The organism is Acinetobacter sp. AM, assembly GCF_003105055.1.
Taxonomy (GTDB): Bacteria; Pseudomonadota; Gammaproteobacteria; order Pseudomonadales; family Moraxellaceae; genus Acinetobacter; species Acinetobacter tibetensis.
The window spans coordinates 57,672-167,038 of record NZ_QETG01000003.1; the positions used below are offsets into that span (position 1 = coordinate 57,672).

The following is a 109,367-nucleotide window of genomic DNA, read 5'->3' on the forward strand; positions in this document are numbered from 1 at the left end:
AACATAATACCCCAATTGCTATAGTCGCTTTTATGATAGTCAGTCCTACTTCATGCCACTGGGTAAAATTATTTAAAAATCTTGTTGTTAAGTCATTCATTCGTGATTTATCCAATTTCTGAGAATGGAATATTAAAATGAATAATTCAAAATTTAAGCAATTTATTCAGATCAAAAGCTATAAAAAATCCCCCAATACTTTGGAGGATTTTCTGTACGGATTGAAAGCAAACTTACACTTGCACACTCGCCTGACGCTGTTGTCGTGAAGGTGGTAAAAGCTCTTCAAACATCTGCATCAGTTTAGGGTTTTCAGTTTGCCATTTCGGCTGTTTATCCTTATCAATCAGCAAAGCCCGTACACCTTCAATCATGTCACCCTGCTCAAACCAGATATCTTGTAAATCTCGTTCTAACTGCATGCATTGCTCTAAAGATAGCCCCCGCCCAACATGCTGTAGCTTTAGACTGATTTGCTTGGCCAACAAAGAACGTTGCTGCAAATTTGCCAAGATTTTTTCAGCCCAATCCATATAGTCACTCTCTAATGTATGGGCTAGGCTGTCTTCAATGTGAGCCAATTCAGTATGTGAGAAATGCTGTCGAATCGCCTCTTCATACTGTTTTAATTCACTGGGTGCAGGTTCTTTTAAATAACGCACGATCATCTGCTCAATTAACTGTTGATTCAACTGGGGTGCCTGTGCCAACTCCGTTTGCAACTGTGCCAAGTGGTCACTTGGCACCAAATAGTCAATTAAATCTAGATGCAAGGCATCGCTACTGCTGATTTGTTCCCCAGTCACCGCCATATACACGCCGATATCATCTAAACGAGACAGGAAATGGGTTGCACCCACATCGGGGAAAAAGCCAATCGCGGTTTCTGGCATGGCAAAACGAGATTTCTCACTGCTGACAATAATCTGACAAGCTTGCGCCAAACCAAAACCACCACCCAAGACATAGCCATCTAAAAACACTATGACAGGTTTCGCATATTGGCGCAGGCTCTTCAGCATATGATATTCATCTGCAAAATAGCGCTGATAATTGGTGGTTCCATTTTGATAACTGTCATAGAGGAAACGAATATCGCCACCTGCACAAAAAGCTTTCGGGCTATTGGAGTTAATCAAAACAGCTTGAACTTGATCATCCTCACGCCACTGTTCTAACTGCTGACTAATGCCATGAATCATGCTTAAGGACAGTGCATTCAGATGACTCGCGCGATCTAGCGTAATCACGCCTAAATGCCCTTGGACACTAATCTGTAAATTATTTTCCATGCGCAGACTCCTTCTTTATTGATTTTTAAATTGGGCTGGTCGCTTTTCCACAAAGGCTTTCATGCCTTCTTTCTGGTCTACAGTTGCAAAAATGGAATGGAAAGTACGACGTTCAAAGCGTAATCCTTCACTCAAACTCACCTCAAAGGCGCGATTAATGCTTTCTTTAATCATCATGGTGGCAGTGAGGGATCGCTGTGCAATTTTTTCCGCAGCCTCTAAGGTATAGGCCAATAATTCCTCTTTCGGTAGGACGCGCGCCACTAAACCACTTTGTTCTGCCTCAACCGCGCCCATTTGCCGTGCGGTTAAACACATTTCCATGGCTTTGGCTTTACCCAAGGCCAAGGTTAAACGCTGCGTTCCGCCAATACCCGGAATCACACCCAAAGTTACTTCAGGCAAACCAAACTTGGCATTATCCGCACAATAGATAAAATCGCACATCAAGGCCAACTCACAGCCACCACCCAGTGCATAACCACTTACCGCAGCGATCAAGGGTTTACGACGCTGCGCAATCCGATCTGCCAAATGGAAAAAGTCATCAAAATAGATATTCGGGAAATTCAGCTCGGCCATTTCTTTAATATCAGCCCCTGCAGCAAAAGCTTTTTCAGAACCTGCCAATACCATACAGCCAATTTCAGCATCGCGTTCAAACTGGTCTAAGGCTTGGTTAATTTCGGCAATTAGTTGACTGTTTAATGCATTTAGTGCTTGAGGACGGTTCAGGGTAATGACCCCGACACCCTTGCGCTTTTCAACTAAAATCGTGTCCCACTGTAAGTCTTCAATGAATGTTTTTTCCCACTGCATGTTGCGATCCTTCTTCTATAGACCCATGCACATATCTCTTTCACATCTCGTGATCACTCACATGTGCAAGGGTCAGTTTTTTCAATATTGGGTTTATAAACTACGGGCAATCACCAAGCGTTGAATATCACTGGTACCCTCGTAAATCTGACAAATCCGAGCATCACGATAAATGCGCTCAATCGGAAAATCTTTCAGATAGCCATAACCGCCAAAGATTTGTAAGGCATTTGAACAGACCCGCTCGGTCATTTCAGAGGCAAACAGCTTCGCCATCGAAGCTTCGGTTAAACACGGCTGACCCGCTTCTTTTAAACGCGCCGCCTGATGTACCAACTGACGTGCTGCGGCAATTTCTGTCGCCATACTGGCCAGTCGGAATGAAACTGCTTGCTGCTCAAAAATTGGCTTCCCAAAAGCTACACGCTCTTTGGCATAACGGGTGGCTTCCTCCAAAGCGGCTCGCGCCAATCCGACGGCTTGAGCAGCAATGCCAATGCGTCCGCCCTCCAAATTAGACAAGGCAATTTTTAAGCCTTCGCCTTCTTTGCCCAACAACATACTTTTGTGTACACGCACATCGGTCAAAGCAATTTGGCAAGTGTCAGAGGCATGTAAACCCAATTTTTCTTCGACCCGAATCACTTCATAACCCGGCGTATTACGCGGGACTAAAAAGGCACTCATGCCTTTCTTTCCTGCGCTCGGATCGGTCACGGCAAACACGATAATCACGCCTGCATTGTGTCCTGAAGTAATAAATTGCTTGGCACCATTGATAATGTAATGGTCACCATCTTTCACGGCGCGGGTTTTAATGGCTGCAGCATCAGAACCGGTATGTGGTTCAGTCAGTGCAAAAGCCCCGATCATTTCCCCTTTGGCTAAAGGCACCAGAAATTGCTGCTTTTGTTCTTCGGTACCAAATTTCAAAATCGGCACGCAACCCACCGAATTATGCACACTCATGATGGCCGATGTTGCGCCATCCGCAGCGGCAATTTCTTCCAGCGCCAGTACATAAGCCAAGTTGCCTGTTGCCGAACCACCCCATTCTTCAGGCACCAACATCCCCATAAAACCCAATTGCCCCATTTGCTGTAAGGCTTGCGCAGGGAAAGTCCCCTGTCGATCCCACTCACTGGCATGCGGTTTAATTTGTTCTTGGGCAAAACTTTTTGCCATGTCCTGAATCAAGAGTTGTTCTTCAAAAAACATGCCTTGTCGATCCCACTCACTGGCCGTCGGTTTTATCTGGTCGTGATCAAAACTTTTTACCATATCCTGCATGTGAGCTTGTCCTTCAGTGAATTGCATAATTTCTTTCCTTACAATATCTTAGCTTGCAGCAGTTGCCGTTGTTTGTTGCTTGGCAATTTCCTGATTGCGCAGTAAAAAGCGCTGAATTTTTCCACTTGGTGTTTTTGGAAGTTCAGTCACAAACTCAATCAAACGCGGATAAGCATGAGCAGATAAGCGCTTCTTCACAAATTGGCTCAGTTCATTTTCAAGCTCAGCGCTGGCTGCACTTTCACCTGATAAAATCACAAAAGCTTTAATCACTTCTGTGCGCTCAGGGTCAGGCACACCGATCACGGCTGCTTCAATCACTGCATCATGTTCCAACAAGGCACTTTCCACATCAAAGGGCCCCACACGATAGCCCGACGTGGTAATCACATCATCACTGCGTCCGACAAAACTCATGCTGCCATCGGCATGTATTTCAGCGGTATCACCCGTTAAATAATAATGTCCAATAAATGGCGATTTACGACTTTCTTGATAACCGCCAAACCACATCATCGGAGACTGGCTTATGTCTACAGCTAAAATTCCTGGGGTATCTGCACCCAGTTCATTACCCTGTTCATCTAGTGCCACAACACGATAGCCGGGACTGGCAAAACCTGCCGAGCCTGCTCGAACCTCATGTTCCAATGCATGATGATTACACACCACCATCCCGACTTCGGTTTGGCCATAATGGTCAAAGATTGGTGCATCTAACACTTGCTTGAACCAGCGAAACACTTCAGGATTTAATGGCTCACCTGCACTGCTGACCACACGGAATTTGCCGTGCAATTTCGTCATTTGTTTTGGATCGGCCGCCATCATCATGCGGTAAGCTGTGGGTGCACCTGCCAAGTTATTCACGCCATAATCATTTACAATCTGGCATAAACTGTCAGCAGTAAATGCGCCTTCATAAAAAATGGTCGGATGACCCAATAAGAGCGGACCAGTGATGCCGTAATACAATCCATAGGCCCAACCCGGATCAGCAATATTCCAAAACGAATCTTCAGCTCTTAAACCAATCGCATCTTGCATATAGCCACCAAATGCAATTAAAGCTTTCAGTGGCACTTGCAAGGGTTTAGCAGGACCTGTCGTGCCTGAAGTGAACATCAATAAGAATGGATCTTGAATATTCATCATCACCAATTCGCACTGATCAGACTGACGATTGACTTCTGCCCAAAAGCTATAATCCCCTTGATACAGTCCTGTGCCTTTGGCTCCCGTGACCGTCACAATTGCAGGGCAACCCTCTACGTCGTGCAATTTTTCACGATTGCCCACATCGGTCACCACCAGTTTGCTTTGTGCCAACTGTAAGCGGTGCTCAATGGCTTTCGGACCAAATGCTGTAAATAAAGGTTGATAGACTGCGCCAATCCGCCATGTCGCTAAAATGGTAATAATCAGCTCAGGCGTACGTGGCAATAAACCAGAAACGCGGTCACCTTTAGACACGCCTTGTGACTTTAAAAAGTTGGCAAATTGGCTGGCACGTTGCTGTAACTCTCGAAAGGTATATTGCTCTTTACGACCATCTTTACCCTGCCAAAACAAAGCAATCCGCCCCGGCAAAGCATGCCGATCGCAACATTCATAACACGCATTCAGTGCATCGATTGAACCTGATAGGAACCGTTGCGCAGCCTGTTGCAAATCAAAGTTTTGCTGCGCTTGTAGATAATTTGAAGCCATCCTTTCACCTCAGTCACATTTTTGTTATTCACGACAAGGGTTTTCTTATAGGGTGCATTCATTGCACCCTTTCATTTCTTTTAAATCAATTTTCTCGGGGTAAATACTGCTGGATAATGCTAGAAAAATCTAAATGCGCATTGCCTTGCAAACACAGTTGTTGATACAACTGCTGTGCCAAACCCCCGAGTAATACAGGTTGCTTGACTTGGCCTGCCGCTTCAATGGCCAAACCTAAATCTTTTAACATGAGTTGCGAGGCAAAACCGTCGGTATAACCACGTCCTGCGGGCGCATTTGGACTAATGTCTGGCCAAGGATTACAGATTTCCGAACTCCAGCAACGACCACTTGAGCTATTGATCACGCCTGCCAATGCATGGGTATCAATGCCCAATCGGCTGCCCAAAGCCATGCCTTCTGCCACGGCCGCCATAGAAATTCCGAGAATCATGTTATTGCAAATTTTAGCAATTTGCCCTGCACCCACCGCACCACAGTGCACCGTGTTTTTGCCCATAAAGCTTAAAATCGGCTGCACACGCTCATAAGTTGTATCATCAGCGCCGACCATAAAGGTCAAGGTACCTGCTTTGGCGCCAATGGTGCCACCAGACACAGGCGCATCGCAGACTTGAACCTGATGCTTCAAGCCTTCAGCAGCAACATCTTTAATGGTTTGCGGGTCAATGGTACTCGAGTCAATACAGAGACTACCTGCACGCATCACCGCCAGAATCCCCGTTTCACCCAAATACACGTCACGTACATGCTTGGCCGCGGGCAACATACTAATCACCACATCTGCCTGCTCAGCCGCCGCTTGCGGACTGTCACAAACAATCCCACCACTTTCAGCAAACTGTTGTAAGGCTTTTTCACTCAGATCATAGCCCAACACTGTTTGCCCTGCTTTGAGCAGGTTCTGTGCCATCGAACCGCCCATATTCCCTAAACCAATGAAAGCTATCTTCATCTCGCTACTCCTTAGCGTAAACTGATGGTGGTATTGACTTCCCCTGCCTCTTGACTGTCTTCAAACCAACGACTGGTAATGGTTTTGGTTTGGGTATAGAACTGAACTGCTTGTTTGCCATAAGGGCCTAAGTCACCGAGCTTTGAGCCACGTGAACCTGTAAAGCTAAAGAATGGCACAGGGACTGGAATTGGAATATTGATGCCCACTTGACCAATATCAATACGGTTTTGGAAAGTCCGTGCCACTGCACCACTTTGAGTAAATAAGCCCACGCCATTCCCAAATGGATTGGCATTGACCAGTTCAATCGCCTCATCCAAAGTCTCCACACAAAGAATGGTCAGTACAGGGCCAAAGATTTCTTCTTTATAAATACGCATATCCGTGGTGACATTGCTAAACACTGTTGCCCCGACAAAGTTGCCATTTTCATAGCCTTTGACTTGAATATCACGACCATCCAGCAGCAGTTCAGCGCCTTGTTCTACACCACTGTTAATTAAATCAATCACACGGGCTTTGGCACGCGGTGAAATCACTGGACCAATGTCCGTATTCGGCTCATGACCTGCATTCACACTCAAAGTTTTGGCTTTTGCAACCAATTCATTGATCCAGTGTTTACTGTCAGCGACCATGACTGCAACTGAAAGCGCCATACAACGTTGCCCTGCTGCACCAAATGCTGCACCGACCATGGCATTTAAGGTTTGTTCTTTATTCGCATCAGGCATCACGACCACATGGTTTTTCGCACCCATCATCGATTGCACGCGCTTGCCATGTTGACCTGCCAAGTTATACACATGCGTGCCGACAGCAGTCGAACCAACAAAAGAAATGGCTTTAATGTCTTGATGGGTACACAGTGCATCGACCACTTCTTTGCCACCATGCACTACATTCAGTACGCCTGCGGGAATACCGGCTTCGATTGCCAACTCGACCAACATCATGGTGGAGAGCGGATCTTGTTCAGATGGCTTCAAAACAAAGGTATTACCGCAGACGATTGCCATGGGGAACATCCACAAAGGAATCATCGCAGGGAAGTTAAATGGCGTAATGCCCGCACAGACACCTAAAGGTTGTTGCAAGGTATAAGTATCTACCCCACGTGCCACTCCTTCGGTATATTCGCCCATTTGCAACGTGCCAATTGAACAGACATGTTCCACCACTTCTAAACCACGCTGAATATCACCTTCAGCATCGGCCAAAGTTTTGCCCTGTTCCGCAGTGAGCACCTGTGCAATTTTCTTGGCATTGTCACGAATCAGTTCCTGCAATTTCAGCATAATACGCATTCGGGCTTGAATCGGGGTTTCTCGCCAACTGGCAAATGCCGCTTTTGCCGAAGCAATCGCGGCCTGTACTTCTTCAGGCGTTGCAAAAGGGACTAAACCAATCACTTCTTGAGTTGCTGGATTAACAATGTCTTGCCATTGCTGGGTTTTAGACTCAATAAACTCACCGTTAATCAATAATTTAGCTGTCGATAATTGGATCTTAGAAACCGTATTCATAACCTCTCCATAGGCATTCATTTTTATTGTGTTGCGGCTGAACCCTACGACTTAAACCGTATGTTCAATTTGTGATTTTCAACTCAGACTAGCAAAGAAAACTTTGACCACCAATGCAGATTGGTGCACGATGGTTGTGCAATTTTGCACAGGATGTGGAAAATAAAAAATGAAAGTAGATTGGGATCATCTGCAATTTTTTTTGGTCTTGGCACGTGCCAAAACTCTGACCAATGCAGCACGGATTATTGGGGTTGAACACAGTACTGTGGCACGACGGATACAATCCTTAGAAGTCGCTTTAGGTACACCCTTATTTAAACGTGAAGCCACAGGATATGAACTCACTGTCGATGGCATGGCACTGGTGCCGCGCGTAGAGCAAATGGAACAGGCTTTTTTGCAAATTCAAAAACCACAACAACCACTTGAAGGTCGCGTGCGAATTGGTGCACCCGAAGGTTTTGGCACAGCGTTTTTGACCCAGTTATTGGCAGAACTGTCGCAGCAATTTCCGCTGCTCACGATTGACCTGATTCCTGTTCCCAAGATGATTAAGCTGTCACATCGCGAAGCCGATATTGTCATTTCAATTGACCGACCTAAATCGGGTCCTTACATCATTACCCGACTGACCGATTATTGTTTAAAAATTTACGGCAGCAAGCGCTATCTGGCACAGCATCCGCCTGTTCAGCGGATGGAAGATTTAGCGACCCATCGCTTTGTCAATTATATTGATGATCTGATTTATAGTTCGGAACTGTATTGCTTGGAACGGCTACCCATTCCTCTGACCGCCAATTTTCGCAGTAGCAGTATTTTAGCGCAGCAAATTGCGGTCAATGCAGGCGCAGGCTTGGCCATCTTGCCGCAATTTCTGGCCCATGATCAGCCCAATTTAGAACAAGTTTTGCCCGAGCAGGTACGCTTTACCCATACCTTTTGGATGCTGACGTTTGTCGATTTACAACACGAGCCACGGATTAAATTGGTCTGGGATTATCTGCGCAAACAGGCCGACCTCAAACAACGCATTCTTATGGATTAAGACAAACTAGGCAGATAGCTTGGTTAGTATTCCCCCATCGCAATACGTCGAGTAAGCTGCTCCAAACGGTCTACTTTTTGGCGCTGTGGTAAAACATTGCAGACCATTTCTGCGGTGTAATCCAGTGCTGTATTCGGAATAATTGCTCGGGTCTGACTGGTGGTGTAATTTTGGCTACTGATCAAGGAACCATTCTTTTTAAAGTTCGCTGATGAGCGAATACTATATTGTGCGCTGTCACAGCCAACACGGTACAAGGCCAATGAATAATCACCCAACTCCAAGCCATCTTTTTCTTTATCAGTTTTAATCAGATATTTTACCCAATACTCAACTTCGTTACTTTTTACATCCGTCACTTTCACTCGATTAAAATCAATATACATATATTGTGAACGGTCATAATTGGCATTGACGTAAGTCCACTCGGCAAATGCAGATACGCCCCAAAACAAGCTTAGAAAACTGATCAACACACGATTTAACACAACACTATCCCCCAGATAGACGCAGGGATTATAGCAACTTCAACCGATAAATCACATAAGAAAAAATAACTAACACACTGAAATAATTAGATTTATACCAATTAAAATTCAATATTTTTAGCACAAATTAAGCGACATTTGCATGACTGGTTGGCACTCTAGATCGACTCTGAGGAATATTCAGCATCCTGATGGCAGACCATTTGCAAGATGCTGGCAAAATTAATGGCCAGTTGAGTGGCTAAATGCTGTTTATAAATGACCGCCAACCCGACCGTAGGTGCTGGTTCTGCAAAAGCTCGATAGACCACGCCCTGAATTTGTAATTGCTGCGAAGATTCGGGCACCATCGACACCCCCAAATTCGCCGCCACCAAAGATAAAATTGAGACAATCTGTGGTGCACTCTGACCCAGTTTGGGTTCAAAGCCTGCTTGTTGACAAGCATCAGTCACCGCATCATATAAGCCTGCACTCACACTGCGGGGGGACAAAATCATTTCATGCTCACGTAAGCATGTCACCTGTAAAGGTTGCTCACCCTGCGCTAAATCACGGCGTACAGAAACCGCCGCAATTAATGCTTCGTTCAACAGTTGTTGCATGGCTAAACTGCTATGAATTTGTCGAGGTGGGCGAATAATGGTAATATCTAGGCGGTCTTCCAGCACATAGTCAATTAATTTGAGGGAATTGGCTTCTTCTAGTTTTAGCCCAACTTTGGGGTACTGCTGCTGATAACGGCGAATACTTTCTGGAATTAAAGGGTTCAGCATGGAAGTGCCTGTAAAACCCAAACGTAACTGCCCCACCTCACCATTGGAAACATGACGTGCCAACTGAATGGCATCGTCCAATTGATGTTGCAGAGGTTCAACCGCAGTGAGAAAAGCTTGTCCAACTTCGGTCAGCACTACTCCCTGCGAAGTTCGTAAAAACAGCTCTGCGCCAATACTCTCTTCCAGATCACGGATTTGCATACTCAAGGGTGGCTGACTCATACACAGGCGTTGTGCCGCGCGGGTAAAGTTTTTTTCTTCTGCCACAGTTAAGAAATAGCGAATATGACGCAGCTCAATATTCATATATAAAACATATATTGCTATAGACTTAAATATATTAGAAAGATAACGATCGCACTGCTAGGCTTATTCTGTAAATGATCATACAAGCCAAACACGTTGGCTGTTGGAAATTCAGATGCTTAGCCCCGCTTCTTCAAATCCAGAACTTGCCCCCATCTCCCCATTATCCAAATCATGGATTGAATCGGGTACGAGCACATATTACCGTGTAGGGCTGGCCCTGTTCTTGGTGGGATTTGCCAGTTTCTCGCTAATTTATTGTGTACAACCTTTACTGCCTGCATTTACCCAAACCTTTGCGGTCAGTCCTGCCAATAGTGCATTGGCATTGTCCCTGACCACGGCTTTCTTGGCCATTTCGATTGTACTCTCCAGTGCTTTTTCACAGGCTTTAGGTCGACGCAATGTCATTTTCATGTCCATGGCTTGTGCGGCTGGACTGAATATCTTGGCGATGTTTATTCCTCAGTGGCACACCTTTCTTGCCACACGGGCTTTGGAAGGTTTTGTGCTCGGTGGGGTTCCTGCCGTGACCATGGCATGGATTGCAGAAGAAATGGACCCCAAAGCCTTGGCACAAACCATGGGGCTGTATATTGCGGGAACGGCTTTTGGTGGCATGATGGGGCGAGTTGGCATGGGCATGCTGATTGAATGGGTCAACTGGCAAACGGCATTGGGTTTACTGGGTCTATTGTGCTTGTTCTGCGCCTTCGGTTTCTTATATTTACTGCCTCCCTCACGACACTTCGTTGCCAAAAAAGGGTTAAATTTAAATTTCCATGTTCAGGCATGGTGCTCTCATCTTCGCAATCGTTCTTTATTACGTCTCTATGCACTGGGCTTTGTGTTGACCAGTATTTTTGTGACCCTGTTTAACTATATTACCTTCCGACTCGATGCAGCGCCGTACTTTCTGAGTCAAACTCAAATCAGCTTAATTTTTCTCTCTTATAGTTTGGGTATGCTGTCTTCGTCACTGGCAGGTCGTTTAGCGCAGCGTTATGGTCGACAAAGTATGGTGATTCTGGGCTTTGTGATTATGGGATTAGGCATGGCCTGCACCTTAGCGCAAAACCTCTGGGTCATTATTTTAGGCGTGGCATTGATTACCACGGGCTTTTTTATTGCACATGCCCTCTGTAGTGGCTTGGTCGGTGCGACAGCCGATGAAAACAAAGGACATGCGACTTCGTTATATTTACTGTTTTACTACCTCGGTTCGAGCATTATCGGTTCGGCAGGAGGATGGTTTTGGTTACATGCAGGATGGTTAGGCGTTGTTCTCTTGGCGATGCTCTTCGTACTGGCTGGTATTGGTCTCTGTTTAGTTAAAGTTCATCCTCAACACTCTGCTTAAGCATTCTGAATTCATTGTAAAAGCAATAACTCGTTATCATGTTGAGTTTATTTGTTGATGGCACCTTAGGACCGAATCGTCCAAATGCACATATTTTAGAAAATATTGGCGGTACATGGGCAACAGCCTTTGTACATGGTGAATTACATGCCAAAGGTTGGGGCGCAGACTTAGGTTTTCCAGGTATTGTGCTCAGTGAAGATGCTCCAACCGTACAAGGCTTTATATTTTTCTCGGACAATTTAGCCCAACATTGGACGGTTTTAGATGCGTTTGAAGGTGAAGGCTATGTGCGCAGCCCCGTACAAGCCACTTTGGTCGAAACAGGTGAGCGCATCAACAGTTGGGTATACAGCCTAAAATAGCCTGTGTTTTAGACAAAACAATGGGGGAAGTAGAGACTTAGATTTAATTCATCGTACCAAGCATTCAATCGTTCATTTTTTGGCTTGCATTCAAAACAACTTAATGTAAAATGCACAGCACAAGATGCCGGCATAGCTCAGTTGGTAGAGCAACTGACTTGTAATCAGTAGGTCCACAGTTCGAATCCGTGTGCCGGCACCATTCACTTAAGCTCACTATTTATTAGTGGGCTTTTGTTGTTTTTAAGCCTACATTTTTATTTCTTTTGTGCGGTCACTTGCACATACTGCACCACACCCTGCTCAAATAAACGCTGACACAATTTTGCTGTCAACTGAATCTTCATCAGATCAAAAGTTGTATATGGCGCGACTGCAAGTGGTGTTTCTGTCTGCTGCCGAATATATCGGGCAAAGCCACCGAATACAGCTTCAGAGCAATCTTCAATTTGAATCTGTTCAAACCCCGCTTGGGCCAACTGTTGCTGTACAGCAACGTCATCAGGCAAGTCTTTTAAATTCACATCGGCAGCTTTGAGCAACAAGGCCAACTGCATTTTTTCCACTGCATTTAAATTCAAAAACTTCGGGCCGAACATTAAGTAATGAAATGCCAAACGCCCTTTTGAATTTAAAACGGGCGCAACTGAATTTAAAAATGAATTCAAACTACTGTGATAGGCCGCATCGATACACAGCACCACATCAAAAGCTTGCTGAAAGGAAATTTGTTTTAAATTTAAAAAAGAGTGGCAATGAATAGCTTTTAACTGGGGAATTGCTGTTTGAATTTTTTGTACACATTTGGGTTGTAATTCAACCGCTTCAATATGTTTGACCTGATAATGCTGCTGCCAATGCAGTACGCTTGCCCCCTGCCCACAGCCCAAATCTAGAAGATGATCTGACGCAGTTAACTGCACACTGTGTGCCAGATGATCGGCAAGGTCACGGCAAGCTTCGGGATAGGTCTGATGTGTTTCAGACCAATATCCCAAATTGCTCCAAGCCAATTCGCTGCTGTCCCCTAATAATTTTGCATTGATGGCATATTTATGTTGGGAAACCTCTGTGCGAAGCTGTTGGAGCCATTTCATGAACTTAGTAGCCGAGTTGCGGAGCAACCTCTACTTTAGGCTTTAAGCCTACGAACGGCAATGGTGCACCAAAAATCTCAGCAATATTCATGGCAGAAGTTACCGCCGATTCCAAGATTGGTAAGCCATCACATGACCAAGAACCACAGTAGAACACTTTACGGTTTAATTGCTTATGACGCTCTTGCAATTGTTTATTCAATGCCACGGTTTCTGAGTTCACCACCGCACGGGTTAACGTTACGCTCGAAATGATCTTTTTCGGATCAATTTCAGTCACTGGACGCCAAGTTTGGAACACAGGATTTTTGCCCACGAGGCTTGGCTCAACTGCGTTTAACCAGACCGTGAATTGCTGACGGGTAAACTTACGATCCATCATATAACTCAACACTGCCCAGTCTTTACGCTTCGGTGGCATAACAGACGTGTCGGTATGAATGACCAATTGACCTTGTTCAAATTTAAATTGCTTTAATAAATCAATGTCGTCTTTAAATTGTGCTTGATCAAGGAAGGTATCAATTTTATTGGTCGGGGTTGCAATCACCACACGGTCAAATTGATAACTTTCACCAGCGGAATTTTCCACCAGCACTTTATCACCTTGCTCTTTCACATGGCTAATGGCAGAACCACTGCGGATTTCAATGCCTTGAATTAGCTTATCTACCAAGGCTGGCGTGCCGCCCTGCATACGCAATAAAGCATCACCATCGGTGAGTTGACGTAAGAAGGTCAACAACGGTTTTGCCGGCCAGTCACCAATGGTTTTAGGGTTACAGGTACAAATGGTGTACAACACTGGCATCACCGCACCATGCCAGAAGACTTCTTCAATATCATTCTGATTAATGAATTCTGCCAAGGTAATCTCTTGATTCTCAGATTTAAAAAATTGAGAAATCGCGGTTTTTAACTGCAACATACCTTTGACCAAGCGCCAACCATATTGTTTGATGCCTTTACGGTTATTGATAATCGGGAAATTACCAATACGGGTACGTGTGGTGGTGAGCCATGTTTCGGTTTTATCTTCAAATAACCAGCTACATGCCATATAGGTTCGTACTGGGTAAGTTTGAATACCTAAATACGTTGCTAAACTTAAGGTGTTTTTCCACAAGTGTGGATTCATGACACGCAAAGGTGCATCAATCAGACCGCCTTCAAATTCAGTACTGTGACTATCCATTCCACGGCCTGGTAAGGCTTCAAAAATTGTAATGTTATGTCCAGCATCTTTAAGAATTCTCGCGGTAGCCAGCCCAGCCATGCCACTACCAATAACTGCAATATCCAAAGTTATTATCCGTCAGTTACACATTAAGGAAATTATGTACCACAGGGCTACAAAACAGACTATTAAAAAATGCCAGAATCCATGCTTTTAAAATTCGTTAACAATTTAATTTTAGCCCGCCAAATCGGTGACATGTTTATGCTCTCTTTTTAAACAAAGTCGTTTTTTAAATCGTATTTTTTGTTTAAAATTAGCAAATTAGATACATTTATCTTTCACTTCCAATTTTACAAGCAAGCCAAAAGTGAGGATCATACACCGCATAAAAATGCTAACTTCATCACACTAATTAAAATGCAACACTATGCAAATCTAATTGATAACATCTGTGTCATCCACAACAAAGCTTAAAGCGCAAAAAGCCCCGAATGACATCGGGGCTTCTTCTTTTCTCTACGATTTACAAGATTCAGACTGACTAAATAGCTTAGCGATGATGTTCCTGAACTGGAATCTCACCAAATTTGCCTTGATTGAAATCTTCAAAGGCCTGAATGATTTCCTGTTTGGTATTCATCACAAATGGTCCATAACCCTGAATTGGCTCATTCAAAGGTTTGCCAGTCAAAATTAAGAATTTCGCATCAGCACTAAGCGCCTCCAACTGAATGTGCGGATCAGCATCATGTGCAAATAACACAATCGAGTTATCCAACACTTTTTGATGACCGTTCAGCAGCATTTCACCTTGTAACACCACCACAAAGGTGTTGTGATCGACTGGCACAAATACATCTTGGCGGTGACCCGCTTTCAGCACACCATCCCAGACATTGACTGGACTAAAAGTCGATGCTGCACCTTGCTGCTCTGCATACGTACCCGCAATCACGCGTAAATGCCCAGCTTCATCATCAAAGTGAATTACAGGAATCTCTTGAGCTTGAATGGCCTGATATTGCGGGGCTGTCATTTTATCGGCTGCGGGTAAATTCACCCACAACTGAACCATTTCAAACAAACAGCCTTGCTCCGCAAATTCAGTCGAGTGAAATTCCTCATGCACCAAGCCTGAACCCGCAGTCATCCACTGCACATCGCCCGTTTGGATCGTACCACCACCGCCACTAGAATCTTTATGCGTCACCGCACCTTGGTAAGCAATGGTCACAGTTTCAAAACCGCGATGCGGATGTGAACCCACACCATGCTGTTCTTTGGTAGGTGTAAATGGATACGGCGCAGCATAATCTAACAACAAAAATGGGCTAATCGCTTGTCCTAAACGGTCATAAGAAAACAGGTTTCTCACTGGAAAACCATCACCGACCCAATGCATATTTTGGTTACGGTACACACCTGTAATTTTTTTCATTTCAAAACTCCTATCTCTAGGATCTAACATGCCGCCATGTTAAGCATTTTAAAGTGCAGGACATAGTGAGCTTATGCGATACACCATCCTATTTTTACAACAATCACGCCAAGATATTGAATTGATCTATTTTTATTTCCGTGTTGAGTGCCACAACAAAACTATCTCAAAAATAAGACAATCTTTCCCAAAATCATCCTTTAAGCTCAATCGGGTCTCTGCTTAATATAACAACAACGCAACCATGCACTAAACATAATTATGCGCATGGCTGACGTCTCTATTCATCCACTGAAGGAATAAGAAAATGGGTAAACCTTACACTCGCTTAGATAAAAATAATGCTGCCGTGTTACTCGTCGATCATCAAACTGGGCTGTTGTCTTTGGTACGTGACATCGATCCCGATAAATTCAAAAACAATGTGTTGGCTTTGGCCGATGCCGCCAAATATTTTAATTTGCCCACTATTCTGACCACCAGTTTTGAAAATGGTCCAAACGGTCCTCTGGTTCCAGAGTTAAAAGAAATGTTCCCCGATGCACCGTATATTGCCCGTCCGGGACAAATTAATGCATGGGACAATGAGGACTTTGTCAAAGCCATTAAAGCTACAGGTAAAAAGCAACTGATTATTGCAGGTGTCGTGACCGAGGTCTGTGTGGCATTTCCAGCCCTTTCCGCACTGGAAGAAGATTTTGAAGTGTTTGTGATTACCGATGCTTCTGGCACGTTTAATGCCTTGACCCGTGATGCCGCATGGGAGCGTATGTCACAAGCAGGTGCACAACTCATGACATGGTTTGGCATGGCGTGTGAACTACATCGTGACTGGCGAAATGATATTGAAGGCTTGGGCACCCTCTTCTCTAATCATATTCCAGATTATCGCAACCTCATTAATAGCTACAATCAAAATACGGGTCAAAAATAAACCAGAATAAAGTACGTTACAGCATCGCATTCATGCTGTAACGTACTTGAAAACATCACATAACATGACCAACAGAGGTGGCAAATGCGTTCATTTGATGACTACTATTATTTTTATTTAGTGGTCAAGCATGGTGGATTCAGTGCAGCCAGCGAAGCCAGTCAAATGACCAAATCGAAACTCAGTCGACGGATTCTTGAGTTAGAGCACCAATTTAACATCACCCTGATTCAGCGTTCGACCCGACATTTTAAAGTGACCGCGTTGGGGCAAGCGTTTTATGAAGAATGCTGCAAAGTAATTGCACAAGTCGAATGTGCTGAAAATGTCCTGCTTCAACAGAAAAATGAACCTCAAGGTTTGGTCAAAATCAGTTGTCCCTCCGTGATGTTACAATACCAAGTCCGTCATCTACTCACCCAATTTCTGAAAGATTACCCACGGGTGGAGGTGGAACTCGAATTAACCAGCCGTCGGGTCGATGTCTTACATGATGATATTGATCTTGCGCTACGGACCAACTTTTCGGTCAATGAAGATGCCAACATTGTCGTACGTGATGTGATGCAAACCACACATTGCTTGGTTGCCAGCCCTTCACTCTTACAAGGTCGTCACATTCAACTGATTACCGAGCTGGGTGATTATCCAAGCGTTGTACTGGGGACACAAAAAAGTCAGTATGCTTGGCATTTACATCATCAGGGTCGTAATGAAAGCATTGAAATACCCTTACAGCCACGCCTGAAATGTAATGACTTGGCGGGGGTTTATTTTGCTGCACTGGATGGTTTAGGCATTGCAGATCTACCTTATTTAACGGTTGAACACGATATCGCTTCAGGAAAACTGATTCATATTTTACCTGAGTGGTGTTCCAACCTTGGTACGGTGCAATTGGTTTATGCTTCTCGTAAAGGACAACGTCTGGTTGTAGAGAAATTAATTCAGGTACTCATGACAGGTTTGCGTGCATTGGTACAGGAGCAACCGGGCTATCTGTCCCCAATGAATCATCCTGTGCCATTTAATAGACCTTAAGCGGCAAGCTCAATTTGAATTGAATCATCTTTGAATTTAAAAAAAATCCAGAACCAAAATTCTGGATTTTTTAAATTCAAAGTATTTTGGCTTAGATTTTACCAATCAGATCAATCGATGGTGCCAAAGTCGCATCACCTTCTTTCCATTTTGCTGGGCAAACTTCACCTGGGTGAGCATGCACATACTGGGCTGCTTTAACTTTACGCAACAACTCCTGCGCATCACGCCCCACACCGCCCGCATTAATTTCAATAATCTGAATTTTCCCCTCAGGGTCAATCACAAATGTGCCTCGATCTGCCAAACCTTCTGCTTCAATCAGCACTTCAAAGTTTTTCGCCAAGACCCAAGTCGGATCGCCAATCATACTATACTGAATTTTCTTAATTTCTTCTGAACTGTCATGCCATGCTTTATGCGTGAAATGAGTATCGGTAGAAACTGAATAGATCTCTACACCCATGTTTTGAAATTCAGCATAATGATCGGCTAAATCACCTAATTCGGTTGGACAGACAAAAGTAAAATCCGCAGGATAGAAAAACACAACCGACCATTTGCCATAAAAATTCTGTTCAGATACTTGAACAAATTCGCCATTTTTATAAGCCGTTGCGTTGAAGGGTTTGACTTCAGTATTGATTAAACTCATGTGCTTTTCCTCAGTATTGGTTACAGTATTTGCTTAACTTGAAACCAAGGATAAGGAATTTTCTCATATAGGTAAAACCGTAGTTTTTTATCATTTTAATCGGTTTTATAGATTTAAAATTTAGATGCTATTTCCCTTTTTAATGATTTTGTCCGATACAAATAAAAATGCTGGTGAGCGCCGAAGCCATCACCAGCATTTTCAATCAACAGCAAAAATTATGCTGAAAGGTCGGTCACATCGATACACATGTACTTCATTTCTAAGTACTCTTCGATGCCCCACTCTGAACCTTCACGGCCTAAGCCTGACTGTTTCACACCACCAAACGGAGCCACTTCATTCGAAATCGCACCTGTGTTTACACCCACCATGCCATATTCTAACGCTTCGCCGACACGCCATTGACGTGCAGCATTTTGGGTAAAGATATAGCTGGCTAAGCCAAACTCAGTGTCATTTGCCAGTGCAATCGCCTCTGCTTCAGTTTCAAAGCGGAATAACGGTGCCAATGGGCCAAAGGTTTCTTCTTTCGCAACACGCATGTCTTGCGTTACATCACGCAGAACCGTTGGTTCAAAGAAGGTTTTACCTAAGGCATGTAATTGACCACCGATTAGCACTTTCGCCCCTTTCGCTTGAGCATCATCAATATGTGATTGCACTTTAGCCACGGCTTTCGCATCAATTAATGGACCTTGGGTCGAGCCTTCGACACGACCATCACCCACTTTTAATTTTGCAACTTCAGCCACTAGGCGCTCGCAAAGCGCATCATAAATACCTGCTTGCACATAGATACGGTTGGCACAAACACAAGTTTGACCGCTGTTACGGAATTTGCTCATCATCACGCCTTGAACGGCTTGATCAAGATTCGCATCATCAAAGACGATCACAGGCGCATTACCACCCAACTCTAAAGAGAGTTTTTTGATGGTTGGTGCACATTGCTGCATCAAAATACGACCCACTGGGGTTGAACCTGTGAAGCTCAGTTTGCGGACCACATCGCTGTTACACAATGTTTGACCCACTTCAACTGCATCACCGGTAATGTTCAACAGAAGATCTTGTGGCAAGCCTGCTTGCAAGGCCAACACTTCTAATGCATAGGCAGATAACGGGGTTTGTTCTGCTGGTTTCACCAACATTGAACAACCCGCTGCAAGTGCCGGTGCTGCTTTACGGGTAATCATGGCTGCTGGGAAGTTCCACGGCGTAATAGCCGCAGTCACACCAATCGCTTGCTTGATCACCACCAAACGCTGATGCGCTTGCGTTGGAGGAAGAATCGCACCATCAATACGACGGGCTTGTTCTGCAAACCAACGAATAAACGAGGCTGCATAGGCAATTTCACCACGTGCTTCAAGCAAAGGTTTACCTTGTTCAGCCGTCAACAACTGCGCCAAGTTTTCCTTATGCTCGAGCATCAACTCATACCATGCCCACAAGATGTCAGCACGATGTAAAGCGGTTTGCTTTTTCCAAAGTGCTTGTGCGTGTTCAGAACGAGTAATGGCTGCTTCAACGCCCGCTTGGTCATAGGTTTTCACCCATGCCAGACTTTCACCCGTTGCTGCATCTTGAACTTCAATAAAGCCGCTTGAAGCAGGTGCTTCAAGGGCAATATCAGGATGTGCCAATAAATATTGCAATCCTTGTTGAATCATGCTGATTGCTCCGCAGTTTGCGCCCCAACAGTTGCTGGCAATGCTAAAGAATCAAAACCTTGTTTTAAAATGTCTAAAGCTTGACGGAATTGTTCTGTTGGAATAGTCAGTGGATATAAGAAACGAATCACGTTGCCATTTTTACCACAAGTTAACAACAACAAACCTTTCTGCATTGCAAAAGTTTGTACAGCTTTTGCGATATCCGCATTTTCGACTTCAACAGCAACCATAGAACCTAATGCACGAATATCGTTCACGATGGTCGTTTCCGCTTGAATTTGCTTCAACGCAGTGACTAATTCTGCACCTAAAACATTGGCACGTTCACACAGCTTTTCTTCTTCAATCGCATCAATCACTGCGTGTGCTGCTGCAACTGCAATTGGGTTACCTGCGTAAGTACCACCTAAACCGCCTGGGTTTGGTGCATCCATCACATCGATACGACCCACAACACCTGAAATTGGGAAACCACCGCCCAGGCTTTTCGCCATAGTGATCAGGTCAGCTTTAGTTTCGTAATGATCCATTGCGAACAATTTACCTGTACGCGCAAAACCAGTTTGAACTTCGTCTGCAATCAACAAAATACCGTGTTGATCGCAAATAGCACGTAAACGTTTTAAGAATTCAGCAGGAACAACGTTAAAACCGCCTTCCCCTTGTACTGGCTCAAGCACAATGGCAGCTACGTCATGTGCAGATACATCTTCACTGAAAATATTTTCAACGCTTTCAATGGCAGCATCAACAGAAATACCTTTAGATGCCACTGGGTAACGCGCATGGAATACGCCACCAGGCATTACACCAAAATCACGTTTGTACGGTGCAGTTTTACCTGTCATTGCCATAGTCATGAATGAACGACCGTGGAAACCGTTACCAAAAGTGATAATCCCGTGACGACCTGTGTAAGAACGTGCGATTTTTACCGCATTTTCAACCGCTTCAGCACCTGTCGTGAAAAATGCAGTTTTTGCTTGACCTGCAATTGGTGCGCGTTCATTGATACGTTCAGCCAAAGATACATAGCTTTCGTATGGTGTTACTTGGTAAGCCGTATGGGTGAACTTGGTTAACTGTTCAGTCACAGCCGCGATCACTTTTGGATGACGGTGACCTGTATTCAATACCGCAATACCACCCGCAAAGTCGATGTATTCGTTGCCATCTTTATCCCAAATTGTGGCATTTTCTGCTTTTTCCGCATACCACTGACACATCACGCCTACGCCGCGTGGGGTTGCTTGCTGTTTACGCGCATTGAGTGCAGAATGATTAGCATCCATTATTTTTTCCTCATTTTTTCATCGTCAATTACAGCTTTGGTCTTGCATCCGTTCGCCTAATTTCAGGATGCTTTACAATGACTGCCTATGACTGTAATTTCGCGCTTCTTGGGTCAACTGACCAGAGCCACTTTTTAACTGTAGGAGAGAGCCAATTGCGCAGTTTGTTAGGTGATCATTTATTACAACGTCTCCAGCAAGATACGGAGGGTAAGCTGCATCAACGCCTATTCCGTTGCTTGAGAGGTGCGATTACCGAAGGTGTGATTCAGCCCAAAACGCGCTTACCTGCATCTCGTGATTTGGCCAATGAAGTCAAGGTATCGCGCAATACCGTGCTGTCTGCTTATGAGCAACTGCAAGCTGAAGGCTATTTGGAAGCACGTACGGGTCACGGTACTTGGGTTGCGGAACACTTACCTGAAGTATTTTTAAATACCATTCATGGCAAGAAAGTTGAAGGGATTGCCAAAGCCAAAAAAAATGCATCTTTATCACAACGTGGCGCACAAGTGATGGGACATGCCGCGGCATCTCCCCATCAATGGGGGGCTTTTGTACCCGGTGCACCTGATGTGACTGAATTTCCGCATCATGTTTTTAGTCGGATTCAAGCACGTTTAAACCGTGAACCCGATATTGAACAATTAATTTACAGCAATGCTGGCGGCTGCTTAGAGCTACGTAGCGCACTGGCCGATTACTTACGTGTCGCCCGCTCAGTGCAATGTGATACCGACCAAATTATTATTACCGAAGGCATCCATCAAGCCATTGATCTGGTTTCACGTGCCCTGTGTGATATTGGCGATCAGGTCTGGATTGAAGATCCTGCCTATTGGGGAATGCGTAATACTTTACGTATTAATGGCCTAGACATTCATCCTATGCCCGTAGATGCGGATGGAATTATTCCAGAACAAAATCCGAAAAAGCCACCCAAACTGATTTTTGTGACACCGTCACATCAATACCCATTAGGCTCCCATCTCAGCCTAGAACGACGCAAACAGCTCTTGAGTATTGCCAAGCAAAATAATAGCTGGATTGTGGAAGATGACTATGACAGTGAATTTCGCTTCTCGGGCCAACCCTATCCATCGCTGCAAGGTTTGGAGTCCGATGCTCCTGTGATTTACATGGGGACATTCAGTAAAACCATTTATCCTGCACTACGTATTGGCTACTTGGTGGTACCACGTTCGCTCTTTTCACCATTACGGATTTTGGCAGCAGAATTGTATCGTGGTGGGCATTTGCTTGAACAAAAAGCCTTAGCGGTGTTTATTCGTGAAGGGCATTATGAAGCACATATTCGACGTATGCGCCTGCTGTATGGTAAGCGTCGTGCTTATCTGGTCGATCTGATTCATCGCTATTTAGGCCCTGAATTTGTCCACGAATACAGTCATGATTCAGGGCTACATTTGGTCATGAGACTGCCTGAACAGTGCGATGATGTTGCGATTGCGTCTAAAGCGTTAGAACGCGGCATTAAAGTTCGTCCATTGTCGCAATACTATATGCACTCGCACGCACGTGCACAGCGTGGACTGCTGATGGGCTTTGCTTGTGTGAATGAGCGCGATATGGTGATGTCCTTTGGTGTGCTATTACAATGTTTACGTGAAGCCGGCGTACCCACCGTGAATTAATTATCTAAGTTATAAAAAAAGAGCCTCCTATTGGGGACTCTTTTTTTCAATTCAGATTAACGTAAATTAAACCAGTTTTTCTGTATTGCTATGCGATAAATGAGACGCTCTACGCTCTTTGCCCCAACCTAGTTTTTCCGACAATACGCCAAAGAACACAATCGTACCAAACAACACTGTGGTGTAGATCACTTCTTTAAAATAGGTGCCTTCAATTAACATGGTCAGAATTGCCCCAATAATGGCGATGATCACGCCATAAGTCACATAAGGGAACATCCACATTTTAAAGTCGATTTGAACCCCTTCTGCTTCAAGCTTTTTACGCATACGCAATTGCGAATAGGCAATCGCCAAGTACACATATAATGTCGCTGCACCTGTAGTGAGCATGAATACATCATAAACATCCATACTCTTGCTTGCTGTTAAAATCACCGCAATGACAGAGAAGAAACAAGAGACAATCACGCCTACCGCTGGACTACCATGGCGGTTCACTGTACCAAAACTCTTCGGTGCATCCCCACGTTTGCCTAAAGAGAACAACATACGTGAACAGGTATACAGTGCCGAGTTAAAGCAGCTACAAACTGAAGTGAGTACAACAAAGTTGACAATATGACGTGCGCCAGGAATCCCTAATGCGGTCAAGGTTACACTATACGTACCCCAAGTCGAATCTTTCAGAAGTTCATTGTTGTGCGGAATCAAACACACTGCCACAAACATTGAACCCACATAGAATAAAATAATACGCCAAACGACTGAGTTAGAAGCCTTACGAATTTCTTGAGAAGGATTTGCCGATTCTGCTGCGGCAACGGTCACAATCTCAGCCCCAATATAGGCAAACATTACCCCCAGTAAGGCGGTAATGACCGAGGATGCCCCATTTGGCATAAAGCCTTGTGAAGTCAAATTACTGATACCCGATGCAGCAGGATTACCCCACGGCCATAGGTGCATAATCGCTAAACTACCCAGCACAAGGAAAATGACAATCGCAATCACTTTGATGAGCGCAAACCAGAATTCAAATTCACCGTAGTTTTTCACGTTTTGTAAATTGACCGCGACCAAAGCAACAATGACGACCATCATATAGGCCCAGATCGGGATAAATGGAAACCAATTATTTAAAATTTTACCCGCAACATAAGCTTCCCAGCCCATGAGCATGGCGAGCGTACACCAATATAACCAACCAATCGAAAAACCCGCCCAGCGACCAATCGCTCGGTCAGCATAAGTAGAAAAAGAACCGCTATCAGGGTTTAAAACGGCCATTTCACCGAGCATTCGCATGATGAACCAAACCAATAAACCGCCTAAAGCATAAGTGAGAAAAACGACAGGCCCAGTGTTATAAATAATACTGCCTGAACCGACAAATAAAGAACCACCAATGACACCCGCAATTGAGATCATGGTCAAATGGCGAGATTTAAGCCCGTTATGTAAGCCTTGAGAGCCGTTGGCTCCTGACGTTTGATGTCCAGCCATACAATTTTCCTTAACATGATAGAAATATAGCTGTCCCAAAGTCGGTTTACCCTAGGTCATCAATATTCCTAATTTTTTGGTGAATCTGCCCAATCTCCTAAAAACAAAGGATTGAATGGGCAAATCTGACGTTTCCGTATGCATACTTCTATATAGGCTTAATTTGTCGTTTTGGCACTCAAGAAACGAGAGCCATTTTTCTTATGAAGGAAAGAGCCAATTGCTTTTACAATGCACCATTACTGTGCATTTTTGTAATTTATATTCATATTTATAGATTTAATTTAATTAAATTTAAAATAATAAGTATATAAAAATAAATAACTTAACATAAATAAACCAATTTAAATTAATCTACTTTTACAGGAGCCAATTTATAACTGTGCTATCTGCTTGTACTCTAGAACTTTAGTATAGCGCGCAATTATTTAGCTCATCTAAATAAAAAAACCTTCCTAGTTAGACTAAGAAGGTTTTGCTTGTTTGAACCAGTGGGATGAAAGTACTTCCGCCCATTTAAAGAAGACCTTTAGAGTACCTCTATATATGATCTAGAACGGTAAATCATCATCCAAATCTGCTGGTGTTGGTGCAGAAGGTGCTGCTTTAGGTGTATTGCTATAGCCACCTTGGGTATTGCCACCTGCTGGATTATTATTAAAGCCGCCAGTGTTGCCATAACCTTGGTTGTTATTGTTGTTATAACCTGTGTTATTGCCATAACCACTGTTTTGGTTATTGTTAAAACGTGGTTGGTTGAACCCTGCGTTATCACTCGGTACACCTTCACCTTGCTGACGGTTTGAATCGAGCATTTGCATTTGTTCACCACGAATCTCTGTGGTGTAACGTTCTTGGCCATTTTGGTCTGTCCATTGGCGCGTACGCAAAGAACCTTCAATATAAACCTTCGAACCTTTACGTAAATATTGCTGAGCAATTTCACCTAAACGATTGTGCAATACAATTCGGTGCCATTCAGTTTGTTCTTTACGTTCACCTGTGCTTTTGTCAGTCCAAGAATCGCTGGTTGCGATTGAAAACTGAGTCAACGAACCCCCATTTGGAAAAGTTTTCGTCTCTGGATCTCGGCCTAATGTGCCCACTAAAATAACTTTATTTACACCGCGCATCTGATGTTTACTTCCTATCTATTTCTATTATTTACTTTATAAGAGTTATGCTTAAATGGCTACCTCTTTCCCCAACAAGTGCGTTAAATGTTGTCGCGCAGCTTCATCAATTCGCTGCTTGTCCACTTTCACATACGCCACTTGCTGGTCTGACATCACCACAACTTCTTCAATACCACGAATCGCTAAAAGTTGAGAAGTCCACTCATCTGTTTGTTTATTCTCAGGTAAGCGCAACACCAACGATGAAAGATAACGTGGTTGAGCCAAACCAAAACTGATGAATAGCCAAATTATAGCAATTGCGGTGAGGATACTCCAACCCAATGCGGTGTTATTCAGCATCAATAATTGACCGCCCAACGTACCGCCAAAAAATGCCCCTAAAAACTGACTGCTGGCATTTACACCCATCGCTGTGGCTTTAGACTGAATCGGTGCAACTTTAGATAGCCACGATGGCAATAAAGCTTCCATGACATTAAAGGCAATAAAAAATAAACCCAACCCGATCAATAAGATATATTTGGACTCATAGCCAAAAATTAAGGTTATTAAGCCTAAAATGATGCCTGCAATTGCTGTGAGGAAAATACTACGCATTTTGCGATATTTTTCCGCCACAATAATACTAGGAAAGGCAAAAAACAGGCTAATCACCAACAAAGGTAAATAAATTAAACCGTGTTTCGCCAAGGGAATTTGCGCAAATTCAATCAACTGCGAAGGCACATAAATAAACATCGCAGTCAGCAATAAATGTAAAGTAAATACGGACACATGTAGCCGATTTAGATCTGGCATTTTCAAGACTTGTTTAAGCTGTGCCAGATAACCTTGCTGGAAGTTTTTATGATGTCGGGTTACTTTGGGTACCAAGAGCAACATAGCAATTGCCGCCAAACCCATAATGGTTGTCACCCAAAACAGCCCTGAGATTCCCACCAGACTGGTGAGCCATGGTCCCAGACTAAATGCCACCACAAAAGACAATCCAATACTCATGCCCATGGCAGCCATGGCTTTGGTGCGCTGTTCTTCGCGTGTTACATCGGCCAGTAAGGCCATGACCACCGCAGAAACCGCACCCGCGCCTGCAATGGCACGACCAATAATCACGCCATAAATGCTGTCGGACATCGCCGCGACTGCACCACCAATGGCGAACAACAATAAACCCAGTACCACCAAAGGTTTACGGCTAAAACGGTCTGCAATTAAGCTAAACGGAATTTGTAAAATGGCTTGGCTGAGTCCATACACGCCTACCGCCAAACCAATCAACGCAGGTGTCGCATGTTGATACGACTGACCAGCCACGGAAAAGACTGGGATAATCATGAACAGCCCCAACATGCGCAATGCAAAAATACTGCTTAAAGCAAAGGTCGAGCGGCGTTCTAAGGAATTCATCATATCAATAGACTTAAATGCGTTGAATTTGGAGGTTATGCTACAACATTCAGATACGAATGCGTGGCGATTCTGGAATTATCTCAAGAAAAAAGGGCGCAATACAATGCACCCTTGATTCTACTCTGTGGACATTTCGTTCAGATTCACGGTTTAACCATGTTGTCCTTGGCGTTTGCGGTATTGAATCGAGGCGATGATAGCCCAAACAATAAATGCTACACCAATTAAACCCGTTACCACTTCTGGAACATGTACACCTGTACCACTCGCCAACATAATGAAGGCCAAGGCACCAATCGCATAATGTGCACCATGCTCAAGGAAAATGTAGGCGTCTAAGGTACCCTTTTCAACCAAATAAATGGTCATTGAACGGACAAACATTGCACCAATCGCCAGCCCCAGCATAATGATGACCACATCCGAAGTAATGGCAAATGCACCAATCACACCATCAAAACTGAATGAGGCATCTAATACTTCTAGATAAATAAAGCCCCCTAAACCGGCTTTAATCACGCCTGTAGATGCACCACTGGCATCATGTGCCACGGCATTGCCTTCTTCATCAATTTCAGGTTCGCCACCCAACAAATGACTGAGCACTTGCACACCGATATACACCACGATGCCCCAAATACCCGCCATCGTCACCAACAAACGTTCAGCATCTGCAACATTGGCTGCCATAATCAATAACGCAATCAGTGAAATAAAGACGGACATTGCAGGGACGTTGGCTAAATTGGCTAAACGGTGCTCTAACCATCTGAACCAATGGGTGTCTTTACCTTCATCAAAGAAGAAATTCAAGAACACCAATAACAAGAATGCACCACCAAAGGCAGCAATTTCAGCATGATGGGCCATCAATTTTTCTGAATATTGCTGTGGCTCATTCAATGCCATTTTCACCACTTCCAGCATACCCATATCGGCAGTTACTGCCACAATCACAATAGGGAACACCAGACGCATACCAAATACAGCAATAATGATACCCACGGTTAAAAAAATCATTTTCCAAAAATGATCCCATCCGCGGAGTACTGAAGCATTTACGACTGCATTATCAAACGACAAAGAAACTTCCATCACAGCCAAAATGGCGGTAATGGTCAACGCAGTAAACATGGTCTTCAAGCCTGCTTCTGGACCATGCGTAAAGCCCCAATAAGCAGAAATTGCAAGACACACAATCGTAAATAAAATAGAGAAACCAAAATGTTTCATCATAACGAAGTGACCTTTGGATAATAAGAGTGCTATAGCTTGACTACAGCAGAAAAATTCATGCGCGATATTATGACGCTTTTATACACCAAACCAAAATTGTTCTGCGATTTTTTCTGTGAAGAACTCCGCTCTGTAAAAAATGGGTCGTCTATTGGGCATGCTTGCGTTAGTCTAGTGGCCATAATTTGTAAAGATAGACCAGGAAACCCGCATGCTTTTTTCTGAACAATTGTGGCAGCGTAATCTCGACCTCTACCAAGAAACTTTAGCGCTGCCCTTCAATCAAGAGCTTGCGCGAGGCACACTCAGCCGTGAAGCCTTTTCTCATTATGTCATTCAAGATGCACATTATTTATTGGCTTATGGCCGCGCATTAGCGGTATGTGCAGCAAAAGCGTATGAAGCCGATGATGTCATGCAGTTTTCGGAAGCCGCCAAAATTGCGATTGTGGTTGAACGTAGTCTGCATGACAGCTTTATGCAAGAATTCGATGTCTCTAAACAACAGTTTGAAACCACACCACTGACCTTGGCTTGTCATCATTACACGTCATTTTTAACTGCGACCGCATGGGCGGAAAGTTATCCTGTGGTACTGGCGGCCTTGCTCCCTTGCTTTTGGATTTATGCCGAAGTCGGTCAAGACATTGTGCAGCAATCTGTACCGAATAATCCTTACCAAGCTTGGATCGATACCTACGCAGGTGAAGAATTCCATACTGCTGTGCGCAATGTCATTGCCACCGTAAATAAAGTCGCTGCACGTTGCGATGCTGACACTTTAGAAAAAATGCATGCGGCCTATCGTATGGGGGCAACACTGGAATGGTTATTCTGGGATAGTGCTTATCATCAAAGACAATGGTTGGGGTTAGACAACCGATAATTTGACCATATACTAAACTGATCATGGGTCATTTGGCTCATGATCATCTTTAAAACGATTGAGAAAAATATGTATATTGGAGAATTGGCTGCTTTAACAGGCACCACCCCGAAAGCCATTCGGCATTATGAAAAACTCGGTTTATTGCCCGTTGCGAAGAGAAAAGGAAATTATCGTATTTATGCAGCGATTGATGTCCAATCAGTCAAAATGATCCGTCTTGCCCAAGCGGTTGGATTTAGTCTTGCTGAGCTGTATGACCTTGCTGTTTTAAAATATCAACAGAACCGATTTCCTGTAGAAGTGGCGAAGGCTTTAATCGCCAACAAGCATCAGCAAATTTTAGAACACCAACACGCCTTAAACCGTTTACAAGAAAACTTAAAGCAATTGGAGGATGAAATTACCCAAACCTACATGACCGACAACAGCGCTGTATAACACCGTTAATCAACAAATCTGAAAATTAAAGCTTGACTCTGCCCTTAGGGGAAAGGTTTATGGTCATAACTCCTTTTATTATGGATTTATAAAATGAGTTCTCATCTTTCGACATTTAAAAATTCAACAGCATTAATTACCGGCGCATCTTCAGGAATCGGCAAAGCTTATGCGCAAAAGCTTGCCTCCCTAGGCATCCACTTAATTTTGACCGCACGCTCTGAGCAAAAACTGAATGAGTTAGCCAATGAACTTCAAAAAAAATATAACATTCAGGTTGAAGTCATTGGTTTAGATTTGGCTCAACCCCATGCAGCGCAAAAGCTGTTTGATGAGGTGCAAGCACGAAAATTATCGGTCGAAATTTTAATTAACAACGCAGGATTTGGAAAATGGAGCAAATTTCTAGATCAATCTGCCGCAACCTACAACGAAATGATCATGCTTAACATGAATAGTGTAACGTCTTTATGTTACTTATTTTTGCCACAAATGCTGGCGAGCAAAAAAGGCATCATGATCAATATCGCATCGACAGCGGCGTTTCAACCCTTGCCGTATATTGCGGTCTATGGCGCAAGCAAATCTTACGTGCTTAATTTTACTGAAGCACTTGCAGGAGAATATGCATCCTCAGGGGTTAAATTCTTGGCGGTTTGTCCTGGCAATACCGAAACCAACTTTACACAAGTAGCAAATGCCGATACTCGCGGCATGAAAAGCTCTTCAGTCGATGACGTCATTTCAGCCACATTAGTAGCCCTAGATCAAAACAAAACATCAATTATTGTCGGGTGTAGCAACTATCTCACCGCTCAATTACCCCGTATTTTGTCTCGCAAGAAAATGCTTCATATGGTTGAACGTATTCTCAGAGACCGCGTTCTGAAAGCATCATAAGTACATCCTGCTTGAAAAGATTAAGAACCGTTGCTTAATCTTTTCAATGTTGAAATATTTGCCACGCATAAATTAAACCTGCCGCAGCCACGACCCAACTGAGTGTCGCTACGCCCAAACATGACCACATCGACATGCGCGTCGCCAACACATAAACGGCAGCTAAATAAATGGCATAAGGAATCAGAGACCATAAGCCAAATAACGCGGTTTTTTGTAAGGCTTCCGCCCCTTTTTGTTGGTACACAATCACATGTGCAATCAGGGCAAAAGTGGGAAACAGCGGAACCAAACCTGCAATATAAAAAGCCTTACTTTTGGATAAAATTGAAATCAGCAGCACGACTGCTGCACCCAACATACATTTTAAAAATAATGCCCACATACTTCGGTTCTACCAATACTTTCACTATCTAGCCCACCCTTGTATTCTGCGCGTTAAAAGGCAGCTTTGCATGTGAATTTAGTGGAAATATCTAGGATAAAATATCGAATCTGAAACCGTTTTGCTCATCAACCTACGTTCAGATAAACATGACGATGTTCTGTTGGTGTAAAAGTTTGAACAACACTACAATGACTTTCTACAAATTCTAGAAAAAGACATCAATGTTTATGCGCGCCAATATGATGCTATTTCAAGGCAACATGCTTTCGAATCCGTTGAGTCTATTTTTGAATGTCCACTTGCCTTGGCTTGCTAAATCATCCCAAGCAAAGGTGTTATGCACAGGCTGCTAACACCTCGATGGGGTTTCAGGTCTAAAGTAAATTGACTGCCAATAACGCCAATAGCGCAGGCACCGCCTGAATATAAATAATCTTTTTACTGGCGGTCATCCCCCCATAAATCCCTGCCACCAATACACAGCCTAAAAAGAAATTGGCCAGAGCCAAGGCATAGCTTTCAGGTGCGCACAAAGACCAGAATAAACCTGCTGCCAAAAAGCCATTATACAGCCCCTGATTTTGTGCCATGACCTTGGTCAATTGGGCTTTTTCAGGAGTGTTGCCAAAGGCTTTCAAGCCGTAGGGCTTATCCCATAAAAACATTTCTAGCACTAAAATATAGACATGCAAAACTGCAATGAGTCCCACTAAAATTTGTCCAAACATTTTTATTTTCCTTCTTTGTTGTTTTATCTACGATGGCGAAAGTGAGCCTTTCGGCCCACTTCAACCTTCAAAATTAAGCTTTAAATAACACTTTACCTTGGCGTGCTGCTTGGGTAGCTTTTTCTGCTGCTTGCGACACCTGATCAAACGCATAAATTCCTTCGACAGGTAGGGTCAGTTTCTGCTGTGCCGCGAGCGTTAATAATTCCATCACCAAAGCTTTTTTACGTTCCGCAGGCATGTGCTGATTCACTACACTCGCCCAAAATCCTTTGATTGTGGCTTGTTTAAAGATTAAATCGCCCGACTCAATCTGCATGGTTTCACCCGTCATGCTACCGAAGGAGACCAATAAAGAGTTTTCACCCAATAAGCTCAACAATTCACCGCTGGCTTTACCTCCAATCGAGTCGACCCCAACCATCAATGGCTGATCACCCTGAATGGCTTTGACTTGGGCTTTCCAATCGGCTTGATCAGTTGCCACCACATTTTGAATGCCTAAAGCAGTCATTTCGGCAATAGCTTCTTGACGACGTACCAAGTTAATCACATGAATGCCACGTGCTTGGGCCACCATCGCCACGGTTTTACCCACTGCACCATTGGCAGTGTTTTGAATCATCCACTGACCTGACTCTAAGTTAGCAAAATCCAATAACATTAAAGAACTGAGAGGCATGGCAATCAACTGTGCTGCCAATTCATCGGGAATCGCATCGGGTAAAGGAATGAGGGCTGCTGCTGGCGCGAGACAATATTCTGCCCAACTACCATGAATGCCCGCCACAGAAACACGCTGCCCTAATTCAAAACCACCCACATCTGCACCGAGCGCATCAATTATCCCAACCGCTTCACTGCCACCAATGGCAGGTAATTCAGGCTTATAGCCATAACTACCACGGACTGTCCATACATCATGGTTATGAATCGGGGATAAAATCACTTTTAAACGGACTTGCCCTGCTTTTGGCTCAGGTTGTGGCATATCTGCTTGTTCTAATACATCAACTGGTTCGCCAAAACGACGATGAATAATACTGCGCATGGGTTAATCCTTGATGGGTTGTAATAGGTTGTGTGTGGTGTCAAGCGCCAAATGCAAAGGGGCTTTGTCTTGTGCCAGTTTGGCCAGCAAGGCTGCACCCAACCACAGTTGATACATCACTTGTGCCATTTTGAAAGGTTGGATATGTGCAGGAATGGAACCTTCCTGCTGTCCTTCCTCAAGCAAAGCCGCAACGCGTTCGGTTAATTTATTGACCCCGAAATTCAGGATTTGACGCATATCTTCAGACAAGTCAGACACTTCGGCTGCCAATTTTACAATCAGACAGTTTCCCGCCCAACCACCCCGAATCGGGTCTTCAATCCATGCCTGCCATAACGCCATCAATCGCGCATAAGCACTGCCGTCCGTCAGTTGCCACAACTGCTCCACCTGATCTTTATAATCGGTGATGTACTGCTCTAACAGCGCACAGCCAAAAGCCTCTTTCGACGCAAAATAATGGTAAAACGAGCCTTTCGGCACGTCACAGGCTTTTAAGATTTCTTGTAGCCCTACCCCGACAAAGCCTTTCTGTAATACCAGTGGAAAACTGGTGTCCAGAATATGCTGGCGGGTGGCTTCACTTTTACTTGATCGTTTCATGAGCTGACTATATTTTAATATTAGACCAGTCGTCTAGTAAATTTATGTAACTTGGACGGTTAAATTTCTACAGTAGTAGCCACTACGGCAAATGAATGTTAATAATAGCGACTTAAAATACGCGAGATTGTTCAGGGATAATTCATCCGTCATGATTTGTCGTTCAAAAACCCAGATCACTGACTTGAACAATTTTAAAGCGCTATCATATAAGTTTCTATTTGCACAATAATTGAGATGTTTTCATGAGCCAAAGTCATATCCGTATTCGAGGTGCACGTACCCACAATTTAAAAAATGTGAGCCTCGATATTCCCCGCGACAAGTTTGTGGTGATTACGGGACTCTCAGGTTCAGGTAAATCCTCTCTCGCTTTCGATACCTTGTATGCCGAAGGTCAGCGCCGCTATGTAGAATCGCTGTCTGCCTATGCGCGTCAGTTTTTATCGCAAATGGAAAAACCTGAGGTTGACTCGATTGAAGGCTTAAGTCCCGCCATTGCTATCGAACAAAAATCTACTAGCCACAACCCACGCTCGACAGTAGGCACCATTACTGAAATTTACGACTATCTACGCCTACTCTATGCGCGGGTTGGCACGCCTTTTTGCCCTGAACATGACCTACCGATGGTGGCACAAACCATTTCAGAAATGGTTGATGCAGTCAAAGCCCTTGAAGAAGGCACCGCCTTAATGTTACTTGCGCCTGTGGTACGCGAGCGAAAAGGCGAATACAGCAATCTGTTTGAACAACTGCAAAGTCAAGGTTTTGTTCGTGCCCGTGTCGATGGGGAAATTATTGATATTGATTCACCGCCTGAACTGGACAAAAAGAAAAAGCACACCATTGAAGTGGTGGTCGACCGTTTTAAAGTCCGTGATGACTTGGGCAACCGTATTGCAGAAAGTTTTGAAACTGCTCTACGTTTAGGTGGTGATATTGCGGTACTGTCATGGATGAAAGGTGAACATCCTGACCGTGTTTTTTCAGCCAAACACTCTTGTCCTAAATGTGACCGTGCTGTAGCAGAACTAGAACCCCGCCTGTTTTCCTTTAACAATCCCTTTGGTGCCTGCCCTGTCTGTGATGGTTTAGGCACACGCAGCCATTTCAGTGCCGACAAACTCATTCCAAATTCAGAACTCTCGATTAGTCAGGGTGCCATTCGTGGTTGGGACAGACAACGCCCGTATTACTACAGCATGATTCAAAAAGTTGCGGATCATTTTGAATTTTCTTTGGATACCCCGTGGAACGAGCTGGATAAAGACACCCAGAAGAAGTTTTTATACGGCACAGGCAAAGAAAAGGTCGATCTCAGTTATATCGATGAGCGTGGACGCAAGCACAATCGCGTACAACCTTTTGAAGGGATTTTGCCGCATCTTGAGCGTCGTTACCGTGAAACCGAGAGTAACTATGTACGCGATGATTTGGCACAGTATTTATCCAATGCGGCTTGTGATGCCTGCGGTGGTTCACGTTTAAACGAAATTTCCCGCAATGTACGTGTCAAAGACAAAACCATTGCCGAGATTACCCAAATGGCGATTGGCGATGCTGAGACCTATTACCAAAGCCTAAATTTAACCGGTGCCAAAGGTGAAATTGCCGACAAGATTTTTAAAGAAATTCGTGAACGCTTACACTTTCTCGTGTCTGTCGGGTTGAACTATCTGAGCCTGTCGCGTTCGGCAGAAACCCTGTCGGGCGGTGAAGCGCAGCGTATTCGTCTGGCTTCACAAATTGGTGCAGGCTTGATGGGTGTAATGTACGTGTTGGATGAACCCTCGATTGGTCTGCATCAACGTGACAATGACCGTCTACTGGAAACCTTAGTGCGCTTGCGTGACCTCGGCAATACCGTGTTGGTGGTCGAACATGATGAAGATGCAATTCGCGCTGCCGATCATATTATTGATATTGGCCCAGGTGCGGGCGTGCATGGTGGTGAGATTATTGCCGAAGGTACGGCAGATGAATTGGCACGTCATGAAGATTCACTCACAGGGCAATATCTGTCTGGAAAACTCAAAATTGCTGTGCCTAAACAGCGTACGCAACCGCCACGTCCTGACGAACAAATTAAGCTCATGGGGGCTGCGGGACACAACCTGAAAGATGTTGACCTCACCATTCCACTGGGTGTGATGACCTGTGTCACAGGCGTGTCGGGTTCAGGTAAATCGACTCTGATTAACCGTACCTTATTGCCATTGGCTGCGACCCAACTCAATGGTGCAACGACTTTAACTGCTGAAAAGTTCGACTCGATTGATGGCTTGCAATTCCTCGATAAAGTCGTGGATATTGACCAAAGCCCAATTGGACGTACTCCGCGTTCCAACCCTGCCACCTATACAGGTTTATTTACCCCAATTCGTGAGTTGTTTGCGCAAACGCCAGAAGCCAAAGCCCGCGGTTATGCGGCAGGTCGTTTCTCCTTTAACGTGAAAGGCGGACGCTGCGAAGCGTGTGAAGGCGACGGCATGATTAAAGTTGCCATGCACTTCTTACCCGATATGTATGTGCCCTGCGATAACTGTCATGGTAAACGCTATAACCGTGAAACTTTGGAAGTCGGCTACAAAGGCAAAAACATTTCTGATGTGTTGGACATGACGGTTGAAGATGCGATGCATTTCTTCGATGCCATTCCAGTCATTCACCGTCGTTTAGAAACGTTGAACCAAGTTGGCTTAGGTTATATCCGTTTGGGACAGTCAGCAACTACACTGTCTGGTGGTGAAGCACAGCGTGTGAAACTGGCACGTGAATTGGCAAAACGTGATACGGGTAAAACCTTGTATGTACTGGATGAACCGACCACAGGTCTGCATTTCCATGACATTGCCAAGTTGCTCGACATCCTGCATGAGCTACGTAACAAAGGGAACACCATTGTGGTGATTGAGCATAATTTGGATGTGGTGAAAACCGCAGACTGGATTATTGACTTAGGTCCTGAAGGTGGCGCAGGTGGCGGGATGATTATTGCTGAAGGTACACCTGAAGAAGTTGTGAAAAATAAAATTTCACATACAGCGAGATTTCTGAAACCGTTGTTGAAGTGATTGTAAAAGGGCTCATAAGAGCCCTTCTTCTTTTAACATACTCATAACAAACTCAATATTATTTTGTTGTGATACATCTGTTGAGGCATCAATTTTATTCTGAAGCATGGCTTCTATGCCTTGTTGAATTTGAGGCAAAATTTTTTCTTTTTGTGCTATTAACAGAATACCTCTGAGTAAATTTATTTTGGACGTATTTTTCAATTCCGAGTCATTTAACATATCCCCAAAAATTAAATTTTCCCAGTCTTGATGAACTGCATTTAAGAAGCTATTTTTTGCATTTCTAACCAATCTACGTTGTCGTAGAAATTGTAATAAAATTTCTGATAGCGGAGATAAATCAGTTTTAGGATTCCAATAACACCACAACCGCACATAACGATAAAATAAATTGGTTTTAATATCGCTAGCATCCATTAACTCATCTTTTATACTTTTTATATTATGCTGCAATGATTCTACTAAATGTTCTTTAACTGCTTTCTTTAACTGCTTAGATAAATCATTACGACCAAATTTTTTAAGAAGAAAACAATGAAAATTTATATTTTCTAAATCATTAAAAGCTATTGAATCACGAGATTTCTGGAAAAGATTCTCACAATAGTCTTGATCTACTTCTAAATTCCTCCACTGATTCATTAATCGACCTAACTCATCTTTCACAGCATTATTTCTTTCTGAAATGAACTCTGAGTTAGCTAAGTTATGCAATTCATTAGTATCAACACTATCTCTTTGCTCGAACCATTTTTTGTATTCTGTTGCCCACCTATCTACCATTACAAAATATTCTGATACCGATTGCAGAGATGCATAAGTTTTCTTCTTTAACTCACTCCATTCTGATTGGTCAAAATTAATCATGCCAAACTCATTATTAGTATTAAAATCTTGCCATGAAATACTAAACTTCTCTCCAAAATTTTCAATCAAATAGCCATGCAAAATGCGCACTAGAATTGTATGCTTTGTTAAATATGCTACTTCGTCAGGTAATTGTTCTATAAATTGTAGATAAAGCTTAATTACCTTTTGAAAAAACCGAAAATTATGAATTTCTAACTTATCTGCAAATTCCACCATCAATTCAACTAATGGTGCATCCATATCTTGCGCATTTGCACGAATCAAAGGTTCAACCGAATTGATTATGATTGTTTCATCAATCAACTTTTCCTTATATTCAGCGTACTTCTTCTTATTGTCACCCTCAGCTTTATCTTCATCTAAGATCAAAATAATCTGACAATTCTTTTCTAATTTAAGATAATTCGCTAAACCCATAACGTCTTTAATATCGAGTTTTTTTGACATCCGCTCAAAGTCATCAAAACAAATGATGGCATCTTTGACCTGATTAAACATCAAACTATCAAAAACTTTGGCTGAAGCACTGACACCAAACTGTGAAACTCTTGTATCCTTTAAAATGGATGGTAATCCTCGAATCCATCGAGGAATCTCCAAAGCTGAATGATTATTTTCAATATTGCTATAAATATGTGTTTTCAAGTCACTAAGTGACTCTAAACCAAATAAAGAAACATACACATATTTTTTTTTAAAATTAACTTCATCTCTAAAACTATTCCAAAAGAAAGTTTTACCAATGCCCCACGAGCCAGTAATCGCAATTGCAGTGCCGACATTACCTGCTCTAATGTTCTCTTCAAGCAAACTTTTCAGGCGTTTTCTTTTTTCTTCTAAATTCATACTCAAATCACGTAAAATCCAACTCGGCTTTTATCAAAACAGAAGCCCTATGACTTTTCAATAACTCAATTACATTATCAAAATCATGAAAGCATTCCTTCTCAGCATGTCTTTGGGACTTGTTTCCCTATACACCTTCGCCGATGGCTATATCAATGAAAATATGATTGTTTTCACTTCAGAATCCGATGGCAGCGATGACCAGTGGCAAGCACATCCCAAATGCACACCCAGTATTCAAGCAGGCGGCTCTTCAAAATCATGGCTAGTGCAATATTTTTATGCCGACCAAAGCCCCTTAACCTCAGGATTTATCACCACACAAAAACCGTCCAGCAAAGCCAGCGAATGCGAACATCTGGTGCATTTTCCAGATCAAGTGCAAGGTTCGGGAACATTTGAAAGTTATTATCCCAATGGCAAAATGCGCAGCCAAATTGAATACGAAGATGGAAGTTATCATGGCAAACTCACCTTCTGGCATGCCAATGGCTTAAAAGAGCAAGAGTCGACGATGAACCACGGCATTCTTGATGGGGAATATCGCATTTGGCACTCGAATGGACAATTGGCACTGTCCATGAAATATAAAGATGAGCTACAAAATGGCATGAAACAACGTTGGTATGCCGACGGCAAGCCATGGACCTATGTACGCTTTGAACATGGTGAGATGCGTGGCGAACTCAAACAATGGTTTCACAACGGAAAATTGGAACGCCGCGGAGAATATCGCAACGGCCTCAGACAAAACCGCTATGAAATTTGGTACGAAGATGGCACACCCGAAGCTGTCTTAACTTACGATGCAGGAAGTATTGTCCAAGCCCAGTGCTGGAATGAAGCCGGCAAACCTCGCGCTCGCAATAGTTGTCTTAGCAGTTATCAAGATGAAGAATAATTCTGAATAAACACTGATTGATGCGGTGATAGGTCTAACCTTGCACCGCATTTTTCCCTTTCGCCTTCGCTTTAAATAAAGACTGATCGGCTTTATGAAATAATTCCAACCAACTTGCACCACCGATGGCATAGCCCGCACTGACAGACACATATAAATCAGGGACAAGCCCCACCTGCATATTTGCCCTACCCACATCTCGCCGAATCTGATCGGCAATGTTCAGCGCTTCTATCTCACTCATTTGCTCAAGCAAGAGCAGAAATTCATCACCTCCGTAACGTACAATTAAATCTGTAGTACGTACATTGGCTTTTAAAATGTTTGCCACCATCTGAATAACTTTGTCTCCGATCATATGCCCATATTGATCATTTACTTGTTTAAAATCATCAATATCAATCACAATCAAACACAATTTTTCGAGTTTCTTAGGCTGCTTTTCTAAATGCCGAATATAACTCTCTAAAGCCAAACGATTTGCCACCCCAGTTAAAGCATCAGAATTGGCAATATTTTTTAATTGAAACTCCAAAGCATCTCGCTGCTGCAACATGCTTTCTAATTTACGTATCGCCGTAAACAATGAATCCACCCCTGAACCATGCTGTAATGCTTCTGTTGTCTCAAGTTTTGAGCCTTGGGATAAATTCAAAATTGTCTCGCGCGCCTGAATTAATGGTTCAAAAACCTTACGACGTGCATAGATCATGGTAAATAAAGCAGCAAACAAAGAAATGGTGGTCACAAAAAGAGTGAGATAAAATTGGCGTTTGGCCTGTAATTTCTCTCGTTCTGCCACTTGCAAACTATAATCTAAAATATAGGTTTGCAAATTCACGACGGAACTGAATTTATCGACGATTTTTTGGGTTAACTCAGTACCCGATAATTCATAAGGTCGCCCTGAAATGCTGTCTTGTATCAAATGTTGTACCGTGTTTATACCCTGCTCAAGAAAATCCGTCTTTACTTTTTCATGTAATTGCATAAATTCAACAGTTTTATCTTGTTCAGGCAAAATGGTATTCACCAAATCCCATAAATAATGTGCCTGATGCTGAGTTTGTAAGGAACGTGCCAAATTGCTATCAGGCATTTTCTGTTTAAAGGTCACAGGGGCAATCACATTCGAAGCAACACGCCCTGCTTGATCACGCAAATCGGCTAAAATTAAAATCAAGGTATAATAATTTGAGGTATGTTCATCTAGGCTTTGCGAATGAATCACCATATTTTTCAATACATTATGACTTACATCCCATGCTGCAAACATCTGTAATATGGCAGCATCCAATTGTTCCATATTGCGTTGTGTGCGGGGCAAAGCTGCATAGCTATCGACGGCATCACGCCCTTGTTGTAGCTGCGGTTGTAATTGCGTCACAATTTCAGCCGCTTCAGTATTAAATCCTGCCTCATTCAAACGTAAAATTGTGCTTTGAATATGCTGATCGACCCCTTGTCGATATTCAGCTAATTCTTGTTGATTTTGTGCATATTCTTCAACTGTACTCGACATGACTTTATTGCTGGGTGCGCGTTCACGTGAAATTTTATTGGATAATTCGGCAACTGCACGCAGACTCTGAATTTCTGTTAAAGATAGCTGCGCCTGTTGGTAATTTTGGTGGCTTTTTAAAATAAGAGGTACGGAAATAAACAGTAACGACAGTACAATGACCAACATTGCACCCAATAATCGTTTACTTATATTTTCTGCCCGTAATGTTGCCATGAATATGATTAAATTTCGCTAAGTTGCTTCTTTATAGTTAAACCATAACATTGATAAAAGATGCAACGCTGAAAACGATATTTTAATTTGTTATTTTTGCTTTGCTTTGAGACATTTAAATTTAGCATAACGGATTGAATACCCAAAGGCAGCCTTAGACTACTTTCATCTCATCTGCCCTGAAGCCTATATTTTATCCCCTTATAAATAGGGAAAAACACCAAGTTTATCTAAAGCATCTAGTGTGAGTTGTTTACGCATTGCCAATTGCTGCTCATTCTGCATCTGCATATTTAAGGCAAATGCCAAAATTTTACCGTTGGGCTGTTCCACCCATCCCACATACCAACCCACCTGAGGTTGTACATCGGCTCCCCATCCTGACTTGGCATATAACTTAGCAACACCGCGACGCTCCACATATAACATTTCTTTCACCTCTTGTTGAACTTGTACATCAAAAGGTAAGGTCTGAGTCGCAAGTCTGTAAGCAAATTCAGCTTCTTGTTGTGGTGTAATTTTTAAAGGTCCATCTAACCAAAAACGATCGACCTGAGAACCTATCTGAGCATTTCCATAACCGACACGATGAAGCTCTTTTTGCATCAACGGTAGACCAATACGTCGTGCTAAGGTTTGATAGACAGGAACGGCTGATGCTTGCATCGCCTGTGCCAAAGTCATGTCCTTTTCCCAACTTTTCAATGCACGTGCTTTGCCATCCCATGCAAATACTTCAGTGGTCGTGGTTTTATGCTGCTGCAAACCAATTAAAGCATTTAACATTTTAAAAGTTGAAGCTGGTATATAGGCAGTTTCGGCACGTTGCAAATCATTGCCAAAACGCTGCAATTTTTCCCCATCATAAGTCACAAAGACCACTGCGCTATCCACTGCTTGAAACATATGATTCAACTCAACCAATCGTGGTTATTGCATCATCGACTGTTGCTGAATTTGATCCTTGACGGGTTGCTGGCTGCATGCGCTTAACAGCATCCAAGTTAAAACCGAACAAGATAGACCTTTTAGCATCCACATTCTGACTTGCTCCATCACTTTTAGACCTATCATAGCCAGATTTTGACCAAACGGAATAAATTCCATTGAATTTGTTTACTTTTGATCCATTATGGTGCATAATGCACAACATTAGGGCGTTTTTAATTTCATCCTCAGCAGATATTTTTAAATTTCCCTGTTTTTTGGCGAAAAAATCCCAGTTTATTTACTTAAACTGGGATTTTTTTATTATACGATTAAATCGCTATATTAATTTCAACTCAATTTTACAGCATAAAAGCACTATATTGGTGCAATAAATCAGTTTAATGCTTCTCTGATTTACCTATTTAAGACACATCTACCATAACTAAAATGTATTTAGACAAGTTCACTGACTCCCTATAAGCCCAGTCTATTGCAAATATGTACCACTTTAGCTTCTCTAGTTCTATGTGTTATTTTTAAGTCACATTTCATGTTTTAAAAAGCAAAAAAAAGCCCAACCTTGGGGAAAGTTGGGCGATAAACTAAAACTTTTTGTGGAGAATCAGGCAGCTATCACACTATTTGCATGAAACATGATCTGATTACTCAATTATTATGTCTCTCTTTTCTTCAGATGTAAAGCCGATTAAATTACTTTGTTTTATATAAAAACACATTTAATACAGATTAAGAGAAGCAAGTCACATTAATGGCAAAAAATAGCTTATTAAAAGTACAATTGTTACATTTTTCGTAATATTTAATTAAATTTTGAACAATTATTCAGAATGAATCACAAATGATTGCTGCAATTTAATGAAACTTATCATTGTTTTTAACAATTACTTTTAAATAATTAATTTCTTTTTACAATTAAAAAGCTATCTTGTTTTGCCGCATTCTTGTGCCGAAAAATAAGAAAAGAATGAACTTATTCAATTGTAATCCCTGCCTTTTTTAAAGGTTGACATAAATTTTTCTATCTGTCTACTTTATGTACATCACTTATTCCAAGTAAATGCGCACTGCAATCTGTAACACGCGTTTAATTGACTAAATAAATTGTTACAATACAATGCTAGTTGTTTAATTCATTCTAACAAACTGGTAACACTCATGAAAAAACTCGGTTTAGCCACTGCATTATTATTAGCCATGACCGGTGCTCAAGCATACCAATTCGAAGTACAAGGTCAATCTGAATACATCGATGCATCTGCAGCAAACGACAAAGACTTTACTGGTGGTGTGCAAGGTACTTACTACTTTAAAGATGTAGATTCTTCTAAAGGTCCTTTAGCAGAAGCAGCTTTTTTAAACCAAGCTTCTAACGTATCTGTAGCGTACAACTATGCTGAATTAGATGCTGACGTAGTTGCACATAACTATGGCGCTAAAGCTGAAGCTTATATCCCAACTAAATTCGTTCCTGCTTATGCAAGCGCGTCTTACAGCCACACTATTCTTGACGGCAAAAATGGTTTGTCAAATGATCAAGGCGACCGTTATGCATTAGAACTTGGTGCTTTAGCTGCTCCAAACTTCTTGGTTGCTGTAGGTTATACCAACGTCGCTGACCAATTTGCTCTTGATGCGTTCAACGTAATGAGCAATGGTGTGGTTAAAGCTGTTGGTGAAACTGCAACGATTGATGAAGACCAAGATGCAATCACAGCGCGTACTAAATATGTAGGCAACATTGACGGCACAAACATGTCAATCGGTTTTGAATCTGGCCTTGTTTACGGTGATGCAACTGCATACCAATTGAAAACTGACCTTTATTTAAACCCTAAATTAAGTGTTGGCGCTTCTTATGCTGAATCTAGCTACGAAGGTACACCTGACTCAGCTTGGGGTGCAAACGTGAACTACTTCATCACTCCAGCAGTTGCTGTAGGTGCAAGCTATGTTAATGCGAATGCAAAAGATGTTGATCTTGACACGCAAACTGTTGGCTTAAATGCTAAATTCCGCTTCTAATTGATTAGATGCTGAATCAAAAAAGGACGCTACATGCGTCCTTTTTTATTGCTTATATGTTCGGGCTACGCACCAAACTCAAGAAATGAAGATGACGTTCATACTGATCAATAATATCTTGCAGTAAATCTTCCAAGGTCCAGTCCATCACATCATAATTTTGTCCACCTTCCCGCAAAAAAACTTCGGCTTGATAAAACGGCTGATCTTGCACTCGTGCATCTGCCATAAAACTCGGTGGCTGAGTTTCACGTGAAACAACTTGATAAATAAAATTGATTTCATTGTGATGATCGACGCGCAATTGTAATCCCTGTTCAATCGGTCGAATGGTCACTTCAAGTTGACGACGCTGAAATTCCTTTTGTACTTGCAGAAAAGCGTGTTGCACATCTTGTTGTATAAACTGTTCCACCTCTTGTTGGGTATGCGGGTAATGCATGATCAGCCCCAAACGCTGCTGCCAACTACGTGGATTTTGAATGGCTCGTGGGGTAATCCGCGCTTCTTGCAGTGCTTGCATTTTGGTTAAATCCAAACTGAGTGCTTTGATTAAACCCCAACACATCAACAACATAATTAAGGTAAAGGGCAAAGCACTCATAATGGTGGCCGATTGCAATGCCGCTAAGCCCCCTGCCATCAAGAGAATAATCGAGAGCAGTGCAATTAAAACCGTCCAAAATAATCGCTGCCATAAAGGTGAGTTTTCACTTTCTGCGGTTAAGTAATCAATCACGAGTGAGCCTGAATCGGCAGAAGTGACAAAGAATAGCACCACCAATACCGTTGCAATCAGGCAAGAAATTTGTGCAAATGGAAGATGCGTCAGAAACTCAAATAGTGCCACGGATGAATCGTGCTGTACCGCTGCAATCAAGGAGCTTTGCCCATCGTGAATAATACTGAACAGCGCTGCATTCCCCATAAAGCCCATCCAGATTAAAGTAAAACCCGTCGGGATAAATAACACGCCAACAATAAACTCTCGAATACTACGTCCACGGGATACCCGGGCAATAAACATCCCGACAAATGGTGACCATGAAATCCACCACGCCCAATACATAATGGTCCAACCGCCAATCCAGCCATTGGGTTGATAGGCATACAAGTTGAAGGTCATTGTGAACAAGTTGGAGATATATTGCCCTGCATTTTGAATGCTGGTTTGTAGGATATAAATTGAGGAACTCGCGAAAAAAACGAATAAAAGTAAAACCAAAGCGAGAATCAAATTCAACTCAGACAGGCGTTTAATCCCTTTATCCAAACCAAAGCCAACCGACAATGCCGCTAAAAAGCTGACAAAGATAATCAGCCCCACTTGAATAAAAACACTTTGCTGAATACCAAATAAATAATTCAAGCCAGAATTAATTTGGGTCACCCCAAAACCGAGTGTGGTGGCCACCCCGAAAATGGTGCCCAAAGTGGCAAAGGTGTCGACTGCATCACCCAAAGGACCATATATTTTTTTGCCGACCAGCGGATACAATGCTGAGCGGACTTTAAGCGGCAAATTATGCCGAAAGGAAAAGTAAGCCAGTGATAATCCCACTAGTGCGTAGATGGCCCATGCATGTAAGCCCCAATGGAAAAAAGTAATCCGCATTGCTTGTTGGGCCGAAGCTAACGTTTCCCCTTCTCCAGTCGGTGGATTAACATAATGCATGACGGGTTCAGCCACGCCAAAAAACATCAGTCCAATTCCCATACCAGCAGTAAAGAGCATCGCAAACCAAGAGCTTTTACTGTATTCGGGGCTACTATGATCGGGTCCTAATTTAATTTTACCCATATCCGACATAGCGATAAAAATAAGTAAAATAAGAAAGAACGCAACTGCTAAGACATAAAACCAGCTAAAAGAATCAATAATCCATTGATTTAAACGCTTGGTTAAGTTTTCAAAACCACTTGGGTCAAATAAAATTAAAGCCAAAAAGAGCACGATAATGGCAACAGTACTGAAAAATACATTCCGTTTGACATTGGCAAATGGAGACGTCTTGATGGAAGGCATAATTTCCCCCAGAAGATTTTTATAAATGTAAAAAATGAAACCAATTAGGTTAATTTCGCGAGTCTTATTAAGAAGTGAATATGTTAAATTTTAACAATTCTTGATGATGATAATAAATACTGTGAGCCGAGGCAGTTCAATTCCTGTAACGATTTACTGCGTTGCATTAGTCATTATTTTGCCGAGGATCATGCCGAATATATTGTAGCGCAATGAGTCTGGACACAATTAAGGCCAAATACATGACGCCGCAAAACATTTGTAAGATCGCCAAAATACGCGCTGCTGGCGTCATGGGCATAATATCGGATAGCCCTGTGGCCGACTGTAAACTAAAACTTAGAAATAACAGGTTCAACCAAGATTGCAGACCCGCGGTTGGACTTTGGAAACTATTAGGCATCAGGAGTTGGCAAATATTGTATAAGAATGCAAACCCCCAAGCCATAAGGGTGAATACAGCGCCTGCTGCAAACATTTCATCTTTGGTTAAATAACGGTCTGCAAACATATAACGAACCAAACCATAGGCTGCCAAAAAATAAGCCAAACTTTCAAAACTGTGTGCAATCACCTGTATCGCTACGGTGTCGAAGCCCAACAAAATAAGAAAAGAAAAAATAAAAGCCCCACCGACAAAGCTTAAACCCAAAAAAGTATAAACCGGCGTTTGTCGAATCACTTTGGCAATGATGAGTAAGGCCAATACCCCCAGACACCACATAAATGCCCGATATGACAAACCTCGATGACCCATTATCGACAGCCACAACATACAGAATTGAACCAACAGTAACCATGCCGATGGCAATAAGCGAAATCCTTTCCAGAAGTCGATCATCACTTGCATATTGGTCTGCCTTATCAATAAATGGAGTTATCTCAAATATTTGTTTCTACTTGTTTTGAGGAATCTTTTCTTTTGCTTATTCTTTTTTAGCGTATTTAGTGGATTGGGTCTAGCAGATATTTGGTGTTCATTTTTGTGTGACGTTGAATACACAATAAAAAAGCCCCTAACGGAGCTTTTTTATTGCTTGATACAGAATTAGTGATCAGATGCGCCTGAAATACCAACGCCTGTCATCGAACGTACATACTGTGCGTCAAATGCTTTACGTTCTGCTTGGGCACGTGCAGAATTATCTGTCACAGAGAACAACCAGCAGCAGAAGAACGCCAATGGCATTGCAAAGATTGCAGGACCATTGAATGGGTTGATTGGAGTATCAGAAATACCCAAAGTGTCTACCCAAACTGCTTTCGCTAAGATAATGAGTACCACCGCAGTTACTAGACCCACCAAACCGCCAATCACTGCACCACGTGTAGTTAAGCCTTTCCAGAACATTGATAATACAAGTACTGGGAAGTTCGCACATGCAGCTACAGAGAATGCTAAACCTACCATGAAGGCAACGTTTTGTTTTTCGAACAAAATACCCAAAATCATTGCAAAAATAGCTAAACCTAAAGTTGCAATTTTAGACATGCGAAGTTCAGATTCAGGTGTAGTTTGACCTTTCTTGAATACGTTTGCATACAAGTCATGCGAGATTGCAGAAGCACCAGACAATGTCAAACCTGCAACTACTGCAAGAATGGTTGCAAATGCTACTGCTGAAATGAAGCCCATGAACAAGTCACCGCCCAATGCATCAGACAAGTGAACCGCAGCCATGTTGTTACCACCAACAAGCTCAAGCTTGCCAGTCAGTGCCATTTTCGCAACATCAAGGAACTGTGGGTTGTTCGATACATAAAGGATCGCACCAAAGCCAATGATGAAAGTTAAAAGGTAGAAATAACCAATGAAACCTGTTGCCACAACTACGGACTTACGTGCTTCTTTCGCATCTTTAACGGTAAAGAAACGCATTAAAATGTGTGGAAGACCTGCTGTACCGAACATCAATGCAAGACCTAAAGAAATCGCATCAATTGGGTTCGCGGCCAGTTTACCAGGACCCATGATGTTACCTGCTTCAGCTACAGTAATTTCATGTACTTTTGCAAAGACATCAATCGATTGAGAGAACATTTCAGCGAAGCTAAAACCTACGCCTTTCATGACCATGAATGCCATAAACGAAGCGCCAGATAAAAGCATTACCGCTTTAATAATCTGTACCCAAGTCGTTGCCAACATTCCACCGAAGATTACGTAAGCCATCATCAGAAGACCAACAATCACTACAGCAATGTTGTAGTTCAAACCAAATAGAAGTTTGATCAACTGACCTGCACCTACCATCTGAGCAATCAGATAGAATGCAACTACAACTAAAGAGCTGACTGCGGCAAGTGTACGTACTGGTTTTTCCGCCAAACGGAATGACACCACGTCAGATAAGTTGAACTTACCTAAGTTACGTAGACGTTCAGCCACCAAGAACAATACAACTGGCCAACCCACCATGAAACCCAATGAATACAGCAAGCCGTCAAAACCTGAGCTGAAAACCATTGCAGAAATACCCAAGAATGACGCTGCGGACATATAGTCACCCGCAATCGCTAAACCATTTTGGAAACCTGAAATTCCGCCACCTGCTGTATAGAAGTCTGTGGTACTCGTGGTTTGTTTTGCTGCCCATTTGGTAATAAACAAGGTAAAGCCGACAAAAATGGCAAACATGATGATGGCATGCCAGTTAGTCGCTTGCTGTTCAGCTGCACCTAAATCTGGACCTGCAAGTGCGACACCTGAAGCCATTAGGGTTGTTGCAGCAACTGTAAGTGCTTTCAATGAATTCCATTTCATTAGTGCTGTCCTTTCTCGTGCGCAATTGCTTCAACTTCGCGGATTGCTTCTTCATTTAATGCATCAAGTTTGTTATTCGCGATATACGAATACACACCACATAAAACAAAAGACAATACAATAATGCTTAAACCCAATGGCATACCAATCGTGGTTACACCACCACTAAAGGAAGTCATTAAAAACTCTTTGTTATAGCCAACCAACAGCATAAAACCAACGTACACAACCAACATAATGATCGTCAGTGTCCAGCTGAGTTTACTTTTGCGACTGACCATTTCCTTAAATTTGGGATTTTGTAGAATCTGGTTTACGTGAACCTCATCCATAATATTGCTCCTGTGAAGCGTCCAGCCATAGACGCATTTTTAATTTGAATTATTTCGTATACAAACTTAACAATGTTGTAGGGTTCTTGTAATTTAGACTTTGGTCTTTAAATTTTAATCAAATCAAACTGCCATGAACTTGAATAGGCTATGATAAGCCCGTAACTCGGGACAATTCGGCACTATGAACAGTTGGCTTATTATTGGCGTTCTCGCCCTTTACATCGTATTACTTTTTATTTGCGCCTTCTATGGGGAAAAACATGCAACTCGTCTAAGCACACGCGGACGGATGCTGTTATTCAGCTTAACTTTAGGGGTGTATTGTTCTTCATGGACCTTTTACGGTGCAACAGGTGCCGCAGTTCGGGAAGGCATTATCTTTCTGCCGATTTATTTAGGTCCATTACTGTTCGTTGCTTTGGGCTATGACATTTGGCGCAGACTCGGTCGTGTCCGCCAACACCATGCTATTTCTTCAATTGCCGACTTTATGGCTGCACGCTATGGTAAAAGTGGACCTTTGGCGTCACTGGTCACCATTTTGGCTGTGATTGCCATTATTCCTTATCTCGCATTACAACTGCGCGCGATTGCGTTGAGTGCGACCGTTATCTTGCAACAAAACACGGGGTTGGAAAGCACCACCAACAGTGTGCTTTTTCTGACGGGGATTCTGGCTATTTTGGCCATGATTTTCGGGACAAGGCAGATCGCCAATACTGAACAGCATGGTGGATTAATGCTTGCTGTGGCGTTTGAATCTTTTGTCAAATTATTCGCCTTGCTCTGCGTGGCCATTTTCTTTGTTTTCGCCGAGCCTGAAAATCTCGGGCAAATTTCGCATGATGTGGCCAAAACATTCAAAGATGTCCAACTCTTTGGTGTTCCTGAAACCTTCTGGATTCAAACGCTGTTAGCCGCTTTAGCCATCATCTGTCTACCCCGCCAATTCCATGTGGCCGTGGTCGAATTACGTGATGAAAAACATATTCGTGGTGCACGTCGCTGGTTTGCCATTTATCTGATTCTCACCACACTGGCCATTATTCCGATTGCCAGTTGGGCATTACATGCTGCACCTGAATATTTAGCGATTCCCGATGTTGCAGTACTCTCACTTCCGATTAGTTATCAGCAGGATTGGCTCACCATCTTGGCATTTTTGGGTGGATTTTCTGCCTCGACAGGCATGTTATTGGTGTCTTCGGTCGCCTTGTCTATTATGCTCAGTAATGACCTGATCATGCCTGCTCTATGGCGCTTTAATTTCCTTTCTCGACATGATAAACGCATGCCTTTGGTGCTGAAATTCACCCGTCGGGTCTGTATTTTAGCGGTCATGTTACTGGGCTTTTTATTCTTTCATTTCTTTAATGATATTGATCAGCTCTCCGTATTTGGCTTATTAGCTTTTAGTGCAGTGGCACAATTTGCCCCAGCCCTGATTGGAGGCCTGTACTGGCGTGGCGGGAGTAAACAAGGGGTTTACGCTGGGTTAAGTGTTGGTTTTATGATGTGGGCTTACACCCTACTGCTCCCCACCATATTACGCAGCTTCCCCGAAGATTACACCGCCTTCACCATGCAGTTTTTACTCCATGGCCCATTCGGCATGAGCTGGTTACGCCCAGAAGCCCTGCTGGGTTTTGAATCTTTTGCGCCATTAACCCACGGCGTGATTTGGGCTTTGGGACTCAACATTCTGCTGTATATTTGGATTTCTCGTATTTTCAGACCAAGTATTGCCGAACAGATTCAAGCCGAAAGCTTCTTCTATTATGAAACCAAGCCCTTGCCTGCACAAAATACATCTTCTGAAATCAACTATTTACATCATGATGTCGCACGTTTAAAAGTTGAAGACTTAATTACCTTAGCCAAACGCATTACTGGAGATGGACCTACAACCCGAGCTTTTGAACAATTCTGTCAGCAAAACAATGTGGTTTTAAATGCCAACAGCAGCGCCAATGGTATGTGGTGGCGCTTTACGGAACAGTATTTGGCAGGCACCATTGGTGCAGCGTCTGCACGTACCTTATTGACGACTGCAATGGTCAATAATGGCTTAGCTTTGGGGCAAGTGGCCAATATTTTAGACCAAGCCTCTCAATGGCAACGCTTTAATCAAAACCTGATTATGACCATGATCGATCACATGACCCAAGGCGTGAGTGTGGTCGATGAAAACATGTGCTTGGTGGCATGGAATAATCAATATCTTAAATTATTCGATTATCCTAAAGATCTGGCTTATGTCGGTTGCCCGATTGCCGATTTAATTCGTTATAACGCCGAGCGCGGTGAATGTGGACCGGGTTCAGTTGAAGAACATGTGCGTAAACGTATCCACTGGATGAAAGTCGGCAGTGCGCACGAGTTTGAACGGATTCGTAAAGATGGTCGTGTCATTCAAATGCGTGGTAATCCGATTGAAGGCGGGGGGTTTGTGACCACCTTTGCCGACATTACCGCATTCCGAGAAAATGAGGCGATGTTAGAGGCACGGGTGCAAGATCGGACCCAACAGCTTGCCGATGCTTTGACAGAACAGCAATTGGCACGTGAACAGGCAGATAAAGCCAATATGTCGAAAAGCCGATTTATTGCCGCAGCCAGTCATGACCTGTTACAACCCATGCATGCTGCACGTTTGTTCAGTACGGCTTTGGAACAAAGTGTTCAATCCGAAGAAGACCGTAAAACCTTACAACAACTAGATCGTGCGTTGCATGGTGCAGAAAGTATGTTATCGGCATTATTGGATATTGCCCGCTTAGAAGGCGGTACGATTCAACCGAAACGTCAAGCCTATCCGCTACATGACTTGTTGAGCGACTTAGAATTACAGTTTAAGTCGATTGCAGCACAACGCGGTATTCAACTGCATGTACATGATGCTCAGTTCTGGATTGATACCGACCCGCAATGGATTCGCCGTATTATTCAGAACTTTGTCAGCAATGCGCTGCGCTATACCGCCAAAGGACGTGTCGTTGTTGGTGTTCTGCGTGGTTCAGAACGTCCACAACATATTCGGATTGGGGTTTGGGACACTGGACCTGGCATTGCTGAAGAGCAACGAATCAAGCTATTTCAAGAGTTTGAGCGTTGCGGACACACCTCCCCTTGGGGTGAACAAGGGCTAGGGCTAGGTTTGGCAATCGTACAACGCATGACAGGACTGTTAGATTATCCTGTACATGTCTATTCCGAACTCGGGAAAGGCTCTTGCTTCATGATTGAAGTACCCGTAGTCGCAGCACCCAAAATCACCACTACACCTGTGCAGGCTATTCCATTGAAAACCAAAGCCTATCGGATTTTATGCTTGGATAATGATGAAACCATTTTAGAAGGAATGAGTACCCTACTAACCAAATGGGGCTATCAAGTCTTTAAAGCCACAGAACCTGAGCAAGCTCTTGCCTTGATTCAACAAGAAAACATTCAGGTGTGGTTGGTCGACCAACATTTAAATGATGAAAAAATAGGACTGGACTTTATTTTGCAAAATCGTCAAGAAAAAGTACCCGTCGCACTCATTACGGCAGACTCTGATCCTGAATTACCGCAGACTTTAAAAGAACTGAACATTGTCCTGTTAAGGAAACCTTTAAAGCCTGCATCGCTCAGATCATGGTTATCTGGATTGAAAATTTCTAGCGATTAAGCTCCGATTCTACAACTCTACGGTGTATTCAGCGTGTTCTGAATGCACCGTTTTGCTTTAAAATGCCAAATATGACCTCAACAACGGCAAAAGTTTTTAGTCCACGCCATTTCCAATCGCTTTATATAAAATTAAATGATTGAAAATAAAAAAATTACAAAAAATTAGGGAGTCATTCTCGCATTTTATTTTTTTGGCTATGGCAGATTCATTCAGGTTACATTAATGTACAGTTGTACACTTAGTTACAAAATTTCAACCTCATCATTTTATTGATATTTATTACTTATTTTCCACCATATACGACTTTAGTCTTATACATTTTCCAAAGCAGAAATTCCATAAATGAGGTCATTCCCCGAGCAAAAAATTCACAAGACGAATGGCTCAATTGTCAATGCTCGCCCACATTGCACAAGCTTTCAGGAGACCTCCATGAACATCTCTGACATGGTTCCACATGATTTACATCAAGCACAACAGTTTCATCGACTTTATGGTGTAAATGCACTATTGCCCGATATTGATTGGAATCATATTTTTGAACAAAGTAAAATTACCCCCACTCATGTTGAAGCGCTGAATACCCTCTATCAAAGTGCTGTCCCTCTTGCACTGCAAGTTTTTGACGAACTCAATTTTGATGTGTTTACCCCTGCCGAATATAAACCACAAGGGCTAGGACTCTTTGAAAAACTGATACAACAGGAAGAAAAACTGTTACAAGTGCTCCAAGCCGAAACACGCAGTTTAAGTCCTGCAATTCGTCACCAAATTTGGAGCATGTTACTTCGTGGTGGTGCCGTACTGGTATTCAAAGCATGGTTGGGTAAAGTGAAAACTAATTTAGACCAGTTGGACACCAGCCAATTTGATGAACTGTCCGATCTACTCTTTATTAAAACGCCACCGATTGAATTGGCAAATTGGTTGATGGTCGATGTAAATGCCCCATACGATCACATCTTCCTCATGTATGACAATCAAATCTATCTTGACCGCTTTAACAGTCTAGAAACCGCTGCATTGTTTGTAGATTTGGGCGTCTATGACGCTGCATTCTTGAGTTTAAGAGATGATCGCGTCGCAGAATATTTAAAATCGAAAGGTTATATTAGCCAAGATCAAATTGATGAATTGGAATGTGCACTCAATCCACTTTATTGTGACAACACCATATACAAACAAGACTGTTTGGCTTAATACAGTTTTATATAGACAAAAATAAAGACCTCTAATAGGTCTTTATTTTTTGTGCTTCACAGCATCACATTTTCTTTTCATCAATATTCAAAGCATTAATCGCCAGTACCGCCTGAGTACGATTTTGTACCCCTAATTTACGGAAAATGGCCGTCACGTGTGCTTTAATGGTGGCTTCTGATACATCCAGTTCATAAGCAATCTGCTTATTGAGCAAACCTTCCGCAACCATCATTAACACGCGGAACTGTTGTGGGGTCAGCGATTGAATACGCTCTGCCAATTCAGTTTCATCTGCTGCACGCGGATCAAAAGTCATATTGCTTGGTAAATTTGGGGGTAACCAAATTTCACCTTCTAAAACTTGGCGAATCGCTTCACCAATATGGCTCGGATGCGCTGACTTCGGAATATAGCCCATGGCACCATGCGCAATGGCACGCTGAATAATAGACACTTCTTCATGCGCAGAAACCACAATGATCGGCAGTGAAGGATGTTGTGCACGGACATGAACCAATGCAGAAAAACCTGATGCACCAGGCAAATTCAGGTCCAACAAGACCAAATCGGGTTCAGGACCTTTTTCTAAACGTTCATAAAATTCATTTACTGCGGCTGTCTCATTAATTTGGGCTTGCGGTAAGCTATAGCGAACGGCTTGAATCAAAGCATGACGAAACAACGGATGATCATCAACGATTAAAATATTCATAAGCAGCGTAAGAGATCTAGTGCACAGTAATTCTTATTCTAACCATACATGTGCCCTTAAGGATATGCAAATATTAACTATTTTTTAAATAACTACAAAAAATAGGGAAATCGTCGGCATGCGGTTTTTCAAAAAAGTCGAAAAACAAATCTGAATTTACTATAAATCTAATTCTCAAATTAAAAATCCTTATTCATTTGCAATATAAATTGATAATTCAACCAATTAATTCGAATTGTCGCTACAAAAATCAGCATTTTTAGATATATCTTAAAATCAGATAACTTAACGCTATTTCTTTATTTTACAGACCAAGTTCAGATATTAGATAAATAAGCCCATTCCGAGACACAACACTTTAGGGCTGTCCTTATGTCTACTTTACTGCAAAAACCACTCAATATTGTTGCTGTGTCAGGCGGTTTAAATACCCCGTCTAAAACTGAGGCTTTGGTACAAGAAATTTTAAATGAACTGGGCGAAGCCACCCCAATCAATGTACATTTCATTAAGTTTAGCGAAATTGGGCATCTACTCGGTGGTGCGATTTACCGCAATCAACTGCCACAACGTGTGCAAGATGACTTAGCCGCGGTAGAAGCAGCTGATGCCTTAATTGTAGGCACACCGGTTTATCGCGCTTCATTTACTGGACTTTTCAAACATTTCTTTGACTTTATCGAGCAAACCGCATTGGTGGATGTGCCTGTATTACTGGCTGCATCTGGGGGAAGCGACCGTCATGCCTTGGTGCTGGAGCACCAACTACGTCCACTGTTTAGCTTTTTCCAAGCGCAAACGCTCCCAATAGGCGTGTATGCCACAGACCGTGATTTCACTCCAGAATATACCATTCATAGTGAACTGCTGCGTGACCGGATTACCTTGGCTGTTGCACGTGCCTTACCAATTTTGGAATGGGCGCCAGCCAAAGGACAGCGTGCCGATGTCATCAAAGAAAAAACTCAACATGCCAATCAAACTTTGGGCATTAACAGGCAAATTGAGCAAGCCGAAGTTTTACCTTCTGCCGCAGTGCCAAGTTTAGATGCTGCTGAATCTCGGCTGCATGCAAAGAAAACACCACACAGCCATGTTGCATAAAAATTAAAACCTTCTGAGGGTCTCCGCATGACACAACATAATGACGTTCTTTTTGCCTATTGGGTGCCCAATGTCAGTGGTGGCTTGGTCGTTAGTGACATTGAACAGCGTACCGACTGGAGCTATGACTACAATGTCCGTTTGGCACAAACGGCTGAACAAAATGGCTTTGCTTATGCGCTGACCCAAATTCGCTTTACCGCAGGTTATGGTGCAGAAAATCAACATGAATCGGTGAGTTTTAGTCAGGGTCTCTTGGCGAAAACAGAAAAGCTCAAAGTGATTGCTGCGATTTTGCCTGGCCCTTGGAAACCAGTTTTGGCTGCAAAACAATTGGCCACCATTGATCACTTATCGCAAGGACGCATTGCGATTAATGTGGTCAGTGGTTGGTTTAAAGGCGAATTTGATGCGATTGGTGAGGAATGGCCTGAACATGATCAGCGTTATGCCCGTTCAGAAGAATTCATTCGGAGCCTCAAAGGGATTTGGACGCAGGATCATTTTAGTTTTCAAGGCCGTTATTACCAATTTAGTGACTACACCTTAAAACCAAAGCCTGTGCAGCACCCTCATATTGAAATCTTTCAAGGGGGAAGCTCTCGTGCCGCGCGTGACATGGCCGCCCGCGTTTCGGACTGGTATTTCACCAATGGTAATACCGTCGAAGAACTGAAAAAACAAATTGATGATATTCGAGAGAAAGCCAAAGCCCATCAACGTCAGGTCAAAATTGGGGTAAATGCCTTCATTATTGCCCGTGATACAGAACAAGAGGCTCAAGCGGTATTACAGGAAATTATTGCCAAGGCCAATATTCCTGCTGTACATGCCTTTGGCGATGCCACACGTGAAGCAGGTGCCTCAACCACTGAAGGCGAAGGCAACTGGGCAAAATCGACTTTTGAAGATTTGGTGCAATACAACGATGGTTTTAAAACCAATCTAATTGGCACACCTGAACAAATTGCTCAACGCATTATTGAATTAAAACAAGTGGGGGTAGATCTGATTTTATCTGGCTTCTTACATTTTATTGAAGAAGTCGAATACTTCGGCGCAAAGGTGTTGCCCTTGGTTCGTGAACTTGAAACACAACAGCGTGTACAAGCAAAGTCTGCTTAATTGTTGCATTACACTTTAAGCAGACTGATTTCATAAACCGATAACAACCATAACATGGCAACACCAAATTTCCCCTAAGGCTCGGCTTAGGGGATTTTTTTATTGGTGTATAATCCGCACAAAGTAAAAAACAACCACTTTATATGAACAATACTCAACCTTCCAAATTCATTAACCTCTCTTTGGCCTTTTTATGGGGCTATCAAGGTCTAATTCCTAAAATCCTCTTTATCAATCCCGATGAAATTGCCATTTGGCAAACTTTTGGGCTTTCCTACGCACAGGCCCAACTGGCCGGTCAGGGCTCAGGTGCGCTTGAGTGTGTTTTTGCTTTATTGTTACTATTTAATTCAAGTAAATATCTGCATTACCTCAGTATCTTTAGCTTAGTGTTTTTATTCGCATTGGTCACTTTTCTGATCCCAAACAGTCTCATTCGTGCTTTTAATCCTGTGGTCATGAACCTTGCGATGATCAGTCTATCAGTTTGTTATTGTATGCTTCACAACCAAGAAGCGACTTCCTTTAGTTCACAAAGTAAAGGATCAATATGAATTCAAAATCAGGTTGCATCGTCATTACAGGCAGTTCTAAAGGTATTGGCTTGGGTTTAGCTCAAGCCTTCTTGGAACAGCAACAAGCCGTTGTGATTTCTGGGCGAAATAGCACAGATTTACAGCGCACCCTGCAACAGCTACGGCATCGCTTTCCCGCTGCGCTGATTCATGCTGTCACTTGTGATGTCACGCAGATCCATGAAGTACAAACGCTTTGGGATGAAGCCATTCAACAATTTGGTGCTGTTCAGATTTGGATTAATAATGCAGGCAGTTGTACAGCGACACTAGACTTTAAAGATCTCGCAGCAGCAGACATACAGACTGTGGTTCAAACCAATATTCTAGGCAGTATGTTCGGCTCACAAGTGGCCTTAAACGGCATGCTGGCACAAGGCTATGGTCAAATTTTGAATATGGAAGGTTGGGGTACTCGAGGTGAATGGAGTGCAGGCATGACTACCTATGCCACCACCAAACGTGCCGTAGGGTACTTTAGTCAAGCACTGTTTAAAGAAACCAAACAGACCAACATTCAAGTCGGTACTCTCAGTCCCGGAATGGTGGTAACCGACCTACTGGTATCCTCATGGCAAAATGGCAATGTTCAGCACTGGAACAAAATGAAACGACTTTTTTTGTTTATTATCGATCCTCCCGAAGTGGTCTGTCGCTATTTAGCTCAACGGATTTTAGAGAATAAACGTCGCCATAGTCGAATCGTATGGATGACGCCATTACGTCTGTTGCTCCGATTTTTACAGCCCTATTATTGGCGTCGAAATCCCATCAAAGATACAGCTTTAGCACATCTCAACTCAAAATAATGCCACATCAAGTTATAGATCATTTACATTAAACAGAACCCCCGAATTAGGAATACTTCTGATGTACACAGGTATCGTACAAGGCTTAGAGAAAGTTCTAGATGTCCGTCAAGGCGACAGTTTTAGCACCCTTGTGGTTTCAAATACACACAACTTTTTTCACGATGTCTTCATCGGTGCAAGTGTAGCCATCAATGGCACCTGCTTAACTGCAACGCACATCGATCTTACCGCCAATCAAGTCCATTTTGATGTCTCAGATTTGACTCGACGCCTGACCACTTTAGGCACTTTACAGGCAGGTGATGAGGTGAATATCGAACGTTCAGCCAAAGTCGGGATGGAAAATGGGGGACACAACTTGTATGGACATATCGAAGGAACGGCTACGGTAAAGCAGCTGAGCCGTCACGGTGAGACTTTGCATGTGGATCTTCACATTCCAGAAGGCAATATCAAATACTTTTTCTTAAAAGGTTTTATTGGTCTGAATGGTTGTAGCCTCACCGTCAACCGTGTTGATCGTAACAGCCATGAAATTTCAGTTGATTTGATTCCTGAAACTTTGCGTCTGACCACGTGGGCATCGGTACAAGTCGGCGATGCGGTCAATTATGAAATTGATCAGATGACACGGACGATGGTTGATACCTTAGAAAGCATCCATCAGCGTTAAGATAGCTCTTCTATCTAATTGGACTGCACCCTATATACATTTTTATAGCGCAATCCCAACCTTTTAGTTACTTATTCTGAAATAAAAAATACCGTCTGCTTAAGACGGTATTTTTTAGACCAATTTTAGCCGTTTGAATATACTTCTTTAATCAGAACCTCTACCACCTGTGGGTCGGCTAAGGTTGAAGTATCCCCTAAACTATCCAACTCATTCGCGGCAATTTTCCTTAGAATTCGACGCATGATTTTACCTGAACGGGTTTTGGGTAAAGCAGGTGCCCAATGTAAAGCATCGGGTGTGGCAACCGGACCGAGCACTTTGCGCACCCACGCCACCAACTCGGCTCTCAATTCTTCCGACTCAGCAACATCGGCTTGTAAGGTCACAAATGTACAAATGCCCTGTCCTTTAATTTCATGCGGCATACCCACCACGGCGGCTTCGGCAACCGCTTCATGTGCCACCAAGGCACTTTCAATTTCAGCCGTACCCAAACGATGCCCTGCAACATTCAACACATCATCGACACGGCCGGTAATCCAGTAATAACCATCTTTATCGCGTCTTGCACCATCGCCCGTAAAATAACTGCCCAGATAAGTCGAGAAATAGGCTTCAATAAAGCGAGCGGGATCGCCCCAAATGGTTCGCATTTGTCCCGGCCAAGAATCTTTAATAATCAGATTCCCTTCGGCTTCACCTGCTAATTCTTTGCCTTCTGCATCGACCAAAGCGGGTTGAATTCCAAACATGGGACGTGTAGCAGAGCCTGGTTTTAAATCCGTTGCACCAGGTAATGGGGAAATTAAAATACCGCCCGTCTCTGTTTGCCACCATGTATCCACAATCGGACAGCGACTTTCGCCGACAACGGTGTAATACCAGTTCCATGCTTCAGGATTAATCGGTTCACCCACTGAACCCAATAAACGTAAACTGCTCCGATCGCTCTCTCGCACAAAGGCATCGCCCTCACGCATCATAGAACGAATAGCCGTAGGTGCAGTATATAAAATGGTGACATTATGCTTATCGACGATATGCCCCGTACGTGCCCAACTCGGATATTGCGGTACACCTTCAAACATGACCGTGGTTGTACCATTCGAAAGTGGTCCATAAATCACATAGGAATGTCCTGTAATCCAACCCACATCGGCAGTACACCAAAAAATATCATCTTGTTTTAAATCGAATACTTCACGAAACGTACTGTTCACATAGGTCAAGTAACCACCTGTGGTGTGCAATACCCCTTTCGGTTTCCCCGTCGAACCTGAGGTATATAAAATAAATAACGGGTCTTCGGCTTTCATGGGTTCTGGCGGGCAAATGTCATTCACCGACATAATTTCCATGTGATACCACAAATCACGCTGTGGTTTCATCTCAATCGGATTGCCTGTACGGTGTACCACTATGACATTTTGCACCGACTCTGTACCTGCCAAACTCAAAGCAGCATCAACATTCTCTTTCAGAAAAATCGGTTTGCCACCTCGCATGCCAGAGTCAGCCGTAATCACGACTTTGGCCTGACTATCCTCTATTCGACTGGCTAAAGAATCAGGAGAAAAACCACCAAAGACCACACAATGTACAGCACCAATACGTGCACAAGCCAACATTGAAATTGCGGCTTCAGAGACCATCGGCATATACAGCACCACGCGGTCACCTTTTTTAACGCCATTTTTCTTTAAGACATTGGCAAAACGGCACACTTCATCGTGCAATTCCAGATAAGAAATTATTTTGTGCCGTGAAGGATGATCACCTTCCCAAATAATGGCAGGTTTATACGGATGTTCTTTTAAATGTCGGTCTAAGCAGTTGGCACAGACATTCAATTCACCATCGGCAAACCATTCAATTTTAAAGTTCTCTTTATCAAAATTGGTATTTTTGACTTGGGTGAATGGGGTGATCCACTCCAGTTTGTGAGCTTGCTCTGCCCAAAAATCTTCAGGATGCTCAATGGAATGCTGATAACGTTCAAAATATTGGGCTTCATTGGTCCGTGCAGTTTTTTTAAATTCTTCTGGAACAGGATAGACTTCTTTCATATTCATACTTCCTTGATCTTTTTCATCTCATCACGAGATGCATGCCACGTTATAGATTTTTTATTGCTGCATCTGGGCAGTATTACGGCTCTTTTTTAGACACTGCAATCATGCTTTGGTCGTATATTATTTATACAGCTTAAATTCACAAGATGAAATCTAAGTTCTAGAAAAACTTTCGATGAATCAGTGTCTGGCACTTAAATTCATCTTATAATTTTCCTGAAATGCCCTGTATTTGCTTTTGCAAAATGCACCATTTCATTACCGAATCCACACTGGGACAGCCTATGAGCACTCCGCAAACATCCCCTTTTTTCTCACGCAATGTCTCACCTCAAAATGAGAATCCCTTGTCTATGCAAGGGCGCTTTGGTCGACTGAGCTTGATTGCTTGGAGTGGTTTTCTCAATCTAATCACCTTTTTTGCCACATTGGCCTTAAGCCTATTCCTCGGAATTTTTAATTTCAGTACCTATTCTTTAGAAAGTAATCTGTTACAAACCTTTTTAAGCGTGGCTGGACTCGGTTTTTGGGTCATTTTCATACTGTATTTTTATTTTAGTTGGGTGATTATGATCCGTCGCCTTCATGACCTGAATAAATCAGGCTGGATGCTGTTGTTGTTCTTCATTCCTCTGATTAATTTTTTTATGGCACTTTATGTATTATTGGCTTCAGGTACAGCAGGTTTAAATCAATACGGTACCCCGCGCACGACGCCTGTTTGGGAAAAAATTCTAGCATGGCTGATGATCATTTTATTTGTGTTAAGTTTCATGGCTTCTGGAAGTTTCATTTCTTATATGATGGGAGCTGGTGAACTGGAAACCCCGCAAGAAGTGATTCAAAAAGGCACTGAGTATTTTTAACGACTATCCACATAGTTAAAGCTGTATAACTTCAGTTGCATTCAGTTATCTTTCTGGCACTTTTCAGGCAAAATAGCGACAAATTTAAATTGTTTCGGATCTCCTGTGGCAGAACAACAACACAACCTGAGCGATGTGGCTCAGGGAACTTCTCAAATGATACAAGAAGCAGGTGCGAAAACGGCTGAAACCGTGATTGCACATACTGCGAAATATAATGACGCCTACACCACCATTGATAAAATCATGGCTAGTTTTTGGGAGCGCGTACCTTATTTCTGTATTGCCTTAGTTGTTCTTGTTATTTTCTGGTTGCTCTCTAAAGTCTTTAAGTTCTTTGTTCGTAAAACTTTAGAAAATCGCTCGTATACGCGTCAAAATTTGGTGTTGGTACTCAATCGTGTTGGAACCAGTATCATTATTTTCTTTGGCTTTCTCATTGCCATGGTCATTGCCATTCCGGGCTTTACACCTGGGCAACTCATGAGTGCCTTGGGGATTGGTTCGGTAGCAATCGGTTTTGCTTTCAAAGATATTTTTCAGAATATGCTGTCAGGTATTCTAATTTTACTGGGTGAACCGTTCCGCATAGGCGATGATATTATTGTCAATAATATGGAAGGGACCGTCGAAGATATTCAGATTCGCGCGACCTTCTTACGCTCAAATGATGGGCGCCGTATTGTGATCCCAAATGCAACCGTCTATACCAGTCCTGTTACAGTGAATACCGCCTACCAACGTCGTCGTTGCGAGTTTATGGTGGGTATTGGCTATGATGACGATGAACAAAAAGCCAAAAATATTATTACTGCAATTTTAGATAAAAATCGTAATGTACTGAGCCAACCGGGTTTTACGGTCAATGTCAGTGCGTTGGCTGATTTTTCAGTGAATCTCACCGTACGTTGGTGGATTGATACCACAGAAACCAATATTGCAGCATCAATCAGTGAAATTCAGGCCGAAGTCAAACGTGCCTTTAATGAACACGACATTAACATTCCTTATCCAGTACAGGAAGTGAAAGTCCATCGTGACCAAAACCTGCCTTACATGAAGTCCGAAACTTCAGGTAAACAAACGCCCTAAAATGTAGGAAATTGCGGTTTCCGTTCTTAAAATTCGGTTGCCTAAGCTCACCGCTTGGCAGCCGTTTTTTTCGAGTAGCTCAATCTCATAAGGAATAAATCCACCTTCTGGACCAATCAACAAAGTACACGCATGTGTAATCGCATTTGGCATACTTATGTCCGCATATGGGTGCGCCACATAGGCAGGTCTTTCAGCCCTAATCCACGTGGGTAATACATCTTCCACAAAAGGTTTAAAACGCTTATAAATTTCAATTTTCGGTGCAACAGTATCGCCCGCTTGCTCTAATCCCAAAGTCACGTATTGATCAATCTGCTGTAAAAAAGGGGTTTGCCAATAGCTTTTATCTACTCGGTAACTGTGTAGCAATACTATTTTTTCCACCCCTATCGTCACGCTATCCATGATTAAACGTCGCAATACTTTCGGACGTGGCATCGCCACAATTAAAGTGACAGGTAATTTCGCAGGGACAGGTTCTGTCTGAATGGGTTTCACTTGAATGACACTATCACTGACCATCAGGACTTCGGTTAAATAACGTTGCCCTTCACGGATCCCGACTTTCAAGCGATCACCCACCTGTACATTCAGATGGGTACGTAAGTGCGCTAACTGGCGAGTGGATGTAATTGACCAGACTTCAGATAGAGTTTGGCGAGGGTCTAAAAGCACGATATTCATAAGATGATGCAGCTAATTTAAATTGAAATAACTCGTAATATTCAAAAACTTCATTCATAGCCGCAAAAATCACTCTATAAATTTAGAGCCATTGTGTAGGCATTACCCTACTTTTGAAAGAGCAAAAGTAGGCAAAACTCTCTGTTAGGCTAATGGTATGTCCCTATACCACAGCCTAACGGTGGCATCCATGCCACCTCCACTTTTCAAATTACGAGAGCTTATAAATAGCCATCAATTGCTTGAATATGCTTTGCTAAAGAGCCTTTATTCAACTGCATAATCTGTTGTGCTGCTTGATTCAACTGTTGGGCTTGCTCAGCATCTTCTAATAACTGCATCAGCACGACAGTGGCTTGCTCCGCAGTTTCAACCACTTTAACAGCATCGGCTTGTACAAATTCATCAACGATGGTTTGGAAATTAAAATAGTTTTTCCCCAATACGGTCGGAACATCTAAGGCAATCGGCTCTAAAATATTATGTCCACCGCCAGGTTCATTTAGTGAACCTCCAACAAAACAGGCATCCGATAAGGCGTACCATAACCACAATTCACCCATTGAGTCAGCTAAGTAGACTTGGTTATCCGCCACTATTTCTTGCTTTAAACTTCGACGAGCGGTGTTTAAATTTAAACTTTGTGCAATTGCAAAGACCTCATCGAAACGTTCAGGGTGCCGTGGTACCACAATGCACAACAGTTCAGGCTGTGCATCTAAATATGGTTTTAAAGCACTTAATAATTTCTGTTCTTCGGGTGCATGGGTACTGGCAATAGTTATAATTTTCCGCCCAGCAAGTGACCACTCTTGTTTTAGTTGAGCCGCCTGTTTGACAAACAATTCAGGTGCATGAATATCAAATTTAATACTGCCCACTACCTGTGTTATTGACTGAGCTGCACCTAATTGGATAAAGCGTTCAGCCGTTGCTCGGTCTTGTGCCAAGAGCTGGTCTAGCCCGTGTAACATCGCGCGAGTTAAACCCGATACTTTGGCATAACCTTGTGCCGATTTTTCCGAGAGACGTGCATTCACCAGAATCGAGGGAACCTTAAAGAGCTGTGCCTGATCCAATAAATTTGGCCATAATTCAGTTTCAACTAGAATTAAAATCTTCGGTTGATATTTTTGAAAAAAAGCCTGTACCAAACCCTTTTGATCGGCAGGAAGATACACCGCTTGAAACAAAGCATCATACGGTGCTTTATTAAATAGCGACTTAGAGCGTGCCTGTCCTGTTTTAGTCGTGTTGGTCACCAAGACAGGATGACCTTGTTTTAAATAGTGTTCAATTAAGGGCTGTGCTGCATTGGTTTCTCCGACTGAAACGGCATGGAACCATAGCGCATTGCGGTTTTTCGGCGTTTGAAATGGCCCAAAACGCTCAAGACATTCTTGTTGGTAAGCGCCTTTATCTTGCGCCCGTTTTTTGATTCGCCATTGATACAGCGGTTTAATCATTGCGAGTGCTGCGTTATACCAAAAAGGAGTAGCCAAATACGTGCTCCGAAAAAACAATTACAAATAAAACAGCGCAATTTATCACATTGGGTAAATTGCGCTGTTATCTTGTCGTGAATTTAGCCGAAAAGCAATTTAAACCGCCGCTGTTTCAGTTTCAGCTAAAGTTGGATAATCGATATATCCTGCTGCTACATCTGTCCCAATCATATTTTCTAATTTGAGTTCATTCAACGGCGCATCTTGAACCAAACGCTCAAACAAATCTGGATTGGCAATATAATCTTTACCCCAAGACACTGCATCTGCCTGTCCTGTTGCCAATAAGTCAATCGCATCTTCACGGCTTAAACGCATGTTAGCAATCAACGGTACGCCACCTGAACGCTGTTTCAAGTAAGTACTGATACTGTCATCAGCCAAATATTCTCGGGTAAAGAAAAAGGCAATGTTACGTTTACCCAATTCTTCGAGTGCATAACCGAATGTTTCACGTGGATTGGCATCGCCCATGTCATGTTCATCGCCACGCGGTGCCAAATGCACCCCAACACGACCTGCACCCCAAACTTCGATCAGCGCATCGACCACTTCTAATAACAAACGTGCGCGGTTTTCAACACTGCCACCATATTGGTCATCACGTAAATTGGTAGAGCTTTGCAAGAACTGGTCAATCAAATAACCATTGGCTGCATGTAATTCAACGCCATCAAAACCCGCTGCTTTGGCATGAATCGCAGCTTGTTTATATTGCTCAATAATGGCTTGGATTTCCACAATTTCTAAAGCACGTGGCACCACATATTCACGTTTTGGACGCAATAAGCTGACATAGCCTTTCTGTTGTACATTACTTGCTGAAACTGGGGTTTCACCATTGAGTAAATCAGGATGCGATACACGCCCTACGTGCCACAATTGCGCCACAATTAAGCCATCTTTGGCATGTACCGCCTGAGTGACCTGTTTCCAGCCTTCAACTTGGGCTTCATTAAACAGCCCTGGTGTATTCAAGTAACCATTGGCTTCTTCCGAAATCACGGTTGCTTCAGAAATAATCAAACCTGCACTCGCACGCTGCGCATAATATTCCGCCATCATGGCAGTTGGTACGCGGTCTGCTGTTGCACGACTACGGGTTAACGGTGCCATAATCACGCGGTTTTTTAAGTGCAGATCACCCAAAGTTAAAGGAGTATTCAGTTCAGCCATAGTCGCCTCGATCGCCACTTTTTCAATTAAAGTGAACGTTGCAAATGTTCGATATATTGCTGAATCAAGGCTTCATTGCGGGAAAAATAAGACCATTGCCCATATTTTTCGACTTGAATTAAACCTGCTTGCTGGAGCACCGATAGGTGATTGGACATGGTCGATTGCGAGACTTTACCTAAACGTTCAATGTGCCCCGCACATACGCCTCGTCTGAAGTCACCACATTCGTCACTCGACAAAAACTGTTCAGGATGTTTTAACCATTCCAAAATTTGTCGACGGGTCGGATTCGCCAATGCTTTAAAAATTAAATCAATATCCATAGTTCAGACAGGTTCAATCATGTGCAAGCTTGATTCAGCTTTTCTTTAATATATCGTATTTTTTCGATTTTTATATCGAATATTTTAGATATATTGTAAAAAACTGCATCAAACTTGTCTAAGTTATTGATGATACTTGACTTATAAGCCTTGCTTTAAGCTGGCTTCGATAAATTTATCTAAGTCACCATCCAATACTGCACCCGTATTCGAGTTTTCAACACCGGTACGTAAATCTTTAATGCGTGAGTCATCCAAAACGTATGAGCGAATCTGACTACCCCAACCAATATCCGACTTGGAGTCTTCCAATGCTTGCGCAGCTTCATTACGTTTGCTCATTTCCAGCTCATACAACTTTGCACGTAACTGTTTCCATGCATGGTCGCGGTTGGCATGTTGTGAACGCTGGTTCTGACACGCCACCACAATACCTGTTGGCGCGTGGGTTAAACGTACCGCAGAGTCAGTTTTGTTAATGTGCTGACCACCTGCACCCGAAGCACGGTAGGTATCGGTACGTACATCCGCAGGATTGATGTCAATTTCAATATTGTCATCCACTTCTGGCGAGACAAACACCGCTGAGAATGAGGTATGACGGCGGTTACCTGAGTCAAATGGCGATTTACGCACTAAGCGATGCACACCTGATTCAGTACGTAACCAACCATAAGCATACTCACCTTCTACACGAATCGTTGCCGACTTAATCCCAGCCACGTCACCGCCCGACTCTTCCATCAATTCAGCTTTGAAACCATGGCGTTCAATCCAGCGCATATACATACGCAACAGCATTGAAGCCCAATCTTGTGCCTCTGTACCGCCTGAACCTGCCTGAATTTCCACATAGCATGGATTCGGGTCCATTGGGTTACTGAACATACGACGGAATTCAAGTTTTGCCAGTTCTTCTTCAGCAGAAGATAATTCAGCTTGTACATCTGCCAACAAACTTTCATCATCGGCTTCTACCGCCAAATCCAGCATGGCTTGTGCATCTTCAAGTTGTGTAGTCAAACCATCCAACACATTTAAAACGTTTTCAAGTTCGCCTTTTTCTTTGGCCATGGCCTGTGCACGGCTCTGGTCATTCCAAATTGCAGGATCTTCTAATTCACGCAGAACTTCTTCTAAACGCTCTTTCTTTAGATCGTAGTCAAAGATACCCCCGTAATGTTTGACCACGGTCGTTTAAATCTTTTAATTGGTTTAAATACGGATTAATTTCCACGGGAGCTACTCTCAAATCAATAATTAGCTTAAATAGCCCTCAATTATAGCACAGAGCATTTAGAGATTTTTAGCCACTGCCTGCAATTAGGAATTGACGGCGCTAGTGGGTTTTGGGCAAGCAAAAGATGAAACTAAAATTCAATCGGTGCTTGGTAGCGCTAAATATAAAGAAGATTATGATGCCACGACCTACCTCGCCTTAGTCGGTTATATGCCAATCTCTAACTTACTCCTTGCTACAGGAATTGATGGCTACCAAGGAGATGAAGACAATGACGATAACCGTTTTGCACTAGCTGCCAAATATGTTGCTCCTGTTGGTCAAGGACAGTTTATAAATCTTGAAGCGGATGCTGCTTGGGGAGATGTCGACAATATCAACTTAGCGGCCGATTATTATTTTGATCCTGCTTTTAGCTTTGGATTGGCTTATAACATAGAAGATGATGGTAGCGAGGATATCGACGTCTTCTCAGTTCGCTCTAAATATTTCTTTAATCCAAACTTTGCTGTCGGTGGTGCAGTGGGTTTTGGTGATGATGTGCAAGGCTTTAATTTAAATGCAACACTGCGTTTTTAAGATTTTCTGACGTTTAAAGTTTTCAAAAAACACGCTGAAGGGCGTGTTTTTTAGTATTTTTCGCTTACAATTTCGTCGATTATTTCACCATTTTGTATGCTATTCATAGAAAATACACAATTTTAATAAATCACTACAATTATTAAATTAAATATATATCAGGTTCTTAAAGAAAAGTAATTACATGATATTACGCTCGAAACAATTCCGTAACCTTCGCGCTGTTGACGCAATTCAGTTTTGCCCTAGACTAAAAGTGTAACAAAAAATTAATTTATTTTTTAGCCAAGTTTCAGAGGGGTCTTTTCCATGAAAAAATTAGCAATTGCCTCAGCATTGTTCTCTGTCATTGCCATGACTGGAACAGCTCATGCATACCAAGCCGAAGTAGGTGCTTCTGCTGGACTAATCGATCCTGATAACGGCAGCTCAAGCGGTTCTTTTGGTGTAGATGGCACGTATTACTTCAATCCAGTTCAAACCCGTAATGCACCACTTGCAGAAGCAGCATTCTTAGACCGTGCAAGTAACGTTAACGCAAAATATCAGTATGACGAAGTAGGTGATGACGAAGTCAACAATTATGGCGTGGGTGCTGAATACTTTGTTCCAAACTCAGATTTCTACTTGAGCGGTAATATTGGCCGTCAAGATGTGAAATTCAAGAATAGTCCTGACTTTGACACCACACTTTACAGTGCTGAAGTGGGTTACTTACCAGCACCTGGTTTCTTAGTTGCTGCTGGTCTGAAAGGTTATGACAATGACCATGATGACGGTGTAGACCCTACAATCCGTGCGAAATATGTCACTCAACTCAGCAATGGTAAAGACATCAACCTTGAAGCAGGCGCTGCTTTTGGTGACTTAGACGAATACAACCTTGCTGCCGACTATTTCATTGATAAAAGCTTCAGTGTAGGTGCAGACTACTACAGCAATGACTTAAACGATGTCAATGAATTCGGTGTAAATGCACGTAAATTCTTTACTCCACAAGTGAGCTTTGAAGGTCGTGTAGGTTTTGGTGAAGTTGGTAACAATGACTACAACAAATTTGGTGTAGCAGCGAAATACCGCTTCTAATTGCCAAAGTTATTATCATTTTAGATGAGTATTAAAAAACCGCTGAATTCAGCGGTTTTTTTATTGTAAATGCAACACTCGCAATTGCAAACTGACCTGCCCATTAAAACTATTCTGCTCTAACTCATATACTAAATGTACCGCAGACTGCATTGGATCAAAGCTGAATTTATCCGCAGCATTAAACGCAATGGCATCCACCACTTGCCCATTCTCCAAAGCCAGACGAAGTTTCAAGTGAACCTCCTTTAACCAGCGATAATCTAACACCTGAAACTGCCCTTCAAAGATGGGGGACGGAAATTTTTGCCCCCAAGGGGTTAAATTTTGTAGTAGATGAACCGTATCTAAATTCAATGCCTCGGTCGGTAATATGCCATCCGTCCATAAAGTGGCTTGAAACAGTGCCTCATCCATCGTTTGGATCAGCTCAACAAACTGCTGCTTAAATTCATCGAAATGCTGTTTCTTGATGGTTAATCCTGCGGCTGCGGCATGCCCACCAAAATGGCTAACCAAATGTGGAAACTGCTCTGCCACAGTTTCTATAGCATCACGGATATGAATGCCTTCGATTGATCGGGCGGAACCTTTAATATGCTCACCATCTTCATCGGTAGCAAACACAATCGCGGGACGGTGGAACTGTTCTTTTAAGCGCCCCGCCACAATCCCAATCACCCCTTGATGCCAATGCGGTTCGAACAGAATCAACGCGGCAGGCGTTTCACTCTGCTCAAGTTTGAATTGTGCCAAAGCGGTTAAAGCATCCTGCTTCATTTGGGTTTCGACCTGACGTCGTTCCACATTCAGCTGATTCAATTGCTGAGCCAAAGGATATGCTGTGCTGTAATCCTCTGCCAACAAACATTCAATGCCAATGTCCATGGTTTCCATGCGTCCCGCAGCATTAATCCGTGGCCCCAAGACGAAGCCTAAATCCTGTGCTTTGAGTTGTGCAACATCGCGCCCCGCAAGTTCCAATAAAACCGAAATCCCAATGCGACACTGTTGTTGCTGAATCCGTTTAATGCCTGCATCTACTAAAATACGGTTGTTATAGTCCAGTGCAGCAACATCCGCATAAGTCCCCAAAGCCACCAAATCCAGATATTGTGCAATCTTGGCACTGGATTTACCTTGCTGAGCACGGCCACTACTTAAATTTGCCAACAGATAGAATGCAACCCCGACCCCTGCCAAGGCTTTACTTGGAAATTCACAATCCAATTGATTTGGATTCACTACGGCCTCAGCAGCAGGGATCTCTTTGGTGGTGAGATGGTGATCGGTAATCACCACCTGCATCCCGTGCGCTTGTGCCTGAGCGACACCCGCATGACTAGAAATCCCATTGTCCACCGTGACCAGAACATCAGGCTGAAACTTGGCAAAAGCTAAATCTGCAATCGCAGGAGTTAAGCCATAACCATATTTAAAACGGTCAGGCACCAGATAATTCACTTGTGCGCCCATTTCTCGCAATGCCAAAACCATTAATGCCGTACTGGTAGCACCATCTGCATCATAGTCTCCGACAATCACGATTTTTTTTTGCTGATCAATCGCTTGATCAAGCAATTCAATTGCCTGAGGCAATCCTTTTAAATTCGGTGCTAAAAGATGTTTCAGCTTTAATTCAAGTTCTTGTTCCGATTGCACCCCACGGCGCGCCAAAATTTGTGCAATAAAAGGCGACACGCCCTGAATATTTTCAGGGCGTGTTAAATAAGGTCGTTGTTTAATTTGTATCTGTGTCATTTAAGGCATCAGTCGTTGTAATTTCCATATACCATCGATTCTTTCATAACTCAGACGGTCATGTAAACGATTTGGTCGTCCTTGCCAAAACTCATAATAATCTGGCTGTAAACGATAGCCGCCCCAAAAAGTAGGCTTATCCAATTCAGGCTGATCCACCACCTGATCTTGCAAATTCTGAAACCGTTGCTGAAGCTCATCACGGCTGGCAATGACACCACTTTGTGGCGTACTGATATGTGCCGCAATCTGGCTGTCACGTGGACGCTTACGATAATATGCGGTTGCTTCATCTTCGGTAATTTTTTCCACACGACCACTGACACGAATTTGGCGCTCCAATTCTGGCCAGTAAAACAACAGCTCAGCATAAGGGTTCTCAACCAAATCTAAGCCTTTTTGGCTGTCATAGTTGGTATAAAAGTCATAACCTGCTTCCGTTGCACCGCGTAACAGTACTGTACGGACATGTGGACGTCCTTGGCGATTTGCTGTCGCCAAATACATCGCATAAGGTTCGTGTAAACGCGCCTCTAGGGCAATATTAAACCAATTGAGAAATTGCTCATGCGGATGCTGTTCAACCTCCGACTCAAGCAATTCCCCTTTTTGATAACTCAACCGCAATTCACTTAAATCTTTAATTAAATCGCTCATTACATTATTCCTTAAGCGGCTTGGGTACGAACCACATCAGCAAGATGATTTGCCAAAGCAGTGACTTCTTCCAGTTGATCACCTTCTACCATGACCCGAATCACAGGTTCTGTACCTGATTTACGAATCAATAGACGGCCACGACCTGCGAGCTGTGCCTCAGCTTTTTCAAACTCAGCCACCATTGCTGGGTTTGCATATGGGTCTATCATGTGCTCTAAACGTACATTGACCAACACTTGCGGGAACAGCTTAAAGTCTGCAACCAGTTCATGCAGTGCCTTTTTCTGCTCAACCATCACTGTCAGTACTTGTAATGCCGCAATAATGGCATCTCCTGTTGTGCTCTTATCCAGCGTTAAAATATGACCTGATGGCTCACCACCTGTGACCCACTGATTTTCTTCAAGGGCTTGGAGTACATAACGGTCACCGACTTTGGCACGTACAAATGGCACTTGAGCTTGCTCTAACGCCAATTCCAGCGCCATATTGCTCATCACTGTACCAACAATACCTTCTGGTTTTTTGCTGGCTTGTGTCGCCAAAATATACAGAATATGGTCACCTGTAATTTGTTCGCCATTGCGATCCACCATAATCACGCGATCCGCATCGCCATCGAAAGCAATACCTACATCGGCTTTGTGCTCAATAACCGCTTTTTGTAAGTTTTCAGGATGGGTTGAGCCACAGCCTTTATTAATGTTTAGACCATTGGGTTCATTATAGAGTGCAATTACTTTGGCACCGAGCTCTATAAATACGGCAGGTCCTACGTTATAAGCCGCACCATTGGCACAGTCCACCACTATTTTTAAACTCGACAAATCATAATGATACGGGAAAGTCGATTTACAAAATTCGATATAACGACCATTGGCATCTTTTACACGGACACTTTTACCCAAGTTCGCAGTATCTTCAATCAACAAGTCATTTTCTAATTCTTGGTTAATTGCTTCTTGCAAGGCATCCGGTAGTTTTTTACCTTCACCAGAAAAGAATTTAATACCGTTATCGAAATAAGGGTTATGCGATGCAGAAATCACAATACCCAAACTGGCATGTAAGGCACGTGTTAAATGGGCAATTGCAGGGGTAGGCAGTGGACCCAATAAATGCACATAGACACCCGCAGCATTCAGTCCTGCCTGTAAAGCTGCCTCTAAAATATACCCTGATAATCGCGTATCTTTACCTAACACAACAATGGGTTTATCTTTCTGCGAAATTTTTTTTAAGACTTTCCCAGCTGCAAATCCTAGTTTTAATGCAAATTCAGGCGTAATTGGTAATTCTCCAAATTTCCCACGAATACCATCTGTGCCAAAATAACTCATGTTTTACTCACTTCTTATAGCTAGGTGCTGTTATCCACCTTTTGTCATAGTGAAATACTTTACACCAAAACAAAAAAGACCGTCATAGTGTTGACGGTCTCTTTGGGTCTAAATTACTAAAAATCAACCAACACGATAGTTAGGTGCTTCTTTGGTAATGGTGACATCATGTACGTGAGATTCCGACATACCTGCGGCCGTAATCTTCACAAATTTTGCATTTTGACGTAGATCTTCGATGGTTGAAGAGCCCGTATAGCCCATTGAAGAACGTAAGCCGCCCATCATTTGATGTACGATATTGCCCATTGGTCCTTTGTACGGTACACGGCCTTCAATTCCTTCTGGAACCAACTTCTCAGCACCCGCTTTAGAGTCTTGGAAATAACGGTCAGCCGAACCTGTCGCACCTGCCATTGCACCCAATGAACCCATACCACGGTATGCTTTGTAGTAACGACCTTGGAAGAATTCTACTTCACCCGGTGCTTCTTCAGTACCCGCAAGCAGTGAACCCACCATAATCGTACTTGCACCCGCACCAATCGCTTTCGCCATATCGCCAGAGAAACGAATACCACCGTCAGCAATTAAAGGAATTTGGTCTTTTAATGCATTGGCAACGCTATCAATCGCAGAGATTTGTGGCATACCAATACCCGCAACAATACGTGTGGTACAGATTGAACCAGGACCGATACCAACTTTTACCGCATCTGCACCAGCATCAAGGAGTGCTAATGCTGCATCACCTGTTGCAATGTTGCCGCCAATCACTTGGACTTGTGGATAGTTTTGTTTAACCCAACGTACACGTTCGATTACACCCGCAGAGTGACCATGTGCGGTATCTACCACAATCACGTCTACACCCGCATCAACCAATGCTTCTACGCGGCTTGGTGTTTCCACACCTGTACCGACTGCAGCGCCTACGCGTAAACGACCGAGGTCATCTTTACAACTGTTTGGATAAAGTTCTGCTTTACGGAAATCAGTGACCGTAATGAGACCTTTTAATTCGTTGTTCTCGCCAACCACCAATACTTTTTCAATACGGTGTCTCTGTAATAGCGCTTGAATCTGTTCTTTAGATTCACCTTCGCGTACAGTCACTAAACGGTCTTGACCCGTCATAATGCTGCTTACAGGTTGCTCAAGATTGGTTTCAAAACGTGTATCACGTCCTGTCACTATACCAACCACTTTCCCATCTTTCACTACAGGCACACCACTGATGTTGTTGGCTTGCGTAATCGCAATCAACTCACGCACCGTGGTTTCTGGTGTTACTGTAATTGGGTCTTTGACCATACCTGCTTCAAATTTTTTCACACGGCGTACTTCTGCCGCTTGGGCAGCAATATCCATGTTTTTATGCAAAATACCAATACCACCGTTTTGTGACATCGCAATTGCCATACGTGATTCAGTCACGGTATCCATTGCTGCTGAAACGAGAGGGATATTTAAGTTAATGCCACGAGTCAGGCGTGTCTTTAGAGAGACATCTTTTGGGAGGACAGTAGAATAGGCAGGGAGTAATAAGACATCATCGAAGGTTAACGCTTCTTGAACGATGGTCAACATAACAGTCTCACTGGTAATTTCCGTGCGCTATTATAAACAAATTTAGCTTTAAATTTCATTTGTTATTAAAAAAAATATCATTTAAAAAAATATAGGCACACGGAAAAGCATTTTCAGCCCCAGTTTCACTGCTAGAGACTGACTTTAATTTATAAGCCAATCTCATTTTCAATTAAGTAAAAAGTTAGGTTGGGCAGGTAAAAACACTTTCATCCATTAAGTCAATGCCACATTCCAAGGTTTCAATCCAGTCCAAGAACTGGTTGATCATCTCTTTACCGATAAATGGTGTACCATGTTGTGGCACAATCATTTCAACATCCATGCTACGCACCATCTTCACCCATAAGCGAATGACTTTATTGGAGCACATATAGCGTTGATGAAACCCTTTCATTTTCGGAATATGTGAAGAAAAATTTTCCAATGGCTTATTGGCATCATCCACCATCGAAGCGCCCATATCACCTGAAAATAAAATTTTTGCAATTGGATCGTAAAATTGAAAATTCCCGACTGAATGTAGAAAATGGGCAGGAACAACGACAATACTTGATTCGCCCAAAGGAATGATTCCACCGTGGTCTGGCAATTCGATCAAGCGTTCCAACCAGCCACCTTTCATGCGGTCACTCATAAAGGCAGAGTTTAAATGGGGTAAAAAGCGTGCCCAAAGCTTTGAAGCAACCACTTTGGCATCGCTATACACCAACCAGCGTGGCATTGAGGTAATAATGTCAGGATCTTGGTGTGAAGCCATCACATAATCCAGATTAGTTAAACGGGTGTATTTATTCAGCTCCATCGTTAAAGGGACATAGGTCAAATCCCCCCCTGGATCTAATACCGCAGCGCGCTCATGATCTAAAATCAGAAACTGGTTTGCCTGTACGCCTTCACCTTTAACCAAACTGGTAAAACTGATGCACTTATGTGTGCCATTATCAAATAACACTTGTGATGTGGTGCGATCAAAAGCCATAGCAAAACCCCAATAATTCTATTCTATTAAGTACAATTTTTAATTCCCTATAACATAAATGGAAATAGTTGAACTTACAATAAATATACAGAGCTAGTTTTCACTTTTTGGCACTTATTTGTCTGATTTATCTGATAAAAAACCCAACTGTTTTGCTGGGTTTTCTAAAAAAGCTCGCTTAGAAGAAATAATGCTGCACTAAGGTCGAGACTCCAATAATCAAGAAGATGACTGCGCCAATTTTATGAATTAATGAAATTGGTAACTTATCTGCCAACTTATTCCCGACAAAAACTGCGGGTGCGTTTGCCAACATCATGCCTACAGTGGTTCCTGCCATCACCCAGAAAATGCTGTCATAACGCGCAGCCAAGGCCACAGTTGCAATTTGGGTTTTATCGCCAATTTCTGCCAAAAAGAACAAGACGAAGGTTGCGCCGAATACGCCAAATCTCTGCCACTTATTGATGCTATCGGTCTCATCATCCAGCTCATCTGGAATCAACATCCAAGCTGCCATACCGATAAAGCCAAGGGACAACACCCAAATCAACACTTCAGGACTTAAAACCGTGGTGATCCACTGCCCCAATACCGCAGATAAGCCATGGTTAATCAGCGTTGCAGCTAAAATTGCAATCAGAAGAGGGACAGGTTTACGGAAACGTGCAGCCAATAATAAGGCAAGAAGTTGGGTTTTATCACCCATTTCAGCGAGTGCGACAATTGCTGTCGAAATGAGGAACTCATGCATAACATCTTTTCTCTGGCTAGCAAAATTTGCCTATGACTTACCCCTCCTGCTAGCCAAAATCAAATCGATTGATGCAGAGTGGTAAATCAAAGGTCTTGCCAACAAAAAAAGCTGCTTGATGAGCTTATTTGGTTCTTTGCTATGATGACCATGTTCTGTGGAACAATTATGTTGATCATCACCTTTTTACATAGCGTAAAAAGCGGCTACTCCCCAATGAATCGCAACTATTATACAAAATTTACTCAAGTTTTCCACTCTTTCGTTTTATTTTATCATCACGCAGATTTGTTCTCTTTTGGGTTAAAACTGGAATTCTAAGCGTTGGTATAACCAGATGGCGATTCGACACAATCCCAACAACATCGCCAAACCGACATTAAAACCAAGCCAAGCGAAACTTCCCCAGCCACTGGCACCACCAATATGCTGTGCCTGATATTCCATCGAGAACACGATCGTGGCGGTGAAAATTTCCAGCCCCATCACCAAATAGGTAATCCATTGCCATGGAAAATGTAACACACTCAGCCAAAGTCCCATTAACACCAAAACCAGCAACAATAACGGCAGCATAAACTTTAAAAATACAAACATTTATATGCGACTCCCTGCATTCACTTCTACTTTTCTCTTCATTTTAACCAAATCAAACCAGTTCTTTAAACTTCACAACAGATTTTGACGATTTTTCCAATTCCATCACAATAAAAAAACCCCGCCGAGGCGAGGTTTGAAGTACTGATTGAAACAATGACTAGATCAGTAAACTACGGATATCTGCCAACAGCTTAGTTAACTTGTTGGTGAAACGCGCTGCATCCGCCCCATTAATCACACGGTGATCGTAGGACAATGACAGTGGAAGCATAAGTTTCGGATCAAAACCTTGCCCGTTCCATACTGGCTGCATGGTCGCTGGCGAAATACCAAGAATCGCAACTTGTGGCCAGTTCACCAACGGTGTGAATGCTGTACCACCAATTGAACCTAAGCTGGTAATGGTAAAGTTCGCACCTTGAAGATCTTTCGGAGAAAGTTTTTTGTCACGCGCTTTTTGACCCAGCACACCTAGTTCAACCGCAATTTGCTTAATTGATTTTTGGTCAGGATGACGTAATACAGGTACGGTTAAGCCATCTGGTGTCGCAACGGCAATCCCCATATGAATTTCGTTACGTAACAAGACTGACTTACCATCATCTGCTAAGTGACCTGCAAAATCACGCTCTTCTTTCAATAGATGCGCAACAGCTTTAATAATGAATGCCATAATGGTCAGGCTAATGCCATCTTTCTTAAAGTTACCTTTAAGATCATTACGCCAAGCTTCAAGTTCAGTAATATCAGCCAAATCAAACTGCGTAACTTGAGGAATAAAGTTGTTCAATGACAATTGCGGAATTGATACTTGCTGCAAACGCGTCAGCACTTTTTCTTCCACACCACCAAAAGCAGTGAAGTCAGGAAGCTTTGGCAAACCTGAAACAGCAGGTGCTGCCGCAGCAACTGGAGCTGCTTGCGGTGCTGTCAAACGTGCTTTCACATAGGCAAACACATCTTCTTTCATTAAGCGACCATGTGGACCAGAGTTTTGCACCTGTGCAAGTACAACACCTAATTCACGCGCCAATTTACGTACCGCAGGACCTGCATATACTTTTGCATTTTCTGCACTTTGCTCTTTGGTTAGTTTATCTACCCCAGTTGTTTGTACTGGTGTAGCTTCAACTTTAGCAGCAGACACAGCAGGAGTCGTAGACGCTTGTGGTTGAGCTTTTGCAGGAACTGTAGCAGGCGTTTGTACGGCTGGCGCTGCCGATTCACCCTCAATGGTCACCAAAGGCATACCTTGCGCGACACTTTGTCCAGCAGAAACATGAATGGCTTTAATCACACCCGCAGTCGTGCTTGGTACTTCTACCGTCGCTTTGTCAGACTCCACCACAATAATGCTTTGATCGTTCTCAACACGATCGCCGACGCTCACCAGAATCTCAGCGACAGTGGCTTTGTCGACACCTAAGTCGGGTACTGTAATTTCGACTGCACCTGTTGCAACAGGTGCTGCGGTAACACCGGCTGCCTGTTGTACAGATTCAACTGCTGGTGCTGATGCAACGCTTGCTGGTGCTGATGCAACGCTTGCTGGTGTTGTTGCTGTTGGAGCTGTAGCACCTGCCACTTTCACTTTTAACAGCACTACACCTTCTTTAACCGTATCGCCTGCTTGAATTTCAACACTTTCAACCGTGCCAGCAACCGTACTCGGTACTTCAACCGTGGCTTTATCCGATTCAACCACCACGATACTTTGATCAACTTCAATTGTATCGCCAGCTTTGACCAGGATTTCACCCACAACCGCTTTTTCAACACCAATGTCTGGTACTTGCACATCAACTACAGCACTTGTCGCTGGTTGAGTCGCGACAGCAGGAGCTGCAACTTCTGGTGTGGCAACCGCTGGAGCAGGTTCAGCCACTTTTTCTTCCACTTTTGCTGCGACAGGAGTGGCAGCAACATCTGATTCAAGCTCAATCAGTACAGCGCCTTCAGACACTTCATCGCCCACTGCGACACTGATGCTTTTAACCACACCTGTTGAAGTGCTAGGCACTTCAACAGAGGCTTTGTCAGACTCAAGTAAGACTAGACTGTCATCAACAGCAATCTGATCACCGACTTTTACTAAAATTTCTGCAACCGTGGCTTTATCCACGCCAATATCAGGTGTTGTGATTTGCATGCTTAGTTCTCCTCACCTGATTGTTCTTTGTAGTCCGCAACTGGGTGAACTTCAGGGTGCGCCTGAGGAGCCCATGCCACTGGACGGTCAGTGTCTAACTCAAAGTTAGAAATTGCATCTTTCACTAAACGTGCATCGACTTCACCTTCGTCAGCTAATTTTTTCAAAGTAGCAACAACGATATGTGCAGCATCAACACCAAAGAAACTACGCAAGTTCGCACGTGTATCTGAGCGACCATAACCATCTGTACCCAACGCAACAAATGGGCGGCCATCTGGAAGATAGGCACGGATTTGTTCGCTATAAGCACGCATATGATCTGTTGCTGAAACAACAATACCTTCTGTACCGCGTAATTGTTTAGACACCCAAGACTCTTTCACTTCTTCAGTAAGTGGGTGTAAACGGTTGTATTCTTCACATGCCATACCATCACGCGACAACTCATTGAAGCTTGTTACACTCCAAACGTTTGAATGGATTTGGTATTCGTCACGTAAGATTTTCGCAGCTTTAATCACTTCACGCAGAATCACGCCTGAACCCATGAGCTGAACCGTAGCTTTTTCATCTTTTTCGAACAAGTACATGCCGCGTTTGATGCCTTCCTCAGCGCCTACTGGCATTTCAGGATGCTCGTAGTTTTCGTTCATCACGGTTAAGTAATAGAACACACGCTCTTGGTTCACATACATACGCTGTAAACCGTCATGCACAATTACTGCTAACTCATAACCGAAACATGGGTCATAAGACACACAGTTTGGAATCGTATTCGCAAGGATATGTGAATGACCATCTTGGTGCTGTAAACCTTCACCGTTTAGTGTGGTACGACCAGCAGTTGCACCCAATAAGAAACCTTGTGCTTGTGCGTCGCCTGCTGCCCATGCAATGTCGCCAATACGTTGGAAACCAAACATTGAGTAGTACATGTACATTGGAATCATTGGCAAGTTATTGGTTGAATAACTGGTTGCCAACGCTGCCCATGCGCTCATCGCGCCTGCTTCGTTGATCCCTTCTTGTAGCATGTGACCGTCTTTGGCTTCACGGTAATGCATCAATTGTTCTTGGTCTTCTGGTGTGTATTTTTGACCGTGAGCGGCATAAATACCCAACTGACGGAACATACCTTCTAAACCAAACGTACGCGCTTCATCTGGAACGATGGGTACTACGCGATCTTTAATTGCTTTTTCTTTAAGTAAAGAAGCAATTAAACGAACCATCACCATGGTGGTGGATTGTTCTTTGCCCGCAGAACCTTTTAATACTGCATCAAATACCGACAATTCAGGAATGGCTAATTGCTCACTCTCTTTACGACGTGCAGGTAAATAGCCACCTAAAGCTTCACGACGCGCCTTCATATACTTCATTTCTGGCGAGTTTTCACTTGGGCGGTAGAATGGAAGCTCTTCTAACTTATCATCTGTAAATGGCAGGTTAAAACGGTCACGTACATATTTCAAAGAGTCGATCTGCATTTTTTTGATTTGGTGAGTCTTATTCACCGCTTCAATTTCTTCAGACAAACCGTAACCTTTAACCGTTTTTGCAAGAATAACGGTTGGTTGACCTTTGGCTTTCATTGCTTCTGCATAGGCCGCAAAAACTTTGTACGGGTCATGACCACCACGGTTAAGATTATCAATGTCTTCATCGCTTAAATCTTTGACCAGTTCCGCAGCTTCTGGGTACTTGCCAAAGAATTTTTCACGTGTATATGCACCACCTTTCACTTGATAGCGTTGGTATTCACCATCAACTGTTTCTTCCATGACCGCTTTTAAAGCGCCTGTGCTGTCTTTTGCAAGTAGCGGATCCCAATGACGACCCCATACCACTTTAATGACACGCCAGCCCGCACCACGGAATAAAGATTCTAATTCTTGAATGATTTTACCGTTACCACGTACAGGACCATCGAGACGCTGTAAGTTACAGTTAACTACCCAAATGAGGTTATCAAGTTTTTCACGACCAGCAAGTGAAATTGCACCAGTACTTTCTGGCTCATCCATCTCACCATCGCCAAGATATGCCCAGACTTTACGATCTTCTTCTTTGATCAAGCCACGGTTCATCAAATATTTTTGAATGTGTGCTTGATAAATCGACATGATTGGACCAAGACCCATTGATACCGTTGGGAATTGCCAATAGTCCGGCATTAAGTATGGATGTGGATAGCTTGGTAAACCATTACCGCCAACTTCACGGCGGAAATTACTTAACTGTTCTTCAGTCAAACGTCCTTCAAGGAATGAACGTGCATAAATACCAGGAGCACAGTGTCCTTGGTAATAAATCATATCTCCGCCAAAGTTATTGCTGTTTGCGCGGAAGAAATGGTTAAAACCTACATCATATAATGTTGCAGAAGAGGCAAAACTTGCCAAGTGACCACCTAGGTCATCACCTGTTTTATTTGCACGTAATACCATTGCCAAGGCATTCCAACGGATCAGCGCACGAATACGGCGCTCCATATCCTGATCGCCTGGCATGGCTGGAGTTTCTTCAACAGAAACGGTATTTAAATAAGGAGTGTTTAAGCGCTGAATAGGAACATGTTTCGCGATCGCACGTTGATATAATTTTTCTAATAAAAATGCAGCGCGCTCTGTTCCCATGTGTTTTAGAACCGAATCGAAAGCATCTTGCCATTCTTGGGTTTCTTGCGCATCTGTATCGCCATAAAACGCCATAATCCACCTATTCCTTAAGCTTAATCTATTATGTATATGTACCATACTTTGGTATTAGAAGTTATCGCTCTAGCTGAATACGGGCAGGTACCACTATTTATAAAATAAATAATTGCTGACGATTTAACACTCAAATTAACAAAAAATCGCCAATAATGTTGTTTTTTTATACAAATAAAACTCTTCTGCCTGATAGTATGAAAAAAGATACAGAAAACGTCACTACTTTGGTGCAAATATTGGAAACAATAAAAAGGCAGCGTATGGGAAAGAGGTAAGACCCAATACACTGCCTTTCGAAGAATTCTAAGCTTAAATAGTCAGGTGCGATTACGGCAACATGGCTAAATAAGTCGATGGATTTTTACGCTGACCATCTTTTACAACTTCATAATGTAAATGCGGGCCAGTACAACGACCTGTACAACCAACATTGGCAATATGTTCACCCGCATCTACGCGGTCACCGACACGCGCAATTAAACGTGAAGCATGTGCATAACGTGTGATGTAACCATCGCCGTGGTTAATTTCAACATATTGACCATAGCCAGAACCCCAACCCGATTTGGTTACAACACCAGAACCCGTTGCATAAATTGGTGTACCACTTGGCGCTGACAAATCTAAACCTGAATGATGTTCAGCACGTCCACCCATGGTACGACCACCAAAATTTGAGCTGATGCGTTTCATGTCTGGCAATGGATGAGTCACTAACCATGAATAAGGACTATTTGAAGATGCAGAATACGAAGTTTTTGTGCCGTATTTTTTAGCAATTGATTCGTTGTTTAGTTCAATAGTTTTTTCACGCAATTTGACGGACATTTGCGTACTTGCAGGAATATCGATGTCTTCAGGTTCAGCATATGAACCTTGCGCTAAAGTTTGAGTCAGTTGTTCAATACGATCTGGTGAAGCCGTGGTATTAGAATTTAATTGAACTAAATCAGCGAAAGCGACCGATGCGGTCGAAGCCGCTAAAGAAAACGCCAATAAAATACGTCTTGTGTGCATAAAAAACCTCTTTAAACTGTTCTTACAAAAGTTCCTTGCGTGATCTCTTCCTTGATATCTACTGAAAGGAGCGCATAAGCTTAAGACACAAATATGAAGGTAATATGTATGTCTGAACCAGAGAATCTCTTTCAACAAACAAGAAAACGCATAAAAACAGGAAACTTATCGTTTCTCTCAACGCAAGTTGCTGCATGGCAGAAACTTAGCAAACTCATTCAACCGTTATTGCCTCAACCAGAGCAATGGCAGGTTGCTTGTTATCAATATGGTGTTTTGACCGTAACGGGTGAAAATCAAGCGATGGTGAGTCAACTAGGTTACTTACAAAAGCAATATATTGTTCAATTGGCTCAACTAGAAGAACTCAAAGATTTACAAAAAATACAGGTTCGTTTAAGAGTTTCCTCAACAACCACACCTGCTCCTGAACCATCTTCACGATCTCTTAGCCCAGAAACCCAAGATTTATTAAAAGGGGCTGCTGACTTTGTGAGCGACCCTAAGCTTAGCCAAGCAATGCTACGTTTGGCAAGCAATAAAAAGTAAGCTAGGGCTGGGTTTAGAAAATGCTTCGATCAAAAAAGCGACTTAATTCTCATTTTTATTTGTTATATTATAACGTAGCCCATATAAGACAATGACTTATGTCACACTTACATAAGGGATTGGACATTGATCTATGTCATCAAATGTTACAATTTCATAGCTGGTTGGATCACTTTGAACATTGCGTAACAATTGGTTATTCAGGGCATGACCTGACTTATATCCATCAAATTTCGCAATAATTTGATGTCCTAATAAATATAAATCGCCTACGGCATCTAATATTTTGTGACGAACAAATTCATCAGAGAAGCGCAAACCTTCTTCATTGACCACGCCAGTATCATCTACACCAATGGCATTGTCTAAACTTGCTCCTAAAGCCAAATTGTTGGCTTTTAAGTAATCCAAGTCCTTCATGAAGCCAAATGTACGTGCCTCACTGACTTCGTACACAAAAGTTTCAGTTGAGAAATCAATGGTGGCAGACTGATATTCTTTTTTAAATGCAGGATGATCAAAATCAATGGTGAAATTCAACTGAAAACCTGAATGCGGCGTAAAAATTGCACGCTTATCATCAATTAATGCTTCTACAGGCTTTAAGATTCGGATAAATTTTTTGGGTGCATTTTGCTCAATCAACCCACCTTGCATTAACAGGTAGATAAATGGACCAGCACTGCCATCCATAATCGGCACTTCTGAAGCAGAGACCTCGATAATTAAATTATCAATACCCAAACCTGCAATCGCACTCATGACGTGCTCAATGGTGCCTACTTTGGCATTATCCTGAACCAAGTTAGAGCACATAAATGCTTCTTGAATCAGCATCGCATCGGCTTGAATATCCACAGGTGGATCTAAATCAATACGACGGAACACAATACCCCCATCCACATGGTGCGGCACAAAGTTCATTAATACCTTTTGCCCACTATGAAGACCAATACCGCTCGCTTTCACGACACGTTGCAGGGTACGCTGTTTCAACATGCTTTTTCTATCATCTGCCCATAAATCCGCTATACGTTAGCATATTTAGCCATTGATAAAAAACAAAAAGGTAGCGATAACGCTACCTTTTATAGTGTTTTAAAAGCAAGTTATTGAAAAATAATTACTTACGTTGCTGATTTTTCAAATAATCTTGAATACTCATTGGTGTTGGACGTGACGCACCAGCAGATGAAGCCGCATTAATTACAGAAGCATCCGCCTGCTGACGCTGAATTGCAGGAACGTCATCTTCTTCAACCACAGCATGTGTCGTTGCAGAACGTGAAACCTGCGTAGTTGCACGCTTCACAGGTTCAATCGCATCTGCCGAATTGCGAGTTAAACCGGTTGCAATCACAGTCACGCTAATTTCATCACGCGCATCTGGATCAAATACCGTACCGTAGAAAACTTGACCTTCATCCAAGTCCACAATTTGGTTCACAACATCGGTGATTTCTTCAATTTCACCAAAGGTGACATCATCACCACCTGTCACATTAATCAAAATACCCTTCGCATTCATAATGGTCACGTTATCTAATAACGGACTACGAATCGCTTGTTCTGCAGCTTGACGCGCACGATGTTCACCACGACCTGAGCCTGCACCCATCATGGCATAACCACGGGTACTCATTGCGGTTTTCAAGTCAGCAAAGTCAAGGTTAATGTGACCAGGGCGAACCACTAAATCGAAGATACTGCGTACTGCATTGAGTAACACGTCATCCGCCTTTTTATAAGCATCCTTCATCGAGATATCGCGGAATACTTTTAACAGGCGCTGGTTTGGAATAATAATGAGCGAGTCGACATGCGCTTCTAAAGCCTCAATGCCTTTTTCAGCAGACTGTTGACGACGCTTACCTTCAAAATTAAACGGCGTAGTCACTACACCCACCGTTAAAATACCCATTTCTTTGGCAATTTCTGCAACGACTGGAGCAGCACCTGTACCCGTACCACCACCCATACCTGCGGTCACAAACACCATGTCGGTGCCTTCTAAATGCTGGCGGATCAACTCACGGCTTTCTTCGGCCGCCGTTTGACCCACTTGAGGATTCGCACCTGCACCTAAACCACGAGTACTTTGTTCACCTAACTGGATTTTAAATTGTGCATTCATACGATCTAAAGCTTGCTTGTCCGTATTGGCACAAACAAATTTCACACCTTGAATATCTGATTCCAACATGTGTTGAACAGCATTACCGCCTGCACCACCTACACCAAATACAGTGAAACGGGCTTGACCGTTGCTATCGTTCTGATCATCTTCTAAAAATTCAAATGAGGCCATGACCTTTAAATTTCCTAATTCGTAATTGGCAGTCACTTAAGCCCGTATACTGCCTTGATCTGCATAAATAAAATTGATTTTAGAATGCTGTTCAATGTTTAGCTTGTCAAGTATTGACCGCTTAACGTACAACTTCCAAACAATATTCCTTAAAAATACCACTAAAAAATAGATTTCAACTTATCATTTAGTCCTGACCATGCGCGTCCAGCACGTTTCCAAAACGAAAGTGTTTCAGGATCTACGGTTTCTACCAAGGTCTCTTGCGGATCCCCTTGACTGAACATCAACAAGCCTGCCGCCGTTGCGTATTGGGAACGACGTAGTGAAGCCAAATAAGGTTCATCGGCATAAACTTGTACAGGTGGATTGCCCAAATGCGCTGAAATACCCAACATCCGGCGCACTAGACTGACCATCCCTTCAATCTGACAAGCATCACCCGTCAAGACCACACCATGATATAAGCCATGAATTGCCCCGCTACGCTCAAGTGCTTCTCGAACTTGGGTCAAAATTTCTTCATAGCGTGCAATCATAATGTCGGATAATTCAATTCGGCTGATAGTTTGCGGACCATCAATGCCTTGAATTTGAATCATATGATCAGGTTTCACCACTTTTAAGTCGACACAACCATAAAGCAACTTAATTCTTTCTGCTTCTTCTGTCGTGGTCTGTAAGACAGCAGCAATATCACGTGTTACATGTTCACCGCCACGCTGTAAGGTTTCCGCCATCGCCAGACGCCCATCTAAATAGACCGCAAGATTGGTGGTTCCAGCGCCCATATCGAGCAAACAAACCCCATATTCTTTTTCGTCTTTCAGCAAACTGGCTTCTGCCGTTGCCAAGCAGGACACCACCATTTTTTCTACGGTGATGTTTGCGCCTTTCATGGCACGATCCAAATTTTGCATGGTACTGATGGGTAACATCATCAACTGATAATGCCCTTTCATCGTGTGCGCGGACATCCGAATTGGATTCTGTACCCATTCTGGAGAATCATCCAATTCGAAACCAAGCGGAACTGCACTCACCAAATAATGATCTGAAGTGACATGGCTGGCTTTGGCCAACTCTAATGCTCTGACCACTTCATTGGTGCTAATACTATGTTCAGCGTTTTCAATTGGGGTACGCCCCGAAGCATAAAAACTTTTTAATTCTGCACTTGGAATAGAAACCCAAGCCGAATGCACACGGCACTCAGCCATATCTTCCGCTTCCTGAACGGCATTTTTTATCGCCGTGATGACTTTATCCAAGCTCACGATTTTGCCTTTGTTCATACCGCGGTTACGTGCAGTCGCCATCCCAATGACTTGAATCTTGTCTGGGGCATGCACCTTACCAATCAAAACTGAAACTTTATGTGTCCCAATGTCAATCGCAACAACTGAGGGAACAGCTTCACTCATTATTTACTACCATTACATGTTTGTTTAATTTATGGCTTTACGCCTCTATTTATAAAGCCAACCATTATGGCTTTGCATTTATCCCATCCGCAATGCTTGTGTCATTAATCGTTACAACAAAGTGACCATTTACAGTTTTGGGTGGGGCTGCGCTTTTCCATTGAATCGCTAGGCCGTTCCTATAGCGTAAATCGATTGCTGAGATTTGTGACCACACAGGTTTCAAATCACTTTGTGCGAGATGACTCAAGCGTTGTAGCTTACTCATGGTTTGATCTTGATCAACAATAACACGTAATCCAGAATCAAACTGCATAAACCAAGTCATACGCTCTGTTAAATATAATTCTTTTAGCCGAAGGTTGACTGGAAGGAATAATTGATTAATTTCATTATAGCGACGCATCATGGTTTTGGATTGGCTAATTGGCCCATGAAGCAACGGCAATTGTTGATAATTTTTGGGTGTCACTTCAGCAAAAACATCACCGCTATCGCTTAGCAAGCGCCCAGTTCCCCAACGGGCAATCGCATGGCGAGGCATTACTCGAACGCGAATTGCATTCGGCCATGCCCGAGAAACCACAACTCGATCTACCCATGACAACTCTAAAGCGCGGTCACGGATTTGTTCTAAATCAGAAGTAAAATAATTATTTTGTAAAGTTGGTGCCACGTGCAACATCACTTGACGATGCTCAGCATCGGAACGCGTTCCAACCACATCCAAATCCGCGACACGTGCATCGGTCATGACTTTGTATAAGCCAAATATTCCAGCAGCCAAGACCACAAAAGCAATGACCAAGAGCAACCAACCACCCACGTTAGTCAGCTGTTCTTTTCGCGTGGGTGGTTTGTCGTGAATCGAGGTAATTGCAGCGCGTTTGCGCCGCATCGATGCTGGAAGTTGAGCCATAACTTAGTGTGCTGCACCTGTAAGTGTTTGTTCTAAAATTGCAACACATAACGCATCAAAACTATAGCCTACCGCATTGGCAGCTTTGGGCACCAATGAGTGACTGGTCATGCCGGGTACTGTATTGACTTCAAGTAACCAGAAGTTGCCTTGTTCGTCCTGCATGGCATCAATACGCCCCCAACCACTTGCCCCAACCGCTTGGAATGCGCGTAAACACAATGCTTGTAGACGTTGTTCTTCCACTTCCGTTAAACCGCACGGAATACCATATTGCACATCATTGCGTTGATATTTCGCTTCATAATCATAAAAAGCCACATCCGCAGGAGGTTGCAAACGAATCACAGGTAAAGGTTGACCATTTAAAAAGGAAATGGTGAATTCACGCCCTGTAATCCATTTTTCCGCCATCACTACAGCATCGTGTTGTGTTGCTTTTACAATTGCAGCAGCCAAATCTTCAGCTTTTTCAACCTTACTCATGCCTACGCTAGAGCCTTCGTGTACAGGCTTAATAATGAGTGGTAAACCTAAGCTTTCAACCACTTCAGTTAAATCACTGTCTTTATCAATAATACGGTACGGTGCAGTTGGTAAGTCTGACCCTTGCCAGATTTGTTTGGTTTTAACTTTGTCCATACCAATGGCAGAACCTTGAACACCAGTTCCTGTATAAGGAATGTTTAACCACTCCAATACACCTTGAATCTGACCATCTTCACCACCACGACCATGCAATACAATAAAGGCCCGATCATAATTGACCAATTCTGTCACGCTACGATTCTGAGGATCAAATGCCTCAGCATTTACCCCAGAACGAATCAATGCTTCAAGTACAGCCTGACCACTATCGAGAGAAACCTCACGCTCAGCTGATTTACCACCAAGCAACACGGCAACTTTGCCGAACTTTGAAGCATTTGACACGTTTTTATCCTTAAACTGTTATAACTTTTTAATTGAAACCGAAGACGGCAATTAATCTACATATAATTGATGTTGCGCCAGCTCAACTGAGATAGCTCCCACATTACCTGCGCCTTGTGTTAATAACAAGTCATTCGCTTGTAACACTTTACGCATTACATTCGGCAAGTTCCCTTCTACTGGATCGACCAAGATGGGCTCAACTTCACCACGCAAACGAATACTACGCGCCAATGCACGGCTGTCTGCGCCCACAATTGGTTTTTCCCCAGCAGGATAAACTTCTAATAACAACAATTGATCAACTTGTGACAACACATCAACAAAATCATCAAAACAATCACGGGTACGACTAAAACGGTGCGGCTGGAACAACATCACCAAACGACGGTCTGGATGGCTGGCACGTGCTGCTTTAATGGTCGCTTCTACTTCTTTCGGGTGATGTCCATAGTCATCCACCAATTTTACATTGCCTTCGCCCAGCTCAAACTCACCTTGAACTTGGAAACGACGCCCCACACCACTGAAACCTTCTAGTGCACGTGCAATCGCAGCATCGGATACCCCTTCATCGGTGGCAATACCAATCGCAGCAAGGGCATTTAAAATGTTATGCAAGCCTGGCAGGTTAATGGTCAGGCGTAAAGGCTCACGATCTTTACGTAATACGGTAAAGTGTGACTGCATGCCTTCTTGTGCAATGTCTACCGCACGAATGTCATTGTCTTCGTTAAATCCGTAAGTCACCAATGGACGACCAATGCGCGGCATAATTTCACGGATGTTGGCATCATCACCACACACCACGGCCAAACCGTAAAATGGCATTTTTTGTAAAAACTGTATAAAAGTGTCTTTCAGCACATCAAAGCTGCCACCATAGGTGTCCATATGATCAGCATCGATGTTGGTCACAATGGTTGCCATGGGCTGTAAATACAGGAAAGATGCATCTGACTCGTCTGCTTCAGCCACAATAAAACGACTTGCACCCAATGCTGCATTCACGCCAGTACGATTTAACAAACCACCAATCACATACGTTGGATCGAGGTTTTCTTCAGCCAACATACAAGTCACAAGACTGGTGGTTGTGGTTTTACCGTGTGTTCCAGCGACAGCAATACCATGACGGTAACGCATCAACTCACCCAGCATTTCTGCACGGCGAACCACAGGTGTGCGATGTTCAATTGCCGCCTTAATTTCAGGATTTTCTGGATCAATGGCTGTTGAAACCACCAAAACATTGGCGCCTTGGATATTTTCTGCTGCATGCCCGATATAAACTTTAATCCCGTTTTCTTCGAGCTGTAGCGTGGTTTTTGATGCCTTGATATCTGAACCAGACACTTTATAGCCTTGGTTTTTCAATACTTCCGCAATGCCGCACATCCCAGCACCACCAATACCCACGAAATGGATGTGCTTAATACGACGCATTTCAGGGATTTTAATTAATTTCTTTGCTTGATCAGCAGGTGTAGATGGAGACATAGCTTACTCTAATCACAATTCTTGAATTAACTCAACGACATGTTGAGTTGCATCGGGTTGAGCCTGTTGACGCGCTTTGACTGCCATTTCGGACAATAGTGAACGGTTCATTAACGGCACTAACAATTCTTTTAAACTTTCAGGGCTCATATTGGCTTGCGGACAAATTTTCGCAGCCCCAATATTCGCTAAGAACTTGGCATTGGCAGTTTGGTGGTCATCCACAGCACTGGGCAACGGTACAAATATAGCCGCGACGCCGGCTGTGGCAATTTCAGTCACAGTCAAAGCACCCGCACGACAGATAATGAGGTCTGCATTTGAATACGCTTGAGCCATATCCTCAATAAAAGGATGCACTTCAACGTCCAAATTCGCAGGTGCATTGGCATAACGTGCCTGTGTTGCTTCTGTATGATTTTGACCACATTGATGATAGACACGAAGTGGCACATTTAATAGTTTTAACGCTTCGGGTACACATTCATTCAGTGCTTTCGCACCCAAAGAACCACCAACAATTAAAATGCGAAGCGGTTGATGGGCTTTTTCACGCTCTTGATAACGCCAAGAGGGATTTAAAATTTCGGTAATTTCTTTGCGTACAGGATTACCTGTGGTGACAATTTTGGCTTGTTCAGAAAATGTCTGCGGAAAAGCCTGACACACCGTGGTCGCAACACGCGATAGTTGCGTATTGGTAAACCCTGCGATGGCATTTTGCTCATGAATAAGTACAGGAATACCCAAAACCCGTGCGGCCAAACCACCAGGCCCCGCGACGTAACCACCAAAACCAGCGACAGCATCAATATTCAACTGTTTCATATAGCGCATGGCGCTTAGAGTCGCTTTTAGAATTTTAAAAGGTGCCAATAATTTACGTACCACACCATTGCCACGTACGCCTTGAATATCAATTTGATAAATTGGAATATTTTGATTTTTTAATAAGCGATTTTCCATGCCTGTAGGTGTTGCCAACCAAGACACTTGTGTTCCTTGTTGTTGCAATTGTTTTGCAACGGCAAGTGCTGGAAAAACATGTCCACCAGTACCAGCGGCCATCATCATTACGCGTTTGGGCTTTGTTTGCTGTACATCAGTCACGGTTTAATTCTTCAGTTCAAAAAAATAGGCAAAATTCATTTAAGTTAACAATTGTAATCACAAACGCAGGGGCGCGAAAGTTTATTTACTTTGTTTCACCCAGCGTTTCATTGTTTTTTTCTTCAGTTTTGTAAGTTTAAACAAGTTTTATTATTAATCTAGTATAAAAAACCGCTATCTTTGTTAAAAACCGCAAATCGCTTGTATTTTTGGAAAGATCTTTCGCTTAGATTTTGAGCCTATAGCGTATTGCACAATCCTCAACCACACGCTTGTGATTGAGGTATTGAGCATATTCAAATTTACTTAAACGCTTGGGCGACCTGCCTCTAATACGGCAAATAAATCATCCGCAATTTGAGTCCCAAATTGGTTATCAATTTCACGAATACAGGTTGGGCTAGTGACATTAATTTCAGTCACGTAATTACCAATCACATCTAGACCGACAAAAATCAGCCCTTTCTCACGTAAGAATGGGCCCACTTTTTCTGCAATGTTACGGTCATTTTCGGTCAATGGACGGGCTTCCCCCAAACCACCTGCAGCCAAGTTACCACGAACTTCACCATTTTGTGGAATTCGTGCCAAGCAATACGGTACAGGCTCGCCATTGATCATTAAAATACGCTTATCCCCTTCGACAATTTCAGGAATATAGCGCTGTGCCATTATCGGCTGAGTACCATGATTGGTTAAAATTTCAATGGTTGAGCCAATATTTACCCCGTCTTGATAGAGACGGAAAATTCCCATGCCGCCCATACCATCAAGCGGTTTTACAATCACATCGCCTTGTTCTTTAATAAATTCACGAATTAAACCTTGCTGTGAAGTGACCAATGTCGGCACTTGCAGTTCTGGAAACTGTGTGGCAAATAGTTTCTCATTACAGTCACGCAGACTTTGTGGTTTGTTAATAATCCACGCCCCTTCTCGTTCTGCCTGCTCTAAAATATAGGTGGTATAGACAAAGTTCATATCAAATGGCGGGTCTTTACGCATCAACACCACGTCATACGCCGCGATGGATTCTTTCTTCTTTTCACCCAATTCATAATAATGGTCGTAATCTTCAAACACCTTTAATGGTGCAATTAAACCAAACGCTTTACCCTGCTCGATATATAAATCCTGTTGTAATGCATAACCCAGTTCATGCCCGCGGCGGCTTGCCGCCCACAACATGGCCATAGTTGAGTCTTTTTTCAAATTGACACTTTCAATGGGGTCCATCACAACAAGTACGCGCATAATCAAAACTCTTGTTTAAAGATATAATCAGCTAGGAGTATAACGGAGATTATTCGGTTCTATTTCTGAATTTCAATTTTCACTTATGGATAATTTTGTATAACTTCATTTAGGTTTCCGCTATGCAACAAGCCATTATTGGTTTTCATTTAGATGATGAACAGCATTGGGTAGCAGATTTAGCCTGCGGACATACTCAACATGTCCGCCACACTCCGCCTTGGCAAAATCGACCTTGGGTGATGACTGAACAAGGGCGGAAAGAGAAATTAGGCGTGATGCTAGAGTGTAAAAAGTGTGATACTACAATTTGAATTTAAAATTATCTTCTGCATGTAATTTTAATAATTGATCTAATCTCACTGTTTTTACATTAAAGATTTTTGCAGCATCAGGTATTCTTATCCTATTCTTATCATGTGGCTGAGAAGTTTCCGCAGTAACAATTGTGTATCCTTCTGCTTTTGCTACAGAAATTAAATACGCATCAGCAATGGTTGAACTAGCAAATTCTTCCTTCGCTAACGATGAATAAAAATTATGATTAGCACTCCAAGAAATTACTTCACTATAACTTTTAAATAGATTCTGATTAGCCAAACTAGAAACAAAGAATTGGGAAGGCAATCGATTAGCACTTATTAAGCGTGAAAGTTCATTTTTAGTTGGATCAGGCTTAGTCACTTCATCCTTGACTTTATCAATACTAAAGAATACATGCTGAATAAAACCATCATTGAGCCAATCCCAAAATAAATCACAAAATTTCGGATGATAAAATCTATTGTGACCATCAATAAAAATATTAGAATCGATTAGATACTTAACTACTGTACTCATTATATATAATTCTCTCCGAGCACCATGACACTTTGAGGATTCATACCTAAAACTTTACCTGCCTCACGTAAAGTAATCCCACCCGACATTGCCTTATTAAATACAGCCCTTGAAAGTGCCAAAGTATTTTTTCCCAAAGCATTTCGATAATAATCACCACCATTAATTTGGCTTCTTTTATTTCTATCTATGAATTGATCTCTATGATAATTATCTATATATTCAGATTTAGACATATAAGATAAAGTAAGTGCCACCCTAGCAATTACTATTTCACTTACACCAAAATAATCACTTAAATCAGAAATATTACCTTCCAATTCATCCCATTTCCGTTTAAAAACTTTTTGGGGAACTAAAACTTCTGCAGCAACTCGATTACACAAAATTTCTATATCATCTTTAGCATCAATATGTAGATCATCAATACCGTTTTGTCCTAACCAAATATGAGCTAATTCATGAATCAAAGTAAAAATTCTTGCTGATGGGGAATCTTGTAAATTAATAAAAATTGCTGGTGCAAATTTATGAGTAAGTACAAACCCCCTGAACTCATCAATATCCAATATTTTTTTATTATTACTTCCAACAACTCCACTTCTAAACACGAGAATTCTAGCCTGCTCACATCGCTCTATCAGCGAAGTAAAATATCCCTCTCTTTCTTTACGACTCTTGGGATTAATTGGTAAATCAAGAACATCACAAATATCAACAGCAATGTCCTTATATGAGGCATTATTATCAAATTTACCTACAAAATTTAATGGTTCGACCTCAATCTCTTTAATGTATTCTAAATACCATTCATGTTTGAACTTTATATCTTTGAGTACATCATGGAAGTTTTCACTTAAAGGCTCAGGGTTAGGCTTTTGTCTCAAATCTGGAATTATGATACGTTCAGATTTTGGAGGATTATCTAAGAATAAATAACCAAAAGGTATCTTCGTAATTTGTGAAAACTTTTCTGCTTCTTTAATAGTTAAAGAGCCTTCAAGTATTCTAGATTGGTTTTTAGGCGATGAAGTAATTTTAGAGACAACTATATTCAACGGCATTTCTATATTAGCTGCCGCCCATTCAAGATTTTTTAAAGTTACGTTCAAAATTATCATGATCGAATTATAATCATTTTTATTATTTTATATATACTTAATTTAGTGGATAGAGACAAGTGTCTCTATCCATATTTATCATTTAGATGCCGTATTTCATACGGTAGGCTTCCATTTTCGCCAAGGCTTCGCTTTCACCTTTGGCATCTAAATAATTCATTAAATCTTTCATGGTAATTAAGGCATGTACAGGTATTTCCAATTCTTTTTGTACTTCTTGAATCGCAGATAATTCACCCTGACCTTTTTCCTGACGGTCTAAAGCCACCAATACACCTGCAATTTGTGCACCCGCATTTTTTAGAATCGTGACCACTTCACGAATCGCTGTTCCTGCGGTAATTACGTCATCAATGATCCAGACTTTTTTGCCTGCAACTGATGCACCGACCAACACACCACCTTCACCGTGGTCTTTCGCTTCTTTACGGTTAAAGCCCCATGGCACACTCACGCCATGATTTTGCGACAATGCTACAGCCGTTGCTGCGACAAAAGGAATCCCTTTATATGCAGGACCAAACACCACTTCAACGTGATCACACTGGGTTAATTTATCTGCATAACCTGAAGCCAACAAAGATAAGGCCTCACCATCATTCAATAAACCTGCATTAAAAAAATAAGGACTCACTCGGCCTGATTTTAAAGTAAACTCACCAAATTTAAGCACACCACGTGATAAAGCGAGTTCGATAAATGCTTGTGGGTTAAATTGAGCTGGCGTTGACATGAGGTGCTCCGAAATTCATACATTGAGGTTATGACTGCGCATGATACCAAAGAGTAGCTACCCAAGTGATCAAAAAATTTTACGAGTGGTTTCAATTAACGTAAATGGCTTACGTTCATCAGTGACCAAAGGCTTATTGGAATGGTTAGAAAAGTCCGATGCCGATGTGGTGTGCATGCAAGAAAGTCGCATCACCCATGCACAATGGACAGATAAATTTAAACCTGAAGGCTGGTACACACATTTATTCCCTGCGGAACGCGCGGGTTATGCAGGCACGGCCATTTATAGCCGTTTACCCTTTGTGTCTGTAACAGATGGTTTAGGTTTTGAACTGGCCGACTCTCAAGGGCGCTTTATCAGTGCGGAATTCGATTTAGGTTTAGATCACCCCGTACATATTTGCTCTTTGTATTTACCTTCAGGTTCGTCAGGTGACGAAGCACAAGCACGCAAAGATCATTTTTTAGAAAATTATCAACAGATTCTCAAACAATGGCGTGCTGAAAATAAATCGATCATCGTGTGTGGTGACTACAATATTGTGCATAAGCGCATTGATATTAAAAACTGGTCAGGCAATCAAAAATCTTCAGGTTGCTTACCGCATGAACGTGCTTGGCTCGATCATATTTATGATGAACTGGGTTATGTCGATACTTTCCGCGAAGTACGCAAAGAAGCTGAACTTTATTCTTGGTGGTCGAATCGTGGACAGGCCCGCGCCAAGAACGTGGGTTGGCGTATTGATTACCAAGCCTGCTCACCTGACTGGAAGTCACGCACAGTCAATGCTTGGGTCTATAAAGATGAATGGTTTAGTGACCATGCACCCGTCATTATTGACTATCAAATTTAAGTAATTTTCGTATTTGAGTGAACAAATGTTCACTCAATATTATCTTTTTGCTCACAACACATGACGTATTTGTGGTCTTTTTATCCTAAGTCAGAAACGGCATCATAGCGGCACGGCACAGGGACATGTCAGGATGACAGCAAAGGGATAGGAAGCCGTAGGATGGAATAAAACACACTCGGTTTGAGTTTGTTTTCAAGGATGTGACAATGGACGTTGTAATGAGACCCGCATAATCAGGATGATTAAATGCGGGTTTTCTCTTTTTTATTGCTTATTTTTATTTAAGCGCTGATGTTCTGATTCTTTTAACATTCTTGTTCTTCATGAACATAGCATGCCAAGTTTAGATTGCAATTCGATGACAATTCCCATGGCATTAACATCTTTCGCCTAATTTTCCTGCACTGCTAGAGAAAGCAGATTTTTTTGTTTACCCTATGCTCAATCATTATCTTCAGGAATGTATTCTGCATGCTTAAAATTTATGGCATTAAAAACTGTAGCTCTATGAAAAAAGCCTTTGATCTATTGAATGAACTGGGCTTGGCCTATGAATTTCATGATTATAAAAAACAAGGGATTGATGCCGAAACGCTTAAAGTCTGGTTGGAACACGTCGGGCAAGAGCTTATCTTAAATAAGAAAGGGACTACTTGGCGTAAACTCACGGAAGCGGAACAACAGTTTGCTCTAGCTTCACAAGATCAATTAATCGAAACGCTGATGGCCCAGCCGAGTTTAATCAAACGCCCCGTTTTACAAACAGCTCAAGGATATATGGTCGGTTTTGATGAAGCCGCCTATCGAACAATTTCGGCTTAAAGCACCAATTTTGATTATAAAAAAAGCCTGATTATCTATCAGGCTTTTTCACATCTCTTTACCGTTTTAGTTGACGCGAACCCAAGTTTGGTTACGCCCTAATACAGCTACACCCAAATAACCACGAAGCTCAAGCTTTTTGCCACCTGAAGTCAATTCACCTTTCAAGCTATAGGTTTTGCCATTTTTCGGGTCTAAAATCGTACCCTCATCATATTTCGTGCCACCGGCATTTTTCAGACCACGAACAATGGTTAGACCTTTCAGTGATTTGTTGTGATATGGACCTTCACATTTACTACAGGCATTTTCTTCGCCCGGCGTTAAAATGCTTTGAATACTGGCAGTCAAAACACCATTTTTTTGCTCAGTAAATTTCACAACCGCGCGCGGTTGTTTGGTTTTATCATCAATGGTTTTCCAAACTGTACCATTTAACGGATCAGCCGCATTGGCAAGTACTGTGAATCCGAGCAATCCTAATGCAAGTGCAATCTTTTTCATTTTTGTTGATTTCCCTAGTCTGTTCTGTAGACGTCTTTCAGTATTGTAAAGCCACAACAAATTTGCAATTCTTGAATGTGACTGTTTAGTGTACCCTTCTCATTATTGTGGGTAAATAGACCACTATTTAGGCATAATTTATAACAAAATGGAACAACCATGAAGATTTCAGCACCGTGGAAACAATTCATTACAGAAAGCCTTTTAAAAACGACCATCCGCACGCCTAGCCAATACAATCTTCCCCCGAATATACTGCGACAGGGCTTAGAACAACTCTGTAAACTTTTTCCGACTCAGGCAGATGTCCAAGTTCGCCCTTTACGTTTAGGGCAATTTCATGCTGAAGAGCTTAAACCACAAAAGGAATCTACCCAGCTCATTTTTCATATTCATGGTGGCGTTTTTTTTCTCGGCTCACTTAAAACGCATCGTGCATTTTTAAGTCAGATTGCAGCACGAACACAAATGCAGGTTTTGCATGTCGATTATCCGCTCTCACCAGAACATCCTTTCCCAGAAGCAATTGATGCTTTATTTGAGATGTATTTAAATTTGCTCGACCAAGGCATTCTAGCCAAAGATATTATTTTATCGGGTGATTCTTGTGGCGCAAACCTTGCAGTTGCTTTGGCGATTAAAATCCGCCAAGCACAACTCGAACAGGTCAGTGGCTTAATTTTACTTTCGCCATTTTTAGATTTAACGCTGACCAGTGAATCACTGCGCTTTAACCAAAAACACGATGCTTTGCTCTCTATAGAAGCCTTAGAAGCAGGGATTGATTACTACTTACCGGCAGACATCGATCGTGGTGATCCACGCGTCTCGCCTTTATTCGATGATTTGACGGGTTTACCTCCGACACTGATTCAGGTCGGTTCTAAAGAAATTTTAATGGATGATGGACAACGCTTTCAGCAACAAGCCGAAGCGGCTGGTGTTAAAGTCGAATTTAAAATTTATACGGGAATGTGGCACAATTTCCAAATGTTCAGCGCTTGGTTTGCAGAAGCACAGCAAGCTTTAGCCGATTTAGCCGCATTCGCGCACCGCCTAGATAAAAATTAAATTGCCATAAAAAAGGTCAGCACATGCTGACCTTTTCGTTTCTAAATCTTCAAGCTTAGATGAGTTTAACCTGTGCCAAAGCGGCTTCAATGGCTTTATTTTTCAGTTCTTCACCCATGTTGACACCTTCAGCACGCACGACATCTACCTGCTCGACACCGGTAAAGTTAAACACAGTTTTCAAAAAGCCTTCTTGGAAATCTGCTGGACTATTGTCACCATAGACACCGCCACGACTGCTAGCAATATAGACCTGTTTATTGCCAGCCAAACCTACAGGGCCATTTTCAGTGTATTTAAAGGTTTTACCGGCAACACTAATACGATCAATCCATGCTTTTAAGGTTGAAGCCAAACCAAAGTTGTACATGGCTGCACCAACAACGACCACATCTGCGGCCAAGTACTGCTGGATGATCTGTTCGCCTAAAGCCGCTTGCTCAGCATTTTGCCCCATTAAGATTTCCGCAGTTAAATGTGGAATCGGCTGTGCTGCCAAATCCAAATACTCAACCTGTACATTGTCATGCTTCGCTTGTAATTGCTCAACAATCGCTTGGCTCAACTGGCGAGAAACAGATGCTGTACCTAAAATACTTGAATCGATATGTAAAACTTTCATGATGCTGCCCTAATTTTTGCTCTCTTGGAATGGAATCAAGTTTACATCATCTATAAAAATAGAATAATCACATATATCAATACACTACATTCTATTTTTAGAACAAGCTTAAATCTCCCTGAAAAAAGGAAATGTAAAGCAATCAAAATATTGTTTAAAATTCATGCTATTGTTAGCAAAAACAATTCTCGCTTTAAAACAACAAAGGAACTGTTGATGTCGAGGGAATAAAAATCAATGACGACAAAATCACCTTCCCCATTTACTGCATCGCCTCAACATAGGCTCAAGGAAATTTTGCTTGAATATGGGGTAATCATGAACTGGAATACATTGAATAAATGTATTCTGATGTTAATTTTAGGCTGTGTGATCCATCTGGTTTGGATACTCTGGAAAATTTTTATTTGGTTGAACCCCAGCCTATGGAGTATGACCAATTTAGGACTAGTTAAACAACAAATTGTACTGAATCTAATTTTTATCGTCGTGCTCAGTAGCCTGATTTATCCTTGTGTTTACTGGCAACACAAAGCTTGGGTCAAACGTTTTTTGCCTTATATCACCGTGTGGTGTTTTATTACCTCTTTATGCCGAGATGCCTATTTAATTGGTACACTCAGCCCTGCAACCTTAAGCTCCTTTGTCAGTTTACTCACGGTAGGTTTGGTATTATTACCGCGCTCAATTGTCTATAGCGCATTAATTCCTTCAACCTTATATTTATTTGTCTGTGGTTATTTAAGTTTACATGGCATCTTGCCTTATGCCCCCATTTTTAATTTACCCAATGATGCCTACGCCAATTCATTTTGGGTCGGCAGCATGCTGTATTTCATTACCCCTGTGGTGATGATTTGTCTGATCTTATTTGAAATTCTACTCAGTCAATGGCGCAATCGTGAACAGCTCATTCAACAACTCAGCAGAATTGATCCGCTGACCAATACTTATAATCGACGTAGTCTGAATCAATATTTAGAGCACATACAGCGTAAGAAAAATCAAAATTATGCCTTGGTCTTGCTTGATCTGGATCATTTTAAGTCTATTAATGACTGCTATGGGCATCATAAAGGCGATGAAGCCTTGATTCTGGTCGGACAACTGCTCAAACAGCATTTACGTGAGAGTGATGTCGTGGGACGTTTTGGAGGAGAAGAATTTTTATTGCTGTTGTATCACACCACACTTGAACAGGCGCAACACACGGCGGAACGCTGTCGCGCCGCAATTGAACATTTAGAATTGAAGGACGATCATGGCAGCCGTATTGCGCTGACTGCCAGTTTCGGGATTTCAACGGCTCCATCGCCTTTAACACCCTTTCAGTTACTGACCCAAGCCGATAAAGCCTTATACTCAGCCAAAGCATCAGGGCGTAATCAGGTGCATATTTTCCAAGCGCAAACGGAAAATGTGGCGTCGATCAGCTAGCTTTCTTTGTTCTCACTTACTCAGCTTCGGTTTGATACGCTTCTAAATAATTCACCCAACGCCCTTCCAACATGGCCGCTTCAACCCAAGCGTGTACCGCAGGATGTTGTAATATGTTTTGCATATAACGCTGACTCGATGCAGACACAGGTAAAGCATAGGTTTGAAATCGCATCACGACAGGCGCATAAAATGCATCGGCAATACTGAACGCTCCACATAGGAAAGCATCGGGATCGGGACGTTCTGCCCAAATTTGCTCAATGCGTGCTACATCCTGTCTTAACTCGCTATCTTCAGCCCAAAGCCGCTGACCCACGTCTGCCAATTGTGCCCGAATATTCATGCCACATAAGGTTCTTAATTGGGTAAAGCCACTGTGCATTTCTGCACTGATACTTCTGGCTCTGGCACGTTGTGCTTTATCCTTGGGCCAAAGCGCATACTCAGGATATTGCTCTGCCAAATATTCACAAATGGCCAAAGAATCCCAAATTTTTAACTCTTGATCATACAAAATCGGGACTTTGGCATTGGCTGAAATGGCCAATAACTTTTGCTTAAATGCTCCAATCGAGCGTTCCCGATCAAAATAAATCATGTGCTCTTGAAAAGGAATTTCAAAGGCTTTGAGCACCAACCAAGGACGCATCGACCAACTGGAATAGTTTTTATTGGCAATATAAAGTTCTAACATGATTAAGGTCCTAGATCTTGTTGGAATTGTTTTAATTGTTGCAATAGCTCAGCTTCGCTAAATGCCCCTGTTAAACGGAGTCCACGAACTTCCTGTTGTTGAGCATTTAAAAATAAATAGGTCGGCGGACCTAAAATATCCCATTGATTTAATAATTGTTGATGACTGGCATCATAATGACTTAAATCCAACTTAATCAGCGTGTATGGACTGAGTGCTTGCTGGACTTGGGCCGATTTTAAAATGCGATGCTCAATCGGCTGACATGCCACGCACCAGTCTGCATAAACATCAATCACAATAGCGCGATCTTTCGGAGCTTGCGCCAAAATTTGCTGAAACTCTGCGGCAGTTTGCGCTACATGCCACTGCATCTGTTGCTGTCCCTGTTTCACGAAGAAACGCTGGCTTTGCTGATACTGGCTATACAGCACATAAGGAACCACCAACAGCAAAATCATGAGATACAATGGGCGTAAAGGCGATTGTTGCCATAGGGCACGATACAGCGCATAACCGATAAAGCTGAGACCCAATAACAGACTTAAACCCTGCATCCAGCTTTCTAAAAGCAAGGGGCGAATGAAATAAAGTGCTAAGGCTAACATCAGAAAGGCAAATAACACCTTAATCTGGTTCATCCATAAACCTGCTTTTGGCAAGGCTTTAGCCCCGAGAATACTGGCCAACAATAAAGGTAGGCCCATACCAAAACCCAGCGTGAATAACAGCAAAGCACCTTGCCACTGATTCTGAGTTTGAGAAATAAATAGCAAAGCACCTGCCAGCGGTGCTGTCATACAAGGGCCGACCAGCAAAGCTGAAATCATCCCCATAACTGCCGCGCCAATCAGGCTACCGCCTTTCTGCATCGACTGCCAATGGTCTAGACGATGCACCATCGCTTGGGGCAAACGTAATTCAAACAGTCCAAATAAATTGAGCGCAAACACCACGAACAGCAAACTAAATGCAATTAAAGTTGAGGGCTGTTGTAACCAACGCTGAAAGTTCAAACCTGCCGAAGAGGCAACCAAGCCCAACACCGCATAGACCATGGCCATACTGCACACAAACACCAAAGCAATCATCCATGCTTTAACTCCGCGCCGATCACGTACAATCAAGGAACTGAGAATCGGGATCATGGGTAAAGAACAAGGGGTAAATGCCAACAAAATACCCAAGCCTAAAAACAGCAATAAGCCATAAATCGGTGAGCGTTCGGCCAATTGTGTAGACCAATGTTGATCCTGTGCCGTTTGTTGTGTAGGCGCTGAAAGTTTCTGATCCAAGGCATCTGGATTTTCAGCAGAAAGAGTATTGCTATTCGCGCTTAAATCTAACAACCTTTTGGGAGCGACCGTTTGGTTCTGTAAGGCCACCAAACCATCTGCGTCTGTTTTAAATTCAATGACTTGTGGGGGATAACAAATACGGTCTTTGGCACAACCTTGCCAAGTCACTTGATACGTTTGCGAAGCCTGCGTTGGCACCTTAAATTGCACTTGCTGATAATAGACTTGCGTTTGACCATAGTTATCATCATGCAAGTCCTCTGCCTTTGGCAGTTTTAAGGGCAAAATATGTTGCCCCTGACGCACCTCAAATTTGTGCTGATACAGATAATAATGTTCAGGGATATTCCAATGTAACTGCACTTCCTGTGCAGAAACCGATTCTATTTGAATTGGAAAAGCCTCTTCAGCGGATAGCAATGACGACTGTGCATGCAATAGTGTTGAACAAAAGAACAAAAGACTACTACATAGTAAGAGCATACTGCGTGCATAAGATTTTGAAAGCAGCAGAGACTTTTCCATAAACAAGAGTGGCACCGCCTTAGAATAAGTATGAAACGCCTAGACCTGATTGATAACTTTTATCTGCACCACTGAGTACGACACCAACACTGGCATCGAACTGGGTACGGTCATTCAATGCATACATGACCCCCGAACCCAGTGAGTACTCATAATCTTGGCTTTCCGCCTTGCGGTATACAAATTCAGAAAAACCAGACCATTTATCGGAAAGCTTATAACCAATGGTAGGTACAGCCGTCACAGCCCAGTCCCCATCTTGAACTTCATAACGCATGGTAATGGACGTGTCGACCAAATCACTTTGCTTATACGAAACGACAGTCGCCAAGGCATAAATATCATCATGCGCGGTAAAGCCATCATTGCCAGTTGCTAACACTGCTTCCAAAAGCACAGCCATGGCCAAGTTGTCATCATTCAGATCAATTGCACTTTTTAAACCAATGCTAACATCACCTAAACCGTCTTCATCAACCGTTTTACCCGCTTGCTTAACCTGACTCCATGATGGGCCTTGCCAACCCAGTTGTAATTCTAAGTTATGTGCAATCCCCGTACGAAGTAGCATGTCGGCATTCAGCGTGGTCGTTTTTTGCTGCACACCATTGACCGTACTTTCTTCATAATTTGCACTCGGTAAACCTTGCTCCCAAGCCAGTTGCCCAACAGGGGTAATACCTGTGCCAATGCCTGAACCTGGACGTTCAAACGAAAATTCCGTGGCAAAAACTGGCGATGCCACAGCAAGCGTCAGTGCTAAGACACCATATTGTTGTAAATTTTTCATAATTTGCCTCGGTGATTAAGCCAATTCTTTCGACATTTTTGCACCCTGACTACGCAATAGCTCTAGGGTTTGACGTTCTTCAGGCAAAGCTTCGCCCCAATTAATTTCATCAAAGTCGCAATCAAAAAATAAATCACTAATTGAAGATAAAATCGTCAGCCCTTGCTCATCACGGGTATTGGGATCAACCTTGATTGCCAACAAACGCTGCACAGCAGGTACACACGCTGAACTTGCTGCATCCCAAAGTGGACCATACAACTCTTCGCTATCCCATAAATGAAAATTAGCTTTGGCTTGAATTAAGGCTTCCAAAATATCCAAATGAACGGCTAATTCTTGCTGTTTTTGTTCTTCGCTGAGCCCTTGACCTGCTTCATAGGCTTCGCTGACATGTTCCCACCATTGAAATAAACCATCCGACCACACTGAAACTGCAGGTCCTTTTTCAGCATCAATAAAGTTTGGATCTAAACCACCAGCCAAAAGATGTTGTACTTGTGGCAGGTCTAATTCTTCTATCGCCTGCACAAAGACTTGTTGTTGTGCTGTTAACATGGAACATTCTCTTTCATCAATTTTAGAATATTATGCCGAATTCTCGGTGTTTTGTTTTATGTAAATGTATATCTAAAGTTTTTAATTCATATAAAAAAAGCCCCGCAGGGCTTTTTTTCGATTATAGGCTCAATCAGAGCACTTCATCTTCTTCATCATCAATCACATCTTTGTCTCCATCAGCATATTCTAATGGCCCACCTCGGGGATTTTCTCTTTTTTCAAACACATGCTCAAGACTGCGTTTCAAACGCTCCATAGCGCCGTGAAAAGCGGTATCCACGTTATGAGCTTTATGATTCACAACCACAGGTTTTAATCCTGCTGGACGTGCTTCAATCATACACTTAATGTCATCATCGCCGCCTTTTACGCCATTTTCATCACTTAAATGCACTGAAAAATGGGTAATACGTTCACTATGACGTTGAAATTCTTGATTCAGTTCTGCACGCACATAACTAATTAAACGATCATTATTTTGAATGTTTTTATCTGTACGGATTTCAATGTTCATAATCTCATCCTCTTTATTTATCTGAATCTTTTTTGTGCAAAACTTTTCTATCTTGGCACGCTTGTAACTTGCTGTTTACACAGCATTCGAACATCTTTAATCAATTTTGGAACCAATCTCCTCATTGAAATGATGAACACTTTTGAGTCTGCAGAATCGTGTCCTTGTCCTTTGAATATCGGGCTTAACTCAAAAATATGCAAGTGCTATTTTAAAAAAATTATCAAAAGGATAACCAATTGTGACAACTCCTTACTTGCATGGTCAAGAACTCATCAACTCGATACGTACCGCACCCTATTCCCGTGATTTAATTGGCTGTCATGGTCAAATTCCTGATGCTGCATGGCCCAATCAGGCCCGTATTGCAGTGAGTTTGTCCTGAATTATGAAGAAGGTGAAGAAAACCACATCGAGCATGGAGATGCAGGTTCGGAACAGTTTTTATCAAAAATTTTTGGCGCTGTGAGCTTCCCCGATAAACAGATGTCGCTGGGCTCGATGATGAATATGATTCTCGGGCGGGGTTCTGGCGTATTCATAAAGAATTCCAGTGTCGTCAGCTTCCCATAAGCATTTTGGGTATGGGCAACGCTGGTATATTATCAACATATGGATGCGGCTACTGAACGTCAGCATATGGATCAAGCCATAAGTATTTTAGATGCCTTATTTGGCTACGTACCTCTCGGTTGGTATACTGGACGAGATAGCCCTCAAACACGACCTTTACTGGCTGAGTTTCCGCAAATCCAGTACAACAGTGATTACGATGCTGATGATTTACCTTTCTGGACGACATTGACCAATACCATAGGTGAACGTCGCCCACACCTCATTATTCCTTATACGCTGGATAGCCATGATATGAAATTCAGTGCTGCGAATGGTTTTAGTACCAGTGAGCAATTTTTCAAGATTTAAAAGATTCTTTTGCTGTTTTATATGCTGAAGGGGAACATCGTCCTAAAATGCTCTCGATGGGTATGCATTGTCGCTTGCTTGGTCGTCTAAGGCACTTTAAAGCCTGACAAAAATTTTTAGATTATATTCAATCACATGAACAAGTCTGGATCTGCTGGCGTGACGATATTGCGCAACATCAGTATCAAGAACATCCACCGACGACATAAATACAGCAAGCCTATTGGTAATGTTGAACCTGCCCTACACCAAAGCATATGAACTGAGCGTAAATGCATTGGGATATAGGCATTTGCGTCAACTACACTGTATTCATAAGTTTTATTGCATAATCGTGCCTTAAAGATTGTTCACCTCAGTAAACAATAAAATACCGCCCGACTTCCCTCCTTATATATGTTCTCACTCGACTCAAAGCTCCCCACAATTGACCATTCAGTTAATTATTTTTCACAGAGTTGGTGCAAATATCTGTCTTATAAAACTTTTATGTTGCTGAATAAACACCAAATAAATTTAAATCATGTTTTTACACTCTCAAAAAAACCAATAAAACATATACCATTTGATAAAAATATGAATATTTTCAATGACATTGGGTAGCGTTTTTTCACCTACTTTTCAATGGCTGTTTTTTTAAATTATTGGTCAAATTTGGCTTTATTTTTGCTAAAGAATCTGTATCCTTTATACGCTTTCTCGGGGGAGATATTTTTAATGAAACTGACTCAAATTGCGGCAACCTGTGCATTGGCTACTGCTGCGACTTTTACTCAAGCAGCGCCAATCTGGCAAGATTTTAGTATCACGGGTTTATATGGTGAAGATTACCAACTGATTGCACGTGAAGACGAGCAAAGTACGGTAACTTTTGAATATGCAGCAAAATTGCAATACGGTGATTTTTTCGCTTTTGCTGACCGTACCAATAACGATGTGAGTGGCAACGAAACTTATTTCGAAGTTTCACCGCGTTTGAGCCTTGGTGCAGTCTCTGGTCAAAAACTTGAGCTTGGACCCATTAAAGATGTATTGGTTGCAACCACTTGGGAAGGTGGCGAAGGTTTCAATAACTACTTATATGGTATTGGTGTAGATTTGGCGATTCCATATTTCCAATATGCGCAAGTTAACCTTTACAAAGTAGACAACTACAAAAACACACCTGACGATTATCAAATGACTTTGGTTTACGGTGTGCCATTTAAAGTCGGTTCAGAAGACTTCTTGGTTGATGGCTTCTTAGACTGGTCGACTGCTGAAGAAGATGGTCATGCGAGCGAAATGAACTGGACCACACAGTGGAAATGGAATGTAGGTAAACACATTTCTCCAAATACACGCTTATACCTTGGTACCGAATGGTCTGTATGGAACAACAAATACAGTATTAAAGGTAAAGACGAAAATAACGTCAGTGCTTTAATTAAATACCATTTCTAAGGATTTAATTAACGCTAAAAAAGCAAGACACTGGTCTTGCTTTTTTTATGGCTAAATGAAAAGTTCCACCGTTTAAATTAAGCGTTTTGGACGTAAATTCTCTGCAATGAGACTGATCACCGCATGATTTTGTTGCATGGCATTTCGATAAAAGCTTTTTAATTGGGTTAACAATAAGGTCAATTCAGCTTGATCCAACTCAGCCGTGTTATTCCCTAATAACTGAGCAATATCGGAAGTAGGACGGTGTTGCCGACAGTATTTTTGCAAATCTTCTGTGCTGATTTGTTCGAGTGCCTGTGTTAATTCCATGACATGAACCGCAGGGTTATAACGTGCAACAGGTTTTAATTTTGGATGTTCTGAAAGGGGATATTCTGCATAAATTAAATCATGCAAACTCAAACTTGCTGAACTATGTTGGCTCAAGACCTGATCTAACACAGGCCACAGTTTCCCCAAATCAATTTGCTGCTGTAAGTTTGGTGCATGTTCTATATCCTTCATGTTGTAGGCATCAAGCATCAAGTTTTCTAAATCATTCGGGGCAATGCTAAAAAGAAACGCGTCCATGATGAGCACCTTCTTATATTTATTGAAATTAGCTTAGCTCGATTTACACGGCAAAACACTCGGTAAAATGTGTCAATTCAACAGTAGTTTGTAACCTAAGAAGCCAACAATTTTATTTCTGTTTGTCTTATTCAAAACTCGCTGTATCGACACAGGCCATTTCGCTACAACCATTTGGAGATTTCAATTCCTACGGTTTGCCGTAGAATAATCCTGACTCTATTCTTCTATTTGAATAACAATGAATATTTTTAAAATTTTAACACTTGGCTGCACAATGAGCGTCTTTCTATCATTTTCCAGCACTCAGGCTGCGGAATGGAACTATGAACAAGAATTACAGCAAGGCTGTGGCAAACTGAAACAATACGCCCGATTGGGTAAGCAATATTATGACCAAAAACAATATGCCAAAGCCTTAACCCAATTTGAAGATCAGGCGGCTTGGTCACATTTTTGCCAAATCAATGCCGATGAAAGTGGTGTCAATGTCACAGATCGTGAGATCGAAATCGCCAACAATAATGTCGGGCTGACCTATGCCAAACTGGGTAAACCCCTTTGGGCACGGGCATGGTTTCTACGTAACCCCGATTCGAAAATGAGCCAGTTTAATTTGTCCCAATTGCCCAAAATGCAACAATCGACATCATTGGCAGGAACTTATGTGGCAAAAAATGGTTTCGGACAATGGGACACCATCACCGTAAAGAAACTAAAAAATGCTTATCAAATTGAATTTGAAGGCTACTACTTCGGTTTACGCGGTCTAATTTATGGACCAAACCTCGGCAGTTTTGATATAGAAATGCCGTTAAATCAGAAACATGCCGTGTACCATTATGAAGATTGTCAGATTGATTTAACGTTTGCCATGCACCCGCAGCAGGGACAGCAAATTGTGGTGGAAGAGCAGCAAAATACATCAGGCTGTGGCTTTGGGCATAATGTTTCGGCCAGTGGTACCTATCTGAAAGTGGAAGCTAAATAACCTATATCTTTTTCTCTATAATTTTTTTGAGGGTAATAAAATGGCGAAATTCTTAAATACCAGTGCAACTAATTTTTTTCTAGAAGAATTAGGGCGTGTCCTCATTTGAAAAATAGATTTTAAAGACTTAATATAATCTTTCAAATTCCTTATATTTCTATATATTTCAATGGCACGTACCCTTTTAACAGATGATA

At 42.5% G+C, this 109,367-nt stretch carries 98 protein-coding genes, 1 tRNA gene, 2 pseudogenes and 1 riboswitch (1 of these 102 only partly in view); of the genes and pseudogenes, 33 read left to right on the plus strand and 68 right to left on the minus strand.

Annotated features, from left to right (window positions below):
* The 7 genes from DCO44_RS02630 to DCO44_RS02660 form a co-directional block, all read right to left on the minus strand.
* A protein-coding gene (locus tag DCO44_RS02630; RefSeq protein ID WP_116759065.1) for a hypothetical protein crosses the window boundary here: on the minus strand, positions 1–100 show its start. The gene continues 851 nt to the left of window position 1, outside the view; 100 of the gene's 951 nt are visible here — the first part of the coding sequence; the start codon lies at positions 98–100; its stop codon lies beyond the left edge, outside the window.
* Positions 101–233: 133 nt separating this feature from the next.
* Positions 234–1,298 (minus strand): enoyl-CoA hydratase/isomerase family protein, encoded by a 1,065-nt coding sequence (locus DCO44_RS02635; RefSeq protein ID WP_228157498.1) that lies wholly within the window; start codon positions 1,296–1,298, stop codon positions 234–236.
* 9 nt (positions 1,299–1,307) lie between these two features.
* Entirely contained in the window at positions 1,308–2,111 is an 804-nt protein-coding gene (locus tag DCO44_RS02640) for an enoyl-CoA hydratase (protein ID WP_116759067.1), read from the minus strand.
* Between the two features lie 93 nt (positions 2,112–2,204).
* Complete coding sequence (locus tag DCO44_RS02645; RefSeq protein ID WP_116759155.1) at positions 2,205–3,329, minus strand: acyl-CoA dehydrogenase family protein; 1,125 nt, start codon at positions 3,327–3,329, stop codon at positions 2,205–2,207.
* A 120-nt stretch (positions 3,330–3,449) separates the two neighbouring features.
* Positions 3,450–5,111 (minus strand): AMP-binding protein, encoded by a 1,662-nt coding sequence (locus DCO44_RS02650; RefSeq protein WP_116759068.1) that lies wholly within the window; start codon positions 5,109–5,111, stop codon positions 3,450–3,452.
* An 85-nt stretch (positions 5,112–5,196) separates the two neighbouring features.
* On the minus strand, positions 5,197–6,087 hold the full coding sequence (gene mmsB, locus DCO44_RS02655) for a 3-hydroxyisobutyrate dehydrogenase (RefSeq protein ID WP_116759069.1): 891 nt from the start codon (positions 6,085–6,087) through the stop codon (positions 5,197–5,199).
* An 11-nt stretch (positions 6,088–6,098) separates the two neighbouring features.
* Positions 6,099–7,616: a CoA-acylating methylmalonate-semialdehyde dehydrogenase gene (locus DCO44_RS02660; RefSeq protein ID WP_116759070.1), complete on the minus strand. Its 1,518-nt coding sequence runs from the start codon at positions 7,614–7,616 to the stop codon at positions 6,099–6,101.
* A 169-nt stretch (positions 7,617–7,785) separates the two neighbouring features.
* Here DCO44_RS02660 and DCO44_RS02665 point away from each other — a divergent pair, with 169 nt between their 5' ends.
* Entirely contained in the window at positions 7,786–8,667 is an 882-nt protein-coding gene (locus DCO44_RS02665; protein WP_116759071.1) for a LysR family transcriptional regulator, read from the plus strand.
* A gap of 23 nt (positions 8,668–8,690) precedes the next feature.
* Here the strand turns inward: DCO44_RS02665 and DCO44_RS02670 are convergent, their stop codons facing one another.
* A complete protein-coding gene (locus DCO44_RS02670; RefSeq protein ID WP_116759072.1) occupies positions 8,691–9,155 on the minus strand; it encodes a surface-adhesin E family protein in 465 nt (154 codons plus the stop codon).
* Positions 9,156–9,313: 158 nt separating this feature from the next.
* Positions 9,314–10,234, minus strand: coding sequence for a LysR family transcriptional regulator (locus DCO44_RS02675; RefSeq protein WP_116759156.1), 921 nt, complete (start codon positions 10,232–10,234; stop codon positions 9,314–9,316).
* A 121-nt stretch (positions 10,235–10,355) separates the two neighbouring features.
* On the opposite strand from DCO44_RS02675, the gene DCO44_RS02680 reads away from it, so the two are divergent.
* From DCO44_RS02680 to DCO44_RS02690, 3 genes are all read left to right on the plus strand, one after another.
* Positions 10,356–11,600, plus strand: coding sequence for an MFS transporter (locus DCO44_RS02680; protein ID WP_116759073.1), 1,245 nt, complete (start codon positions 10,356–10,358; stop codon positions 11,598–11,600).
* Between the two features lie 38 nt (positions 11,601–11,638).
* A complete protein-coding gene (locus DCO44_RS02685) occupies positions 11,639–11,965 on the plus strand; it encodes a gamma-glutamylcyclotransferase family protein (protein ID WP_116759074.1) in 327 nt (108 codons plus the stop codon).
* 126 nt (positions 11,966–12,091) lie between these two features.
* Positions 12,092–12,167: transfer RNA gene (locus tag DCO44_RS02690), tRNA-Thr, on the plus strand.
* A 55-nt stretch (positions 12,168–12,222) separates the two neighbouring features.
* Here the strand turns inward: DCO44_RS02690 and DCO44_RS02695 are convergent.
* From DCO44_RS02695 to DCO44_RS02705, 3 genes are all read right to left on the minus strand, one after another.
* The gene (locus tag DCO44_RS02695) at positions 12,223–13,062 is read right to left on the minus strand and encodes an SAM-dependent methyltransferase (protein ID WP_116759075.1); all 840 of its coding nucleotides are present in this window, start codon (positions 13,060–13,062) and stop codon (positions 12,223–12,225) included.
* 4 nt (positions 13,063–13,066) lie between these two features.
* Positions 13,067–14,365: an FAD-dependent oxidoreductase gene (locus DCO44_RS02700; protein ID WP_116759076.1), complete on the minus strand. Its 1,299-nt coding sequence runs from the start codon at positions 14,363–14,365 to the stop codon at positions 13,067–13,069.
* 427 nt (positions 14,366–14,792) lie between these two features.
* Complete coding sequence (locus DCO44_RS02705; RefSeq protein ID WP_116759077.1) at positions 14,793–15,680, minus strand: pirin family protein; 888 nt, start codon at positions 15,678–15,680, stop codon at positions 14,793–14,795.
* Between the two features lie 307 nt (positions 15,681–15,987).
* Between DCO44_RS02705 and ycaC the strand changes: the two genes are divergently transcribed.
* Positions 15,988–16,614 carry an isochorismate family cysteine hydrolase YcaC gene (ycaC, locus tag DCO44_RS02710; RefSeq protein ID WP_044738922.1) on the plus strand — a complete coding sequence of 209 codons (627 nt, stop codon included), beginning with the start codon at positions 15,988–15,990 and terminating at the stop codon, positions 16,612–16,614.
* A gap of 84 nt (positions 16,615–16,698) precedes the next feature.
* Positions 16,699–17,655 (plus strand): LysR substrate-binding domain-containing protein, encoded by a 957-nt coding sequence (locus DCO44_RS02715; RefSeq protein WP_116759078.1) that lies wholly within the window; start codon positions 16,699–16,701, stop codon positions 17,653–17,655.
* A 91-nt stretch (positions 17,656–17,746) separates the two neighbouring features.
* Here the strand turns inward: DCO44_RS02715 and ahpC are convergent, their stop codons facing one another.
* From ahpC to gabT, 3 genes are all read right to left on the minus strand, one after another.
* Positions 17,747–18,310, minus strand: a complete 564-nt coding sequence (ahpC, locus tag DCO44_RS02720; RefSeq protein WP_116759079.1) for an alkyl hydroperoxide reductase subunit C — start codon at positions 18,308–18,310, stop codon at positions 17,747–17,749.
* A gap of 218 nt (positions 18,311–18,528) precedes the next feature.
* Positions 18,529–19,986 (minus strand): NAD-dependent succinate-semialdehyde dehydrogenase, encoded by a 1,458-nt coding sequence (locus tag DCO44_RS02725; protein ID WP_116759080.1) that lies wholly within the window; start codon positions 19,984–19,986, stop codon positions 18,529–18,531.
* The gene (gene gabT, locus DCO44_RS02730; protein ID WP_116759081.1) at positions 19,983–21,281 is read right to left on the minus strand and encodes a 4-aminobutyrate--2-oxoglutarate transaminase; all 1,299 of its coding nucleotides are present in this window, start codon (positions 21,279–21,281) and stop codon (positions 19,983–19,985) included. Before gabT ends, DCO44_RS02725 begins: the two co-directional genes overlap by 4 nt.
* A gap of 155 nt (positions 21,282–21,436) precedes the next feature.
* On the opposite strand from gabT, the gene DCO44_RS02735 reads away from it, so the two are divergent.
* Positions 21,437–22,936 carry a PLP-dependent aminotransferase family protein gene (locus DCO44_RS02735; protein WP_213066307.1) on the plus strand — a complete coding sequence of 500 codons (1,500 nt, stop codon included), beginning with the start codon at positions 21,437–21,439 and terminating at the stop codon, positions 22,934–22,936.
* A gap of 66 nt (positions 22,937–23,002) precedes the next feature.
* On the opposite strand, the gene DCO44_RS02740 is transcribed toward DCO44_RS02735, so the two are convergent.
* From DCO44_RS02740 to DCO44_RS02755, 4 genes are all read right to left on the minus strand, one after another.
* A complete protein-coding gene (locus DCO44_RS02740; RefSeq protein WP_116759083.1) occupies positions 23,003–24,442 on the minus strand; it encodes an amino acid permease in 1,440 nt (479 codons plus the stop codon).
* 551 nt (positions 24,443–24,993) lie between these two features.
* On the minus strand, positions 24,994–25,575 hold the full coding sequence (gene ssb / locus DCO44_RS02745; RefSeq protein ID WP_116759084.1) for a single-stranded DNA-binding protein: 582 nt from the start codon (positions 25,573–25,575) through the stop codon (positions 24,994–24,996).
* Between the two features lie 51 nt (positions 25,576–25,626).
* On the minus strand, positions 25,627–26,991 hold the full coding sequence (locus DCO44_RS02750; RefSeq protein ID WP_116759085.1) for an MFS transporter: 1,365 nt from the start codon (positions 26,989–26,991) through the stop codon (positions 25,627–25,629).
* A 150-nt stretch (positions 26,992–27,141) separates the two neighbouring features.
* Positions 27,142–28,227, minus strand: coding sequence for a DUF475 domain-containing protein (locus DCO44_RS02755; RefSeq protein WP_116759086.1), 1,086 nt, complete (start codon positions 28,225–28,227; stop codon positions 27,142–27,144).
* A gap of 211 nt (positions 28,228–28,438) precedes the next feature.
* Between DCO44_RS02755 and tenA the strand changes: the two genes are divergently transcribed.
* From tenA to DCO44_RS02770, 3 genes are all read left to right on the plus strand, one after another.
* Complete coding sequence (gene tenA / locus DCO44_RS02760) at positions 28,439–29,113, plus strand: thiaminase II (RefSeq protein ID WP_116759087.1); 675 nt, start codon at positions 28,439–28,441, stop codon at positions 29,111–29,113.
* A gap of 69 nt (positions 29,114–29,182) precedes the next feature.
* Positions 29,183–29,554 (plus strand): MerR family transcriptional regulator, encoded by a 372-nt coding sequence (locus tag DCO44_RS02765; protein WP_116759088.1) that lies wholly within the window; start codon positions 29,183–29,185, stop codon positions 29,552–29,554.
* Positions 29,555–29,647: 93 nt separating this feature from the next.
* Positions 29,648–30,454: an SDR family NAD(P)-dependent oxidoreductase gene (locus DCO44_RS02770; RefSeq protein WP_116759089.1), complete on the plus strand. Its 807-nt coding sequence runs from the start codon at positions 29,648–29,650 to the stop codon at positions 30,452–30,454.
* Between the two features lie 43 nt (positions 30,455–30,497).
* Here the strand turns inward: DCO44_RS02770 and DCO44_RS02775 are convergent, their stop codons facing one another.
* From DCO44_RS02775 to DCO44_RS02790, 4 genes are all read right to left on the minus strand, one after another.
* On the minus strand, positions 30,498–30,839 hold the full coding sequence (locus DCO44_RS02775; protein ID WP_016168795.1) for a GlpM family protein: 342 nt from the start codon (positions 30,837–30,839) through the stop codon (positions 30,498–30,500).
* Positions 30,840–31,216: 377 nt separating this feature from the next.
* Positions 31,217–31,570 carry a DUF1304 domain-containing protein gene (locus DCO44_RS02780; RefSeq protein ID WP_116759090.1) on the minus strand — a complete coding sequence of 118 codons (354 nt, stop codon included), beginning with the start codon at positions 31,568–31,570 and terminating at the stop codon, positions 31,217–31,219.
* 73 nt (positions 31,571–31,643) lie between these two features.
* Positions 31,644–32,621, minus strand: coding sequence for a zinc-binding dehydrogenase (locus DCO44_RS02785; RefSeq protein WP_116759091.1), 978 nt, complete (start codon positions 32,619–32,621; stop codon positions 31,644–31,646).
* Positions 32,622–32,624: 3 nt separating this feature from the next.
* Positions 32,625–33,227, minus strand: a complete 603-nt coding sequence (locus tag DCO44_RS02790; RefSeq protein ID WP_116759092.1) for a TetR/AcrR family transcriptional regulator — start codon at positions 33,225–33,227, stop codon at positions 32,625–32,627.
* A 245-nt stretch (positions 33,228–33,472) separates the two neighbouring features.
* On the opposite strand from DCO44_RS02790, the gene uvrA reads away from it, so the two are divergent.
* Positions 33,473–36,304, plus strand: coding sequence for an excinuclease ABC subunit UvrA (gene uvrA / locus DCO44_RS02795; protein ID WP_116759093.1), 2,832 nt, complete (start codon positions 33,473–33,475; stop codon positions 36,302–36,304).
* A gap of 12 nt (positions 36,305–36,316) precedes the next feature.
* Here uvrA and DCO44_RS02800 read toward each other — a convergent pair whose 3' ends face one another.
* Positions 36,317–38,023, minus strand: a complete 1,707-nt coding sequence (locus DCO44_RS02800; protein WP_116759094.1) for a P-loop NTPase fold protein — start codon at positions 38,021–38,023, stop codon at positions 36,317–36,319.
* Between the two features lie 106 nt (positions 38,024–38,129).
* Here DCO44_RS02800 and DCO44_RS02805 point away from each other — a divergent pair, with 106 nt between their 5' ends.
* Positions 38,130–38,924, plus strand: a complete 795-nt coding sequence (locus tag DCO44_RS02805; RefSeq protein ID WP_165815673.1) for a toxin-antitoxin system YwqK family antitoxin — start codon at positions 38,130–38,132, stop codon at positions 38,922–38,924.
* A 34-nt stretch (positions 38,925–38,958) separates the two neighbouring features.
* Here the strand turns inward: DCO44_RS02805 and DCO44_RS02810 are convergent, their stop codons facing one another.
* From DCO44_RS02810 to DCO44_RS16960, 3 genes and pseudogenes are all read right to left on the minus strand, one after another.
* The gene (locus DCO44_RS02810) at positions 38,959–40,662 is read right to left on the minus strand and encodes a GGDEF domain-containing protein (protein WP_116759096.1); all 1,704 of its coding nucleotides are present in this window, start codon (positions 40,660–40,662) and stop codon (positions 38,959–38,961) included.
* Between the two features lie 201 nt (positions 40,663–40,863).
* Positions 40,864–41,580: pseudogene (gene blaOXA, locus DCO44_RS02815) on the minus strand (class D beta-lactamase); the annotation flags it as partial.
* 12 nt (positions 41,581–41,592) lie between these two features.
* Positions 41,593–41,769 (minus strand): hypothetical protein, encoded by a 177-nt coding sequence (locus DCO44_RS16960; RefSeq protein WP_165815674.1) that lies wholly within the window; start codon positions 41,767–41,769, stop codon positions 41,593–41,595.
* A gap of 999 nt (positions 41,770–42,768) precedes the next feature.
* Between DCO44_RS16960 and omp33-36 the strand changes: the two genes are divergently transcribed.
* Positions 42,769–43,635 carry a porin Omp33-36 gene (omp33-36, locus tag DCO44_RS02820; RefSeq protein WP_116759098.1) on the plus strand — a complete coding sequence of 289 codons (867 nt, stop codon included), beginning with the start codon at positions 42,769–42,771 and terminating at the stop codon, positions 43,633–43,635.
* Positions 43,636–43,687: 52 nt separating this feature from the next.
* Here the strand turns inward: omp33-36 and DCO44_RS02825 are convergent, their stop codons facing one another.
* The 4 genes from DCO44_RS02825 to DCO44_RS02840 form a co-directional block, all read right to left on the minus strand.
* A complete protein-coding gene (locus DCO44_RS02825; RefSeq protein WP_116759099.1) occupies positions 43,688–45,661 on the minus strand; it encodes a BCCT family transporter in 1,974 nt (657 codons plus the stop codon).
* A gap of 166 nt (positions 45,662–45,827) precedes the next feature.
* Positions 45,828–46,511, minus strand: a complete 684-nt coding sequence (locus DCO44_RS02830) for an ion channel (RefSeq protein ID WP_116759100.1) — start codon at positions 46,509–46,511, stop codon at positions 45,828–45,830.
* Between the two features lie 198 nt (positions 46,512–46,709).
* Positions 46,710–48,425, minus strand: coding sequence for a cation acetate symporter (locus tag DCO44_RS02835; RefSeq protein WP_116759101.1), 1,716 nt, complete (start codon positions 48,423–48,425; stop codon positions 46,710–46,712).
* Positions 48,425–48,757, minus strand: a complete 333-nt coding sequence (locus DCO44_RS02840; protein ID WP_116759102.1) for a DUF485 domain-containing protein — start codon at positions 48,755–48,757, stop codon at positions 48,425–48,427. Before DCO44_RS02840 ends, DCO44_RS02835 begins: the two co-directional genes overlap by 1 nt.
* A gap of 184 nt (positions 48,758–48,941) precedes the next feature.
* Between DCO44_RS02840 and DCO44_RS02845 the strand changes: the two genes are divergently transcribed.
* Together DCO44_RS02845 and DCO44_RS02850 are read left to right on the plus strand one after the other, a co-directional pair.
* Positions 48,942–52,433, plus strand: coding sequence for a PAS domain-containing hybrid sensor histidine kinase/response regulator (locus tag DCO44_RS02845; protein WP_116759103.1), 3,492 nt, complete (start codon positions 48,942–48,944; stop codon positions 52,431–52,433).
* Between the two features lie 435 nt (positions 52,434–52,868).
* Positions 52,869–53,636 (plus strand): hypothetical protein, encoded by a 768-nt coding sequence (locus DCO44_RS02850; protein WP_116759104.1) that lies wholly within the window; start codon positions 52,869–52,871, stop codon positions 53,634–53,636.
* A 64-nt stretch (positions 53,637–53,700) separates the two neighbouring features.
* On the opposite strand, the gene DCO44_RS02855 is transcribed toward DCO44_RS02850, so the two are convergent.
* Positions 53,701–54,351: a response regulator gene (locus DCO44_RS02855; protein WP_116759105.1), complete on the minus strand. Its 651-nt coding sequence runs from the start codon at positions 54,349–54,351 to the stop codon at positions 53,701–53,703.
* A 372-nt stretch (positions 54,352–54,723) separates the two neighbouring features.
* On the opposite strand from DCO44_RS02855, the gene msuE reads away from it, so the two are divergent.
* The 5 genes from msuE to DCO44_RS02880 all read left to right on the plus strand — a co-directional run bounded on the left by msuE (position 54,724) and on the right by DCO44_RS02880 (position 58,640).
* On the plus strand, positions 54,724–55,455 hold the full coding sequence (gene msuE / locus DCO44_RS02860) for an FMN reductase (RefSeq protein ID WP_116759106.1): 732 nt from the start codon (positions 54,724–54,726) through the stop codon (positions 55,453–55,455).
* A gap of 27 nt (positions 55,456–55,482) precedes the next feature.
* Positions 55,483–56,580 (plus strand): dimethylsulfone monooxygenase SfnG, encoded by a 1,098-nt coding sequence (sfnG, locus tag DCO44_RS02865; protein ID WP_116759107.1) that lies wholly within the window; start codon positions 55,483–55,485, stop codon positions 56,578–56,580.
* Positions 56,581–56,723: 143 nt separating this feature from the next.
* The gene (locus DCO44_RS02870; RefSeq protein ID WP_116759108.1) at positions 56,724–57,134 is read left to right on the plus strand and encodes a DoxX-like family protein; all 411 of its coding nucleotides are present in this window, start codon (positions 56,724–56,726) and stop codon (positions 57,132–57,134) included.
* Positions 57,131–57,964, plus strand: a complete 834-nt coding sequence (locus DCO44_RS02875) for an SDR family NAD(P)-dependent oxidoreductase (protein WP_116759109.1) — start codon at positions 57,131–57,133, stop codon at positions 57,962–57,964. Before DCO44_RS02870 ends, DCO44_RS02875 begins: the two co-directional genes overlap by 4 nt.
* A 61-nt stretch (positions 57,965–58,025) precedes the next feature.
* Positions 58,026–58,640, plus strand: coding sequence for a riboflavin synthase subunit alpha (locus DCO44_RS02880; protein ID WP_116759110.1), 615 nt, complete (start codon positions 58,026–58,028; stop codon positions 58,638–58,640).
* A gap of 125 nt (positions 58,641–58,765) precedes the next feature.
* Here DCO44_RS02880 and acs read toward each other — a convergent pair whose 3' ends face one another.
* A complete protein-coding gene (acs, locus tag DCO44_RS02885; RefSeq protein WP_116759111.1) occupies positions 58,766–60,709 on the minus strand; it encodes an acetate--CoA ligase in 1,944 nt (647 codons plus the stop codon).
* A gap of 290 nt (positions 60,710–60,999) precedes the next feature.
* Here acs and DCO44_RS02890 point away from each other — a divergent pair, with 290 nt between their 5' ends.
* Together DCO44_RS02890 and DCO44_RS02895 are read left to right on the plus strand one after the other, a co-directional pair.
* Positions 61,000–61,581 carry a DUF805 domain-containing protein gene (locus tag DCO44_RS02890; protein WP_116759112.1) on the plus strand — a complete coding sequence of 194 codons (582 nt, stop codon included), beginning with the start codon at positions 61,000–61,002 and terminating at the stop codon, positions 61,579–61,581.
* A gap of 105 nt (positions 61,582–61,686) precedes the next feature.
* Positions 61,687–62,673, plus strand: a complete 987-nt coding sequence (locus DCO44_RS02895) for a mechanosensitive ion channel family protein (RefSeq protein WP_116759113.1) — start codon at positions 61,687–61,689, stop codon at positions 62,671–62,673.
* Here the strand turns inward: DCO44_RS02895 and DCO44_RS02900 are convergent.
* From DCO44_RS02900 to prfB, 5 genes are all read right to left on the minus strand, one after another.
* Positions 62,653–63,360, minus strand: coding sequence for a 16S rRNA (uracil(1498)-N(3))-methyltransferase (locus DCO44_RS02900; RefSeq protein ID WP_116759114.1), 708 nt, complete (start codon positions 63,358–63,360; stop codon positions 62,653–62,655). The genes DCO44_RS02895 and DCO44_RS02900 overlap by 21 nt on opposite strands.
* 221 nt (positions 63,361–63,581) lie before the next feature.
* Complete coding sequence (locus tag DCO44_RS02905; protein ID WP_116759115.1) at positions 63,582–64,862, minus strand: 3-deoxy-D-manno-octulosonic acid transferase; 1,281 nt, start codon at positions 64,860–64,862, stop codon at positions 63,582–63,584.
* Between the two features lie 99 nt (positions 64,863–64,961).
* Complete coding sequence (locus DCO44_RS02910) at positions 64,962–66,041, minus strand: alkene reductase (protein WP_116759116.1); 1,080 nt, start codon at positions 66,039–66,041, stop codon at positions 64,962–64,964.
* A 26-nt stretch (positions 66,042–66,067) separates the two neighbouring features.
* The gene (locus tag DCO44_RS02915) at positions 66,068–66,367 is read right to left on the minus strand and encodes an ArsR/SmtB family transcription factor (protein WP_016168823.1); all 300 of its coding nucleotides are present in this window, start codon (positions 66,365–66,367) and stop codon (positions 66,068–66,070) included.
* A 141-nt stretch (positions 66,368–66,508) separates the two neighbouring features.
* Positions 66,509–67,604 (minus strand): peptide chain release factor 2 gene (gene prfB, locus DCO44_RS02920; RefSeq protein ID WP_116759117.1). Its coding sequence is split into 2 segments (ribosomal slippage): positions 66,509–67,531 and positions 67,533–67,604, totalling 1,095 coding nucleotides; the frame shifts between segments, so codons are not numbered across the junction.
* 93 nt (positions 67,605–67,697) lie between these two features.
* Between prfB and DCO44_RS02925 the strand changes: the two genes are divergently transcribed.
* Positions 67,698–68,186: a putative porin gene (locus DCO44_RS02925; protein WP_116759118.1), complete on the plus strand. Its 489-nt coding sequence runs from the start codon at positions 67,698–67,700 to the stop codon at positions 68,184–68,186.
* Between the two features lie 309 nt (positions 68,187–68,495).
* Positions 68,496–69,272: a putative porin gene (locus tag DCO44_RS02930; RefSeq protein ID WP_116759119.1), complete on the plus strand. Its 777-nt coding sequence runs from the start codon at positions 68,496–68,498 to the stop codon at positions 69,270–69,272.
* A 60-nt stretch (positions 69,273–69,332) separates the two neighbouring features.
* On the opposite strand, the gene recJ is transcribed toward DCO44_RS02930, so the two are convergent.
* From recJ to DCO44_RS02980, 10 genes are all read right to left on the minus strand, one after another.
* The gene (gene recJ, locus DCO44_RS02935; protein ID WP_116759120.1) at positions 69,333–71,033 is read right to left on the minus strand and encodes a single-stranded-DNA-specific exonuclease RecJ; all 1,701 of its coding nucleotides are present in this window, start codon (positions 71,031–71,033) and stop codon (positions 69,333–69,335) included.
* A complete protein-coding gene (gene pdxH / locus DCO44_RS02940; protein ID WP_116759121.1) occupies positions 71,034–71,690 on the minus strand; it encodes a pyridoxamine 5'-phosphate oxidase in 657 nt (218 codons plus the stop codon).
* An 11-nt stretch (positions 71,691–71,701) separates the two neighbouring features.
* Positions 71,702–73,033, minus strand: coding sequence for a phosphoglucosamine mutase (glmM, locus tag DCO44_RS02945; protein WP_116759122.1), 1,332 nt, complete (start codon positions 73,031–73,033; stop codon positions 71,702–71,704).
* Positions 73,034–73,156: 123 nt separating this feature from the next.
* Complete coding sequence (guaB, locus tag DCO44_RS02950) at positions 73,157–74,623, minus strand: IMP dehydrogenase (protein WP_116759123.1); 1,467 nt, start codon at positions 74,621–74,623, stop codon at positions 73,157–73,159.
* 184 nt (positions 74,624–74,807) lie between these two features.
* Positions 74,808–75,605 carry an MBL fold metallo-hydrolase gene (locus DCO44_RS02955; RefSeq protein WP_116759124.1) on the minus strand — a complete coding sequence of 266 codons (798 nt, stop codon included), beginning with the start codon at positions 75,603–75,605 and terminating at the stop codon, positions 74,808–74,810.
* A 178-nt stretch (positions 75,606–75,783) separates the two neighbouring features.
* The gene (locus DCO44_RS02960; RefSeq protein ID WP_116759125.1) at positions 75,784–76,359 is read right to left on the minus strand and encodes a TMEM165/GDT1 family protein; all 576 of its coding nucleotides are present in this window, start codon (positions 76,357–76,359) and stop codon (positions 75,784–75,786) included.
* Between the two features lie 85 nt (positions 76,360–76,444).
* Positions 76,445–76,586, minus strand: a riboswitch (yybP-ykoY riboswitch).
* 76 nt (positions 76,587–76,662) lie between these two features.
* On the minus strand, positions 76,663–76,956 hold the full coding sequence (locus DCO44_RS02965) for a hypothetical protein (protein ID WP_116759126.1): 294 nt from the start codon (positions 76,954–76,956) through the stop codon (positions 76,663–76,665).
* 160 nt (positions 76,957–77,116) lie between these two features.
* Positions 77,117–79,108 carry a 2-oxo acid dehydrogenase subunit E2 gene (locus DCO44_RS02970; protein ID WP_116759127.1) on the minus strand — a complete coding sequence of 664 codons (1,992 nt, stop codon included), beginning with the start codon at positions 79,106–79,108 and terminating at the stop codon, positions 77,117–77,119.
* Positions 79,109–79,110: 2 nt separating this feature from the next.
* Positions 79,111–81,825 (minus strand): pyruvate dehydrogenase (acetyl-transferring), homodimeric type, encoded by a 2,715-nt coding sequence (gene aceE, locus DCO44_RS02975; protein WP_116759128.1) that lies wholly within the window; start codon positions 81,823–81,825, stop codon positions 79,111–79,113.
* Between the two features lie 330 nt (positions 81,826–82,155).
* The gene (locus tag DCO44_RS02980) at positions 82,156–82,845 is read right to left on the minus strand and encodes a M23 family metallopeptidase (protein ID WP_116759129.1); all 690 of its coding nucleotides are present in this window, start codon (positions 82,843–82,845) and stop codon (positions 82,156–82,158) included.
* Between the two features lie 108 nt (positions 82,846–82,953).
* Between DCO44_RS02980 and DCO44_RS02985 the strand changes: the two genes are divergently transcribed.
* Positions 82,954–83,394 (plus strand): DUF721 domain-containing protein, encoded by a 441-nt coding sequence (locus DCO44_RS02985; RefSeq protein WP_116759130.1) that lies wholly within the window; start codon positions 82,954–82,956, stop codon positions 83,392–83,394.
* A gap of 96 nt (positions 83,395–83,490) precedes the next feature.
* On the opposite strand, the gene lpxC is transcribed toward DCO44_RS02985, so the two are convergent.
* The 8 genes from lpxC to gshB form a co-directional block, all read right to left on the minus strand.
* Positions 83,491–84,393 carry a UDP-3-O-acyl-N-acetylglucosamine deacetylase gene (gene lpxC, locus DCO44_RS02990; protein WP_116759131.1) on the minus strand — a complete coding sequence of 301 codons (903 nt, stop codon included), beginning with the start codon at positions 84,391–84,393 and terminating at the stop codon, positions 83,491–83,493.
* A 124-nt stretch (positions 84,394–84,517) separates the two neighbouring features.
* On the minus strand, positions 84,518–85,702 hold the full coding sequence (gene ftsZ / locus DCO44_RS02995) for a cell division protein FtsZ (RefSeq protein ID WP_116759132.1): 1,185 nt from the start codon (positions 85,700–85,702) through the stop codon (positions 84,518–84,520).
* Between the two features lie 161 nt (positions 85,703–85,863).
* Positions 85,864–87,126, minus strand: coding sequence for a cell division protein FtsA (gene ftsA, locus DCO44_RS03000; RefSeq protein ID WP_016168840.1), 1,263 nt, complete (start codon positions 87,124–87,126; stop codon positions 85,864–85,866).
* 64 nt (positions 87,127–87,190) lie between these two features.
* A complete protein-coding gene (locus DCO44_RS03005; protein ID WP_116759133.1) occupies positions 87,191–88,045 on the minus strand; it encodes a cell division protein FtsQ/DivIB in 855 nt (284 codons plus the stop codon).
* Between the two features lie 3 nt (positions 88,046–88,048).
* Complete coding sequence (locus DCO44_RS03010; protein ID WP_116759134.1) at positions 88,049–88,978, minus strand: D-alanine--D-alanine ligase; 930 nt, start codon at positions 88,976–88,978, stop codon at positions 88,049–88,051.
* A 51-nt stretch (positions 88,979–89,029) separates the two neighbouring features.
* A complete protein-coding gene (gene murC / locus DCO44_RS03015) occupies positions 89,030–90,478 on the minus strand; it encodes a UDP-N-acetylmuramate--L-alanine ligase (RefSeq protein ID WP_116759135.1) in 1,449 nt (482 codons plus the stop codon).
* 12 nt (positions 90,479–90,490) lie between these two features.
* Entirely contained in the window at positions 90,491–91,588 is a 1,098-nt protein-coding gene (gene murG, locus DCO44_RS03020) for an undecaprenyldiphospho-muramoylpentapeptide beta-N-acetylglucosaminyltransferase (protein WP_116759136.1), read from the minus strand.
* 306 nt (positions 91,589–91,894) lie between these two features.
* Positions 91,895–92,842, minus strand: a complete 948-nt coding sequence (gene gshB / locus DCO44_RS03025) for a glutathione synthase (RefSeq protein ID WP_116759137.1) — start codon at positions 92,840–92,842, stop codon at positions 91,895–91,897.
* Between the two features lie 122 nt (positions 92,843–92,964).
* Between gshB and DCO44_RS03030 the strand changes: the two genes are divergently transcribed.
* On the plus strand, positions 92,965–93,156 hold the full coding sequence (locus tag DCO44_RS03030; RefSeq protein ID WP_116759138.1) for a DUF3565 domain-containing protein: 192 nt from the start codon (positions 92,965–92,967) through the stop codon (positions 93,154–93,156).
* On the opposite strand, the gene DCO44_RS03035 is transcribed toward DCO44_RS03030, so the two are convergent.
* From DCO44_RS03035 to pyrE, 3 genes are all read right to left on the minus strand, one after another.
* Entirely contained in the window at positions 93,146–93,682 is a 537-nt protein-coding gene (locus DCO44_RS03035; protein WP_116759139.1) for a DUF4411 family protein, read from the minus strand. The two genes, DCO44_RS03030 and DCO44_RS03035, sit on opposite strands and share 11 nt — an antisense overlap.
* The gene (locus DCO44_RS03040) at positions 93,682–94,794 is read right to left on the minus strand and encodes an ImmA/IrrE family metallo-endopeptidase (RefSeq protein WP_165815675.1); all 1,113 of its coding nucleotides are present in this window, start codon (positions 94,792–94,794) and stop codon (positions 93,682–93,684) included. Before DCO44_RS03040 ends, DCO44_RS03035 begins: the two co-directional genes overlap by 1 nt.
* Positions 94,795–94,885: 91 nt before the next feature.
* Positions 94,886–95,536 (minus strand): orotate phosphoribosyltransferase, encoded by a 651-nt coding sequence (pyrE, locus tag DCO44_RS03045; RefSeq protein WP_116759141.1) that lies wholly within the window; start codon positions 95,534–95,536, stop codon positions 94,886–94,888.
* Positions 95,537–95,576: 40 nt separating this feature from the next.
* Here pyrE and DCO44_RS03050 point away from each other — a divergent pair, with 40 nt between their 5' ends.
* A complete protein-coding gene (locus DCO44_RS03050) occupies positions 95,577–96,395 on the plus strand; it encodes an exodeoxyribonuclease III (RefSeq protein WP_116759142.1) in 819 nt (272 codons plus the stop codon).
* 474 nt (positions 96,396–96,869) lie between these two features.
* Entirely contained in the window at positions 96,870–97,220 is a 351-nt protein-coding gene (locus tag DCO44_RS03055) for an arsenate reductase (protein WP_116759143.1), read from the plus strand.
* A 66-nt stretch (positions 97,221–97,286) separates the two neighbouring features.
* Here DCO44_RS03055 and DCO44_RS03060 read toward each other — a convergent pair whose 3' ends face one another.
* On the minus strand, positions 97,287–97,724 hold the full coding sequence (locus DCO44_RS03060; RefSeq protein WP_116759144.1) for a DUF2147 domain-containing protein: 438 nt from the start codon (positions 97,722–97,724) through the stop codon (positions 97,287–97,289).
* A 159-nt stretch (positions 97,725–97,883) separates the two neighbouring features.
* On the opposite strand from DCO44_RS03060, the gene DCO44_RS03065 reads away from it, so the two are divergent.
* Positions 97,884–98,795, plus strand: a complete 912-nt coding sequence (locus tag DCO44_RS03065) for an alpha/beta hydrolase (RefSeq protein WP_116759145.1) — start codon at positions 97,884–97,886, stop codon at positions 98,793–98,795.
* A 55-nt stretch (positions 98,796–98,850) separates the two neighbouring features.
* Here the strand turns inward: DCO44_RS03065 and DCO44_RS03070 are convergent, their stop codons facing one another.
* Entirely contained in the window at positions 98,851–99,417 is a 567-nt protein-coding gene (locus tag DCO44_RS03070) for an FMN-dependent NADH-azoreductase (protein ID WP_016168854.1), read from the minus strand.
* A 318-nt stretch (positions 99,418–99,735) separates the two neighbouring features.
* Here DCO44_RS03070 and DCO44_RS03075 point away from each other — a divergent pair, with 318 nt between their 5' ends.
* On the plus strand, positions 99,736–100,854 hold the full coding sequence (locus tag DCO44_RS03075; protein ID WP_228157494.1) for a GGDEF domain-containing protein: 1,119 nt from the start codon (positions 99,736–99,738) through the stop codon (positions 100,852–100,854).
* A gap of 16 nt (positions 100,855–100,870) precedes the next feature.
* Here the strand turns inward: DCO44_RS03075 and DCO44_RS03080 are convergent, their stop codons facing one another.
* The 5 genes from DCO44_RS03080 to DCO44_RS03100 all read right to left on the minus strand — a co-directional run bounded on the left by DCO44_RS03080 (position 100,871) and on the right by DCO44_RS03100 (position 105,239).
* A complete protein-coding gene (locus DCO44_RS03080) occupies positions 100,871–101,551 on the minus strand; it encodes a glutathione S-transferase family protein (RefSeq protein ID WP_116759146.1) in 681 nt (226 codons plus the stop codon).
* Between the two features lie 2 nt (positions 101,552–101,553).
* Positions 101,554–103,374 carry a protein-disulfide reductase DsbD gene (gene dsbD / locus DCO44_RS03085; RefSeq protein ID WP_228157495.1) on the minus strand — a complete coding sequence of 607 codons (1,821 nt, stop codon included), beginning with the start codon at positions 103,372–103,374 and terminating at the stop codon, positions 101,554–101,556.
* A gap of 19 nt (positions 103,375–103,393) precedes the next feature.
* Positions 103,394–104,164: a transporter gene (locus DCO44_RS03090; RefSeq protein ID WP_116759147.1), complete on the minus strand. Its 771-nt coding sequence runs from the start codon at positions 104,162–104,164 to the stop codon at positions 103,394–103,396.
* A 15-nt stretch (positions 104,165–104,179) separates the two neighbouring features.
* Positions 104,180–104,722, minus strand: a complete 543-nt coding sequence (locus tag DCO44_RS03095; RefSeq protein ID WP_116759148.1) for an ankyrin repeat domain-containing protein — start codon at positions 104,720–104,722, stop codon at positions 104,180–104,182.
* A gap of 133 nt (positions 104,723–104,855) precedes the next feature.
* A complete protein-coding gene (locus tag DCO44_RS03100) occupies positions 104,856–105,239 on the minus strand; it encodes an HPF/RaiA family ribosome-associated protein (RefSeq protein WP_116759149.1) in 384 nt (127 codons plus the stop codon).
* Positions 105,240–105,480: 241 nt separating this feature from the next.
* Between DCO44_RS03100 and DCO44_RS03105 the strand changes: the two are divergent.
* A pseudogene (locus DCO44_RS03105) lies at positions 105,481–106,372 on the plus strand (allantoinase).
* Between the two features lie 508 nt (positions 106,373–106,880).
* Positions 106,881–107,606 (plus strand): outer membrane protein OmpK, encoded by a 726-nt coding sequence (locus tag DCO44_RS03110; RefSeq protein WP_016168861.1) that lies wholly within the window; start codon positions 106,881–106,883, stop codon positions 107,604–107,606.
* 72 nt (positions 107,607–107,678) lie between these two features.
* On the opposite strand, the gene DCO44_RS03115 is transcribed toward DCO44_RS03110, so the two are convergent.
* Positions 107,679–108,179: a DUF1877 family protein gene (locus DCO44_RS03115; RefSeq protein ID WP_116759150.1), complete on the minus strand. Its 501-nt coding sequence runs from the start codon at positions 108,177–108,179 to the stop codon at positions 107,679–107,681.
* Between the two features lie 277 nt (positions 108,180–108,456).
* Between DCO44_RS03115 and DCO44_RS03120 the strand changes: the two genes are divergently transcribed.
* A complete protein-coding gene (locus DCO44_RS03120; protein WP_228157496.1) occupies positions 108,457–109,170 on the plus strand; it encodes a hypothetical protein in 714 nt (237 codons plus the stop codon).
* A 15-nt stretch (positions 109,171–109,185) separates the two neighbouring features.
* Here DCO44_RS03120 and DCO44_RS16735 read toward each other — a convergent pair.
* Positions 109,186–109,367: hypothetical protein (locus tag DCO44_RS16735; protein ID WP_213066306.1), on the minus strand; the 182-nt coding region annotated here is incomplete at its 5' end.

Coding starts and splice junctions, on each gene's coding strand:
- DCO44_RS02640 (WP_116759067.1), bottom strand. CDS start 2,111: ATGCAGTGGGAAAAAACATTCATTGAAGACTTACAGTGGGACACGATT.
- DCO44_RS02645 (WP_116759155.1), bottom strand. CDS start 3,329: ATGTTTTTTGAAGAACAACTCTTGATTCAGGACATGGCAAAAAGTTTT.
- DCO44_RS02650 (WP_116759068.1), bottom strand. CDS start 5,111: ATGGCTTCAAATTATCTACAAGCGCAGCAAAACTTTGATTTGCAACAG.
- mmsB (WP_116759069.1), bottom strand. CDS start 6,087: ATGAAGATAGCTTTCATTGGTTTAGGGAATATGGGCGGTTCGATGGCA.
- DCO44_RS02660 (WP_116759070.1), bottom strand. CDS start 7,616: ATGAATACGGTTTCTAAGATCCAATTATCGACAGCTAAATTATTGATT.
- DCO44_RS02665 (WP_116759071.1), top strand. CDS start 7,786: ATGAAAGTAGATTGGGATCATCTGCAATTTTTTTTGGTCTTGGCACGT.
- DCO44_RS02680 (WP_116759073.1), top strand. CDS start 10,356: ATGCTTAGCCCCGCTTCTTCAAATCCAGAACTTGCCCCCATCTCCCCA.
- DCO44_RS02685 (WP_116759074.1), top strand. CDS start 11,639: ATGTTGAGTTTATTTGTTGATGGCACCTTAGGACCGAATCGTCCAAAT.
- DCO44_RS02695 (WP_116759075.1), bottom strand. CDS start 13,062: ATGAAATGGCTCCAACAGCTTCGCACAGAGGTTTCCCAACATAAATAT.
- DCO44_RS02705 (WP_116759077.1), bottom strand. CDS start 15,680: ATGAAAAAAATTACAGGTGTGTACCGTAACCAAAATATGCATTGGGTC.
- ycaC (WP_044738922.1), top strand. CDS start 15,988: ATGGGTAAACCTTACACTCGCTTAGATAAAAATAATGCTGCCGTGTTA.
- DCO44_RS02715 (WP_116759078.1), top strand. CDS start 16,699: ATGCGTTCATTTGATGACTACTATTATTTTTATTTAGTGGTCAAGCAT.
- ahpC (WP_116759079.1), bottom strand. CDS start 18,310: ATGAGTTTAATCAATACTGAAGTCAAACCCTTCAACGCAACGGCTTAT.
- DCO44_RS02725 (WP_116759080.1), bottom strand. CDS start 19,986: ATGATTCAACAAGGATTGCAATATTTATTGGCACATCCTGATATTGCC.
- gabT (WP_116759081.1), bottom strand. CDS start 21,281: ATGGATGCTAATCATTCTGCACTCAATGCGCGTAAACAGCAAGCAACC.
- DCO44_RS02740 (WP_116759083.1), bottom strand. CDS start 24,442: ATGGCTGGACATCAAACGTCAGGAGCCAACGGCTCTCAAGGCTTACAT.
- ssb (WP_116759084.1), bottom strand. CDS start 25,575: ATGCGCGGTGTAAATAAAGTTATTTTAGTGGGCACATTAGGCCGAGAT.
- DCO44_RS02750 (WP_116759085.1), bottom strand. CDS start 26,991: ATGATGAATTCCTTAGAACGCCGCTCGACCTTTGCTTTAAGCAGTATT.
- DCO44_RS02755 (WP_116759086.1), bottom strand. CDS start 28,227: ATGATGAAACATTTTGGTTTCTCTATTTTATTTACGATTGTGTGTCTT.
- tenA (WP_116759087.1), top strand. CDS start 28,439: ATGCTTTTTTCTGAACAATTGTGGCAGCGTAATCTCGACCTCTACCAA.
- DCO44_RS02765 (WP_116759088.1), top strand. CDS start 29,183: ATGTATATTGGAGAATTGGCTGCTTTAACAGGCACCACCCCGAAAGCC.
- DCO44_RS02770 (WP_116759089.1), top strand. CDS start 29,648: ATGAGTTCTCATCTTTCGACATTTAAAAATTCAACAGCATTAATTACC.
- DCO44_RS02775 (WP_016168795.1), bottom strand. CDS start 30,839: ATGTGGGCATTATTTTTAAAATGTATGTTGGGTGCAGCAGTCGTGCTG.
- DCO44_RS02780 (WP_116759090.1), bottom strand. CDS start 31,570: ATGTTTGGACAAATTTTAGTGGGACTCATTGCAGTTTTGCATGTCTAT.
- DCO44_RS02785 (WP_116759091.1), bottom strand. CDS start 32,621: ATGCGCAGTATTATTCATCGTCGTTTTGGCGAACCAGTTGATGTATTA.
- DCO44_RS02790 (WP_116759092.1), bottom strand. CDS start 33,227: ATGAAACGATCAAGTAAAAGTGAAGCCACCCGCCAGCATATTCTGGAC.
- uvrA (WP_116759093.1), top strand. CDS start 33,473: ATGAGCCAAAGTCATATCCGTATTCGAGGTGCACGTACCCACAATTTA.
- DCO44_RS02800 (WP_116759094.1), bottom strand. CDS start 38,023: ATGAATTTAGAAGAAAAAAGAAAACGCCTGAAAAGTTTGCTTGAAGAG.
- DCO44_RS02805 (WP_165815673.1), top strand. CDS start 38,130: ATGTCTTTGGGACTTGTTTCCCTATACACCTTCGCCGATGGCTATATC.
- DCO44_RS02810 (WP_116759096.1), bottom strand. CDS start 40,662: ATGGCAACATTACGGGCAGAAAATATAAGTAAACGATTATTGGGTGCA.
- DCO44_RS16960 (WP_165815674.1), bottom strand. CDS start 41,769: ATGGAATTTATTCCGTTTGGTCAAAATCTGGCTATGATAGGTCTAAAA.
- omp33-36 (WP_116759098.1), top strand. CDS start 42,769: ATGAAAAAACTCGGTTTAGCCACTGCATTATTATTAGCCATGACCGGT.
- DCO44_RS02825 (WP_116759099.1), bottom strand. CDS start 45,661: ATGCCTTCCATCAAGACGTCTCCATTTGCCAATGTCAAACGGAATGTA.
- DCO44_RS02830 (WP_116759100.1), bottom strand. CDS start 46,511: ATGCAAGTGATGATCGACTTCTGGAAAGGATTTCGCTTATTGCCATCG.
- DCO44_RS02835 (WP_116759101.1), bottom strand. CDS start 48,425: ATGAAATGGAATTCATTGAAAGCACTTACAGTTGCTGCAACAACCCTA.
- DCO44_RS02840 (WP_116759102.1), bottom strand. CDS start 48,757: ATGGATGAGGTTCACGTAAACCAGATTCTACAAAATCCCAAATTTAAG.
- DCO44_RS02845 (WP_116759103.1), top strand. CDS start 48,942: ATGAACAGTTGGCTTATTATTGGCGTTCTCGCCCTTTACATCGTATTA.
- DCO44_RS02850 (WP_116759104.1), top strand. CDS start 52,869: ATGAACATCTCTGACATGGTTCCACATGATTTACATCAAGCACAACAG.
- DCO44_RS02855 (WP_116759105.1), bottom strand. CDS start 54,351: ATGAATATTTTAATCGTTGATGATCATCCGTTGTTTCGTCATGCTTTG.
- msuE (WP_116759106.1), top strand. CDS start 54,724: ATGTCTACTTTACTGCAAAAACCACTCAATATTGTTGCTGTGTCAGGC.
- sfnG (WP_116759107.1), top strand. CDS start 55,483: ATGACACAACATAATGACGTTCTTTTTGCCTATTGGGTGCCCAATGTC.
- DCO44_RS02870 (WP_116759108.1), top strand. CDS start 56,724: ATGAACAATACTCAACCTTCCAAATTCATTAACCTCTCTTTGGCCTTT.
- DCO44_RS02875 (WP_116759109.1), top strand. CDS start 57,131: ATGAATTCAAAATCAGGTTGCATCGTCATTACAGGCAGTTCTAAAGGT.
- DCO44_RS02880 (WP_116759110.1), top strand. CDS start 58,026: ATGTACACAGGTATCGTACAAGGCTTAGAGAAAGTTCTAGATGTCCGT.
- acs (WP_116759111.1), bottom strand. CDS start 60,709: ATGAAAGAAGTCTATCCTGTTCCAGAAGAATTTAAAAAAACTGCACGG.
- DCO44_RS02890 (WP_116759112.1), top strand. CDS start 61,000: ATGAGCACTCCGCAAACATCCCCTTTTTTCTCACGCAATGTCTCACCT.
- DCO44_RS02900 (WP_116759114.1), bottom strand. CDS start 63,360: ATGAATATCGTGCTTTTAGACCCTCGCCAAACTCTATCTGAAGTCTGG.
- DCO44_RS02910 (WP_116759116.1), bottom strand. CDS start 66,041: ATGGCTGAACTGAATACTCCTTTAACTTTGGGTGATCTGCACTTAAAA.
- DCO44_RS02915 (WP_016168823.1), bottom strand. CDS start 66,367: ATGGATATTGATTTAATTTTTAAAGCATTGGCGAATCCGACCCGTCGA.
- DCO44_RS02930 (WP_116759119.1), top strand. CDS start 68,496: ATGAAAAAATTAGCAATTGCCTCAGCATTGTTCTCTGTCATTGCCATG.
- recJ (WP_116759120.1), bottom strand. CDS start 71,033: ATGACACAGATACAAATTAAACAACGACCTTATTTAACACGCCCTGAA.
- pdxH (WP_116759121.1), bottom strand. CDS start 71,690: ATGAGCGATTTAATTAAAGATTTAAGTGAATTGCGGTTGAGTTATCAA.
- glmM (WP_116759122.1), bottom strand. CDS start 73,033: ATGAGTTATTTTGGCACAGATGGTATTCGTGGGAAATTTGGAGAATTA.
- guaB (WP_116759123.1), bottom strand. CDS start 74,623: ATGTTGACCATCGTTCAAGAAGCGTTAACCTTCGATGATGTCTTATTA.
- DCO44_RS02955 (WP_116759124.1), bottom strand. CDS start 75,605: ATGGCTTTTGATCGCACCACATCACAAGTGTTATTTGATAATGGCACA.
- DCO44_RS02960 (WP_116759125.1), bottom strand. CDS start 76,359: ATGCATGAGTTCCTCATTTCGACAGCAATTGTCGCACTCGCTGAAATG.
- DCO44_RS02965 (WP_116759126.1), bottom strand. CDS start 76,956: ATGTTTGTATTTTTAAAGTTTATGCTGCCGTTATTGTTGCTGGTTTTG.
- DCO44_RS02970 (WP_116759127.1), bottom strand. CDS start 79,108: ATGCAAATCACAACACCTGATATTGGCGTGGATAAAGCCACGGTTGCA.
- aceE (WP_116759128.1), bottom strand. CDS start 81,825: ATGGCGTTTTATGGCGATACAGATGCGCAAGAAACCCAAGAATGGCAA.
- DCO44_RS02980 (WP_116759129.1), bottom strand. CDS start 82,845: ATGCACACAAGACGTATTTTATTGGCGTTTTCTTTAGCGGCTTCGACC.
- DCO44_RS02985 (WP_116759130.1), top strand. CDS start 82,954: ATGTCTGAACCAGAGAATCTCTTTCAACAAACAAGAAAACGCATAAAA.
- lpxC (WP_116759131.1), bottom strand. CDS start 84,393: ATGTTGAAACAGCGTACCCTGCAACGTGTCGTGAAAGCGAGCGGTATT.
- ftsZ (WP_116759132.1), bottom strand. CDS start 85,702: ATGGCCTCATTTGAATTTTTAGAAGATGATCAGAACGATAGCAACGGT.
- ftsA (WP_016168840.1), bottom strand. CDS start 87,126: ATGAGTGAAGCTGTTCCCTCAGTTGTTGCGATTGACATTGGGACACAT.
- DCO44_RS03005 (WP_116759133.1), bottom strand. CDS start 88,045: ATGGCTCAACTTCCAGCATCGATGCGGCGCAAACGCGCTGCAATTACC.
- murC (WP_116759135.1), bottom strand. CDS start 90,478: ATGTCTCCATCTACACCTGCTGATCAAGCAAAGAAATTAATTAAAATC.
- gshB (WP_116759137.1), bottom strand. CDS start 92,842: ATGCGCGTACTTGTTGTGATGGACCCCATTGAAAGTGTCAATTTGAAA.
- DCO44_RS03030 (WP_116759138.1), top strand. CDS start 92,965: ATGCAACAAGCCATTATTGGTTTTCATTTAGATGATGAACAGCATTGG.
- DCO44_RS03035 (WP_116759139.1), bottom strand. CDS start 93,682: ATGAGTACAGTAGTTAAGTATCTAATCGATTCTAATATTTTTATTGAT.
- pyrE (WP_116759141.1), bottom strand. CDS start 95,536: ATGTCAACGCCAGCTCAATTTAACCCACAAGCATTTATCGAACTCGCT.
- DCO44_RS03050 (WP_116759142.1), top strand. CDS start 95,577: ATGATACCAAAGAGTAGCTACCCAAGTGATCAAAAAATTTTACGAGTG.
- DCO44_RS03055 (WP_116759143.1), top strand. CDS start 96,870: ATGCTTAAAATTTATGGCATTAAAAACTGTAGCTCTATGAAAAAAGCC.
- DCO44_RS03060 (WP_116759144.1), bottom strand. CDS start 97,724: ATGAAAAAGATTGCACTTGCATTAGGATTGCTCGGATTCACAGTACTT.
- DCO44_RS03065 (WP_116759145.1), top strand. CDS start 97,884: ATGAAGATTTCAGCACCGTGGAAACAATTCATTACAGAAAGCCTTTTA.
- DCO44_RS03070 (WP_016168854.1), bottom strand. CDS start 99,417: ATGAAAGTTTTACATATCGATTCAAGTATTTTAGGTACAGCATCTGTT.
- DCO44_RS03075 (WP_228157494.1), top strand. CDS start 99,736: ATGAACTGGAATACATTGAATAAATGTATTCTGATGTTAATTTTAGGC.
- DCO44_RS03080 (WP_116759146.1), bottom strand. CDS start 101,551: ATGTTAGAACTTTATATTGCCAATAAAAACTATTCCAGTTGGTCGATG.
- dsbD (WP_228157495.1), bottom strand. CDS start 103,374: ATGGAAAAGTCTCTGCTGCTTTCAAAATCTTATGCACGCAGTATGCTC.
- DCO44_RS03090 (WP_116759147.1), bottom strand. CDS start 104,164: ATGAAAAATTTACAACAATATGGTGTCTTAGCACTGACGCTTGCTGTG.
- DCO44_RS03095 (WP_116759148.1), bottom strand. CDS start 104,722: ATGTTAACAGCACAACAACAAGTCTTTGTGCAGGCGATAGAAGAATTA.
- DCO44_RS03100 (WP_116759149.1), bottom strand. CDS start 105,239: ATGAACATTGAAATCCGTACAGATAAAAACATTCAAAATAATGATCGT.
- DCO44_RS03110 (WP_016168861.1), top strand. CDS start 106,881: ATGAAACTGACTCAAATTGCGGCAACCTGTGCATTGGCTACTGCTGCG.
- DCO44_RS03115 (WP_116759150.1), bottom strand. CDS start 108,179: ATGGACGCGTTTCTTTTTAGCATTGCCCCGAATGATTTAGAAAACTTG.
- DCO44_RS03120 (WP_228157496.1), top strand. CDS start 108,457: ATGAGCGTCTTTCTATCATTTTCCAGCACTCAGGCTGCGGAATGGAAC.